The organism is Rahnella sp. BIGb0236 (assembly GCF_004364755.1).
Lineage (GTDB): Bacteria > Pseudomonadota > Gammaproteobacteria > Enterobacterales > Enterobacteriaceae > Rahnella > Rahnella victoriana.
The window spans coordinates 1-113970 of the sequence record NZ_SOAO01000002.1 but is presented as its reverse complement, the minus strand read 5'-3'; the positions used below and the strand labels follow the sequence as shown (position 1 = coordinate 113970).

Genomic DNA, 113970 nt, shown 5'->3' with positions numbered 1-113970 from the left:
TGACAGCCTGGCGTATCGCGTTTTTGTGCGTCTTTTTTCTATCACTCATTGCGGAGTCTGACATGGAATTTTTGATGGACCCTTCAATCTGGGTCGGTTTGCTGACACTTGTCGTGCTGGAAATTGTTCTGGGCATCGACAACCTGGTATTTATTGCGATTCTTGCCGATAAACTGCCGCCGAAACAGCGTGATAAAGCCCGTATCATCGGCCTTTCACTGGCGCTGTTCATGCGTTTAGGCTTGCTGTCGCTGATCTCGTGGATGGTCAAACTGACCACGCCGCTGTTCAGTATTGCGCAGTTCAGCTTCTCAGGCCGTGATCTGATCTTACTGGTCGGGGGGATATTCCTGCTGTTCAAAGCCACCACCGAACTGCACGAACGGCTGGAAGGGCATGATGAGCATGGCGCACCGAACCGCGGCTACGCCAGTTTCTGGGCCGTCGTGGCGCAGATTGTGGTGCTCGACGCCGTCTTCTCTCTCGATGCGGTGATCACCGCCGTCGGCATGGTGAACAATCTGGCTGTCATGATGACCGCCGTGGTGATTGCCATGGGAGTGATGCTGCTGGCGTCGAAATCGCTGACGCGGTTTGTGAACAATCATCCGACCGTGGTGGTGCTGTGTCTCAGTTTCCTGCTGATGATTGGTCTGAGCCTGATCGCGGAAGGTTTCGGTTTTCACATTCCGAAAGGCTATCTGTACGCGGCGATTGGCTTCTCGATTCTGATTGAATTGTTCAACCAGATTGCGCGCCGTAATTTCCTGAAAAGTCAGTCCAGCCGTCCGATGCGTGAGCGTACCGCCGAGGCGATTCAGCGACTGATGGGCGGGAAACGCCAGAATGAGCATGAAGATGAACCTGCGGGCGTGGTATTGCCTGCCGGTGAAACCTTCGCAGAAGAAGAACGTCACATGATCACCGGGGTGCTGACGCTGGCCTCACGTTCACTGCGCAGCATCATGACGCCGCGCACCGAGATTTCGTGGGTCGACTGTGAAAAGTCTCCGGCAGAAATCCGCAGTCAGCTGCTGGATACGCCGCACAGCCTGTTCCCGATCTGCCGTCATTCGCTGGATGATGTGATCGGTGTGGTGCGGGCGAAAGATCTGCTGGTGGCGCTGGAAATGGGTGAAAGCATTGTGGCGTTTGCTGAAAAAACGCCGCCGATTGTGGTGCCGGAAACCATGGATGTCATCAATCTGCTGGCGGTTCTGCGCAAGGCGAAAGGCCGTCTGGTGGTGGTCAGCAACGAGTTTGGTGTGATTCAGGGGCTGGTGACGCCGCTGGACGTTCTTGAAGCCATCGCAGGGGAATTCCCTGACGAAGATGAAACGCCGGACGTTGTGGCGGATGGCGATGCGTGGATTGCCAAAGGCGGGACCGATTTACACCTGTTGCAGCAAATCCTCGACGTCAAAACGCTGGTCAATCCTGACGACGATTTTGCCTCACTTGCCGGTCTGTTGCTGTCAAAATCAGGTCAGATGCCGGTTGCGGGCGAAGTGATCGAGATGGCGTCGCTGCACTTTGAGATCCTGGATGTGTCGGAATACCGCATTGAGCGCGTGCGCATTACGCGGATGAAGTCAGAAAACGAATGGGATGAAGACCAGTAACGGGGCTTTATTTCGGTATGTAAAACGGCGACTTCGGTCGCCGTTTTTTATGGTCATTTGCAGGGTTGAGGGAAAGCCGGTTTCCTGCCATCAGGCCAGATCCGGATTATCCTGCAACGGCATATTCTGGGTGGATTTCTTATAACGCTCCAGCCAGATCGGGAACACTTCGATGGGCATCGGACGGGCAAAATAATAGCCCTGCAAGGAATCGACCTTGCGTTTACGCAGATAATCCACCTGTTCGCGGGTTTCCACCCCTTCAGCAATCAGCTTCAGATTGAGGCGCTGCGCCAGCGTGATGATCGTATCCGTCACCGTCGCGTTGATGGCATCGGTACCAATCGACGCGGTAAAGGCCTGGTCAATTTTCAGCACGTCCGGATTCAGCGTCTTGAGATAACTCAGTGAACTGTGGCCGGTACCGAAATCGTCAATGGCCAGCAGAATGCCCATTTCTTTTAGCTGCGCAATCTCTGCCGCCCGCAACTCCTGCAAACGGGTCCGCTCGGTCAGCTCCAGCATCAGGGAAACCGAAGGCTGCGCTGGCAGCCAGAGCTGGCGAATATCGTCCACGATTTCCATATTATTAAAGTGCTGTGCCGCGACATTAATACTGACATAGAAACCCGGTGTGGCCGGAAACACGGCCAGATTCTCGGCAACGGTTCTGATGAGATAGCGCGTCAACGAGATGATCAAGCCATGTTGTTCCGCGAGCGGAATAAACACATCCGGCGAGACCCATTCCTGACGGCGGTTTTTCCAGCGCATCAGCGTTTCCACACCGATGCAGCGACCATCCGTGCTGTTAATGATCGGCTGGCAATAGACTTTAAATTCGCGGTGTGAAATACCGTGGCTGATCGGGTAGGCCAGACTGATACGGCTTCCCGAAAGCAGATACACCGCCGTAGCGGTCAGCAGACTGATCAGAAGCGACAGCGGCAGGTGTGAAAGCAGTTCTCCCCAGGCCAGCGTGCTGGCTTCTTCGCCGTAAATGGACACGGAAAAATCATATTTCTTCGATTGCGCACTCAGCAGCGGCGGTTGCGGCAGGGCGCTGTTGGTGACGATGGTATTTTTACCGTACTCGAGATTTTGCTTGCCGACATTTAACACAATGTGACTGGCGTAAGGTGGCTGGGGTTCGAGCAGGAAATTCGACAAAATCCCGATGTTATAAACAAACAGTTCACCGTTGAGGTTATCCGGCGTAGTCGGCTGCCAGAGCACCAGCGTCGGCGTGTCCACGCGGCTCCATTTCGACGCGCGAAGTTCAAGCTGGGTTTTACCCTGCGCCAGAGAAGGCAGGGTTTTACTGAAGCTCAGATCCAGCGTACCCACCAGGCTGGAACAGATGATTTTGCCGTCACTGACCAGGCTAATGGATCGCAACGTCTGCATGCGTGCGACGGTCTGCTGCATCACGGGTTGCAACGCCGCACAGCTGAGGGTTTGATCGACAGGAAGGGTTCTTCCCGCCGGGGAAGCAGGCTCAAGCAACTTTTCTAATTTTTCAACGGTGTGAATTGCCACGCGTTGTTGGTCTTCGGCAATGACCTGAGCTTGTTCGTAAATACGAATGCCAAGGGTCAGAAGCAGCGTACATATCCCCATTGCACTGGCGAGCGCAATGCGATAGTAGCGATACTTCGCCAGTCCGGTCTGGGAGAACAGCATCGTTCTAATCCTTTTATCCCGTATTAATGCAGGTCAAAATTATTATTTTTAAGGGGTTACCGGTGCGTGACAGCCATTAAATTATTATTGAGATTAGCTGTAAAACGCAGGGCGCTCTGAACGGGAAAAATCAGGCGGAAATCAGCATGCCGTACGTGCAGGGTAGAAAGCAAGTGTCACAACTATTATATCTTGATAATACAACAGGTTGTTGTTAGCGAAGGTTTTATTGCTGCCTGCTTCCCCCGTAATGGTATTTCCTGCGGTGGAGCGGTTAAAAAACACGCACCCTGATGCACCGCAGGAAAGCGACAAAATCAGTCGCACTGAACCTTGATTGCCAGACCACCGCGTGAGGTTTCACGGTATTTAGCGTTCATGTCTTTACCGGTTTCGTACATCGTCTCAATGACTTTATCCAGTGACACTCTTGGCTCGCTGGTGCGGCGTAACGCCATACGGGCGGCGTTAATGGCTTTCACTGACGCAATGGCATTGCGTTCGATGCATGGCACCTGAACCTGTCCGGCGACCGGGTCGCAGGTTAAACCCAGATTGTGTTCCATACCAATTTCAGCCGCGACGCAGACTTGCTCCGGGCTTCCGCCCAGCAGTTCCGTCAGACCCGCCGCCGCCATCGAACAGGCCACACCGACTTCGCCCTGACAACCGACTTCCGCACCGGAAATAGAGGCGTTCATTTTATACAGAATACCGATCGCGCCGGAGGTCAGGAAGTAACGCAGATAAATGTCCGGGCTGACCGACTGAATAAACTGATCGTAATAGGCCAGAACCGCCGGAACAATGCCGCACGCCCCGTTGGTTGGCGCGGTGACCACACGTCCGCCTGCGGCATTCTCTTCGTTAACTGCCAGCGCAAACATATTCACCCAGTCGATGACGTTCATCGGGTCGCTGGACAGTTTATCATTTGACACCAGCATCCGCCGCAGGGCAGAAGCACGACGCGGCACCCGCAGCGGACCGGGCAACACACCTTCGGTATTCAGGCCGCGATCGATACACGCTTGCATGGTGTGCCAGATCTTCTCGAAATACTGCTCGATGTCCTGTTTGCTGTGCTGAGCCAGCTCGTTTTTCATCACCAGACCGGATAATGACAGCCCGGTTTCCTTACATTTTGCCAGCATTTCACTGGCCGAATTAAAGCTGTACGGCACGGTCACTTCGTCGAGTACCGGCTGGCCGAAATGCTCGTCATCAACAATAAAACCGCCGCCGACAGAGTAATACGTCTTGCTGTAAATCATCTTGTCGCCCGCGAAGGCGTGGATTTGCATGGCGTTCTCGTGACGCGGCAAATTCTCCCCGCGAAATACCATGCCGGTATCGCGTGGGAAATCGACTTCGTGCTGGGTTGTGCCCAACGGCAGGCGCTCACGTTGCTCAACGTCGCGGATAAAATGGGGAATGCCGTCAATGTCGACGGTGTCTGGCTGGTTACCCGCCAGGCCTAAAATAATGGCGATATCTGTGTGGTGGCCTTTGCCTGTCAGGGACAAAGAACCAAAAACGTCCACGGCGACACGCGTAACGGCAGGCATCATGCCCTTTTCCAGCAGGTCATCAGCGAACTGTTTCCCTGCTTTCATCGGGCCCAAAGTATGGGAACTGGAAGGGCCAATCCCGACCTTGAACATGTCGAAAACGCTAATCACGTCGAATACTCCTGTAATAGATTGCGGCAGGGAACGGGATCCCTGGCTTCCATAAATGAACGACCGCGAGATTTCGTCTTTATGGACGGCTCTCTTGTTCTTATGGATAGACTTATAGTTTAAAAGGGCTGAGAGGCAAAAGTTTCATTTTTCGCATGAAATAAACTTATTTGATGCAAAAGTGTGATCGCTATGTAATCAGAGCGCTCAGACTTCGACCTGTCCGGCGAGCTGGCGGATGATAGCGGCGGTGAGACCCCAGACAAATTGCTGCTGATACCAGGACAAATAAACGCGGTGATGAATGCCCCTGCGATGAATATCAAGCGGGTGATAACGAGCCAGATCAAAAGCTTCACGCAGCGGCATTTCAAATAACTCGGCGACTTCGTCTTCAGCCGGATGCAGCGGCGCATCGACGGGTAACAGCCCTACTACCGGTGTGACCCGAAAACCGCTGCTGCTATCCTGCGGCGAAAGTGTGCCTAATACATAAACCTGTTCAGGCGGAATGGCGACTTCTTCCTGCGCTTCACGCAAGGCCGTGGCGATAATCGACGCATCAGAAGCATCCGCCGCGCCGCCGGGAAAGGCGACTTGTCCCGCGTGTTTGCGCAGCTGATCTGATCGGCGTGTCAGTAACAGCGTAGGTTCGGGGCGGCATATGATCGGGATCAGCACCGCAGCGTGACGGGTTCCGCGCAGCGCCGGTGCGGGCTGGCGAGGTTGCTGCAACTGAAAGCGCAATATGAAATCTTCAACAGCGGGGGAAAGTGTCTGAATTGGCGCATGTTGTTCCAGCAAAGTCACGATGATGTTTCTCCTAACTGAGGCAGAATTCGGGCAATCTTATCAAAAGTTTCCTGATATTCTGCCTGTTCCTGACTGTCCGCCACAATCCCGCCGCCTGCCCAGCAATGAATTTTTCCCTGCGACGTGAGTAACGTGCGGATGGTGATGTTACTGTCCATGGTGCCGCAAAAGCTGATATACGCGATGCTGCCGCAATAGCCGTTGCGGCGATGTGGCTCGAGTTCTTCGATGATTTCCATTGCACGCACTTTCGGTGCGCCGGTAATGGAACCGCCGGGGAAACAGGCGCGTAACAAGGCCGCAGGATGGCACTCTTGCGGTAACTGCGCAGTGATGGTGCTGACCAGATGATGCACCGCCGGAAACGGCTCTACCACAAACAGTTCCGGCACGCGCACGCTGCCGGGCACGGCGACGCGCCCGATATCATTACGCAGCAAATCGACAATCATCAGGTTCTCGGCACGATCTTTCTCCGATCCTGCCAGCCTTTCTGCCTGTCGCGCATCTTCTGTCGGATCTTCGCAACGTGGCAGGGTGCCTTTAATCGGTCGTGTCTGAATCTGGTTTTCTTTGAGCCAGATAAAACGCTCCGGCGACAGACTGAGAACGGTGTTTTGCGGCAGACGCAGAAATGCCGAGAAGGGCGCACGGTTGGCCTGATTCAGACGCAGAAAAGCCTGCCATTCATCGCCGTCGTACTGCGTGGAAAAACGTTGCGCCAGATTGATCTGATAACAATCGCCGTCGCGGATATATTCCTGAATCTGCCTGAACTTTTGCCCGTATTCTTCGCGGCTCATATTCGCCTGCCACGGCGCATTCAGCCGGAAAGGCGCTGACGAAGAGCGGATTTTCTGATGCTCATCAAGCCAGCGCAAACGTGCAGAAATATCGCCATGACAAATCAATGTTAAACGCTGCAAATGATGATCGGCGATCAGCGCCCAGTCATAAATCCCGACAGCCATATCGGGCAACTCAATATCGCGTATCGCGATTTGTGGCAGATCCTCAACGCGACGGCCTAAATCATAGCCGAACAGCCCGAGAGCGCCGCCGAGAAACGGAAAGTCAGGCAAGCTTTCTGCGTGTAATCCGCAAGCAGTCAGTTGCTCTTCAAGCAAGGCGAAGGGATCGTCCTGCCGGCATTGTTCCACGCCATTTTTTTCAATCTGCGTCAGCCCGCCACGGGTGGTCAATGTTATCAGCGGATCCGCCACCAGAATATCGAAACGGTTATGCTGATGCTGTGCTGCACCTGAGTGTAAAAGCATCGCCCAGGGCAGGGCGGAAAGCGGTGTGAAGCGCTCTGTCAGTGCATCTGGATGATAAGGTAAGGAGTGAAAAACAACGGACTGGGTGGCTTGCATGGCAGGTATAAGCTTCTCTGGCGCGATGACGTATTTTAGGCCGATCCTAACACAGAACTGAGGGGCTGAAAGCAGCGCAGGCGATTTGCCTTATTTAGGCGTATACTGTGCAACCCCGCCTTGCGCGGGCTTTATTTATCACCAGTACAACAGGACACTCCCATGCTGACAGGTATGCCTTCATTATCACATCATGAACAAGAACAGGCCGCCGATCGTATCCGCCAGTTAATGGAAAACGGCATGAGCAGCGGCGAAGCCATTGCGACCGTTGCAGAAGAAATCCGCGAAACGCATAAAGGCGACCGCGTAACCGTCATTTTTGATGACGAAGACGAATAAAACTGACTGACGGTTTGCGTCACTGCTTGCGTCATGACAAAGAAAAACCGGACCCTTTTCAGGCGTCCGGTTTTTTTTCGTCTCAGCATTCTGAATCGTCTAGCCTTTAACAACCACAGCAGCGGCCGCTTTTTTCGCCTGTTCCACGGCGTCTTCAACATTGTCTGCAATCGCCAGCGCCACACCCAGACGACGTTTGCCACTGATTTCCGGCTTGCCGAACAGACGAACCTGATTGTAGCCCGTCAGCGCATTTTCCAGACCGCTGAACGTGACGTTATTGCTGGTCAGTTCCGGCAGAATCACGGCAGATGCAGAAGGGCCGAACTGGCGGATTTTACCTACAGGAAGGCCGAGGAACGCGCGTACATGCAGAGCAAACTCGGACAGATCCTGAGAAATCAGCGTCACCATACCGGTGTCGTGCGGGCGAGGGGAGACTTCGCTGAAAATCACTTCGTCGCCGCACACGAACAGCTCAACGCCGAACAGGCCTTTGCCGCCCAGCGCTTTCACCACTTTCTCCGCGATGTCTTTTGCACGCTGCAATGCCAGCTCAGTCATCTGCTGTGGCTGCCAGGATTCGCGGTAATCGCCGTCTTCCTGACGGTGTCCGATTGGCGCGCAGAAATGAATGCCGTCAACGGCGCTGATGGTCAGCAAGGTGATTTCGAAATCAAACTTCACCAGTCCTTCAACAATCACGCGTCCGCCGCCTGCACGGCCGCCTTGCTGCGCGTAATCCCATGCGGTCTGTAACTGATCGGCGCTGCGGATCAGGCTCTGGCCTTTACCGGATGAGCTCATGACCGGCTTGATAATGCATGGATAACCGATGGCGTCGACGGCCTGACGGAAAGCCGCTTCATCATCAGCGAACTGATACGTCGATGTCGGTAATTTCAGGGTTTCAGCGGCCAGACGGCGAATGCCTTCGCGGTTCATGGTCAGGCGGGTCGCTTCAGCACAAGGCACCACGTTGTGGCCCTGTTTTTCCAGCTCAACCAGCATGCTGGTTGCGATGGCTTCGATTTCAGGCACGATAAAATCAGGGCGTTCACTTTCGATAACTGCTTTCAACGCGTCGCCGTCGAGCATATTAATCACATGACTGCGATGAGCGACCTGCATCGCCGGTGCATCGGCGTAGCGGTCAATGGCGATCACTTCCAGGCCAAGACGCTGACATTCGATGGCCACTTCTTTACCCAACTCGCCAGAGCCTAATAACATGACGCGGGTGGCGCCGGTGCGCAGTGCAGTACCAATGGTTAACATAGCTTCGTACCCAGATCTGTGGTGAGTGAAAACAGGAATTTCGGCGCGCAGTATATCTGAAATAAATGGCGACGAAAACGATTGCGTGGCACGTCAGGTAAAATTCTCTGTGCAACAAAACCGTGTTTTACAGGTTTTTTTTAGCCTGTTTTCTGCTGTTTAAGGCAGCCGGTGAGCGTCTCTGTTATCATTTAGCCAAACCATGGCGTCAGGCTTCCTGCCGCTGCCCCGATTTTTGCCTCACATAAAGAGTTATCGCCTTGAGCACGCATTCCTTTTCCGCCCTGACATTACCCGCTGAGCAACTTTCTAACCTGAATGAACTGGGTTACACCGAAATGACCCCGATTCAGGAAGCGTCGTTGCCCGCCATCCTGCTGGGTCAGGACGTCCGCGCCAAAGCCAAAACCGGCAGCGGTAAAACCGCCGCCTTCGGTATCGGTTTGCTGAACAGCATCACCGTTTCACAGTTTGTGGCGCAGGCTCTGGTCCTGTGTCCGACCCGCGAACTGGCCGATCAGGTCAGCAAAGAATTACGCCGTCTGGCTCGTTTTACCCAGAACATCAAAATCCTCACCCTTTGCGGGGGGCAGGCGATCGGGCCTCAGCTCGAATCACTGGTGCATCCGCCGCACATTGTGGTCGGTACGCCGGGACGTATTCAGGAGCATCTGCGCAAGGGCACGCTGAAACTGGACGAGCTGAAAGTGCTGGTGCTGGATGAAGCCGACCGCATGCTGGACATGGGCTTTAGCGAAGACATCGAAGATGTGGTGAGCTATACGCCGCAAAACCGCCAGACGCTGCTGTTCTCCGCGACCTATCCGGACGGCATCGAGCGCATCAGTTCCAAATTCCAGCGTCAGCCGCTGAAAGTGGAAATCGAAGGTGAAGACGACATTGCTGATATTCAGCAGATCTTCATCGAAGCCGGTAAGCAGCAACGTTTATCTCTGCTGGCTGCGGTGCTGTATCAGCATCAGCCGACCTCCTGCGTGGTGTTCTGTAACACCAAACGCGATTGTCAGGATGTCTGTGATGACCTGAAGGCAAAAGGCATCAGTGCGCTGGCGCTGAACGGTGACCTTGAACAGCGTGACCGCGACCGCGTGCTGGTGCGTTTCTCCAACGGCAGTTGCCGTGTGCTGGTGGCGACAGACGTGGCGGCGCGTGGACTGGACATCAAACAGTTAGGTCTGGTGATCAACTACGAACTCTCTTTCGATCCGGAAGTTCACGTTCACCGCGTGGGCCGTACCGGTCGCGCAGGGACGAGCGGTCTGGCGGTCAGCCTGGTGACGCCGCAGGAAATGCCGCGTGTGACCGCGCTGGAAGATTACACCCGCCAGCGGTTTACCTGGCAGCCCGCTGCACAGGCACTGGCCGCCGCGCCGGTGGCACTGGATCCTGAAATGGCGACCCTGTGCATTGACGGTGGCCGTAAAGCCAAAATCCGTCCCGGTGATATTCTGGGCGCGCTGACCGGTGATGCCGGGCTGACCGCCGCTGAAGTCGGTAAAATCGATATGTTCCCGGTGCATGCTTATGTGGCGATCCGCCAGAAAAGCGCGAAGAAAGCACTGCAACGTTTGCAGGAAGGGAAAATCAAAGGCAAGAATTGCAAAGCCATTATCCTGCGCTGACAGATTTTCTTTTCGCTTTGCGTTGAACGTCATATTGTTAATGTTGTGTTATTGCCTTGTTGAGGATTATATTATCTGACGCAGGTGATGACCTTATTTTGAGTAGGGATATTGTCCGGTAAGGTCAACTCAATGAACGACAAAGACAGGAAGACGAACGATGAAAAAGATAATCTTAGGCGTTGTGATGGCAGTAGCAGGAATGAGCGGACTGAGCCAGGTCGCGCAGGCTGATGATGCGGAAGTCAGAACGGCCACCATCACGCCATGCTCCACGGCCACCAAAGATGATGTGGCGGCGCTGGTCAAACGTGATTTCCTGCAAAACCGCATCCCGCGCTGGGATGCGGATAAAAAAGTGCTCGGCACGTCGACACCGGTGGCCTGGGTGGTGACGGACAGCATCAGCGGCGATAACGCCCGATGGAATATCCCGCTGAAAGTGCGTGGCGATCACACCGATAAAACCTATCAGGTAAGCCTCAACTGCCAGATCGGCGAAATCAGCTACAGCGCACCGGTATAAACGTCCGACGGCGTCCGTTATCCCTTAGCGGACGCATTATTTCCCCGCATTGACGTCTCTTGGTTTCCCTGTCTAAACCTGTCACTCTTGTCACACCGCAAAGAGGACAAAGAGATCCCGAGATGATGACACCTCCAAAGGCTGAAAAACGCCCGCAAATCCTGAGTGCACACGGCGATAACCGCGTCGATAATTACTACTGGCTGCGTGACGATGACCGCGCCGATCCTCAGGTTCTGGCTTATCTGACCGCTGAAAACGAATTTACCGCACAGGCCATGCAGCCACATCAGGCGCTGCGCGAAACCCTGTACGGCGAAATGGTCGCGCGTATCGCGCAGCAGGATCATTCCGTTCCTTACGTGAAGCATGGTTACCGCTATCAGACCCGCTATGAGCCGGGCAACGAATACGCCATCTATCTGCGCCAGCCAGCCGCTGAACAGGAGCACTGGAGCACGCTGGTTGACGGTAATGAACGCGCCAAAGACAGCGAGTTTTACACGCTGGGCGGTCTGGATATCAGCCCGGATAATCAGCTAATGTCCGTGGCGGAAGATTTTCTTTCCCGCCGTCAGTACGACATCCGCATTAAAAAACTCGATGACGACACCTGGACTGACGATCTGCTGAAAAACACCTCCGGCAGCAGCGAATGGGCCAACGATTCGCAGACGCTGTATTACGTGCGCAAACACAAGAAAACCCTGCTGCCGTATCAGGTTTATCGTCACGTAGTCGGCACCGATCCGAAAACCGACAAGCTGGTGTATGAAGAGAAAGACGACACGTTTTACGTCGGGCTGGATAAAACCACGTCAGAAAAATACATCCTGATCCATCTCGACAGCACCACGACGTCGGAGATCCTGCTGCTGGATGCCGATGATCCGCAGGCCACACCGCAGGTGTTTCTCTCGCGTCGCAAAGACCATGAATATGCCCTCGATCATTACCTCGGGCATTTCTATATTCGCTCCAATAAAGACGGTAAAAACTTCGGCCTGTACAAAGGCGAGAATGGCACGGAAGCCAGCTGGCAGACGCTGATTGCACCGCGAATCGAAGTGATGCTCGAGGGTTTTAGTCTGTTCCGTGACTGGCTGGTGGTGGAAGAACGCCATCAGGGACTGACGCAGTTGCGCCAAATCCACTGGAAAACCGGTGAGGAAAAATCGCTGGCCTTTGATGACCCGACTTACACCACCTGGCTGGCCTACAACCCGGAACCGGATACCGCATTGCTGCGCTATGGGTATTCCTCCATGACCATGCCGAGCACGCTGTTTGAACTCGATCTGGATACCCATGACCGTACGTTGCTCAAACAGCAGGAAGTGAAAGATTTTGATGCGGCCAATTACCGCAGTGAACGTGTCTGGGTGACAGCACGCGATGGCGTGAAAGTGCCGGTGTCACTGGTCTACCGTCGCGAACTGTTTAAACCGAATGAAAATCCGTTGCTGGTGTACGGTTACGGTTCCTACGGCAGCAGTATGGATCCGGCATTCAGCGGCAGCCGTCTGAGTTTACTCGACCGGGGTTTTGTCTTTGCGCTGGCGCATATCCGCGGCGGGGCAGAATTAGGTCAGCAATGGTATGACGATGGCAAACTGTTCAATAAACTCAATACGTTCCATGATTTTATTGACGTGACCAAAGAACTGGTTGCTGAAGGCTATGGCGATGCCGGACAGGTGTATGCCATGGGCGGCAGTGCAGGTGGTTTGCTGATGGGGGCGATCATTAATCAGGCGCCGGAGCTGTATCACGGCATTGTGGCGCAGGTGCCGTTTGTTGACGTGGTGACCACCATGCTTGATGAATCTATTCCGCTGACCACCGGTGAATACGACGAGTGGGGCAATCCGAACGACAAAGCCTTTTACGATTACATGCTGCAATACAGCCCGTACGATCAGGTGCGTGCGCAGGCTTACCCGCATATGCTGGTGACCACCGGTCTGCATGATTCGCAGGTGCAATACTGGGAACCGGCCAAATGGGTGGCGAAATTACGTGAGCTGAAAACTGACGATAACCAGTTGCTGATGCATACCGATATGGATTCCGGCCACGGTGGCAAATCCGGTCGTTTCAAAGCCTACGAGGATATCGCGCTGGAATACGCCTTTGTGCTGGCGCTGGCGACGAAAAACTGAGTATCAGGCTTTTCCCCTGAATCATTCGAATGGCAGGCGGCAACAGAGCGAATCCCGATGAGCTGACAAAGGTCAGTGATTCGGGTGAGTCAACGCAGCCAATGCCCTATGATGTGAAGTATGACGGGGAAATAAAAAAACCCGCTCTCGGCGGGTTTGATCTACGAAGACCAGTGTTAAGCAGAAGCTTTCTTGGCTTTTTTATCAGCCTTTTTTTCGGCTGGTGTTTTCAATGGCTTTTTCTTCGCATTCTTTTTGCTATCCATTCCTTTACTCATAATTGCCTCTCTAAAGCGGGTGGATTGGGTTGCTCACCTATTTACTGCTTAATTCAGGTTAGTTGCAAGCACCTTCGTGTATCCCACAATACTTTACAGAGGAGTATCATTTCACCGGCTGGCATGAGATGCAATCAAATTGCGCGATAAGTATGCGAACGGCATGCAAAACAACGGTTTTTGGTGATAACCACTTGTTGTAAGTGGGCCAATGCGCTGTTATTAAGATGTAAGCACGTTTATCAATACACTGGCCGAATAGAACAGGAAATGTCATGCCAAAATTAAAAGGGTTATATCCGCCCCGGGAAGCGTATGCCAGCGGCATGCTTGATACGGGTGACGGTCACCAAATTTACTGGGAACGCAGCGGAAATCCGGAAGGCAAGCCAGCAGTATTCCTCCACGGCGGGCCGGGCGGCGGCTGTTCATCAGTACACCGCCAGTTGTTTGATCCTAATGATTATGACGTCATGTTGTTTGATCAGCGTGGCTGCGGACGTTCGATCCCGCACGCCAGCCTTGATAACAACACGACCTGGCATCTGGTCGAGGATATCGAGCGGTTGCGTAAAATGGCCGGTGTCGATAAATGGCTGGTGTTCGGGGGTTCGTGGGGGTCAACACTGGCGCTGGCCTACGCGGAAACCCATCCGGAACATGTCAGTGAACTGGTGCTGCGCGGTATCTTCACGCTGCGTAAGCAGGAACTGACCTGGTATTATCAGGATGGCGCATCGCGCTTTTTCCCGGAGAAATGGCAACGTATTTTGTCGATTCTGTCAGAGGAAGAACGTAAAGACGTGATCGCCGCTTATCGTGCGCGCCTGACGTCGGATGATCGTGCCGTTCAGCTCGAGGCCGCGAAAATCTGGAGCCTGTGGGAAGGGGAGACCGTCACACTTCTGCCTGCGGAAGGTTCGGCCTCCTTTGGTGAGGACAATTTCGCGCTGGCGTTTGCCCGCATCGAGAATCACTACTTTACGCATATGGGCTTTCTGGAAACAGACGACCAGTTGCTGAAAAATGTGGAACGCATCCGCCATATTCCGGCGGTCATTGTTCATGGTCGCTATGATATGGCCTGTCAGGTGCAAAACGCCTGGGATCTGGCGCAGGTCTGGCCGGAAGCCGAGCTGCACATTATTGAAGGGGCGGGGCACTCATTCGACGAACCCGGCATCCTCGATCAACTGATCCGCACCAATCAGCGTTTCGCCACCCGGCGCTGACGTTTCCGGTGACTCCCGCTTACTTTTGCTTCGGCTCATAAGGCAGGCGGGAGAACTTATGTGATTCCCCGCGATAGAACATCACCCGTTCACGAAAATAGGTGCGCAGATGCGCAGGCTGTTCGCGTTCTGCCATCTCAGCGACAACCGGCATGTTGTAGCGTTCCTTAAAGGCGACCGCTGAGGCGGCCAGATCGACGTTAATACGATCCATTTCTTCTTTGCTGATTTCAGCCAGATTAATGCTCATTACTGCTTCCCGATGACCTGTTTTGCCTCATTGTACCCGAGGCCGGCGTCAGCGTGAATGTTCGCTTTTTACTTTTGCCCAGATGCAGAAACAGAGAAGAATGAAGAAGTAATTAAGAGTAAATAAGAACTATTTCCAAATGCGAAGTGATAATTATATTCAACAAGATGATGTTGACGAATATTCTAAATAAGAATGATTCTTTTTAATATGCTCCTGCATGTTAATGATTATCATTGATATATATTGGTGGTATTTAAAAAGTGTTTTAAATCATAATGTTAAAATTATTTGTTATTTCAAGGAATATTAATGTGAATCGGGTGTGTTTATTTTGTGTTGATGCGGGCATAATGCGGATAAATAAATCAGCCCACCTGCCTTAATTTAATTTATGGAGCCGTGCCATGCTTAAAAAAGAAATGATCGATCAGCTTAACGAACAGCTGAACCTCGAGTTTTATTCTGCCAATTTATATTTGCAGATGAGTGCATGGTGCAGCGATAAAGGCTACGAAGGTGCCGCTGCTTTCCTGAAACAGCACTCCATGGAAGAAATGGACCACATGCATCGCCTGTTCAAATACGTCAGCGATACCGGCGCTTTGCCTTTGCTGGGCGCGATTGCTGCTCCGCCGGTTTCTTTCGAATCCCTGACGGATCTGTTTAAACAGACTTATGAACACGAACAGCTGATCACTCAGAAAATCAACGAGCTGGCTGATCTCTCCATGACGCTGAAAGATTACTCCTCCTTCAACTTCCTGCAGTGGTATGTGGCCGAGCAGCATGAAGAAGAGACGTTGTTCAAATCCGTTCTCGATAAACTGGCACTGGTCAGCAATACCGGTAACGGCTTGTTCTTCGTCGATAAAGATCTGAAAAACATGGTCGCACAAGCACCGGCAGGTTAATTTTCTGTTGTGTGAGCTTGCAAACAACGCAGAGTGCTTCGGCCTCTGCGTTTTTTATGTTTTTATGACAAACGTTTTCAGCGCGTTTGCGCTAAAGTGTCGGCGTTGTAAATTCATCAACAAGCAAGCCAAGGAAATATCGTGTTCAAAAAAACCACTTCTCTTTGCCGTGCCCTGGCAGTCTCAGCCGTTCTGCTGAGCGGATTTATCTCGCAACAAGCCTCTGCTCACGCCCATCTGAAAACCGAAACCCCGGCTGCGGATTCCGTGCTGACCGTCAGCCCGACCGAGCTTTCTCTGGGTTTCAGTGAAGGGATCGAGCCTAATTTCAGTAAAATTACCCTGACGGATGCACAGCAAAAAACCGTGAAAACCGGCAACATGACGCTGGCCGCCAATGACAATACGCAGGCGGTGCTGCCGCTGTCCGATGCGCTGAGCGCCGGGAAACATGTGGTTTCCTGGAGCGTGGTTTCTGTTGACGGTCATAAAACACACGGTCAGTACAGCTTTACCGTTAAATAAGCCATGAGCCTGACTGCGTTATTTGTGTTGTGCCGGTTCGTGCATTTTGCGTCGCTGATGCAGATTTTCGGCCTGAGTGTGTTTTGCTCGCTGCTGACGCCCGTGGGATTCTCGGCAATCTTGCTGCGAAAAAACCAGACACTGATGATTTGCTCAGGTCTGGTCGCTGCGGTGACCTCAGTCGGTATGCTGGCGATTCAGGCCGCGCTGATGGGGAACGGCTGGAGTGATGCGCTGAACCTGAATGTGTGGCTGCTGGTATTAACCACCGCCTTTGGCGACGTCTGGCGCTGGCATTTGTTGCTGACAGCTGTCCTGCTGCTGACGCTGCTGATGGACTGGCTGCCCGCGCGCAACCTGCTGGTTTTCCTGTGCTCGCTCGGTTTACTGATGAGTCAGGCGCTGATCGGCCACGCCGCGATGCATGAAGGGACGCTCGGGTTAATACAGCGGACCAATCATGTCGTGCATTTGCTCAGCGCAGCGTACTGGTTCGGATGCCTGCTGCCGTTACTGACCTGCATGGCATATACCCGACAGCCCGCTTTGCGGCCGTATGCGATTGCCACACTGATTCGTTTTTCAGTCTGGGGACACGCCGCCGTTGCGCTGGTGATCCTCACCGGTATCATCAACACGGCCATTATTTTGCAGCGCTGGCCGACGGATATGACGTCCCTTTACCAGTGCCTTCTGGTGATCAAAGGGGTCATGGTGGGGATGATGGCAGCGGTGGCGGTGTTTAACCGCTACCGGCTGGTGCCGTTAATGGGAAAAGATCCCGACCGTGCGCAACACGCTTTTATCATGATGACCTGGCTCGAATGGGGGCTGGCGCTGGGCGTTTTACTGCTGGTGAGTGTATTCGCCACACTGGCGCCGCGCTGAACGGATCATCTGAACAAGTATCAAGAATTTAATACCATCGAGGAAAAATCATGAGGAAAACACTGCTTGCCTGCGTGTTGCTGACCTTATCGGCCAGCAGCTTTGCGGCGCCCCAGCTTGAGACGATCAGCCGTTTGCAATACGGCAAAGCCTGGGCCTTTACCCGCGAAGAAGTCATGCTGCAATGCCGTCCCGGTAATGCGCTGTATGTGATCAACGACAGCACGCTGGCGCAATATCCTCTTAATGACGTCGCCAGAGAGCAGGTCAAAAACCATCAGGTTCAGGCCGTGCCGCTGGAGAAAATCTGGCTGGATGATCCGCAGAATCCGGGACAAAAAATGAGTCTCGCGCCATTTATTGCCAAAGCGCAGTCGCTCTGTTGAGTCGCCGTGCAGACGATAAATGACTGATGTTAATCCCATGTTTTGCGTATGTTGTCACACAATGAAAATAATACATCATTGTTATTATCACTATGTTTCAAACTGGGTGGAAATTAGTCATGCGTCGTCTACTCTTTAAGTTGTACGGCTTAACCGCCTGCATTAATGCCAACTTTTAGCGCACGGCTCTCTCCCAAGAGCCATTTCCCTAGACCGAATATAGGAATCGTATTCGGTCTTTTTTTTGACTGTTTTTAAAATCAACCACTTATAATAAAAACAATCACTTAGGCTATTCTCACTTACCCTCAATGTTACTCATTTGGATTCTCCATCGCCATTTTATCGCCACTGATTTGAGCCAGCGGATTCATGTAAATAGCGTCTTCCAGGTGATCGGGAGCGAAGTGTGCGTAACGCATCGTGACGCGGATATCTGAGTGCCCGAGGATGCGTTGCAGCACGATGATGTTGCCACCGGCCATCATGAAATGGCTGGCGAACGTATGCCGCAGAACGTGCGTCATCTGACCTTCCGGCAGTTCGATGCCGGCCAGCCTGATCACTCGATAAAACTGCTTATAGCAGGGTGAGAAGGGCGCGCCTTTACGGGCGATCAGTTCATCATAGAGGGGGCGGGCGAGGGGAACGGTGCGGTTCTTTTTACCTTTGGTATTGATGAAGGTGAGTTTGTAAGGGGAGAGCTGCGAGCTTTTGATTTTGGCGGCCTCATTCCAGCGTGCGCCGGTCGAAAGACAGAGTTTAACGATCAGCGTTAATTCATCATTCCCATGCTCTTCACAGGCCGCCATGAGCCGCAGAATTTGTTCCTGGCTCAGCCATGCCATTTCGCGTTCCGGCTGATCAAACTCGCGGATATTCTCGAGAGGGTTTGGCAGCGACCATTCCCCCAGGCGCTTCAGCTCGTTGAACACTGCCCTCAGAAAAGCGTGCTCACAGTTCACCGTGCCGGTTGAAACTTTTCGGGTCGCCAGACTGGTACTGTAGCCGTTATCAATCTCACCGCGCAGCCGCTGATCGCGATAATGCGCCCAGTCTCTCGGCGTGATTGTACTGGCTATCGGGTCACCCATTCCCGCGCTGATAATCTTCAGTTTGCCCAGCCGTCCCTTTTTATCATTCAGAGAGCAGCCGTGCAGGCTGTACCAGAGATCGACCAGCTCGCTCAGCTTCCGCCGGTCTTCCTTCTCGCCCAGCCACGGTTTGTTCTTTGCCTGATCCATGGTGTAAGTTTCAAAGGCAACGGCTTCACCTTTGGTATCAAACTGCCTGCGGCATCGCTTACCTCCACTCCCGTTCGGGTAGCACTCACATAACCATTTACCGGTAGACAGCTTTCTTACACTCATCACATCCTCCTTTTTGAGAATGTGAATATTACTGTATATAAAAACAGTGTAAATGTTTGATTTAGTCAGTCGTATACATGCAAGGTTAGCAACCGATTGGTTTGTCTAAGCAAATATCTTTGGAAAGGTTTCGGCGGAAACGGTGAAATTTTAATGTCAGGTTGTTAAAATTAGTCTTAACAGTTTGCTTTCACTATAAGGACTTAATGATGAAGTTTGTTCTGGGATTTGCTGCTTTAGTGCTTCCGTTTGCCGTGAGTGCTGCATTTGTCAACCCTATGGAATTCGATGGTTCCGAAGCGCAAAAACAAGAAGTAATTGAATACATCAAGGCGAGGGTGAAGGCTGATTACTGTGATGGTGCCGTTAAGATGTGCCAACCAACAACGCTTCGTATGATGGAAAAGCAAAATCTGGCCGCTTTTAAAAATCTGACCAAAGCCAAAAATAAAGAAATATTAGATAGGGTTATTGGGGATTATTGTGAAGGTGCGGTTAATATGTGCACTTACGCGACTCTGGATATGATGTACAAACAAAATCTGAAAGCCAGCGGTGAGCAACTTAGTTGGTGATCATGAATGTCAAGAAACCCGCCATTGGCGGGTTTCTTGTTTTAATGCATCTGCAAAGATTGTTGCTGATGTTTATCCGGATGCAACTGAACAGCATGAACGGTGCCGGGTTCAACAATAATGTCAGCAATAGACTCATGGGTTTTAAACGTGCAACTGCAATTAATATTCTGACACTGGTGATAACGTTCTTTGGTGTTAAGGCTCAGATAACGGCTGGAACGGGCGTGTGCTGCGTGCTGGCATTTCGGGCAGTGCATCATAATAATCACCATGTAATCATTTTTAATCAGATGCGGTCATTGTATGTTATCGCGTTCAGCATACATCTTAAATTACAGTGATTTACACTCTTCAAAATCTTGGTAATTCAAGAGAACTCAATCAAATCAAAAGGGGGAGTTATGCTATCCGGATTGAATCACCTCACTCTCGCGGTCAGTCATTTACCGCGCAGTTTTAGTTTCTATGTAGATGTTCTTGGTTTTATGCCTCGGGCTAAATGGGCGAGAGGGGCTTACCTGTCACTTGGTGACCTGTGGTTATGTTTATCCTTAGACACTTCCATTGACCCCAAGACGGATTACACTCATTACGCCTTTACTATCGAATCAGCCGACATGCCGTCATTTCGAGAGAAAATACGGCATGCCGGTGTTGTCGAGTGGAAAAATGATAAGAGTGAAGGGGAGTCAATTTACTTTCTCGATCCGGATGGCCATCAGTTAGAAGTTCATTGTGGTGATCTTGAAAGCCGGCTCCGTTCCTGCAAAGAAAGCCCATACGATGAAATGGAATTCTTCTGATGTGAGTGGCTCAGGTTAGCTGTTTTCCGTCGCCTCATAACTCACATCTGACAGCAACACCTCCAGATTCAACGTCGTCACAAATCCGCTGCCGCCCAGACTGTGCGTCACCTTGCTGATTATCCAGGGCTGCGCGTCGATCACGGATTTAAAGCCCGATACCGCCACCGGCGTCTCCGGGAATAAGTCAGCCCGTCCGCGAGCCAGGGAGATCGAGAACTCCGCGACACCGCGCTGGAGTTTGTCCCACTTCGCCTGGGCTGCCCGCATGGCAGCCTTTTGCGTGGCGTAGATGGTGGTGAGGTTAAACACGTTTTCATCACTGCCCGCCAGGTAATCCCCTTCCTTCGCCTCCGGCGTTTTCTGCACCTTCGCGCTGGTTTTCTTTGCCTTCGGATGTTGCAGGGCGCGCAGGTACTGCACTTTCTTTTTCCGCTGAACCTTCACCTTTTTCGGCTTCGGGTCTTTGGTATGCAACCAGCTTGCCGATACGCCGGTATAGGCTCCTCGGTCAGCAATATTGAACGTGTGCCCGTCGCCGTCGCTGCGCACAATGGTCATCTGCGGGATAGGCTTTCCGCTGGCCGTCTTTGCCGCGCCTGGTTTGATAAACAGCAGATTACCCGCCTTAATGGCAACCACCGCGCCGTTCAGCTCCGCCAGACGGGTGATAAATTTCGCGTCGGTTTCCTGGGTCTGGTCGATGTGCGACACCTGCACGCCCCTGAAAGGTTCTGCAACCGCGGGCTTGAGGTTGTTGCGCGCCGCGACTGCCGACACCACCGCTTCCAGCGTCGTGTCGTGATAGGAGTTGTCGCGGCGGGAATTCAGGCTGCCGCGATAGTCCGCGCTGCGGGCGCGAATGGTCAGCGTGTCCGGCGTGCCGCGATGCTCCACCTCATCCACGGTAAAGTCGCCTTTGTTCGTCAGTGCCTGACCTTTCCAGCCGAGCGCGATATTGACCACCGCGCCGCGTGGCGGCATCCCCAGCAGGCCGTCGGTGTCGCTCAGCTCGATGTCGAGCTGGTCAGCCTCAAAGCCACGGTTGTCCGTGAGCGTCAGCGAGATCAGCCGGTTGCTGACGTCCTGCGTGATGTCCTTCCCGCTGACGGTCACCGTAAAATCCGGCGCAAACAGCGCACCGGCGCCGATGGTCATATCCGTAATCACAGCAGACCTCTCAACTGACCGGTTAAACCACCGGCCTGATCCAGCAGCCCGTCGGCCTGCGCTTTCATGTCGCCGAACATCGCCGCCTGGGATTCATCCACGCGGGTCAGCGTCAGCGTAAATTCAATCCGGCGGGCGGCACCGTTGGAAAAATGTTCCGTGTGGGTTTCGCTGACGCTGTTCACCACGAACATCCCGTAAATGGTGCCGCTGCCTTCCAGCAGAGGCCACGCCTTGCCCTCGTCAGCCATCAGGTTCAGTGCCATCAGGGAAAGCCGTCCGCCGGTGATTTCCGGCATCAGCACACCGGACAGGGTAATTTTCTCCTCATTCACGCCGAGGAACTGCGGCAGCGGACGCAGGCCGACGCGGTTGTTTGCAGGCCAGCGGTAATCCACGTCGCGCTGCAAGCTTTGATAAGGGACGGTCTGCAACTGAAACACAAACAGCCCGAGCGTTAACATCATGCGGACATCTCCTTAATCGTTATCCATGCGGGAACGTTGTTGTGCAGCGCGGGCGCGGTCACGGGCTTCCAGTTCGGCACGGATCTGTTTGCTGGCATCCGCACCGCCCAGGGCATTCCCCGCTGAAATCTGGTAGGTGTGCGTGCTGCGGTCAACATAACTGCTGCCGCCACCGGCGGACACCGGCACATATGCCCCGCCGAGGGCATTACCTGGCGGCAGCGTCAGCGGATCCTGTCCCGCAGCGGCAGCGTTATGCGCTTTGCTGGCGTTCTTATCAAGATCCGCCGATTCATCCTTGATGATGCCGAGCTTCTCCAGCAGCCAGTCCACACCCGAACGCAGTTTGTTGAACGCCTGTAACGGCGCGGTCAGCGCGTTGGCGATGGCCTGCCCGAACATTACGCCGGTGTCTTTGCAGCTATTGAGCGTGTCCTGTGTGGATTTCACCGGTTCGATCAGGTCTTTGAACCACTGCCAGAGCATTTTCAGTTTATCGCTGAGCCAGTCAAACACCGGCTTGAGCGGGGAAAACAACTCTTTGACCGGCGCGAACGCAATCCCCAGCCCTTCAATCACACCGGCAAAGAAGGCGCTGATCGGCTCCCAGTATTTGCGGATAATCAGCGCACCGGCGACGATGGCCGCCGCGACGGCAACCACCGGCCAGGTGAGTCCGCCGATCACCGTGATAATGGCACTGCCGACCGTGCCGAGGATTGTCCAGAGCATACCGGCGGCGGCAACGATCAGATTGATACCGCTGATAACCGGACCCGCCACCAGACCAAACACGCCGAGCGCGCCGATAATCAGCAGCGCACCGCCCGCAATCTTGCCCAGCGTTGTCGCCAGGGCTTTATTGTTCACAATCCACTTATCCAGTTTCAGCACGTAGCCGGTGGCGGTCTGCACCAGTTTGCGCAGTGACGAATCCTGCTGGTCGAACAGGTCAGTCCCGACCGCCTCATAGGCTGACTGAAATTCCTTAAAGTCGCCGCCGAGGTTGTCCTGCATCACCGCCACCAGCGCCTCAGTTTTACCGTCCGAGGTTTTGAATGCCTGGGTAAGCTTGTCGAGCTTGCCCGACGTTGCCCCATCCATCAGCACCATCGCCGCCGAGCTGGCTTCTTCACCAAAGACGGCTTTCATGTATTGCGCCTGCTGCGCATCGCCGAGCTTGTTTCTCTCAAAGCTCTTTTGCATTTCTTTCAGAATGGTAAACAGCGGGCGCATGTTGCCTTTGCTGTCCGCCGTTTTCACTTTCAGTTCACCGAGCGCGGCGGCCGCGGTGCCCGTCGGTGCCTGCAAACGGGTAATGACCGCTCGCGCGCCGGTGCCCGCCATCGAGCCGGTGATTTTGGCATCCGCCAGGGCGGCGGCCATCGCGGCGGTTTCTTCGACGCTGATACCGGCCTGTTTCGCCACCGGCGCGGCGTAGGTCATGGTGTCTGACAACCCTTCAAAGGTGGCTGCCGACTTATTCATGGCCGTTGAAAGCACGTCGCCAATGTGTGACACGGTGTCATTGGTCATGCCGAACGCGGATTTCACGCCCATCAGCAGCGTGGCGTTCTCCTCCATGGTGCGCTTGTTCGCCAGGGACAGATTCAGGATGGTCGGCGTCGCCGCCAGAATGCCGTCCTTGTCCGCGCCGGATTTGGCGACGATGATCTGCGCGGCGGCGGCATCATCGGCAGACGCGGCGGTGTTGTCACCGAGCTGCCGCGCCTGGGTGCGCAAAGCAGCCATATCGGCGGAGTCTTTCGCCAGGCCGAGCGTCGCCTGCAACTCGGAGTTTTTCAGCGCAAAGTCAAAACCCGGTTTGAGCATACCGACACCGGCCACCGTGCCCGCCGTCGCAATCCCGACACCGGCGGCACCTGCGCCGGTGACGCTGCCCGCCAGTTGTTTACCGGCCTGATACCGGCCTTTCACCGCGTTGAGTTTGGCCTGCTGCGCGCTGACGCGTGCCAGGGATTCACGCTGCCGGTTGAGCTGCGTGGTGGTTTCACTGATGGAGGTTTTCAGGCGACGCTCAGAGTCAGACAGCGTGCGCGTGCTGATGCCCGCCTGGCTGAGTTCCGTGCGCTGACGCTGCACCGATTGGCGCAACCCGTTGAACTGGGTCTGCAACTGCGCGGCGGTACGCTTCGCGGACTCCATGGCCTGCGCCTGTGCACGGGTCGGACTGGCGGTGTTTTTAAACTGGATCGCCAGCGCCGCCGCTTCCGCTTTGGCGTCTTTGAGTTTTTGACCGGTGACGGCAAGCTGTGCGCTGGATTTACGGAAGCCGTCAATTTTCCCGGCCTGCGCGTTCAGGTCTCTGAGGCTGGTCTGTGAGGTTTTAATCTCTCCGGCCAGCGCCTTACTGGCGTTCTGCACTGCTTTAAACGGGCGGGTCGCCTGGTCAACCGCCTTTAACAGCACCTCTACTTTTAAGTTACTCACTGTCGGTGGCTCCGCTGCGCTGCATGGCCTTATGACGCCACACCAGCAGCTCGGTCAGCGTCATCGGGTTCAGTTCTGACGGCGGCCAGTGAAAGATCACTGCGACATCCGCCATCAGGTCATCAACGGTCAGTGCCGCAGGAATGTTTACTGTTCCGACTTCGGCGATAAAAAACCGATCACCTTACCGGCCATCGCAATCAGGTCAGGCAGGTTCAGGCTTTTGCAGTCCTGGGCGGTGAGGTTCGGCACGGTGATACGCGGCAGGATCACGGTCAGCGCGTCAACGTCGGCATTCGCCAGCGCCGCCAGGCCAATTCCGCGCAGATGACCGGCATTCGGTTTGATGATTTCAATCTGAGTGATCAGGGTGTCGCCGCGCTTGATCGGTTCTTCCAGGATAACGATGTTTTCATTGTGTTCTGACATAGCGGTGTCTCTTATTCAAAGGTGAGGTTTTGCGCCGGAATCCGGCGCAGTTAAGGGTTACAGGCCGATGTTTTTGCGGTGTTCCGCCACGCGGTCAACGCCGCCGACGATTTCCACCATGTTCACCGTATCGACCTCAATCACGTCCTTACCGTCAATCGTGAGTTTGAAATAGGTGCACTGGGTGGTGATTTTGGTTTCCGTGTCCTCACCTTGTTTGTACTCGCCGAAATCCATTTCCTTGTGGCGGCCGCGCAGGGTGACTTCCACGGCGGAGATTTCGCCGGTGTCGTCACGCTGGAAGGAACCGGCAAAGCGCAGCGGCACGGCATCCACTGCCCCCCACTGTTTCAGCACCAGTTCATCCAGCCCGCCCACCGTCCACTCAAAGGTCAGCGCGTCGTCGTCCAGGCCAAAATCAATGGAGGCGGAACCGGTCATGCCGCCGCCGCGATAGTTCTCCAGCTTGCGGGTCAGTTTTGGCAGCGTCAGCCCGCTGACCATGCCGAGATAGCTGTTCCCGTCGTTAAACAGGTTCAGGTATTTAAGTTTTTTAGGCAGTGCCATGTTTTAGCGCCTCTTAGCTGTTAACGGAGGTGGCGAACGTCGCCAGATACTGATCGGTGATGCGCTGACGCAGGGTTAAATCTTCCAGCGGCGGCACCGGCGTATAGTCGTAATCAATGAACAGCTTGCCCGCTTTCAGGGTGTCAACGGTATTGGCTTCGGGGTCATACCAGCAGGTGCCATCAATGATCAGACCGGCAGTCTTCATTTCGCGCAGCTTGGCGTTAATGCCCGCGATCATGTCCTTGATAAGTGTCGGGGTCATTGGCCTGTCCATCGCCCACAGGTGCGCTTCGGCCATGGTGTCCGCCAGCACCTGCGCGGTGCGGGTGTAGTTCTCAAACAGGAACAACGGATCGTCAGAGCAGGTGCGCTGCCCCCAGAACTTAAAGCCGTCCTTACGGATAAGGGTGGTGACGCACGCCTGGTTCAGCAGGTCGGCATCGGTGCCGGTGGTTTGCAAATCCCAGTACACGCTGGCAGACAGGCCGGTCACGCCGTTGATGCCGACGTTTGAAAGGGTTTTATGCCAGCCGGTATCCGCGTCGATTTTGGCACGCAGGCCGAGGGCGTAAGCCGTGGCGGGGGCGATGTCGCTGGCGTTCGTGGTGGTGTTCCAGGCCACGAAATCCGGCCAGACCACCATCAGCTCACGCTGGCTGAAATTGTCGCGGTACTTGATGGCATCGGACACGGTTTTACAGTCGTACGCGCTGACATAGCCGAAGGCGCGCAACTGCTGGCAGACGGCGGCAAGTGCCGTGGCGACTTCCAGATTATCCAGACCCGGCACGCCGAGAATGCGCGGCTTCACGCCGAGTTCAGTTTGCGCCGACAGCAGGGCTTTCATGCCGGTATACATGCCGGTGGCATCGGTGCCGCCGATGATGTTGGAGGTGGTTTCCGCGTCGGTTTCGCCTTCCGCGACGCGCACGACAACAACAACGGGTTTCGCCTGGTTGGCAATGGCCATCAGGGAAGGATACAGCGAGCCTTGCTTACCGGCTTTACCGGCGGCGGTCAGCACGTTGGTGATAAGTACCGGCGTATCCAGCGGAAACGTGGCAGCGTCGGCGTCCTCGCCGGTGCAAACCATTCCGATGATGGCGGTGGAAACGGTGGAGATAACGCGGGTGCCGTCGTTGATTTCAACAACGCGCACACCGTGATGATAATCAGCCATGGTGTTTTTCCTGTGATTGGGGTGAGGTCAATCATCGCGTGTTGTGTCCGCGCAGGCACGGCGGGAGGGATGTCTGAGGAATGGCACAACGGGGCGGTGCCCGAGACAAAAAAGCCCCTTGCGGGGCAATAGTCAGGGGTAATCAGGCGGGGATCTGAGGCCAGTCGATATCCGGCGCAGCGGATAAATCCAGCCGGTTCAGTGCGACGCGGTATTTTTTCCACGCATTAAGTAACGCCGTTTCCGCGTCGGTGGCGTCTCCAATATCAACCGCGTCTTGCAGCGGTGTCACAGCGGCATTGGCTTCTGCCATCAGCATTTCTCGCTGGCTGTCTGCGGCCAGTATCAGCTCCGCTGCCGTAGGCAAAGGCCTATCAACCAGTAAAGGCGCACCGTCTTCACCCACTGCAATAATTTTCCCGCCGGACTGTCCCTCAATTAACTGACAGTACAGTGAGTCACTGATTTGAATGGCATCGTCCGGCCAGCCATCGTCGGAAGCGACATAATCGTCTTTCAGCGTATCAATATAAAACCCGCCATTTAACGGGCTGTAGTAATAGTTCATTCAATACCCCTTCGCTTCCCAGTAAGCACCCTGATTATCTCGCCCGCACAAGAAATTAGTGCGTGTGACACTTCCCGCCGTGCCGTAGTTATCTGCAAATTTCCCCTGAGAGCTGTTAATCATCGTCACCTGAACATTCAGACAAGCTGAGGGGAACGCCGTCGGGAAGGTCACGGTCTGCCAGCCTGCGCCGCTTGCCGTGATAGTTCCCCATTGGGTGATAAGGCCAGTCGTCGGATCTTTATGCCAGCCATTCGCCCCCAGACTGGCGGTGTTCTTCAGGTTATAGCGGCCATCCGATTCACCTTTGGTGTAAGCAACGCCCACTTTAGTGAAGGTGGTATTAGCCAGAGTTTTCGTATAAAAACGCGCGTCGAAATTAGCGTAATCACCAGGCGTAATGGTGCTTTTCATTTCCATATTGCCTGTGCGCACATTGATATAACCGGTAATGCCCTGAATACCGCTGGTAGGACAGGTGTTATAAAAACCAATGCCATTCCAGCTTTTCAGCAAAAGGTTGGCGTTAGTAAATGAGGCCGCATCAGCGCCAAAATACATGCCTACCAGCGCACTGCTGTTTAATGTGACACCCGCCGCTGACGCAACACCGCCCGGAAAGTTACCTGAACCGGTTGCGTCAAAATTCCCTGTGACTTTAAGAGGCTTATTTATTGTGCACATATCCGTGAGCTGTAACTGTGCGCCGGTGGCGTAGTTTGCCAACTGCACAGAATCATTGCCTGCGGAACCATTTCCTACGTACCAGCGCATGGCACCATCGGAATTTAGCCCACGGATATAGAGGGCTTTTTTATCCGCTGCCGCCGCTGAATTTTGTAAAACGAGCAGCGCGTTATCTCCTTTAAGTGTGCCGCCGCTCTGGTCAAGAAGGGGGATCCATTCACCAAAAACAGAACCCGCTCTTGCTCGGTGATACATCGTTCCGTTGCCTACACCTGCGTTCCAGCCAATCTGATTTGCAGACGCTCCGTCAAACTGGATATGAATAATTTCTGCTGCCGCCTGATAAGTCGGTCCATGTGTGCCTTCCCGGGTCAGTTTATAAAATCCATTTTTAACGATGGCATTCGCATCAGTGGCAACGACTGCATTGCCGCCCAGACCATACGCACCCACTTCCATCAGATTTCCGGCTGCCGTGCCCACGTCTTTTGTTGCGGCGCTGCCCAACCCGTCTACATTGGCGGCGCTGATGGCGATATCTTTCGTGCCGTCAAAGGCGACACCGGCAATTTTTCGCGCCGTGGCGAGTTTGGTTGCAGCAACTGCCGTGCCGCCCGCAGGCAGTGCGCCCACGTTCGCGGGCGGAATGCTGATATCCGCGGTGCCGTCAAACGCCACACCGGCAATTTTACGCAAGGTCGCGAGCTTGTTCGCAGCAACGGCAGTCCCGCCGGACGGCAATCGCCCGTTGGCATTATCATTCGCCGCCTTCACGGCTTTGGGCGTCGCCGCCAGCGTTTCGCTGTCGCTGGTAACCGAGCTGCTGAGCTGGACGAAACCTTTTGCGGTCAGCGTTCCGTCAGGATGGTTACGTGATTTTTCATGCGCAGACAGCACATCGTCTACATAATCCTTTGTGGCCATCACCGTAGAGCCGTCGATACTCAGCTCAATGGTGTCAATTTCACTGATAACCAGCACCATGCGCAGCGTCTGCAAACGACCTGATCCTTCCGCTAACTGAGGCTTGTAACTCTCGGCCATATTGCTGACCGCAATCAGTACGCCGCTGGCGTCATACAAGCCCATTTCACGCATCCAGAAACCGCCGACTTCCGGCTGTATCACCAGCTCAGCCACCAGATAATTACTGTTTTTGGCATCGATGCTTAGCCGGTTGAGATTGGCGCGATAACACTCGTTAATCAGCTTGGTTTATTTGGCGTCCGGTGTTGGCAGCTTTCCGCCGCCATCCCCTACCCCCATCTGTGTGATTTTGACCTGCGTTCCGCCTGCCGTGGCGGCGGCAATTTTGGCCGCGCCTGCGGTGGTCAGCAATGCTTTATACGTTGCCATGAATGTTCCTCAGATTAGGCCGGATAGACGGTAATAATGTCACCGTCATAAGAGAGAGCGCCGGTGAAGATATAACCGGGGATATCCTGAATGATGGTCAGCGTCTCAAGGTGGCGGCTGGCCGGTTTCGCATCCGCAATGAGCCGTTCCATCTCCAGATACATTTCTTCGGTGATGCCGGTTTCCAGCACGCCGATATCCAGGCGAAACGTGCCGGGTTCGTCGCCGGTTTCCCACCATTCGGTCACGTTAATCAGATAGCCGAGCGGCTCCACCACGCGGCGTATAGCGCCCACCGTGCCCTTATGGCAGTGAATGAACCAGGCCGACTGGATCACGCGACGCTTGGTGGCGATAGGCCAGCTTTCATCCCAGCGGTCAACCGACAGCGCCCACGCCAGATAAGGCAAAAACTTTGCCGGACAGGTCTGCGGATCCCAAAGCTGCCGCAGCGGCACCGGCACGCCCTCAAGCGCGGCGCAGGCGTCGGCGGCGGCGACTTCCAGCGCCGAGGAACCGGCGGGCAGCAGGCGATCACTCATCGTAACCGCCCACCGCCAGGGTATAGGCGGTGCAGAATGATGCCTGGGTTTTATCCAGCTCGATGTCGGCCTTAGGGCTTTTCAGCTCCACGCGCTGGACGCCCTCAACGTGCAGCGCGGCGTAAATAGCGGACAGCCGGATGTCGCGGCCTAAACGGTGCTGCGCGGTGGTGTAGGCGATAAGCTTCGCCTCGGCGGCTTCGCGGATGGGTTCGGCTTCAGGACCAGGGAACAGATACAGCACGGCATCAATGGTGTAATTCACGACGGTGGCTGACTGGACGGTCACGCGGTCAGCCACGGGGCGCACGTTTTCATCGTTGAGCGCGGCCTGCACTTTCGCCAGCAGGTCGGCGGGGGCGGTGCCGTTGCCGGTCTGTGCCAGCACGGAAATAGTGACGCAGGCGGGAGACGGACTGATCACCGAAATGTCCGCCACGCGCCCGTCGGCAGAGCGTCCGTGATACTCATACGCGCCGACCGGACCCGCCACGCTCAGCCCTTCAAACGCCTGCTGTGCGCGGATACGAAAATCGGCGTCGCTTTCCATCACCGCCGCCACGGCGGGCACGCTGGCGGTATCCGCAGGCGTGATGGTCAGGCGTTCCACGCTGAACGTCGCCGCGATGTTGTCCAGGTCTGCGCCGGTGGCGTAGGCCAGCATCACGGCCTGCGCCGCCTCGTTAACCCGCTGACGCAGGATCACTTCGCGGTAGGCGTTTTCCTCCAGCAGCTTCACAATCGGCTCGGACTCCAGCGTCAGCGTGCGGGCGATGGCGGCCTGCTGGTCTTCGGGGTAAAGCGATACCAACGTGGCTTTGCGCTCCGCCAGCAGAATTTCATAATCCAGCACCTCCACCACGTCGGGGGCGGGTAACTGGCTGAGATCAATCGTTGCCATAAGTCAGCTCACTGGAAGGGTTAAGGAAATGGCGGCGGAGGTGTCTTTGCGGGTGCCAGTGAGTTCAACCACGGCTTTCCCGTCGTAGGTTGTTTCAAAGGTGATGCCGGTGAGGCTGACGCGCGGCTCCCACTTAAGGATCGCGCTGTAACAGGCCGCCATGATTTGCAGCCGCAGCGCGGCATTCTGCGGGCGGTCAGTCAGTATCGATAGCAGTGAACCATAGTCACGGCGCATGACGCGGGAACCGACGGGCGTGCGCAGAATGTCGCTGACCGACTGCTGGATGTGTGCCAGGTCTTCGACGCTGCGCCCCGTATCGCGAGTCAGCCCGATGTATTTTGCATTCGTCATGAGGGCACCTGCGTCTGACCGCCGCCCGTCTGGACGCCGCCGTGTTTATGGGTATGAACAACGATGCCGTTTGACGTGATGCTTCCGCCTGAATGGGTGAGGTTTCCGGTCATAGTGCCGCCCTTTTTTATCTCGATGGTGGCCGTGGTGAGTTTGTTAGTGCAGACCACTTCCGGCGTGTCGAGAGTGATGCGGGTTTTCGCCGTGCAGGTGATCAGCGGAGCAGTCACCGTCACCTTATCGGCGGCGTTTACCGTGGCGGATTTGATGCCGGTTGCCAACAGCGCGCCTGTTTTCGGTTCGTACTCAATTACCGCACCGTCAGGGAAAGTGACGTGTACGGCATCGGCTGACGCCGACGGCGCAGGAAATTCATCAGAGAAAACGGCGGGCATCACAAAGGCGGTATCCAGCTCACCGCCCAGGCAAAACAGCAGAACCTGTTCACCGATAGACGGTGCCCACCAGGAACGGGAGCGCCCTGCGCGGGACGTCAGCCAGTGGAGCCAGTCGGTGACGTTGCCGCCGGTGTTCACGCGGCAGGTGCCCGCATCTAAATCCACCTCGGCAACGGTGCCAATGCGGATCAGATTGCGCAGCAGGCGCGGAATGTCGTTCTTTGGGATGGAAGTATTCATGCATAAAAGAATGCCGCCCTGTCAGGCGGCATACAATTTGAGGCAGGTTGATGGCTGGTGGCACAACATGGGGATGACTGGCTGAGGAGTATTAGCTCAAACTTGAGCTGTCACAGCTCGTAGGTAGAACATCATCAAATCTGACAGTCTGGTTTAAGCTAGGAGCGGAAGTTCGGAATTGAGTTGCAATTAATGTTGCTGGTAATACAGTATGTCAATCAATGGGTAACCTTAAGTTTTCGTTCTTCCATATACTCCCTCGAATAGAAAGATATTATTCAAACCGTTTCTAGCCTTCGGATTGAACAAAAGTTACGCATAAATTTCGTTGAGTATAGTAAATTCTTTTAATTACTAATGTTCATATGGTTATGATTTATATTGATTTATTGTAAAAATGATACCTTTGGGGTTACAGTACACATCAGGCGGTTTCTTTATTTGCCAAAGGTCTATTGGCGGAATTCAATAAATGGGTCAGGTATTTTATGTACCTTCAGGGCTTCTTGAACGTCGTTGAAGTAGTTTTTTAATATGTCTGTCATCGCTTGGAGAGAGCCAGCTTTAAAGTTAACCTGCTTACCATCTTGAACAAATTCCGTTGAATAAGTGCGCATCAAGTCAACTAGCTCAGTGATGTGACTATCATTATTGCAGACGAAACGCGCATCATTGTGCGCACAAGCGTTACGCAACTTAGTTACTTTCTTAACAGATGAGTAATGATTTGAAGATTTCATGCCTATGATCTTCCTGGCATACAAATCACAACGTTCAAAACCACTACCTCTGAGATCGGACAGCTTAACGGGCGCCTTGTGAATCCTTGCAAAGCCATTGCATAGCTTCTCAAAATCGTGCTCAAGCATGCCATATAACGTCAAAAAGACAGAACGACGTGTAACGCTGGGATAGTACGATGTGAACATATCATCTAAATCAACAGAGCCGCTATCAAGCCCCATGTAATACTCAACTACGTGATAACCATCATCATCAGCAGAGATTTCATACTCTTCAGTTTCTGGCCCTTTGGTTCGATACTCGCTTATATTACCTGCGATAGAGGCATCAGTTTGCGCATTTAGAGAGTCAATAATTTCAAACGTTAGGCTTACGTCATAGTGTAAAAATTGTATTGGAAGGTTCATTAACGCCTCAATTTTGAACATTTCATATTATTTATATACGTTGTTCTGTTCATGGAGCCCAGATGGTGTCTCCTGCCTATATTACTGTAATCATTGTAAATCACATGTTATCTCGCTGCATATTCATTATTAGATCTTAATGTTAGCAATGTCCGCTTGGCACAAAGCTGACATACGGACGTGAATAAAACCAGTGACCTCGCCCTCTTATCATTTATATTGAGCGAGGTTTTTGATGATGCTTTTTCTCTCATTAAGGAGGCTTGCATACATTGACTCATCGAGTTTATTCTTGAGCTTAAAGCGAGACTTGCGTATTGATAATTTGGATACACCGTCAATTAATGCTGAAACAACTAATTTTTTATCTTCTGCGTTTTTTAGGTTCGATAGTAGCTTTAGGATCATGTCATTTAGATCAAGTAACTCGCCATTTATACGGGTAGGAGAGAGTTCTTTACCTACTAATTGAGAGTCAATGGAATCTATTTTATTATTAATTCTCTCTATAGAACCAACGACTCCTTTTCTGGCTTCAATACGAAGGATCTCACTCTTGTTTCTGGAGTTTGTCTGGAAGAGCATTTCTGAGGATAACATTGATGACGCACGATGCATGTCAGAGGCCAACTGCTTAACACTTTCTCTAAAACTCGAATAATTTAATATTGCTGAACCGATCAATAAAATAATTGGACCATAGGCAGTTATCGTTGCTCTAATTGAACCCTCAGTAAAACTTATTTCAATTACAACATCATCAGATAAAAAGAATTTTATTCTTTTGTCAGCAAAATCTTCTATTTCGCTTCTAATTAGTGATAACTTTTCTTTACGAATTACAGCACTTACCTGTTTCAACCACTCAGGTTCAACATGGACATATGACTCACATAATATGTTGCTATTTATATAGTCGGCCACAATCACGTCCTTGAGTATTATATTATCGTTAGATTATTATCACAAATTTATAAAAAATCAACGAGTTTGAAGTTAGAATATGGAATCCTTGTTCCATACATAAGCTAAGCACTTTCTCCTAACATGAAAATGCTTTCGAATATTTGATGGACGCCGGATTAACGCCGTGCGCTTTTGGCACTGACCTGCCCGTCAGATTAGGTTTGGCTCTGTGCCGCAGTTGTGTCAGGTCAAGTCTGAGCTAATACATTGTAGCAACTCATCTTCCACCATCTTCATATCCTCCGCGTCCAGTCCTAACAGCGGGCGCGCCGGATACTGCATTTCTTTTGCCCTGACCGATGGGCGATCGCGCAGGCCGTACTGATGCACTTTCGCCATACGCTGCACCTGACCGGTGAATTCCACCACGGCGTCGTCAGCGGTGCCTTTGGCCTTCATGTATTTTGCCGTGCGCAGTTTGGCGAACATCTCCCGTTTAATGCGGCCTTTCTTTGCCCGCAAAGACTGCGGACGTCGCGGGGCGAACGGCTGCCCCTCCGGCGTGACCTGCTGCTTAATGCGCTGCTGCTGATGTTTACGCAGACGCTTCGCAATGGTCGCCGCCAACGCCTTCCGGCTTTGTGGTGACAGCGCGGCAATCAATCCCGCCAGGCGGGTATCAAACGCTGATAATTCAGACATTCCACTGACTCACTAACTCGCCGTGCAGGTACAGCTCACGCGGCCTTTCCACCGGCTCCGGCAGCGGCGGTTCAGGAAAATGCTCAACGTGCAGACCGGCATCAATCTGTTTAACGATCACGCGCTCGGTAAGCTGTACATGAATAGCGATATCATAACCTCCATCGTTGAGCATATCTGCGGTGAATTTAAAGCCCGTTTGTTGCTTTTCTGGCGTCGCCATGATGTCCGGCTGATGCTCACGCAGCCAGGCCAGAATGGGCACCATGATCAGATCGCTGTCCTGGGTAAAGTCGGTGATCAATAGTTCGACCTGATACTGATATTCAAACGACAGCGAGCTGGCTAACGTGGAAACGATGCGCCCGTTATCCACAAACATCCGCAGTTGGTCGGGGCTGGTTTGCAGCACCGGCACGGCGTCAGTTAAGGCTTTGCGTAGCTGTGCGGGTTTTAACACGGTGTTCCTCCTGGCATTGTTTGACCGCTTCCACCTGGAGGCCGCAGGCTACCAGCTCGGCCTCCAGGTTTCTGACATCACTGCTTAAGTCGCCGTTAGTGGCCGGTGAGCTTGCCGGTATCGGGCAACTGGTTACCGCCGGACAGCCAACGAAGATAATCTGCGGCGCTGGCGAAGGCGGGGCGGGTGTGCATCCGGCCAATACCGTCAGGCAGGTGAGCGCTATACCAATCGCGCATTTCCTGATTTTCATTGAGTAACCTTTGAAGGTGAATTTCACGGACGCGTGCCTGCTCACCCGCCCGTGAGAGCTGGGTGCGCAGGCTTTGTTCCTGGCGTTCCCGCGTAACGGCCTCATCGTTCAGGCGGTGAATGGCGTTGTCGCGGCTTTCAATACCGGCGGACAGCGTGCCGATGATCCGCTGCGCCTGGTCTGCCTCGTCATGCAGGCCGCCGATACGCCAGGTTTGCAGCCCCGCCAGCGCGCAGGCTGCCAGCAGTAATAAAATTAAAACACGCATCAGACTCCCCGCTGGCAGTAGGCCAGCTCATTCGCGCGGCGGCGTTCCAGGCCGGTGACGCGGACACCGTTCACAAACACCCAGCGCGGCAACTGTTCGCAGGCTTTTCGCCATTCACCCTTGTTGATGAAAAACGCCAGCGTTGACTTACACGCCGCCGTCACGCCGACGTTAAAGGCAAACGACACCACGGCGTCATACACCGGCTGCGGCATGGCAACCGGCATACAGCGCGCAATGCCTTTCTCCACCCGCATCACGTCTTCCACCAGGTTAACGGCGGCCTGACGTTCGCTGATTTGCGTTTGCGGCTTCACGCCTGCGGTATGCCCAATGCCGTTTGTCCAGACACCCGCGCTGCACTGGTAGGCCGACAGGCGGCAGCCTTCAAAATCAGCGATCAGTGCCAGACCGGCGGCGGACGTTTTCAACGTCTGCGCTTTCGGCAGCAGCGCGGCAATCGCCAGAACGGCGACGACGGCGCAGCGTCTAACGATTGATGGCTGCATTAATGTCCCCTCTGATACCCATTTCTTTCAGCAGGCAGTAAGTTTTGCGCCGGTAGTACCAGTTCACCATAAAGGTAGCGACGCCGACGGCGGCACCAACCAGAAAGGCAATATCCTGCGGTGACATCGCGCCTAGCCAGGCAAGAAAGGCCGCGACGCAGTAACAGATAAACGAGGTGATGCGCTCCATAGTCATCAGTCCCAAAGTGAGACGGTTTCACTGACTGCGGCCTGGGAAATATCCGGCAGCTCCACCGCGTAGCCATGGGGCAAAATTGCCCCGCGAGCGGCTAAGCCAACGTTAGCCGCGTAAACGTGTTCAACTACCGATTCCGTGCGCCCGTAGTACCGCCAGCAAAGCGAATCCAAGGTGTCGCCCTGTTCGGCATAGACTTTCATCAGAGCAGCCCGATGATGCAGTGGGACACACCGGCGACGTCGCTGATCGCGTTGCGGGCATCACGCCACAGCTCATCAACCGTACTCTCGACAATCTCGGCCTTTTTACTGCCAGCATCGGTGGTATCACTGTTCGGATACCGTTCCGCCAGAATGGCAGCCGTAAGGGATGAAACTGCCCGCAGGTAGGCGCAGACTTTGATACTTTCGTCATCAATCTGGTCTGCCGGGACATCAGAGAGGGTTTTGTATCCCTGAGCCACCTGTGCGACGCGGTAGCTGTAAAGCTCGGCGTTAACTTCGGTCAGCGCGTACTTAATGACGGCTCGCAAACGTTTAGCGGTCACTGTTCCTTCCAGGCGAAGCGTGTCGCGTAACTCGAGCGGATTGATATCCGGCCAGAAGTGCGTGTTTTTGATCACGGGTTCCATCGCGGCGTCTGGCTTTGGTGCAGGTACAACAAGAGACATAGTGACCTCTGAATAGGGGACGGTGGACGCCAGCGTTGAACGAGGTCACAGACCTGTCGCGGCTGGCGTGCCGTCCGGCGCGGGGCGCGTTCTGTTTAGCTGCTGGCAGCCTTTTTGATGGCTGATTCCAGCCGCTCAATATCCTTTTTAACGCCGCAGTTGCTGTTCAGCTGGAAGGCGCGTTTCAGGTGTTGCAGGGCGAGCGGTAGTTTCTCCGCATCGCGATACAGGTAGCCGGTGATTTTGTGCAACTTGGCGCGTACCTGATCCGGCATGTCCTGGCTTTCCGTTAGTTCCATCGTGGTCATGAGTACATCGAGACTGACCTGCTCACCGGCAGCATGAGCGCGGGTGCTCATGTCGGCGATTTCCTCCGCCAGCGCATAACCGGCAGGGCGTTTGCCGAACGGCATCGCCAGCTTGTAATGCAGCGCATAGCGGGCGATTTCCAGCGCACCGGAATAATCACCGGCATCAATACGCCAGATCATGATGGTCATCAGGATGGCGTCCTGTGCGCCTTTACCCTCAGCGAGAACGCCCGCCACCCACGGCGCATATTCGGGCAGCATCTTGCGTTTGAGTTCTGCCTTTTTCTCAGCGGAATAGGCTTTCTTCAGGGCTTTCTGGTCAGCATTAAGCTTTTGCAGCAGCAGTTCATAGCCGGTGGCATGACGCAGCAGGCTGGTATCCTGCTGCGCGGCTTCGATCGCTGACTGCCGCAACAAATGGCGTCGGGCAGGGCTGGTCATGGCTTACTCCTGAGCTGCCGGTATGGTGGTACCGGATGCAGTTTTGATGGCATCAACGATCGCTGAGGTGAATTTACTGAGTTCGGCCTTTTCAGCAGTGTCGTCTTCTCCGGCGGTCACTACGATGTTCTCGATCAGACAGCCGCAGCCGTAATCTTCCACCACATAATCCTCGTTAATGGATTCGTAGTTTTCGATACGGTCACGCTTAGGTACTTCCTCAACGTGGCGGCGGTGTGTGCCGTCTTGCCAGTAAATAGACAGGTTATCCAGGCGGGTGATCAGCATGGCGTTAGCAGGGAAGCCGGGCACACGAACGGCGGGCAGATTGCCGATGCGTTTCTGGCTGACAATCAGGTCGGCGGCCATTGCCTCAGTGTTAGGCTGCTGTTTGTTGATCAGCGGGAAATACTTATCCGCGAGCAGCTTGCGGCCGCAGATAACCACCAGTTCGGTGTCGTCCTGATAGATTGGGTCGATCAGTTCATTCACCGCATCAAAGACCAGCGCATCGAGGTTTTTGTATTCACCTTCGCCACCGACTTTGACCGCCTCAATGGTCACGCTACCGTCTTCGGCGACAATCATGCCCATCACTTTGGATGGGGCATTCAGGCGGTATTTTTGGAGCCAGCCCACACCGACATCCTGCAACAGCGGATTCTGAACGCGGTTAGAAGTCGGTGCGCGTGAAACGCCATTAAAGCCGACCAGGATGCGATCCAGCGCCTGACGCTTGATAATGGCGTCACGCAAACGGGTCTGAAAATCGTTGTAGCGCGCCCACAAGTCCAGCTTGCTGTACATCCAGTGGAAGTCGTAGTTGGTTTTGGTGCAGTGGTAGCCTTCCTGATCCAGCTTGGTGAAATCAGCCGTTTCACGCTCGTCACCGGCGTCAGTGTTGGTGGTACTGGCAATCGTGCCGGTCACACCGACGCCCACTTTCGCGCCCATCATTTCGTCTACCGGAATGATGTTAATACGGGTCAGAAACTCTGAGGATTCCTGTAATCTGGTCATCAGCGTCTGCGTGACGGACGGCTCGACGTTAAATTTCTTGTCCAGCGTGCCGACGTCAACGTTGTTGAGTTTGGCGAGCTGGGAGAGGAACGCATTAAATTTAAAGCGCGTTTCTTTTTTCATGAGGTGTTTCCTGAAAATGAGTTAAAGGTGTTGGATCAGCAGTCGGTGACCGTCTCGTCTACGCCTGCGCCGCCGGTTGCGTGCGGACGCTGGCCGAATTTCTGCGCTGGTGTCTGCGCTAACTTGCCTTTCAATTCAATGAGGGCGTCATGTTCGGCAGCGTTGGATTTTTCCAGGGTATCGACGCGGCTCAGCAGGTCGGTCAGGCTGGTTTCATGCTTATCCAGTTCAGTCTGAGCGTATTGAGCGACCTCGCTGACGGCTTCGTGAACATCGGCCAGACGGGCATCGTCGGACGCCTGCTTACGTGAAAGCTTTTGTTTCACCAGGGCGAAAAGAGAAGGGGCAGTTTCCGGCGCATCTTCAAACTCAATCAGTGCTTCGGTGGCGACGGTGAAGAGGCTGTCCGGATCGGTTTTACGACCGGCGAGCGGGTTCTGTTTTGCCGTACGGCTGAACTCCAGCATTTCAGTGCCGAGGCTTGCGGGGTCGTCGGTGACGGCCAGACCGACCAGGTAGGATTTATTGGAATTGGCGAAGTTACGTTTGATCTCCATCGAGGTGTAAACCTTCTGCCCGTCGCCGACCATCTGTGTTAAATCCGCGGTCGGGCTGATCATCGCGTACAGCGCCCATTTGTCATGCAGCAGCGGTTCAGCCGCGTCATCAATTTGTTCGGCTTTAAGCTGGATCACGTCGCCATAACGGCGGAAATCGCTGGTCGGTAAAACACCTTTGATGTGTTCCAGATTGACGCGGGCACCGTAGGCTTTCGCGCTGTATGTCTCCGCCATTTGTTTGATGTCGTTAGCATCAATTTCGCGGCCATCGCAGGTGTCACCTTCGACCCCGATGCGGAACCACTTTGATACTTTCTTTGCCATGTGACTGACTCCGGTAATGAGTGTTGAGAACGGGAGTTAGTTTCCAGACAGTCACCGCAGGCCGCCAGCCGATGCGGGTTGTTGCCCGATGGCACAACGTGGGCAGCGCGAAAAACGGCTGTCTGGCCGGTAACGTGGCGGCATGAATATTTCAAACTCCACTATCATCAGCGACCCGCGCCGGCAGGCGGCACTGCTTTACTGGCAGGGTTTTTCTGTGCGGCAAATCGGGGAGATGCTGAGCCAAAAAACGCCGACCGTGCAGAGCTGGAAAACTCGCGATCAGTGGGAGGCCATTGCGCCCATTTCTCGCGTGGAAACCAGCATGGAAGCGCGGCTTATCCAGCTCGTTATGAAAGATGTGAAGGAGGGGAAGGACTACAAAGAGATCGACCTGTTAGGCCGACAGATTGAACGCCTGGCAAGGGTTAATCGTTACAACCACACCGGCAGTGAGGCTGATTTAAATCCGAACGTTGCCAATCGTAATAAGGGCGAACGAAAGGCACCCGATAAGAATGTTTTCAGTGATGAGGCCATCGAAAAGCTCGGCGATATCTTTATCGAGACATCGTTCGAGTATCAACGCGGCTGGCATCAGGCCGGACTTCAACACCGTATCCGCAACATTCTCAAGTCCCGCCAGATTGGTGCAACCTTCTACTTTGCCCGGGAAGCGCTGATTGACGCGCTGACCACCGGTCGTAATCAGATTTTTCTGTCGGCAAGTAAGGCGCAGGCGCACGTCTTTAAGAACTATATCATCGACTTTGCGAGACAGGTTGACGTGGATCTAAAAGGCGACCCGATTGTGCTGCCGAACGGCGCACGGCTGATTTTCCTCGGTACCAACGTCCGCACCGCGCAGAGCTACACCGGCAACCTGTACCTGGACGAATACTTCTGGATCCCCAAATTTCAGGAGCTGCGCAAAGTCGCATCCGGCATGTCACTGCATAAGAAATGGCGAAGCACCTACTTTTCCACGCCATCCAGTCTGGCACACAGTGCCTATCCGTTCTGGTCTGGTGAACTGTTCAACAAAGGCCGTCGCAATAAAGCCGACAGAATTGACCTGGATCTGACGCATGCGCACTTGTCAAAAGGAGTGCTCTGCGATGACGGCCAGTGGCGGCAGATTGTGACGGTGGAAGATGCGCTGTCTGGTGGCTGTAACCTGTTCGACCTGGAGCAACTGAAACTGGAATACAGCCCCGCCGAATATGAAAACTTGCTGATGTGTGAGTTCGTGGACGATCAGGCGTCGGTGTTCCCGTTCGCCGAGTTGCAGGGCTGCATGGTGGACAGCCTGGATGAGTGGGAAGACTTCGACCCCTATCTGAAACGACCGTTTGCCTATCGTCCCGTGTGGATTGGTTACGACCCGTCGCACACCGGCGACAGCGCAGGCTGTGCGGTGATCGCTCCGCCGGTGGTTTCCGGCGGCAAGTTCCGCGTGCTCGAGCGTCACCAATGGAAAGGCATGGACTTTGCCGCGCAGGCCAAGAGCATCGAGGAGCTCACCAATCGTTATGCCGTGGAGTACATCGGTATCGATGCGACTGGCATCGGGCAGGGTGTATTCCAGCTTGTGCAGCAGTTCTTTCCTGCGGCGCGTGAGATCCGTTACAGCCCTGAGGTGAAAACCGCACTGGTACTCAAAGCAAAAGACACCATCAGCTCCGGCCGCCTGGAATACGACACCGGACACACAGACATCACTGCTTCGTTTATGGCGATCCGTAAAACCATGACCGCCAGCGGCAACCGTTCAACCTACGAAGCCAGCCGCAGTGAAGAGGCCAGCCACGCCGACGTCGCGTGGGCAATCATGCACGCCCTGTTAAACGAACCACTGACCGCCGCCAACGGCGGACAAAGCCCGAACATTCTGGAGTTCTACTAAATGAGCAAGCGCAAATACCGTAAAACCACGCAGACCACGACCACTGAAAGCCAGCAGGGCGCAGAGATGTTCAGCTTCGGTGATCCAACTCCGGTGTTAGACCGCCGAGACATTCTGGATTACATCGAATGCACCGGTAACGGTCGCTGGTATGAGCCACCGGTCAGTTTCGATGGCCTTGCCCGTAGCCTTCGCGCCGCTGTTCATCACAGCTCTCCGATTTACGTGAAGCGCAATATTCTCGCCTCAACATTCATCCCGCATCCGTTGCTGAGCCAGCAGGAGTTCAGCAAATTCGCCCTGGATTATCTGGTGTTCGGAAATGCGTATCTGGAACTTATCCGCAACCAGCTCGGCGAACCGCTGCGATTTGAGGCTGTGCCGGCTAAGTATGTTCGTCGCGGAGTGGAAGAGGGGACGTACTGGTTTGTGCAAGGGTGGAAAGAACCGCATCAGTTCGCTGCGGGTAGTATTTTCCACCTGATCGAACCGGACATTAACCAGGAGATTTATGGCCTGCCGGAATATCTTAGCGCGCTTAACTCTGCCTGGCTGAACGAGGCCGCCACACTGTTCCGCCGCAAGTATTACCAGAACGGTGCTCATGCGGGCTACATCTTGTATATGACCGACGCAGCGCAAAGCAGCAGTGATATTGATTCAATGCGTAAGGCAATGCGTGATACCAAAGGTCTGGGCAACTTCCGCAACCTGTTCATGTACGCGCCGAACGGCAAGAAAGACGGCATCCAGATTCTGCCGCTGAGTGAAGTCGCTACCAAGGATGATTTCTTCAACATCAAGAAATCGAGCCGTGATGACCTGCTAAGCGCGCACCGCGTTCCGCCGCAGATGATGGGCATCATTCCTGATAATGCTGGCGGGTTTGGGGATGTGGAGAAGGCGGCGCAGGTATTCGTTAGGAACGAGCTGTCGCCGCTGCAGGAGAGGATGAAGGAATTTAATCAATGGATAGCTGTTAACTTAATTACATTTAGCCCCTATTGCCTATAACTACTGGGGCTAATTTACTGTTAGCTTTGATACCATTCAAGAGGTATCAAAGCATTAAAACCTCTCCATTCAACATCTCTAATACACTCTTCAAACCAATCCTCATGTATATGGGCGTGGTCTGTCACAATTATCTGAACCTTATCCTTAAGTTCATATTTACAAACATCATAAAGCCATTTAAACATTCTTCTTGCAGAAACTCTATCCTCATCTTTTTCAATTTCATTTAGATTCCCCTTGGTCGACTTATCAGATGGAAAATAAACTTGCGAAGGTTGATCAAAGAACAGGAAGTTTGCAACTGGTCGTTTTTGCTCTGCAAACCATTTAGCCAAAGCTACGTGAGTAACTAAGTGATAACCTACCCAGTTCTCCCCACTCCCCATTTGATATAGTGGGATTCTTCCCTTAGGTGTATCCGCGGATATAGTCAGTTTTTTTATATCAAGTTTAATAGGGTATTCACTATGTTCTAATTGTAGTTCTCTTGACCACTTTGTAATATCTTCACTAATAAAGTTTATTTGAGACTCCAGTAATTCCTGTATATTAGTTGGGTTTAGATGTTGTTCTAAACTAGAGATCAGATTTTCGAGGCGCTCAATATCATTTCTAAGATAAGAATTACTATTTACAGACTCAAGGCTTTCCAAATAAAGAGATGCTTTACCGACTATTTTTGCTGACTCGATATCATTATTAAATTCTTTTTTTACGTTAGAAGAAAAGTTAATGCTTCGTATTAAGTTAATTTGTTCACGCATAGATTTTAAATCTAAAGCTATTTCTTTTTGCTTTTTTTCTAATTCATTCAATGAATCTGATATTCTAGGTTGTTTTGTTGAAGAGTCTTCTAACTCTTGCTCTAATTTTAATAAATTTCTCCTTATAAGGTCTATGTATTCGTTATCGGTGTTTTCTAATGTCTTTTTATAAATTTCAATTGATTTCAATCGTATCAATTGTTCATTTTTAGACGTGCTGTATTCATCGACTGCTAATGCGTAAGAACGTAATTCAACTACTTTTGAGTTAAGAATTCTTTTTTCCAGAGAAAGTTTTTCATAAGACTTTTGTAATTTATCAAGATTTTCAGTCTGATCGATATTGTCATCTGATTTCAATGGTGAAGGAGTCCATTCCTCAATTTTTTTGAGGTTTTCTAATATAACGCTTATATTTTTGATATAACCATCGCCTTTATATAATCTGAGGGCCTTTGCTTGATTTAATAAGCTATTGCCTTTGGCTAGCCCATCTCCTATTAAAGAATTAATTTCATAATGTTTGTTTTTTTTTGTTGCTAATTCCCTTTTAAGTTGTCGTAATTTTTCGAGCTCAGACAGTCTGCCATTTTCGATTGCCCCAATAAAATATGGTATTGTATCAATGATCACCTGTGGCATATGTTGTTCAGATTGTCGGTGAAAAATAAGTTTCTTACTTGCTAATTCATCTTGGTTCTGGAAGTAAAGATATAGAGAGTGCTTAAAGTTTATATCTATTTTCGGACGTGTTTGATGCTGTGGGACTTCGGTTATGTGAGGATACATCCCTACTTCTTGAGACAGGAATGATAGTATATCGTGTTGATTTGAATTTTCCTCTAAGTACAAAATATTATCAATATCTATTTTTTTTCCATGAGAAAGATAAAATTCATTACTAACATTGGATCTGGCTTCTGGTTTTTTTCGTGCAATAAAAATTTCTTGATCATTGTTCTTTAATAGAATTGCAAACCATGAAACATAGTTTCTAATATGTCCATATGGTATGTTACAATGATTGGAGCCTAAACAGTACTCGACGATGTCTAGTATGCTCGACTTACCTCTTTTTGATGCACCAGTTATTATGTTGAGGCCAGAAGTTTTGAAGTCTATGACTCTTATTTCATTTTTATCATTAAAGAGACATACTTTGATAATTTTCATTTAAGGTTTGACTCCTAATCCGGTATAAATTTCAGCTGCTGAATGATCCTTGAACCATTTTGAAATAAAACGAACAGTATTATACTGCGTAATGATCACATTACTTTTTTTGAAAATAATTGGTAATTTTAACCTGATCTTTTTATTGGATTTTATACGACCATATTTACTTACCGTTATTAAATTTAAGTCTATGAGTAATTTTAAGGTTTCATTAGTTATTAAGGAAAAATCTTTTGCTATTTCATAAAAATTAACAATCACTAGCTGATTTTTAAATAACCAACTGTAAAATGAGGTTTTGATGGTTTTGGGCATGCAAGAGTTTATTTCTTTAGTCATTATTAATGGCAGTGCGAGGTAAATTAAATTAGAATCCAAACCCATTTTATTTCTTTTTTCATGTTCTTCAACTAGATGTAATAGCAAGAAACCGCAATAAAGTGGGTTATAATAATTAAACTCTTCATTGGTTAAGTTTTCAATTAGGTCCTTCATGCAGCTGCCCCATCGTTGGAGGCATTCAGTAACATGAAATACTCTGGATGCCAACCTAACTTTTCAATTGAAACAAAATGAATGTCGGGATCTTCATTTTCAGTGACTTTTGTGAGAGCAAGAAGAAGGGCCAATCTTACCTGGTAAATATATCCAAGTAACGAGGAGGTAGCATCGAATTCACTTTTTGTCATAGTGTAATCCCTTATCCATAGAGATTGAAAAAGAAAAATGTACAAATATTTTCATTTAATTTAAAGAAGAATGCTGCTATGTCAACTGAAATGTCACTTTTGATATTTTTGTTTTAGTGCAAATAGTTTTATGAGTTATTATTTTTTTTGAATTAGTTTGAGGGTGGTTATTGTTTTCAAGATCAATCTTCATCCAATATTTGTAGCATCAGTGCTTATAAAATAAATTTTATTAGCGCGCAATGCTATCCCCGCCACGCCTGCCCGCTTTATAGGTCGCTTTTGATGCAGTTGCGTGATCCACTGTGATCCACGCCAGCACTGGTGTCGCGGGGAGAAAAGAGCAGGGCGATCACAATGCAAAATCATGCACTCACTGCATGCAGAGCTATCAAAGTGAGATCGCCCGCGTTCCTGGCTATTCTTCATCGTCGTAAACAGAGAATGGCACTGACGGCGTGTCTTCTTCATCCAGAACGCTATCGGCCATGTCAGAGATCATTTCCATCACCAGCGCATATTCGTCATTTCTGCACTGGGCTGACTGTGTGATGTCAGCCATAAGCCGGATTTTTATCAAAGCCATCTTTAGCTCATGAGAGGATTCCATTACTCACTCCAATGCACTGTTTATTTATACAGTATAATATTATCATTTCTTAACAAATTCCAATAAAAACTGAATGTTACTTTTTAACCAATAGCTTAGATGAATGTTTCAATAGTTTTAGTCGTCATAAAATTCCTGCCAGTCCATAAGAGGGGGATGATGGATCACAACATCACCAAAACTGATTTTGGCTCCCCGGGTTAATGCTTCCAGCTCCCATCTTTGAGCTTTGATATCGTGTTTAAGCAATTCCTGTTCAATCTGAGGCAATCGCGCCCGTTCTTCAGGCGTCAATCTTGCCGATGGGGCCACATCACGGCCTTTAGTCGGGTCAAAACTTCGCTGTGATTTACTCACCTTTGGCGTTTCTTCACGTATACGCGCCACAATCGCCCTCACAGCGGCAGTGTCTGTCCAGTCAATAACTCGCAGTTTGTCAGAATTAGACGTTGTAAGGTCGCTCCCAGCCTTGCTATCGCGCCTATTTGCAGCCTGTTTCTTTCCACCTAACCCACAGTTATTGACAGGACTCCGAGGCGCGCCGTGGGCGCTTTTTGAGGTCAAAACCTCAACGTCAACGGCGGAAGAAACGATGCGCCATTGAGTTGTACGGGTTTCATAAACGCGGGAGTCGCCGAGGTGAGGCGCGAAAATACCCACAACCTTTTTCACTTCCTCATCGTATGCGTTTAGCTCATCAGCGACGCGGCGGGCGACACGCACAGTCTGATCGTCGCGTGGAACATTAGCGCCTCCCTGGGCTGACATGTACGCCATAAAATCACCGGCATCAGCAGCAGCGCGAACGGCTTCCACTTCTTCGTCAAAGGTTTCAGTCAGACTGATGGAACGGATGCGGCGGCACTCACGGTAGGAACCCATGGTAGGTAGGCCGATAGGATGAAACTGCGGTATACGCCAGGTAGCAGCCCAGGCAGTAACAGCAGCCGCGGAGTCAGTCAGCAACTCGCCGGTTTCGTGGTCGCGCTCGCCTTCCAGTGCATAACCGTCGATGTTCTTTGCGATGTATTTAGCAATATAGCCAGCCGCGCCGCCACGGTTCATGTGCTTACAGTCAAAACGGTTCTTTGCCGCCCCGCGCTCGTCACCGTCTTCTTTCATGGCGTATTTGCGCATGATATCGATCACCCGCTGACGCATGGCGGGCTTAGTGAATAACATCATGTGCCAGTGCGGCGTCGCATCGTGGTGAGGCTCGACAACGCGCATTCCGTAAACAGACAGACCGCCATCCTTGAACGCGGTGCGCATTTTGCTCCAGATCCCGCACAGATAACGCTGCGCATCTTTCGGGGTATAGGCCTCTTTGTCCCAGGCGTGATTGCGCTGAACGCGCTTTTTATCGCCCTTGCCAACCATGCGGGTCGGGTGATATTTGGAAGGGGTAGTGATAGTAAAAAACATGCCGACATCGCCATTTGCCGCAGCATATTTTTCGGTACCGGCTATGGTGCTCATCAGTTCCATGCGTCGGATCTCAGGATTGGAGATGCTCGCCATCACTTTATCGATCAGACTAATGCGCTCGCCGGTTTCGACGTTTTCAAGATCGCAGCTCTTCAGGTAGTCGAGATTTGAAAGGCGGCGCGCACGCACTTCGCGAATCGCCTGCTTACTGGCATACGGGGAAGCGTCACGGTTCACTTTGCCGATGGCGATCAGCAAAGATTCACGCCAGCGGGTGCGCTGGCCTTTCAGTTGGCGTAACCACCAATCCGGATTAACCAGGCGCGACATGGCAGCGATAGCGGAAACGGCATCCAGTTTGCCTTTGCAAAATTTTGCCCAATACATCGGCGTGATATTGAAAGCCTGTGCCATACCGGCGATTTCGCGGTATAGCTCGCACTGGGTATCACGCTCAAAAAGAATCGAATTATCCCCGTTGTACTGAGCAAGCAACTGATCGCAACGTTCTTCATAGATTTCTTTCAGTTGTCCGGCGATGTCCTGGGCGAACCGGCGCAAGGGTTTATCGCCCATGCTCGGCAGGCTGTGATAAGTGTCTGCCTCAGACATGAATTTCATGGAGGCTTTAACATTCATCGCGTGAGCGGCATTGACCGCTTCGACACGGGGAAGGATGCTGCGACCAAGGGTATAAACCAGATATTTATTGGCGGCATGAATGCCCTGCGTTTTCAGCAGATACGCATGGCGACCTGTGAAAATTTCCCGAAGATCGGTAGAGAGGTTTTTTACTCTGATTAAAACAGCTTGCCCCTGATCGTATTCATCACGGGTAAGCGGTCTTTCAAGGCCAGAAACGGCCTGGCGTGGTTTGTTCCAGGGATATGCCCACACGTCAGGCACGATAATTTCAGGAGAAAAACGGTTCGTATGAGCAGGAGTTTTCATTTAAAACTCCAAACACATCTGGGGGGAACGCTTTGCTTGATAACGTTCGAAGTATTCCGCCAATGTCGGCGGGTGCACCATCTCGATGGTTTTCCGTAAGATTGCGCAGCGACCCGCGAGTACTTCTTCCTCATTACAGCCGATAGCGCGGAGCTGGGATGTCAGCTCAGGATATTTCACTTCGGTTTTTGGCACATTGCAGGCCAGATTTGTACTGTCAGCGGTAGTAAGCGGATAGTTGCCAAAGACACGACCATCTAACATGCGCAGACCGTGGACGTGAATGCGTGGATTTTCGTCCCGAATAGCAACGAATGCTTCATGCATCCTTACGTGCCAATGTTTCGTCCGAATAGCCGCATATTGACCGGATGAACCCAGGCAGACTCGCTCCCAGGCGGAAGCAAGTCGTTTTAAACGATCAATCGATTCATGCAAATGCCAGACTGGCGCGGCTTTATCACGAAATACAGTAGGAAGTTGTTTAATTAGAAGGTCGTTATCTTCTTCGCCGCCCTCGATAACATCCGGTATGCAAAAGAACTTAAGTTTGTCATGTCCATACCAGGCAGAAAGAAACTGATAGTACTTTGTCCAGTCAATAACTAAGCCGCGTTTCCAGGCACTAAAAGCTCCACAATCTAAGCCGACAGAATTTGCATAGGTAAAGCATTGTTTTATCTGGTCTGGACGTGCGTAAGAGACGAAAGCACCGCTATCACGGATAGCCACTTTCAATACCTTACCAGCACCGCCCCAGACCGGAGTGCCATGAAAATGCCGACTCATTACTGATTATCTTTTATATCGGCGAATAAAAAATGAGCATTGATAAACGCCAGTACGGTAAGAACAACCGAGAAAGTCATCATCAATTACCTCGGTAGTGCTTAGCGTTCATTTCAGCGAGTTCTTTGCAATAGACACAAAGCTCAACCCCCGGCAGAGCTGCACGGCGTTCCTCCGGTATTGGGCGGTCACAGTCGATGCAGAACATTGCGGAAACACCTGCAACAGTTGCGCGGGCGGCTTGGATTTGGGCGGAAAGAATGAGGTCAGCGCGTTCCTGAGCGGTGTCGATTACATCAGCCATTGTTACGCCTCCGCTTCACTTTGAATTCGGTTAGCTTCGATGCGGAGTGCTTCTGCAGCTTCAATTCCTGTCATTTCACGTTTGAGAATGAAACTGGCAATCGCTTCAAGGCGACCGGCAAACACCACCGCTCTATTAGCGCGTTCTTCATTACGAGCAGTGTCGAGCATCAACGACAAATCAAGAACTGATGTGTAATCGCGTTCTGGTGAAGCTAAATCAATGCCCATAACTGGCAAACCAACAATATTCTGACGGGTGTTATCAATCATATTTTTCATGCAGAACTCCTGTTTTTGGGCAAACGAATGCCCGGCGAGTTGACGCCAATTAATTTGAATTCGGGTTAGTGTTTAATATTTATCTTGCAGTCATCATCACTGATGAATTTGGGCAGTGACTCAGTTAAACCAAGCAAAGAATTTAGCGCCGCAACTACTTGGTGCCTTTCCGTCGGCGTTAATTCAGCAAACTTCATCTCAAGATGGCGGCGAGATAAGCCAGCATGAAAACAGATTGTTCTACGCATGTGCAGCGGCTGAGTATCAAATGTTTCCTGCGCTACATTCTTTCTGAAGTCAAACATCTCTTTAATTCTGGAAAGATGTTTTTTGCCTATTTGAATATGTTCTTCATTTACTAAAGACATAATCACCTCAACTAAACAGACGCTTTAAAAGCGGTTTTGGATTTCTCACGGCCTGCGTGGCAGTGGCTTGTGACATTGAAGGGTTCCAACGCTTTCCACCAGGCAATTCGATGCAACCATGGCCGAAATGGCGAGAAGGACTTTGCTGTTTTAAAAATGGAGCAATAGAAACAGTCATATTCACATCAGCCCGTTTGTCGTGACGCTTGCAATAGCACCAACTGCGGATGCCAGCGCAGGGGATGCCTGTACTCGACCTTGAACAACTAAACCGATCAGTGACAGATGGCGAATACCGGCATTAACACCTTCGAGTAATGACATTCGACGCTGAGAACTGACCGCACCACCTTTCACTGCATCAGCTGCAATAGAACCTACGGCGGCAGTTGCCTGTAGTGCGTAGGTTGAAAGATTAGAAGTAGCAATTTCATTGACCGGTACTGACGGCAGGCAATTTATTTGTGCCAGCATGCCATCGAGAAGGCTAGCGTCCTCAGTCAAATCAGTGATTAAAAGAACTTCCTCACAGGTAAGCTTATGAGGTTGTTCAGGGTTGAACTTATTGCGCAGGATTTGGGGTTTAGTCCCCATCAGCGCGGCAAGTTCGGTAAGGTTATGACGATTCACAAATGCCTTACATGCATCGTCAAAGTGAGCGTGTTTGGAAACGCGATAATCAAACATTGTTAGTCCCTGCTAGTTTGAATAATCTGACTCAACGATTTATGTAACGGCACTTGATGGCTTGCTGACGGTTTTTTTCACGCCAGGCCTCAAGATTGATCAGGGCATTACCATGACGTTCCATTACAACAGTTTGCATTTGACCTGTTTTTCGGTTTTTGCGTTGCTGGGTGATAGTGGTCGAAGGCGTCGGTGCAAGCAGGACAACGCCGTTAGCGATCCACTTTTCGAGGACAGCGGAGCTGATGCCGTTAATTGCAGCAAAATCTTTTTTAGAGATTGTAGGGGAGTTAGCTAGTGTGGTCAGTTGCAAACTTATTGAGTTCACAATAGTTGCAGACAGGGCAGACTCCAAGGCCGGCAGGAGTTGGGAAACAACAGAGTTTAATAGTTCCTTAGAAACGGATTTCTTATCAATGGTCGCTTGAATTGCATTCTGATCAGACATAAAGCAAAATCTCCCTTTGAGCAGTTTGAGTTCTACTGTGTAACATGTGGTGTGTTGTCACTTTAGAATACAAATATAGATTTGTAAAATGCTTTTGTATTTTTTCAGGTGGGCAATGTCTGAATCCAAACCTAATGCGTCGGAAGTACTTGATCGTTTATCTTCTTCTTATGGCGTCAAAACACAGAAAGAGTTGGCTGTGTGTCTGGAAATCTCTCCTGGCAACGTCAGCGCATGGGTGCAGAGGGGCAGCGTTCCCGGCAACGCCATCATCAAATGCGCATTAGATACTGGTGCAGACCTCAAGTGGCTAGTAAGTGGTTTGTTTGCAAATGCAAATGCAAATGCAAATGTGAAAAATACTAATGTCTCAAAAAGTACGAGAGCTGACCGCGGCAAGACATTGTTAAAAAAAATGTTATCAGCGGGTGGGAAGTCAGTTCTTAAACGAATTTTGGACGCTTACGGTTTCACTACTCAAAAAGAATTAAGCGAATATTTAGAGATTTCTACAGGAACGATAAGCACATGGGTTCGTAGGGAATATTTTCCTGGCGATGTAGTGATTACCTGTGCATTAGATACAGGTGCTTCACTTGAATGGCTTGCTACGGGTGAGATGAATACTGAATCGCAGGAAAAGTCTGCAACCTCAGGAATACCAACTATCTCAAAAAAAATGCTTGTGGCAGGCAAGCTTGATGATGACGGTTTTTGCTACATCGATGAGTCATTTGTCCCTGATGGAGTGGATTTCAAAAGCCTGAACTATGTCCGTAGTGGAAAATCAGCATGGCTTATAGAAATGGGCGTTAACGAAATATCAAATGGATCATGGCTGTTAGATATTGATGGTACGTTGGATGTCTATGCTATTTCTCGTCGTCCTGGCAACAAATTGCGTATCAGCGGTCATGATGGTGACTTTGAGTGTTTAACAAATGAAGTAACAGCAAAAGGATTAGTGGTTGTCATTTTACAAAATTCCATATAGAAGGTGATCTTAAAAGATAAATTATTTGTTACTTTTATCTTTCTTTAAAAGAAACCTTTAAAGGTGGTAGTAGCGAGTGCAACTTTCTAATGAATACATAGCCACTCGCTTCAAATTAAAAATCATTTTCTTTTGATTTTCTAAGTTTGTGCAGTACAAGTGAAATTATTGGCTTCTCTATTGCGTGGAATGAAAAGTTGGGACGAGTAGAGGTCGACAAAATTAGTTACAGGTTGATGTTTTTTGCAAAATAGAAAAACTAAATACTGTCATGAAATGGTCTGATTTCAAAAATCATTGCCAGTCAACTTCGATAATTCCGGTATCACTCACTCCTGTGAGGAAACGAATGAATAACGAGTTTTGATAGCCTAATTGGCCTCTAAATGCTGCAAGCTTAGATAAATCTTTGAAGCTATCCTCACGATTTGTTGATTTCTTTATCTCTATAGCCAGTAAGTTTTCATTTGTCATTCGCCTATGAATTATAATGTCTGGAACAACATTGCGCTCTAATGCCTCTCCAGTCGGAGAAACTGCATAGACCAGTCTTTTTACAACTTCCATATTGCGGTTGTACTCGCAGTCTATGTTCCAAGTTGGGAAACTCTGAGCTAACTTTATCGCTAAGTGATGCGATATTGCCTGCTCACTGGCATCATTTTGAAGAAGCAACCTTTGCTCAGCGACAAACTCACCAAGTAAATGCCTAATATCCACCCCGTCAATGTTCATATGTCAACCCTAAGTCATATAATATGCTATTACGATTTTATTGTGCATCGTAGGAGAATTCTCTCATATGCACAATTTTTTTAAACAATACTTGAAAAGCTTTGACGTATTTATGATCGGTGTAACTATATTACCCAATGCAAAAAGTGAACGATGCTGCACCATCATCCAATGCTAAATCATCACCATTTAGCGTTATTGCTTTAGGGAGGTTTTTAAGTTCTAGAATATCGCCAAAAACTTCTTCGAATGCGCTACACTTTCGTTCATTAGAATTGGAATTCTTCCCAAGTTCTCGAAAGACACATGCTGTTGCGAAATTTCCTATAATATCTGCCGCTTGAATTAAAAATGAGTCTTCATCGTTACAGATAACAATATCGTCAAGCTCAATTTGTGGGGCGTTTGGAAATTGTTTATCCCTGTACGCTTTAAGGGCTGACACTAGAGGTAATTGGCTAGAGAACGAATGTCCGTGCATCTGTATATCAGAAGAGTTCAAACCATCAAAAAATACGTGGCGATCAATCTGAATCAAAGTAGACCCACCAGAACACTTATTCGCAGCAATTCTCTGATAGGTAAACATCGGTGCTGCGATTTTTTTTGAGGCATCAGTTATTACAGCGTCTGTTATCCCTGCCTTAGCGAAGGCACCACCAACTAACGTCTCGCAAAAGATGTCAAATTCGGACTTCCAGTCTTGTCCGAGTAATGTGCAACAAGCGAACCCCTCACCTGCCTCGAGCGTCAACCTAATCAATTTCAAGAAGTCAACGTATGAGCTATGTTTCTTGCGTTTATAATCTTTACCATGAAAGCTCTTCAGATTAGCTTGGCTAAGTATTTGAGCCGCTTTAATTTCGAAGTTTTCCAGTAATGGGTAATCGATAGACACCATTGTCCATCCTGAACAACCAGCATTCATGGTCGCTGTATCATCGATACCAGTAGCAAAAGTAGGCAAATGCATCTCCTGTAGTGTTAAGCGCTGTCTGCGATGGAAAAACAAATGAATTCGCATTTTATAACATGCTGCATCTTGTCCAATTAAATTATTAAAACTTCTTTTAACAAATATAAACCTCATTAAAATAACGCTAATACTCTTGTTTTTCAATAGCTTTTCAAGCAGTTTCTGAAAGTGGTTGGCGCTGAATTCATGTTAAAAATATATCACACACTATGATTTTACTAAAGAACAGCAGTAACTTCACGGTACAAACCGAAACGTATAATGAAAGTGGCATAATTACAGGAAGATACAATACTCCGCTTTTAGTATTATTCTAATGAAGTGTGGAAAGTCACTAAATTTATAAGTGCGGGGCCGACTTGCAAGTCACTGAGTGCACGAAGAAAGCAATGCTCTTTAAATAATGACTACCCTCGGAGGGTACTCATTATTGAGGGCACTTAACCGCCATTTCGTCGCCATTGTCTACATTAACTTATTGAAATAATTGGGTTTTATAAGTATTCGGTCTTTTTTTTGTCTGTTTTTTAAATCAATCACTTATCATTAAAACAATCACTTACATCACTTACATCACTTACATCACTTACATCACTTACATCACTTCCTGTTACCTTCAGTGCTACTCATTTGGACTTCCTGCCGCCACTTTTTCCAAACTGATTTTATCCCGCGGATTCGCTGCAGCATATCGATAAGAAGAGAGTGCCTTTTCAGTGAGAGCTGATGCCTGCAATTACAGCGATTTGCATTGCAACATAATAATAACAATCCTATAAATAATAGCTCTACTTATTGAATTGGATGTTTTATGACTGTTCTGATTAAAAAGTTACTCCCTTCAGAGTGGGAAAGCGCATTCCCGATCATTGCTCAACTACGAAACCTCACCCAAGACGAATTTTTAAGAAGCGTGAGAGTTCAAACTCTGAATGGGTATGAGCTCGTTGCCGCTACCCTTGAAGGAAGAATTATCGGTGTGATGGGCATAAGACCCGTCCACACGCTGGCACGAGGTTCTCATCTGCATATTGATGATCTGGTCGTGGATGAGAAGGATCGCCACTCGGGAACCGGCAGGTTACTTCTCGATTTCGCTGTCAGTGAGGCTAAAAGCAGAGAGATGAATTTTGTTTTTCTTGATGCAAGGAAAGAAGCAATTCCCTTCTATGAAAGGAATGATTTCATTTTCCACGCTTCTCCTTCAATGAAAAAGATCCTTTAATTTCCCCATCCGAAGGCATGTTCCGTCCCATGATCTGGCAATGGCATTGAACATGCCTGATTGTTGTCACCCTGATTCCCCTTAATCTCCATGCTGTCCACCAAAGGAGACATATGCTGATTTATCACGTTTTTGGCCGTTATCTCGGCGTTAAGAAAGTGTCTGGTGGCTGGCAGGTTTTCCGTGCCGATATGGCCGAGAGAAAATTTTCACGGCTTTACGACATCATCATTCCCGATGATATGACGGAGGATGAGATCCCCGGTTGGTTCGGCGATATCTTTCATGAGTCAGCGAGTGAACGCTTTCCGGATGTGAAACGGGTTGAGTGATGACGTACGTATGGCAATAAAACTTTCCGCTATCTTCTTGATCATGGTTGTAAAAGCGATTTCTTCTCATTTGCAGGCTGACGGATAGCGTTGTAACGTTGAGGCTCCGCCACAATGATGAGGAAAGGAAAATGAAAGCTGCTGTTGTTAATAAAGACCACTCTGTGGGCGTCGTTGAGAAGACTCTGCGTGACCTGGAACATGGTGAAGCACTTTTAGAAATGGAGTGCTGTGGTGTTTGTCATACCGATCTGCATGTGAAAAACGGCGATTTTGGTGACAAAACAGGCGTTATCCTGGGTCATGAAGGGATTGGTATCGTTAAGAAAATTGGCCCCGGAGTGACGGCTCTTAAAGTTGGCGACCGCGCCAGCGTCGCCTGGTTCTTCAAAGGTTGCGGGCACTGTGAATATTGTACTACCGGCAACGAAACACTCTGCCGCGATGTGGTAAACGCCGGTTACACGACTGACGGCGGCATGGCAGAAGAGTGCATTGTGTCCGCCGATTATGCGGTGAAAGTGCCGGATGGTCTGGAATCTGCAGCAGCGAGCAGCGTGACCTGCGCGGGCGTGACCACCTATAAGGCCGTTAAAGTCTCCGGTATTCAGCCGGGCAAATGGATCGCGATTTACGGTCTGGGTGGCTTAGGGAATCTGGCTTTGCAATACGCGAAAAATGTATTCAACGCCAAAGTTATTGCTATTGATGTTAATGATCAGCAACTGGAATTTGCCGCTGAAATGGGCGCGGATCTGACCATTAATATGCTGAAAGACGATGCGGCAAAAATTATTCAGGAAAAAGTGGGCGGCGCGCATGCTGCTGTTGTGACCGCCACAGCGAAATCCGCATTTAACTCCGCAGTGGATGCAATGCGTGCCGGTGGCCGTATTGTCGCTGTTGGTTTACCGCCTGAATCAATGAGTCTCAATATTCCTCGTCTGGTTCTGGACGGTATTCAGGTCGTCGGTTCACTGGTCGGCACGCGTGAAGATCTGGCTGAAGCATTCCAGTTCGCCGCCGAAGGCAAAGTGGTGCCGAAAGTGACCAAACGTCCTCTTGGCGATATCAATGCCATTTTCAAAGAAATGGAACAAGGTAAGATCAAAGGCAGAATGGTGATCGACTTTACGCACAAGTAAGGTTTGCACAATATCGGGTGGCGTTGCTGAGGATGATGGCGGCGTCACTCTGTTATTTGTATTCAGATAAAAAAAAAGCCCGCTCGGGGCGGGCTGAAAGGGGTAATGCGAGGGTCTTACACACTATGAAGGACAGTTCACAGTGGACACAGGAGAAGAAACATCGTCTTCGGATATAAAAGTAACAAACTCAATGTCTATTTATGTCAAAGCTAAGTAAGGTTATCCCCTGACTTGTAACCCCGTCAGAACATTATTTACTCAGGCGCTATACTCGACTTATTATTTTCGCAAAATCAGGGTACTGCTGAAACGGAACAGTACGTAAAGGAGAGTTATGCGATATTGGGTGAGTCTTATTGTGGTACTGGGCATCGCTTATTTCTGTGCGCCCTGGCTTAATCGTCACATTCCCTCTGAATATAATCCCTTTACGCCGCTGGCCATTTCGGATCCGCCAAATCTCATTACCCGCTACAAATTAAGGAAGCTGGATAATAATCCGCAGGCATGTCTGGCGGTGCTTGAGCGTGCGCAGAAAGCGGGTGCCATCAGGTTCAATAGCGCGGGGGATATGGGCGGTAAATGTCCGCTGACGGATCCTGTGCGTGTGCGCGGATTGGGTGACGTCTCCCTGAGTTCAAGTTATCTGGCGAGCTGCCGCCTTGCACTCAGCAGTGCGATGTTTGTGTCTCAGGTGGCAAAACCGCTGGCTGTCGAGCAATTAGGTTCGCCGCTGGTGCGTATTGACCATCTGGGCAGTTATGCGTGTCGTAATGTGTACAACAAGCCTGACGCAAGGCTAAGTGAACATGCTACGGCTGAAGCATTGGATATTGCCGGATTCGTGCTGGCAGACGGGCGTCATTTAACGGTGCTGAAACAATGGCCGCAGGACAGTGCGGAAGGCCGGTATGTGCATCAGATATTTTCTGAAAGCTGTCCGTTTTTTGGAAATTCTATCGGACCGGATTATAACGCAGCGCATGCCAATCACTTTCACCTCGGCATGCGCTGGTTTGGATTTTGTCGCTAGGCCATTAATCCACTAAATAGCGTTCAACCAGACGGGTCCAGTAGGCCACGCCGAAACTCAGGCTCTCATCATTGAAGTTGTACGCCGGATTATGCAGAACCGCGCTGTCCCCGTTCCCCAGGCGCAGGAAGCAACCGGGTTTTTGCTGCAGGAAATAGGCAAAGTCTTCACTGCCGGAAATAGGCGGCAGATTATCGACCACGTTCTCCTCACCCAGCAGTTCCTTTGCCACTTCCACCGCAAAAGCCGTTTCCTGGTCATGATTCACCAGCACCGGATAACCGGGCACATACTCAATTTCTGCGCGCGCGCCATAACCGGCGGCATGATGTTCCACCAGCGTGCGGATACGTTCTTCCAGAATTTTACGTACCTGCGGATCAAATGAACGCACACTCATCTCAAGACGGGCGGTTTCAGGGATCACATTAGCGGCATGCCCGGAGTGCAAAGAGCCGATAGTCACAACAGCTGTTTCATTCGGGTCAATATTGCGCGAAATAATGGATTGCAGCGCGACGACCAGACTGCTGGCCACCAGAATAGGGTCAACGGTCATATGCGGACGGGCGGCATGGCCACCTTTACCATGAACGGTGATGTTCACCGTGTCGCACGCCGCCATAAAAGGACCTGGCCGGAACATCATTTTACCCACCGGATAGCCGGGATGATTGTGCAACCCGTAAACGGCATCGCAAGGGAATCGCTCAAACAGTTGTTCGGCCAGCATGCGCTCGGCCCCGCTGTTAAAACCAATTTCTTCGGCTGGCTGGAAAATCAGATTAACGGTACCCGAGAAGTTTTTGCTGCGTGCCAGCTGTTCTGCGGCACCCAGCAGCATTGCGGTATGTCCGTCGTGGCCGCAGGCGTGCATTTTCCCCGGAGTCTGACTGGCATAACTGACGCCGGTTTGCTCAGTGATCGGCAGGGCATCCATATCAGCGCGGATACCGATACGGCGTGAACCGCTGCCCAGAGTCAATGAACCCACCACCCCGTATCCGCCAATGGCGGTGGTAACCTGATAACCGAGGGCTTGCAATTTATCAGCGACCAGCGCGGCCGTGGCTGATTCTTTATTAGACAGTTCAGGATGCTGGTGCAGGTGTTGGCGAACTTTACGTAACTGAGGAAGGAGATCAGCCACGTCAGCGATGGTGCAAAGTGATTTATTATTCATTATGAGGATCTGTGTTTGCCTGAAAGAAATCCGGCCATACAGACCGGTGCCACGTCATTACCTTTGACAGAATGCAATGTGGAATCGCGGCTGGCAATCAATTAATCGGGGTTTAAAAAGGGTTGTTGAATTTATGGAATGTACAATTTAATAACGTTATGTAATTGATGTAACGAGTTAAATTTTTTACGTGACGTTACGCAATAAATTATTTTGCCTGTGGACGATAAACGCGGTGACTTATAAGGTTGCGGTGTGGGGAAAGCAGTTCGGCAATATGAAATATCAGGCAAATGGTTATCCATCTACCTGATAAGGGTCGCAGACATGGTGTTGAGTGCGGGTACTGAAATGCGGGGTTCAGGCAGGCATATAACTGATTGAGTGCTCCAGAGAGTCGCACTGAGAGTCGATAAGGACGCTCCATATCCCTTTATAGGGGATCCCCACATAGGCAGTATTTTGATCGTTTACCGTCAAAATATCGCCGAAACCTGAGTGACGTCCTTTTCGCCCAACATCATTTTCACACATCAGATGAATGTGACATTTTTCTGAACAACGGATGACGACGGTGTCGCCACCAAACAGACTCAATCTGGCTCGAACGATAGGCATGACTTCCCCCAATGAGATAAAGCACCTGAAATACGCTGTAACCGAACACTGCCAGGTTATACGTCACCCAGACCGGGAGTGATATTGGTCACATAACGCTCTGGAATCTATAAAACCAGACTAAAGAGGGGGGAATAATGACTTTAATCAAAACTTGCAGGAATCTTTCAAAGATTAATTATTCACCAGACTGATGCATGTAAAAGAAAATGATCCTGTTTTAACGAAACGCGTCAAAATGTAATTATGAGGTTATCGGAGAGTGGGAAATGACAGCGGACGGTAACATGTGCAGCCTCTCATCGTGCATAGCGAAGAAGTGTATTCATTCGTTACAGAGTAATAAATTAGCTGCTTTTTCTTTCACAAGCTGACACCCTATAGAAGTATGGCATGTGCGTACGCTTGAAATTGATTATTATCGGATTTTTTACCGTCTCACACGCCCATTTTTGCGGGTGATGAAAAAAAAGCGTGCGCTACACTTTCTCATTTTATCCAGTTATAAGGGCATCGGATGAATTGCTCCGAAAAATTCAAATATCTCAGAAACTTCAGTGCGTTATCCCTGGTTCTGAATGCGTTTTTTAGCCTGCCGGTACATGCGGATGACGCGCTGTTACGGGCATGTGGTAATGCAAAAACGGCAAAAGACTGCCAGTTACCTTTCCAGCAGGGGCTTTCTCCTGTGCAGATGGGGTTATCCCGTGAGCCATTGTGGGGCTACGTCGATACCACCGGGCACATGGTGATCAAACCAGATTTCAGCGAAGTGCGCGGTTTTGCGAACGATCTGGCTGCGGCGAAAAAAGGTGACAAATTTGGCTATATCGATAAGAAAGGCCATTGGGTTATTGAGCCTCGCTTCACGCGCGCGACAGATTTTAATGCGCAAGGCACCGCACTGGTTGTGACAGACAATCGTCTGGCACTGATTGACCGCAAAGGCGCGGTGGTGAAAACACTGCCGTTCGCCGTTTCTCTGGATAGCCAGGGGTTTGTCGGCGGTCAGGCACTGGCCAGCGTGCAAACGCAGGTTTCTCCGGCGCTGTGGAATGCCTCCACCGACAGTTCCCTTTCCCTGCCTGATGATGTGATGGCAATTGATTTGCCTCAGTCAGGGCTGATCCCGGCGAAAAAACGTGACGCTTCGGATGAAGGTTACTGGGGATACCTTGACGAAAATGGTGAGTGGGCAATTGACCCGATGATCCTGAAAACCCGCGATGAGCCGCAGCTCGGCGGGGATGTCGTGGCGGTGAAAACGAAGAATGTCTGGGCGTTTGTGGATCGTCAGGGCGTATCACTCAGTAAAGAACAGTACAAATCGGTGCGTCCTCTGGCATCCGGCAGTTGGCTGGTCACGGCAGGCGACAACAGTAAGCAACTGCTGAACAGCAAACTGGAAAAAGTGCAGGATATCCCACAGGACCAGTCAGAGAATCTGCTCGTCTGGGGTAAAGCCACACTGGGGACGGGCAGTAAAGGTATCGTGATCATCGGTGCTGATAATCAGATTGCTTCGCTGAAAGTGAATAAGCCGCAAATTCTGCAACAAGGCAACCGCCTGTGGGTCATGCAGACAGAAGGCAAAACGCCGCAGGTCGCGCAGGTTTATGACAATAATGGCGTTGCACTGCTTAGTGATGCGACGCTGACGGCACTTAAAGATTATCAGTTACAGCCTCTCGACACCCTGCCTCTTACGGATGACCTCGGTACGTTGCCAGAGGCCAGCAGTGACGCGACGCACAGCCTGCCGTGGGCGGTTCTCACCCCGACGGACAACACCAAACCTCCTGCCATTCTTACCTCACAAGGGAATGTCCTTTCAGACCCTCAGTGGGCCTCTGTAGAGGGCAACACCACCCAGGCACCGCTTATCATCCACACGGAAGATAAAAAAGTGGGTGCTGTGGATGCGGCGGGGAAATGGGTCATCCAGCCGGTGTATACGCAAATCAGTCCGTTTAACGGCGATTACACCTGGGCCGTTGAAAACAACGGCACTGCCGATACCACCCGCCTGATTGACCGTAATGGCAATGCTGTGGATGTACCTGCAAATATTCAGAAAAGCGCTCAACGTCTGTCATCCGGCTTAGTGTTTTATACGGAAGGTGAGAAAGATACCCTGCGCTGGGGCTTGTGGGATATCGCGAGCAAAAGCATCAAAGCGGCACCTCAGTTTATTCAGGTGGAATCTTTTAATGACGGTTATGCCTTAGCGCAAACTGAGGCGGGCTGGGGAGTGATCGGAACCGACGGCAGTTGGGCGATCGCGCCTGAGGCCAGCCGTAGTGGTAAATTCCAGTATATCGGGCAGGGCATGTTTACCCTGTCTGATAATGATCAGCCGGGCGAACGCGGTGCCCTTGCCAGCCACTACAGCCTTTACAGTGCGGAAAACGGTCAGGTTATCGCCTCCGATTTGCTCTCAAGGCCGCAACTCGTGGGGCAAAATCACTGGCTGGTTCAGCCTTCACAAGGCGGTGTTGCCTTGCTGGACCGCACCGGACGTTTCCCTGTCAGCAAAGCCATTGTGGCGTCATCAAGTTCTGTTCAGGGTGACCGGGTCATGCTGGGTTTCTCCCCTCACTTTGGTGCGATCAATGCTCAGGGCGACTGGCAAATTCAGCCACTTTATACGGCCGCATTCCATTTCATCGCTCCGCTGAACCTCAGCCGTGCGGTGAGCGACGGACGTACTATGCTGATTAATGATCACGGTGCGGTGCCGTTAGACGGTTTCGAGCAGGCTCAGCCACTCAATTCACTGGCACGTCTGGTGATGAATGATGACGTGACCGGCGAAACCGTGCTTTACGACAATGACGGTAACGAGATCCAGCGCTTCGCCGGACCTGACAGCTTGCTTGCCGATAAAGCCAGTTCCGGTGTTATCCCGATGCGTGATAACAAAGGTCTGTACGGGTTTGTTGATCAGCAGGGTAAAAAAATGATCGGTTCGTACTTCGATCAGGTCGGTGCGATGAATAATAATTTTGCCACCGCCATGAAAAAATCGACCTATGGCAATCTGCTGGGATACATCAACACCACCGGTCGCTTCGCCATTTTGCCGAAGTTCGACTGGGCGGGTGATTTCAGCGAGAAGCATGCCTGGGCCGGAGGCAAGGGTGTGGTCAGTTTGCTGAATGCAGAAGGTGGCGTTCAGGCCAAAATTCAGGTGCGCTGTAATCAGCGTGTCATTGTGGATGCCAAGGGGGCTTATCTCTGGCCTGCCAAGGCTCCGGCATGTGGTACCGGAGGTAATTGATGATGGTCAGCAAACCTTCAAGGCTGCGAACTGCACTTCGTTGTGCGATGAATACCGGTAGCACACTGGCCTTATTGACGCTGACAACCTCCGCGATGGCGGCTGAACCCGCAGGTTGTGCCGCGCCGTTACCGGAGGCACAGGTTGAGGCACAGACGCGTAATGCGTTGCCTGTCGTACAGAATGTGTGCATACGGGATGTCCATGAAGGCCGGGCTGCCGTGCTTTTACCGGCCGCCGATGCGGCAGGTGAACGCTGGGGTTTTCTGGATAATCAGGGGCAACTGGTCATCAAACCTGTCTTTGAGCAGGTTGGTGATTACCACTACGGAGCCGCTGCCGCCATGCAGCAGGGCAAGTGGGGCTACATCGACTTGACAGGGAACTGGATGATTCAGCCAGCCTTTGACCATGTTCAGCCCTTCACTCAGTCAGGTATTGCGGTGGTGACCACTGGCGGTAAGCCGCAACTCATTGACCGCAAAGGTGCCCCGGTGGGTAAACCACTCGATGAGCTGGTGGATGAAGCTACCCTGAGCGATGGCATGCCTGCTCGCCTTGCCCTGTCGTTTAATAGTGTTCTGCTTTCTCCGGATGGCGTACGCCATGTCGCTACGGATAAAATGGAAGTCGTTGAGCCGTTCGGTTCAGATGACCTGTTTATTGCCTACAATGCCAGCAAAGGCTACGGCATTGTGGATGGTAATCTGACCTGGCGCGTTCAGCCTCAGTACGCCTCCATCAATCTTGATCCTCATAATCCTTCCGTTGCGCTGGCGAAAAATGCTGATGGCATAACGTTGATCCGCAGCGATGGTGTGCAGGATGACCAAAAGTATTTGTCGGTCAGTGAAGAAACGGGTGCTTTCTGGCTGGCTAAAACAGCTGACGGCATTAAGTTGCTCGATAATTCGGCTGCCGTTATCGCGACCTTCAGTGAAGCGAATGCCGGGGCGTTGCGTGTGTCTGGAGATTATGTTCTGGATCCGGCAACCAAAGACACGCTCACATTGTATGTTCCCGGACGTAAACAACCGCTGACCTTGCCCGCAGGCAGTGAACCCTGGCAGCAGGGCACGGGTGAGTTCTTAGTGACCACCAAAGGTGAGCAGAAAAAAGTGAACGCCATTGTGGCGCCTTCCAGCGGCATGATCGGCGGTTCACAAACCATAGGCTGGCTGGCGCAAATTGACAGTGCAGAAGTCATTAATCATCGCCTGTGGCTGCGTAATGAGCAGGGCGATGTGGTGAATGTAGTTGATGCAACCGGCAAGGCGTTACTGAATCCGAAGACCGTCAGCACCCTCGATCACAGCCGGATTGAACCTCTGAATGTCAGCAATGATGCCGCGACGCCACAATCCCCTCTGGCGCTGATTCGCCCGGAAACCGCAGACAGTAAAAATGGCGCAGGCTTCCTGCGTCCTGACGGCTCTCTCCAGCTGGACAGCAAATGGCAAGATATTGAGCCCGCAGACAGCAGTAATGAAATCGGGCAGTTTATTGTCAGAACGGCGGATGGCACCGGCGTGGTGGATGCGCAGGGCAAAATCGTTATCCCGCTGACGGAAGACAATATTTCGCCTTTCGTACAAGGTTATGCGCTGGATTATCTGGATGGCAAACTGACTGCGCTGGATCACGAGGGTAAGCATTATAACTTGCCTGATGTATTTGAAATCGAGTCTGTCGGCAACGGCTGGTTCCGCTATCGCGAAACTGCTGCAGAAGGCGCGCTGTGGGGCATCTATGATGTGCTCAGCCAGAAAACCGTTGTTCAGCCTTCGTGGCAGGATGTCGGTACTTACGCTGATGGCCTCGCTGCGTTTAAGACGCCGCAGGGCTTGTGGGGGATTGTCGACAGTCAGGGCAAAACAACCGTCGAAGCGAAGTATGCCAAAGTGCAGCGCATTAATGCCGCGCTGTGGTTGCTGACCCAGCCTGCGACGGCTGATCAGCCCGGATCAAGTGTCATCGCTGAAATCATCGGCAATGATGCGAAAGCGAGAATTGCGCCGACAGCAGGATTATCCGTCACCCAGTTCAGTGATGGCCGGATCCTGGCGTCGTCCGCCGCAGGGCAGTCGTGGCTGCTGGATGCGCAAGGCAATATTGAACTGCATGAGCAACAAACGCATATCAGCGCGCTTGGCGATTGGGTGAAATTATCCCGACAGCCGCAGCAAGGTTATGTCTCAGCGCAGGGTGAGTGGCAAATTCAGCCGGTCGTCGACACCCAGGGGTCGGCATTTGAACAAGATCGGGCATTACGGGCGACTCCCGCTGGCTATGAGCTTATCGATGCGAAAGGCGCGCGCGTTGCGGCAATGCCAGAAGGTAAATGGGTGATGCCGCCAGCCAGCGCCTGGTCGGTTTCTTACGATCCTCAGGACAATGCCCCGGCAACACGCTATGTCGACAACACCGGTAAACTGGTACTGACGGTACAAGGCCAGGCCAGCCGGATGGTGGGGGAGCGGGCAGTATTGACCCGCACCGACGGTTTGAAAACCTGGATCAACGGTCAGGGCCAGCAGAACGATGGCGTATCTTATGCTGATTTAGGTTTACCGGTCGACGGACTGGCCTTTGCCAAAGCAGACAACCATTACGGCTTTGTTGACGTGCAGGGTAATTTTGTCATTGCACCGCTTTTCAGTGCCGTATCGCCGTTTGACAGCGGGGTTGCCGTGGTCTCTACGTCAGCGATGTCGATGATGATCGACAAAACAGGTAAACCTCTTGCCCGGCTGGATAAAGAATGCGGTATCGCCGTGCTTTACGGTGCAGGCAGTGCGCGGCAGTGGCCGGCGACAATGCCGGATAACTGCAAACCTTAAGACGTTTTCCCGGCTTGCAAAACCCGCTACGGCGGGTTTTTTTGTGCTAATGTTTAACTGTTATGGCAGTGAACTATCTCAATTGAAAGGATAAATTATGATTCCGCAGATCCCACTTAAATACAGGGACGCAGAGCGCTGGTCGTTTGGTGATACCGAGTCGTCAGCAGACGAACTGGCTAAGCGTGTTATTGCAGGCACAAAAACAGCTACCTGTTCAAATCTCGATGATGATCCCGAACCTGAACCTGGCGAAATCTTTGTGGTGGTCGATGGGCGCAATAATCCGGTGTGTGCCGTACAGCTGACCGAAGTGAAACAAGTTCCTTTCGATCAGGTGACTGAGCAGCACGCCTGGGAAGAAGGGGAAGGTGACCGCACGCTGGCTTACTGGCGCGCTGAGCATCAGCGTTTCTTCGAAGAATACGATATGTTTGAACCGACCATGCCGCTGTTACTGATGAAGTTCCGCTTGGTTGAGAAGTTCTGATCCCACTTTTACGGCCTGATCAGGACGATCAGGCCTTACTTACCCCCGTCATATGATCAACCTGATGTTGTCGATCTGTCGTTCAGGAATATGTCATGTCAGTGAATTCAGTTAATCAGCGCGCGTTTGCAACACGTTCCGGAATACCTTATTTCAGCCAGTGGGAAGATCCCGATTGTGCCGCAGGCATTATCGCCGGGGATCTCCAGCTCAGCGATGTCACGTTATGGGCGCAGTCCGGCGCTTCAAACCAGCAGGAATTTATTGAATGGGCGAACCATGTTTGCGGAATGTGTTGCCTGAAAATGGTTCTGGCGGCAGTTTCCGGCAAAGTCGAGCCAATCCTGTCGCTGACGCAACGCAGCCTGGCGTATGGCGCTTACGTTCGTGAAGGGGACAATATTAAGGGGCTGATCTACGCGCCTTTTGTCGATTATGTGGGTCAGGAATTAGGGTTAACGGCGCGGGTACGGGTAGATATTTCAGCACAAGATATTGCAGGGGAGCTGGAACAGCACCGGTTCTTCATCGCCTCGGTGCATCCGTCGATTCGAATCCCTGATTCTGTGCCGCCTCGCAAAGGCGGGCATCTGGTTCTGGTCACAAGGGCCGATCAGGCGTCGGTGACTTTTCATAATCCATCGGGCCACGATGTGTCCACCCAGCAAGATGTCACCTTGCCCGTGGCGGTTTTCGGCCGATTTTTTGCCGGACGCGGTATTGCACTGGTCGAAAACGTGGACTGACCGCAAGCGGCATGGCGAACAAAATCCCGTTCGCCATGCTGTGTTACTCCAGTCGCATAATCCACTCATCTTTCTGTTCGTCATACTTTTCCTTGTACAACACAGAGTGACGACCATCGACTACCGCCGGAACACTGGTGTGATCATCCCAGGCATCAAGTTGCATACATAAATCAGGGTCTGACTTGCACGGGATATGCACTTTATCTCCGCCTTTTGCTTCGGGCGTCGAGAGATGTGCATCGTCAATTTCATAACTGCCAATTCTGATACTCGATTTTCCCATCAGGTACTCCTTGCCAGTGGTGACACGATTGATTGATAGAACATCAGGTATGACCAGTTGGTCTCCCCTCTATTGAGGATAGCCGACAGCACAAAAAGTGCCACCCGAATTTTCACGGATGCACAAAGCAGGCAGGGGACAAAGGGGAAAACCGGAAGGATAAGGAACCGTACGGCAGAGGCGCGCGGTTCCCGGATGACGTCAGAGCTGATTAAATCGTACTGAGACCGGCATGGCGTTAATCTGGTTACGGCCATTGTTTTTCGACAGATACAGGGCTTCATCGGCGGCGCTCACGATATCGGACTGATCTTCAATGCCTGGATCCTGATCCGGCATATAGGTCGCAATCCCCTGACTGATGGTCACGCGGTTGAACTCGCTGAAACTGTGTTTAATGCCCAGCGATTCAATCGATTCCATGATGTGCTGTGCCACAATCCACGCGCCTTTCAAATCGGTGTCCGGCAGAATGGCGGCAAATTCTTCGCCACCAAAACGGGTCACCACGTCGGTACTGCGTTTGAGAGATCGCCGTAACGTACGGGCGACCAGACGCAGGCAGGCATCGCCGGAAAGATGGCCGTAATGATCGTTAAAATGCTTGAAGTAATCGATGTCGATCATCACCACGGTCAGCGGCGTCCGGTTACGTTTGGCGCGCATATATTCGTGGCTGAGCACCTTTTTAAACTCACGGCGGTTGGGCAGCTTGGTCAGCGAATCAGTGCGTGCCTGAATTTCCAGGCGGCGGTTGGCCTTGACCAGTTTCAGTTCCAGCAATTTGCGCTCATGCACGTCTTCGGCGGTGCCATACCAGCGCTGGATGGAACCGTCGGTCGCATAGCTCGCAGCGGCACGAATGCGCATCCAGTTCCAGCCACGATCGACATGGCAGAAACGGACTTCAATATCCAGCGGCGCACCGGTTTTCAGACATTGTTCCCAGGTCTGTACCGCTGCACGGCGGTCTTCGACATGCATGCTCTGGATCCACTTATCCGCCAGAATATCCTGCCGCGTCATGCCGGTGATCCGCTGAAAACGTGAACTCACGTCATTGAGCATGCCGCGCGGATCCGCCGTCCAGGGGATCTGCGGGTTCAGCTCGACCATATTGCGGTAGTGTTCCTGACTTTCACGCAGCGCCCGCTCCATCCGCTTGAGGCTGGTGATATCCGTCATCGCGACAGACAGGCCATTAAGTTGATTTTGCGCGTCATAAGCGGCTTTGATACGCACGAAGAACACCTGATTTTTTCCGGGTACGGAAAATTCGCGGTCGGGTGTCGTTTCGTTGCGCTGTGCCAGTTCCAGTGCGTTATTGAGCAGCGGAGAAAGCCCTGGCAGAAATACCCCGATTTTGCGGCCAATCGCTTCATAGGGTTGCAGGCCGATAATGTTTGCCATGGCATCATTGACCGTGACATAGCGCATCTGCAAATCAATGAAACACAGGCCCACCGGGGCATTGGAATAGATGTTTTCCAGCTGGAAAAGACGCTGACCGGGTGCCTGATCCAGACTGGTCAGGTTGCGGTCGATTCCACGGTATCCGCGAAAATTACCTTCGGCATCGAAGAGCGGAACGCCGCTGGTTTCGAGAATCACTTCCGTACCATCGGGGCGGATATTGCGATTTAACAGACCGCCAAAAGGCGCGCGACGTTCCACGATGGCGGCGAACTGTTCGCCGACCCGTTTTGCCTCATCAGGGGGCATAAAGTCAAAAGGGGTTTTTCCTAATACTTTTTCGGGCGGGACGCCCAGAAATTCGATGCACTTATTCGAGGAGAAAACATAACGCCCCTGCGTATCGACTTCCCAGATCCAGTCAGAATTGTTATCGATAATATCCCGCAGGCTGGCCATTTGCTGTAAAAGCAGTCCATCTGCTGATTCGAGTTTCATTTCATCTGACATGGCACTTCTCCGACTGGCAGGTCTTTACTCAACATCTGGCATTAAGATTTATATCTGAAAAGGATATATCACTGGCAATGTTTTCCAGACGGCAATAATACATGCCACGATAGGATTATTCCTACTTATAATTCAATAAACCTTTCTTGATAATATAAATAGTTATCCACGATAAGCAGCATAAAATTTTCCAGAGGGAATTGTTCTATGCACTTTGTCACCCTGATTTCACCTAAAGGCTATGTTGTACAGAATTCGCCTAAACTCCGATTAGGATAATTTTAATCGTTTTTGCTGCGGATTAAATAGAATATTCTGCGCCATCAGGAGGTTCTTATGGCACAGAAGTTTGCATAATGGTTAAATTAATTTAATCGTTTGATAACGTCTGTGGCCGTATTGCACCGTCTCTCACCAGTTCGCGCGGCAGACTGTTTTTTATCCGGCTGCCGATACGTTTGGCGATCCCCAGTGGCTGATTGAGCCACGTCACCAGACATTCATCGGCGGGCGGAGCCGTTTCCGGATAAATATCCACCCCGCGCAACCAGTTTTGCGCCAGCTCGTCATCGATTTCAAAACGGTTTTTAGCCTGCGGATCGCTGAACGCCACCACGGCTTCATGCTGCCAGCGGAAGCCTTTTGGAAAACGCTCTGCCAGCCTGACGCCGATGCGTGAGAAACGTACTTTACCGAACAAAGGTTCCAGTACAGCAGGGAACAACCAGATCTCTTTGTCACGTTGCCAGATCGTGTACTGCTTCGCGGGCCATGACAGTCCGGACTGACCGGCAGCGGCGATGATTTCCGCGCTGTCCTGACGGGAAAGCGGAGAGAATGGGAAACGGCCCACTTTATATCCCGGTACCGGCAATCGCGGAACGGAATTCGTTTTACGAAAACGGGCAACGAAGAAGCCTTCGCTATCATAAACCTGAGGAAAAACATGCAGATAGCCTTCCGGGGTGACGGCTTTCTGCGCTCCGGCGAACAGGTCTGCCAGCGATTCCGTTTCTACTGCATCAGCATAGGTTTCAAGCAGCCACTGGCAGACTTGCTGATTCTCCTGCGCGTTCAGGGTGCAGGTGGAATAAACCAGCACGCCGCCGGGTTTGAGGGCATGAAATGCACTGTCGATCAGTTCGCGCTGGGTTGCGGCGATTTCCGTCACGCTGTTTTCAGACCAGTTACTCATGGCATCAGGATCTTTGCGGATAACGCCTTCGCCTGAGCAGGGCGCATCCAGCAAAATAGCATCAAAGGTTTCCGGCAGTGCGGCACCAAATACGCGCCCGTCAAAGTGCGTCAGCGCCGTGTTGCTGACGCCACAGCGGCTGATATTGGCATGCAGCACTTTGACACGGCTGGCGGAATACTCATTGGCGACGATGCCGCCCCGGTTTTCCATCAGTGCGGCAATTTGCGTGGTTTTGGAACCCGGTGCGGCCGCGACATCCATCACCAGCGCCGGTTGCGTATCATGCGCAAATAACGCGGTAACCGGCAGCATCGAACTGGCTTCCTGAATGTAGAACAGCCCCGCCAGATGCGACAGGGCATTACCCAGACGTGATTCATCCAGCGCATGGCGGTTGATCCAGAAACCTTCGGCACACCACGGTACCGGTTCTAAATCCCACTGATAACGGCTGGCAAGTGCCAGGAAATCATCCACGCTGATTTTCAGGGTGTTGACCCGCAGGCTGGGACGAAGAGGGCGCTGACAGGCTGCAATAAAATCATCCATGCTCAGGCTGGCAGGCATGATGGCGCGGGTCGCGTCCAGAAAAGCGGCGGGTAATTTATCAGCAAAACTGCTGGCAGGAGTGAGCTTTGACAAGAGTGCGGTTCCAGAACTGAATAAGTTTTCTGTCGCGGAGTTTAGCATATTTACCTGCCGCAATAGGATGTTCCCTCGCGGGCTGGCAATGAAAAGGCCACCCGAAGGTGGCCCCGATAAAAACAATACCGGTTAATTTCTCGGAATTGCCGTTCCCCATTTCTGCCAGTCTTTTGGCGCTTCCGGATTGAGCAGGAAATGGTTGCCGTTGGCGGCTTTCGGTGCCAGTGGCGTGGTCGGTGGCGTCGCGAAGGCGATACCGCCGCGGATAAACTGCTGGAACGTCCCGCTTTTGAACACCCCACCGGTCAGGCCGAACTGCAGGTCATAACCGGATGCCAGCCAGAACACCGAGTTTTCGCGGACCAGATACTGGTATTTCTTGCTGATCCGCAGAGTCACGTTAACGCGGTCGGCCATCGCACCAAGGTAAAAGCCTGATACCGTGCCGACTTCAATGCCACGGAACAGCACCGGAGTGCCGATTTGCAGTGAACCGACTTCAGCTGCATCCACGACAATGCCCAGTCCGTCGGTGTAGCGGGAATCGGTGATGGTGGATTCCTGCAAATCGAAATTACGCGCCGGGACACCTTTTCCCGCCTCAACGTTGATGTAGGGCTGAAGCAGCGTTTCCAGATTGCTGACGCCGCCTGCTGAAATCTCAGGCGAGACAATGGAGAACCGCGAACCGCGACGGGCGAAATTATCCACGTATTCCGGATACAGCACGGCTTTGGCGGATACCTGATTCAGTTGCGGATCCAGTTTCAGCGATTCAACCTGACCAATCGTGATACCCAGATAACGGATTGGCATACCGGCAGAAAGCTTGCTGGCGTCATAAGTGTTCAGTGTGATCTGACTGCCGACAGCCCGCGCCGAGGTTTCTGAATCATACAGAACCCGCTTCGCGCCCTTGCTGGTGGTGACGCCTTCCAGGTTATCGAAACTGATAGCGCCTTTCAGCGCACGATCCAGCGGAGAGGCCTGAACGGTCAGGCCGCTGCCGTTTAACTGTACTTTTGCGCCACCTTCTGCCCAGAAAATACTCTTGTCGCTGAGCAGGTTACGGTATTGCGGCTGGATATAAACATCCACTTCAAACTCGTTCGCTTTAGGACGCACGTTGACAATCTGTCCTACCTGGAATTTGCGGTAGAGCACCACAGAACCCGCCTGCACATCTGGCAGGCTTTTGGCTGTCAGCGTCAGAGTGGCGCCGGGCTGGTCGCCCTGAATGCCTTCTGCCGCTTTTTCCGCATTACTGTAAAGCGGGTATTTCTGCGCAGGTGCGCCTTTGCTGCCGGGAATAATGCGGATACCGCCATCTACCCATTCCTGCGCGCTGGCTCCCAGCACTTCCATGCCATCAATACCCAGTTTCACGTCAACGCGGCTGTTAACCACAAACTTACTGTCTTTGTGCAGCAGGTTTTTGTATTCCGGTTTGATGGCGGCATTGAACAGAATGCCTTCATCGGTCAGGGTCCGGTCAATCACCGTACCGACGTTAATACCGTAGAGCTTGATTGGCTGCCCCGCATCAATGCCATAGCTTTGCGGTGCAATCAGCTGGACTTTTACGGCGCCGGGATTCTGCAAAAGCCGCTGGTTGCTGTCGAGGACCACAAAGTGTTTTTGGGGTTCGCCGTCGCCCGGGATCAGTTCAAGGGTGTTGCCGGTCAGCAACTGGCTGAGGTTGGCATTATCGAGACTGATTTTCGGGCTGTTCATTTCGATGCGCGTACCGTCGCGCATCATATCGAGCACGGAGGGATCGACCGTCAGCTTGCCGGTGACTTTGTTATCCGGCTGTAAGGTGACTTTGGTCAGCGTACCGACCTGCAGCCCCTGATAGAGCAGCGGCGTTTGTCCTTCGGACAATCCGTTGCCGTTTGGCAGATCCAGCGTGATTTCAACGCCGCGCTGGCTCTGTGCCAGATCGGGATACAGCACGTAAGACTGATCGGCTTTGGCCGGTTTTCCGTCATTCGGGGAGTCCATCGCCACTGCGCCGTTGACCAGCGCGGCGAGGCTTTCCATCTGCACTTTGGCTCCGCTCAGGCTGAAATCGCCCTTGAAACCGGACACATTCCAGAAGCGCGTATTGTCCTTAACCAGACCGGCGAAACGTTTGTCGATCAGCAAATCAATGGTGACGCCGTCGTTACCGCTTTCAATGTCGTAATCGTAAACTTTACCGATCGGGATTTTACGGTAATACACCAGCGAGCCGGTGCTGAGTGAGCCCAGATCTTTTGCGTGCAGATGAATCATCAGTTCGCCGGTATTCAGGCGGAATTTAGGCTGAGTATCAAGGGCGGTGAAATGATTTTTCTCGTTGCCCGGACCGGGCATCATGCCGATGTAGTTACCGCCTACCAGCGCATCCAGACCGGAAACCCCGGCCAGTGAGGCCTTCGGCGTGACCAGCCAGAACTGTGTCCCGTCGCGCAGTGCATCTGATAAATCACTTTTGATACTGACTTTCACCTGAATAGTGCGCAGGTCTTTCGTCAGGCTGATGGATTCCACGATGCCGACTTCTACGCCCTGATAGCGTACAGGTGTCCGGCCCGCAACAATGCCCGCTGCCGACTGGAAATCAATCGTGACAGTGGTTCCGCGTTCCTGGTAGTTGCTGTAAATCAGCCATCCGGCGATGAGTAAAGCAATAAACGGCAGAAGCCAGAAAGGCGAAATCCGGCGCCTGTGTTTTATCCGTGCTTCAGTCGGTGTATTCGGCGTTTCCTGTTGCATGTGCATCCCAAATCAAGCGGCTATCAAGCCATTCAACGGCAAGAATGGTCAGGATCACGGCAGAGCCAAAGTAAAAGGCGGCCGGTCCCATTGTAAAAGACAAAAGCTGGTCACGGTTTACCAGCGACATCATTAATGAAATAACAAACAAATCGAGCATCGACCAGCGTCCGATCCAGGTGACCAGCCGGAGTAAACGGATACGCGTTTTCAGTCCCTGAATCGCTTTGAAATGAATACTGAGCAACAGCGTCAGCATCACAATGACTTTGGTAAAAGGCACCAGCACGCTGGCGATAAACACAATCGCAGCAATCGGTACGTTCCCGGATGTGGCGAGGGAAACAACGCCGGAAAATATGGTGTCCTTCAGTTGCTGCCCGTTGGCGTAAATGATGGAAATCGGCAGCAAATTGGCGGGGATGAGAAACATGATTGCCGCGATCAATGCCGCCCAGGTTTTTTGCAGACTGTGTTTGTAGCGTAGTCGCATGGGGACATGACAGCGAGGACAACGATCGCGCTCATCCGGCAAACCGGTGAATTTACAGGCGAGGCACAGACGCAGTGACGACGGTACGCCCTTCGGCCGGCGCTGCGGATAAAACTCTTCCCACAGTTGCTCAATATTCAGATTAATCATCGTCAGCGTGACCATCACGGTCATCATCAGATAAGCCGCCAGCGCCATACCGGCATTGATATCGGCATATTCTTTGACCTTGATGCTGGCGACGGCCATGCCGATCAGATAGATATCGAGCATTACCCAGTCTTTCAGGCGATCAAGCATCAGCAACACGGGTTTGAGATTCATCCCCAGTTTGTGGCCAAAATGCAGATAAAGAATGGAAACCGCCAGTGTCAGTGGCGCACCGATGGTACAAAACGCCACCATGCTTGCGGTGACCGGATCGCCCTGACGCGACATCTGCCAGATGCCTTCGAGCAGGCTGGCATCGATGCGCGTGCCGAGAAGACGGATGCTGATCAGCGGTTCGGTATAGGCGAATGGCATCAGTAACAAAATACTGATGGCCATCGTGATCAGCCGGGGCAGGGAGCAGACCTTGCCTTTTTCCACCTTGGCGTTACAACGCGGGCAATGCGCTGTCTGCGTCCGTTTCAGCGCCGGGAGCGTGAAAAGGTAATCGCATTCATTGCATCGCTGGTAACGAACGTGCGGTAACTGGGCTGATATTGTGTGTATTTTCATAGTACCTGGAATAGTAAAGAATACCTGTTGTTACAATTACGCATCCCCGTCAGGGGTCAGGCGAGGCCATCAGGCCAAGATCAGCCAGGTTTTTTTGACAAAATAACGTATTATGCGGTCGGCAAACAGTTATTGTAGGTGAGTCTTTTTGATGTCACACAGGATTAACCTTGTTCATATGGGCATTTAATGCTTATTTTATAGAGGTTAAGCACAACAGAACGGCTCAGTGCCCTTAGGTTATTATTGGTTACTATGAATAAAGAAGCATTCTACACGGAATTAAAACGTGATTTGAACGCGTTGATCGCCGGAGAAAACAATTTCATTGCGACTCTGTCGAACGCAAGTGCCTTACTTTATGAGCGTCTTGAAGGCGTGAACTGGGTAGGTTTTTATCTGATGGACGGCACAACGCTGGTGCTGGGGCCATTCCAGGGTAAAATTGCCTGCGTGCGTATTCCGGTAGGAAAAGGCGTCTGCGGTACTGCAGTAGCGGAAAACACCGTACAGCGTGTAGGGGATGTTCATGCCTTCCCGGGGCATATCGCCTGTGACGCAGCAAGTAATGCTGAAATTGTGTTGCCGGTGACGGTAAATGGCACAGTGATCGGCGTATTAGACATTGATAGCACCGTTTATCAACGCTTCGATGAAGCCGATGAACAGGGGCTGACAGAGTTGGTCAGCGGGCTTTGCCAGCATCTCGAACACTGCGATGCTGAAAAATATGTCAATCTGATCGTAAGTTGATCGTCGGATAACGTGGCATTTAATAACGGCGTCATTATAATGACGCCTGTTCATGCCTGCGCCGGTTGGCAAACCCGTTGTAATCAGGAAATTTCATGGAAAATCAACCTAAGTTGAACAGTAGTAAAGAAGTCATCGCCTTTTTGGCTGAGCGGTTCCCGCTCTGTTTTACCGCCGAAGGCGAAGCACGCCCATTAAAGATCGGTATCTTTGCGGATTTGGTCGAACGCGTGCAAGGTGAAGAGAATCTGAGCAAAACTCAGTTACGCTCTGCTCTGCGTCTGTATACCTCAAGCTGGCGCTATCTGTACGGCGTTAAAGTTGGCGCGGAACGCGTTGACCTTGATGGTAATTCATGTGGCGTTCTTGAAGAGCAGCACGTAGAACATGCCCGTAAACAGTTGGAAGAAGCGAAAGCCCGTGTTCAGGCACAACGTGCAGAACAACAGGCTAAACGTCGTGAAGCCGGTGAAACCACTGAGCCACGTCGTCCACGTCCGGCCGCTAAAAAACCTGCGCCGCGTCGTGAAAATGCGCCCGCAGCTGTGGCTGGTCAGGAAAATCGCAAACCACGTACACCTCGCCCACCGCGTGAGGAAAAACGTGAACCGCGTCAGGTGCCAGTAACAGACATTTCAAAACTGCAAATTGGCCAGGAAATCAAAGTCAGAGCAGGTAAGAGTGCGATGGATGCAACCGTATTGGAAATTGCCAAAGACGGTGTTCGCGTTCAACTCTCTTCGGGTCTGGCGATGATTGTACGCGCAGAACATTTGCAGTTCTGATACGGAGGCCAACTCAGGCATGAACAAATTTGTCAGATTAAGCGTTATTGCGGGTCTGTTAATGGCGGGAGCAGGGCTGGTGAATACCAGCTTTGCAGCGAACGAGAGTACACCGGTGACTCTCGCTCAACTTCCTGACTTAACGCAAGATCCGCAGGATGCAACGGTGAGCGAGCGTGTCACTGCTCGTTTTACCCGTTCGCATTATCGTCAGTTCGACCTTAATGCAGATTTCTCAGCGAAAATCTTCGACCGTTACCTCAACATGCTCGATTATGGCCATAACGTATTAATGGCTTCCGATGTTGCACAATTTACTGATAAACGTGCCACGTTGGGGGAGGAACTGAAATCCGGTCAGTTAACCACACCTTATGCCTTATTCAATCTGGCGCAGAAACGCCGCTTTGAACGCTATGATTATGCGTTGAAAGTGCTTGAGCGCCCGATGGATTTCACCGGCAATGACACCATTGAACTTGATCGCAGTAAATCACCGTGGCCGAAAGACCGCGCTGAGCTGGATAAATTGTGGGATGCGAAAGTCAAATATGACGAGCTGAACCTCAAACTGACCGGCAAAAACGATCAGGAAATTCGTGATGTGCTGTCCAAGCGTTATCATTTTGCGATGAAGCGCCTGACACAAAGCAACAGCGAAGATGTTTTCCAGCTGGTCATGAATGCCTTCGCGCATGAAATTGACCCGCACACGAACTATCTTTCCCCGCGCAGCACTGAGCAGTTTAATACCGAAATGAGCCTGTCTCTGGAAGGTATTGGTGCGGTCCTGCAGGGTGACGACGATTATACCGTTATCAACTCGATGGTAGCTGGCGGCCCGGCGGCCAAAAGCAAAGCCATTGCAGTGGGTGATCGTATTGTCGGCGTCGGCCAGGTTCAGGCTGGCAAGCAGACCCCTATTGTTGATGTGATTGGCTGGCGTCTCGACGATGTGGTGGCGTTAATCAAAGGGCCGAAAGGCAGTAAAGTCCGCTTGCAGATCTTGCCCGCGGGTAAAAATGCCAAGAACCATGTGATTACGCTGACCCGCGAGAAGATTCGTCTGGAAGACCGCGCCGTCAAGATGACCATTAAAAATGTAGGTGCCCAGAAAGTTGCAGTGATGGACATTCCTGGCTTCTATGTCGGTCTGACCGATGACGTCAAAGTTCAGTTGCAGAAAATGGCCAAGCAGAACGTTAACAGTCTGGTTATCGATCTGCGGACCAACGGCGGTGGCGCACTGACAGAAGCGGTTTCTCTGTCTGGTCTGTTTATCCCAAGTGGTCCGGTGGTTCAGGTTCGTGACAACAACGGCCGCATCCGTCAGGACAGCGATACCGATGGTGTCGTTTATTACAAAGGCCCGCTGGTGGTGTTGGTTGACCGTTTCAGTGCCTCTGCATCTGAAATCTTTGCCGCAGCCATGCAGGATTATGGCCGTGCGCTGATTGTCGGTGAACCGACCTTCGGGAAAGGTACCGTTCAGCAGTACCGCTCACTGAACCGTATTTACGACCAGATGCTGCGTCCTGAGTGGCCTGCTCTCGGTTCTGTGCAATACACTATCCAGAAGTTCTATCGTATCAACGGTGGCAGTACTCAGCGTAAAGGCGTAACGCCTGATATCCTGATGCCAACCGGTATCGAATCGATTGAAACCGGCGAGAAGTTCGAAGATAACGCCCTTCCGTGGGATAGCATTAACGCGGCCACTTACACCAGATTAGGCGACATGAAACCGTTCCTGCCTGAACTGTTGAAAGCGCACGAAGCCCGTATTGCGCAAGATCCTGAATTCCAGTACATCCAGGAAGATATCGCCCGTTACAAGGCGCTGAAAGACAAACGTAACATCGCTTCTCTTAATTACATGCAACGTGATAAAGAAGATAAAGAAGATGATGCACTGCGTCTTAATCGCCTGAATGAACGCTTCAAGCGTGAAGGCAAGAAGCCACTGAAATCTCTCGACGATCTGCCGAAAGATTACGTTGCTCCGGATCCTTACCTTGATGAAGCTGACCATATTGCTGTCGATCTCGGCAAGCTGGAAAAGTCTCAGGCTGATCAGGCCCCGGCGAAATAATCCTTGTGAAAGTCACACTGAAAGCGCACTCCGGTGCGCTTTTTTTTGTCCTGAATTTAGGGGGATTGTCGATATTTCAGGCCTGTCTGTGAAATCAAACACTTCAAAATGTAAAGTATTGTGAATTAAGGCCTTCAGAACGCATGGGCTCTTGAATCCTGATAAGAAGCCCATAGGATCAGTACAACCGTGCGTGCTATGTGCCGGTGGTATGACTCTGCTAATAACAACGAAGTAACAATGAGGAAGTAAAATTTTATGATGCGTATAGCGTTGTTCCTGCTGACTAACCTGGCCGTTATGCTGGTATTCGGGCTGGTGCTTAGCCTGACTGGCATTCAGCACAGCAGCGTGCCGGGGCTGATGATCATGGCCGGGCTGTTTGGCTTCGGTGGTGCAATTGTTTCATTGCTGATGTCGAAATGGATGGCGTTACGCTCAGTGGGTGGTGAAGTCATTGAGCAGCCGCGTAATGAAACTGAGCGCTGGTTGATGAACACCGTACGTCGCCAGTCTCAGCAGGCAGGTATTGCGATGCCGCAGGTGGCGATTTACCACGCACCCGATATTAATGCGTTCGCCACGGGCGCGCGCCGCGACGCCTCACTGGTGGCCGTCAGTACCGGTTTGCTGCAAAGCATGAGTCAGGATGAAGCCGAGGCGGTTATCGCCCACGAAATCAGCCATATTGCTAACGGCGATATGGTGACGATGACGCTGATTCAGGGCATCGTGAACACCTTCGTGATTTTCATTTCACGTATTATTGCGCAGGTGGCTTCCGGGTTCCTTTCCGGTAACCGTGATGGCGAAGAAAGTAACGGTAACCCGATGATTTATTTTGCTGTAGCGACCGTGCTGGAACTGGTTTTCGGTATCCTCGCCAGCATCATTACGATGTGGTTCTCGCGTCACCGTGAGTTCCATGCGGATGCGGGTTCAGCAAAACTGGTGGGCCGTGAGAAAATGATTGCTGCGTTGCAGCGCCTGAAAACCAGCCATGAACCGCAGGAAGCGGGCAGCATGATGGCGTTTTGCATCAACGGCAAATCGAAATCATTCAGCGAGCTGTTTATGTCTCACCCGCCGCTGGATAAACGTATCGAAGCGCTGCGCAGTGGTGCTTACATTAAGTAATTCGCTTGTGCGATACACACAAAAGCCCGGCTATTTTGCCGGGCTTTTTCATATCAGGATTTCAGGTTTTCAGCCTCTTTCTGACTGCTGGTCTTCTGGGTCATCCTCAGCAAACTGACTAATGCTCCGGTCCCCGCCAGCGTGCCGGCAAGGATCAGCGAGGCGTGGGTGCCGTGCTGCGGGAACAGGTTAAACATCAGTGCCACCATCGCCGCACCGGTTGTCTGACCTAAAAGACGGGCGGTGCCCAGCAGTCCGCTCGCGCCGCCACTGCGGTTGCGCGGGGCTGAACTGATGATCGTATGGTTGTTTGGCGACTGGAATAAGCCGAAGCCTGCGCCGCACAGCAACATGCGCCAGATGATATTCAGATGCGAAGGTTCCGGCGGCAGTAACGACAGGGAAAAGAGGCCGAAGGAAAAGACCACCAGACCAATGCCACCGAGCATTCCCGGATGGAAACGCTCGACCAGACGTCCCGCTATCGGAGCCATCACCATGGTTGCCAGCGGCCACGGCGTCAGCAGAAGTCCGGTATCTACGGAATTCAGTCCCAGCGTATTTTGCAGGAAGAAGGGCAGCGAAACGAAGGCCAGCATCTGAGCACTGAAAGAACACAGCGAGGTTCCCAGAGACATGCTGAAAATCGGGATGCGCAACAAATCGATCGGCAGCAACGGGAAGGGCTGCGAAAGCTGCCGGCGCACGAAGAACCAGCCGATGACCAGCAGGGCAATCACTTCACCCAGTATCAGCAGGTGGTTCTGGCCTTGTGCAAAGCCGCTGATGGCGCTGATCAGCAGGCCGAACGTCAGGGCATTCATCACGCTGCTGACAATATCAAAGCGTTGTCCCTGACTGCGCGTCGAGTTAGCGGGTAAAAACTTCAGGCCAAGGATCAGCGCCACAATACCGATAGGGACATTAATGGCGAACAGCCATTGCCATGAGGCAACGGACAGAATACCGGCCGCAATTGTCGGACCTGCCGCCGCAGAGACTGCCACAATCAGCGCGTTGATGCCGACACCGCGACCCAGGAAACGTTGCGGGTAAATAATGCGTATCAGCGCCGTATTCACGCTCATGATCGCCGCCGCCCCGAAACCCTGTAACACGCGGGCTACGGTCAGCGTCATCAGGGAATCCGACAGGGCGCAGAACAGAGAGGTAATACTGAACACCAGTAAACCGGTCTGGTAAATCCGCCGGTAGCCGAATATGTCACCGAGCGAAGCCAGTGAAAGCAGCGAGATGGTGATCGCCAGCTGATAGGCGTTCACTACCCAGATGGAGGTTGCCGGGCTGGCATGGAAATCATTGGCAATCGTCGGCAGCGCCACGTTCGCGATCGCGCCATCCAGTACGGAAACGGTGATACCCAGCGCAATCGCCAGAATGGCACCGTATCGTTGCGGTATAGGAAGTCCGTCAGTCGGTGTTGAAGTCATGAGTTATGTCAGTACGTAGTCATCAGTGAGGGGAATATTACTACGCTAATCAACCTAAAGTGACAATTGTCACATGATGAAATGAATTTTTTATCTCTCTCGCAGGAATGAAACTGGCTTAACAGTTCTTACATTCTCAATAAATGGGTTGATTGCTTCTCAGCGATGCTTGCCACTATAATAAAAACCACGTTCTATTTTTTTTGAAACAAAACTAACGCGAGCAGGTAACTCACCCTATGGCTATCGCAGATCTTGATAAGCAACCCGATTCCGTTTCCTCTGTCCTGAAAGTGTTCGGTATTTTACAGGCACTGGGCGAAGAGCGTGAGATTGGTATTACAGAACTTTCTCAGCGCGTAATGATGTCTAAAAGCACGGTGTACCGTTTTCTGCAGACGATGAAGTCGCTGGGTTATGTGGCACAGGAAGGGGAGTCAGAGAAATATTCCCTGACGCTGAAGTTGTTCGAACTGGGAGCCAGGGCGCTGCAAAACGTCGATCTGATCCGCAGTGCCGATATTCAGATGCGCGAACTGTCCCGCCTGACCCGCGAAACGATCCACCTGGGTGCGCTGGATGAAGACGGGATTGTCTACATTCATAAAATCGATTCCATGTACAACTTACGCATGCACTCGCGTATCGGTCGCCGCAACCCGTTGCATACCACCGCGATTGGTAAAGTGCTGCTGGCCTGGGGCGATAAAGCGGAAGTCAGTGCGTTGTTGCAGGAAATTGAGTTCACCCGCAGCACTGAAAACACCATCATGAATGCCGCCGATTTACAGACAGCGTTGGATCAGGTGCGTGCGCAGGGTTACGGTGAAGATAATGAAGAGCAGGAGCAAGGACTGCGTTGCATTGCGGTGCCGGTATTCGACCGCTTTGGCGTGGTGATTGCCGGTCTGAGCATTTCGTTCCCGACCATTCGTTTCTCCGAAGAAAGCAAAAGTCACTACGTGGAAATGCTGCATACCGCCGCACGGAATATTTCAGAGCAAATCGGTTTTCACGATTATCCGTTCTGAATAAAACGGCCGTTTCAGATATAAAAAAACCGAAGCCAGTGGCTTCGGTTTTTTATTTATCGCGGTCCGGACTTAACGGTGAGCCAGCTCAGCCGTTTCATCAGAATCCATCACGGTTTTGTCGGTTTGTTTCAGTAACTGGCTGGTGATCGTCCCGGCAGTCATTGAACCGCTGACATTCAGCGCAGTACGGCCCATATCAATCAGCGGCTCTACCGAAATCAGCAGGGCAACCAATGTCACCGGCAGCCCCATAGCAGGCAGAACGATCAGCGCGGCGAAGGTTGCGCCACCGCCCACACCCGCAACGCCGGCAGAGCTCAGGGTAACGATACCCACTAAGGTAGCAATCCACACCGGATCAAACGGGTTAATGCCCACCGTCGGCGCAACCATCACCGCCAGCATCGTCGGATACAGACCCGCACAACCATTCTGACCAATTGTTGCGCCGAAAGAGGCCGCAAAGCTGGCGATAGATTCCGGAATACCCAGACGACGAGTCTGCGCTTCCACGCTCAGCGGGATCGTTGCGGCACTGGAACGACTGGTGAACGCAAAGGTCAGCACCGGCCAGACTTTACGGAAGAATTTCGCCGGGTTCACACCAGTGAAAGACAACAGCACTGCGTGAATGACAAACATAATCGCCAGACCCAGGTAAGACGCGACAACGAAGCTGCCGAGCTTAATGATGTCCTGAATGTTCGAACCTGCGACCACTTTTGTCATCAGCGCCAGCACGCCGTACGGGGTCAGTTTCATGACCAGACGTACCAGCTTCATCACCCAGGCCTGAAGGGTATCAATGAAGGCCAGAACACGCGGGCCTTTTTCAGCATCGTCTTTTACCAGTTGCAGGGCAGCGACACCCACAAAAGCAGCAAAAATTACCACGCTGATGATTGACGTCGGGCTTGCGCCGGTCAGATCAGCAAACGGGTTCTTAGGAATAAAGGAAAGGATCAGCTGAGGAACGCTCAGGTCAGCCACTTTGCCGACATAGTTGGACTGAATCGCGGTCAGTCGTGCCGTTTCCTGCGTACCTTGTACCAGCCCGTCAGCGGTCAGGCCGAACAGACCGGTGACGAAGATACCCACCAGAGAGGCAATCAGCGTAGTAAACAGCAGGGTGCCGATGGTCAGGAAGCTGATTTTGCCCAGAGACGACGCGTTATGCAGTTTCGCTACTGCACTCAGAATCGACACGAAAACCAGCAGCATGACGATCATTTGCAGCAACTGAACGTAGCCATTACCGACAATATTGAACCATGTGATTGAGGTTTTCAGAACCGGGTCATCTGAACCGTAAATCAGCTGTAATGCCAGGCCAAAGACGACGCCCATCGCCAGACCCAGAAGGACTTTTTTTGCCAGGCTCCATTGCTTATGGCGGTTTTGCGCCAGCAGCAACAGCAGCACCACGAAAGCCACTACGTTTAGAACGAGCGGAAGATTCATACCAGACTCCAGTCTTATAATTTTGATAAACGAAACGGGTGTTTCCGGAAAGGATTGCACCATCCCAAAGCAATGCGGTGAAGAATATCAGTTTGGGAGCCTGAGTATTTATATCCAAAAGGAATTCATTATAATTTTTTGGTGGTATTTGTATTAATTACATCCGATGTGGGCGTATTTTGTTCACTTCAGATGAACAGTTTCAGAATGTGATTAAAAAAGTCCGGATTGATTGCACCAATGATGGGCGTCCAGTCTGGCCAGAAAAGCGTTAAACCGACCAGCAATAAGCAGAGTGTTCTTTCCAGCTGGTTGCCTTTCTGGCTGTTAATCAGCGGCAAACGGAAACGCCAGCAGCAGGGCCAGAGCAACGGTACACCCGCTGGCGTCAGCATATCAGCCAGAATGTGACTCAGATACCCTATGATCATGGCGTGGAATGCATCGGCTGGGATCACCCAGTCGTGGGGGAAATGGGTACGCAGCAGGAAAATACCGCCTGCCACTGCCAGCAAACTGTGGGTAAATCCGCGGTGACCGAAAGCGCGGGCAATAGGTGTGGAAAGCCATTTGAGCCGCTGACCCAGTACGGATTTCGGATGGTCGATATCAGGTAACAGACAGGTGAGCAAAGACCCTGGAATGATGTGCCACCAGTCACCATGCGCCAGTTCGGGAGAAAGCTGTGCCTTTTTAGCAAATACTGCACAGGCTATTGAGAAAATGAGATGGCCTTCCGCCGTCATGACGCGTCCGAACTGGATAACTGTTATTTTATCCAGTATAAGTGAAACTGTCACAATCTTGGAAGAGCGACCCTGTAACTAATTGTCAACGGCATGATAAAAAAGAAAAAGGCGTATAAAAATACGCCTTAATCATGTCACTTATCTTGCTGTTACCGTGCCAGCCACCCGCCATCGACAGCAATAGTGTAGCCATTCACGTAATCCGACGCTTTTGACGCCAGGAAGACCACCGGCCCCATGACATCTTCCGGCAATCCCCAGCGTCCGGCCGGGATCCTGTCGAGGATTTCTTTGCTGCGATCTCCATCAGCACGTAACTGCTCGGTGTTGTTCGTGGCCATGTATCCCGGAGCAATCGCATTCACATTCACGTTGTGCTTCGCCCATTCATTGGCCATCAGTCGTGTCAGCCCCATGACGGCGCTTTTAGATGCGGTATAGGAAGGCACGCGGATCCCGCCCTGATAGGACAACATGGAAGCGATATTGATGATTTTGCCGCCGTTGCCCTGTTTGATGAATTGCTTCGCCACGGCCTGTGACATAAAGAACAACGTTTTGCTGTTCACATTCATCACATCGTCCCAGTTTTTCTCACTGAATTCGATGGCATCTTCACGACGGATAATCCCGGCGTTATTAATCAGAATATCGATATGACCAAATTCCCCGACCGCTTTCTCAATCAGATCAGGAATGCCGTTGATACTACTCAAATCCGCCCGCAGGTCGAGAAAACGACGGCCCAGCGCGGTGACTTTCTTTTCGGTTTCTTCCGGTGCGGAGACGTTAACGCCGACGATATCACATCCCGCCTGCGCAAGGCCGAGCGCCATGCCCTGACCCAGTCCGGTATTGCATCCGGTTACGATGGCGACTTTGCCGCTTAATTCAAAGGAATTGAGGATCATATTCAGAGTCTCTTTTGCCACGGCACATTCGCCATAAAGATGAGTCGCTCTGCCGGTTAAGGCAGAGCGCGGGGGGTTAGCGCAGTTCGCTGACTTTGACGTGATCCATGTCGTCGAATACCTGATTTTCACCGACCATACCCCAGATAAAGGTATAGTTTTTAGTGCCCACGCCAGCATGAATCGACCAGCTTGGGGAGATAACAGCCTGTTCGTTATGCACCAGCAAGTGACGGGTTTCCTGTGGTTGCCCCATCATGTGGAACACTGCTGTTTCCGCTTCCATATTGAAGTAGAAATACACTTCCATACGGCGTTCATGGGTATGGCAAGGCATGGTGTTCCACAGGCTGCCTTCTTCCAGTTTGGTCAGCCCCATGGTCAGCTGGCAGGTTTCCAGCACGTCAGGCACGATGAATTTATTGATGGTCCGGCGGTTGCTGGTCGCAGCGTCGCCGATAGTTTGCGGAGAGGCTTCCGCCAGGGTGATTTTTTTGTTCGGGAAAGTGGTATGCGCCGGGGCGCTGTTGTAATAGAACTTCGCCGGTTTGGCCGCATCCACACTGCTGAATTCGACCTGTTTCGCCCCTTTACCGACATACAACGCTTCTTCATGACCGATTTCATAGGTTGTGCCATCAACCACAATCAGGCCCGGTCCGCCAATATTAATGACGCCCAGCTCACGCCGTTCCAGAAAATAGCTCACACCAAGTTGCTTACCGACTTCATCACCGACAGTGACCGTTTTTTCAGCAGGCATGACACCGCCGACAATAATGCGGTCAATGTGGCTGTAGGTCATGGTGTAGGCATTTTTTTCAAAGATTTTCTCAATGAGAAATTCACGGCGTAATTCAGCGGTATCAAGCGTTTTAGCGTGGTCGCTGTGGATGCTTTGACGAACTTGCATGTCGGTGCCTCTCATAGATTGACAATATTAAGGAGGACTTACCGGGCTAGTCTGACCGTTGCGTGGCAGTGACAGCGTACAGAAGCAGGAGAGCTCCCGGCTCGTCCTTGTTGCAGGAATCATAGGTTCATTGGCATATGAATTCAATAAAAATGAAATAACGTTTTATTTATTTTATGAGTCAGTTCAAGCTTTACGAAATTAAACGTCGCCTGGAAAATGATGGCAGGGGAAATGCGTGAGGAACGGGAAGGAAAGTGCGGAAGGTGCGCAGCAACGCCCGCTGCTGCGCATTCCATTCAACTGATATGCGCCGGACGCAATTCTTCGAGAGAAGACAGTTTGACATCGGCCAGTGCCCAGCGGGGATCGGCGCTGTATTCATGGTCAGGCACCACCACCGAACGCATGCGTGCGGCTTTGGTGGCGATCATGCCATTAAAGGAATCTTCCAGCGTGACGCAGTTCAGAGGATCAACCTGCAATTGCCCGGCTGCGAGCAGATAGACTTCCGGATGAGGCTTGCTGTACGGCAGATTCTCGGCAGAGACACGGACCTGAAAATAGGATTGCAGGTTAAACATTTCCAGCACGGTATCGAGCATATAAAGCGGTGAAGCAGAAGCGAGACCAACCTTCAGCCCCTGATCACGGCAAAGCTCAAGGGCATGGTTCACGCCCGGCAGCAGAGGGCGGGTTTGTTCCACCAGTTCAATGGTCCGGGCAATGATCCGTGAAGACACCTCCTCAAGACCCGGCCCCTGCCACGGCAGCGCCTGATACCACATCCTGACCACCTGATCGATGCGCAAACCCAGCGTATCCGGTAACAAATGTCGCTGGGAAATATCCACGCCCAGACTACTGAAAACATCCAGTTCGGCCTGAACCCATAACCGTTCAGAATCAATTAACAGACCATCCATATCAAAAATTGCTGCATTAACAGGGCGGACATAAGCCATGAAAGCGGACTCCCTTACAATAAATTGAAACCCACTCTACCATTGGCTGTCAGGCAGGTGAAACCTGTTGTGAACGGGGGCGCGTTGCCTGTTGTGGGGATACCGGTACGCTAACTGATTAAAACATTGGGCGGGAAAACCTTTCTGTGGGTAAACTTAGCAGTTGCTTCAGGCATCCTAACAAGGGGAATTCATGACGTACCAACAAGCCGGACGTGTGGCAGTGATTAAACGAATTGCAGGATGGATCATTTTTATCCCTGCGCTGCTTTCTACGCTGATTTCATTGCTGACTTTTATCAATGAGCATACTAAAACCGAACAGGGCATCAACGCCGTCATGCTGGATTTCGTCCATGTGATGGTGGATATGATCAAATTTAATACTTCGTTTCTCAATGTCTTTTGGTACAACTCACCGGTGCCGGCTTTAGGCCAGGGCGTTACTACCGCCAACATCATGTTTTTCATTATTTACTGGCTGATTTTTGTGGGGCTGGCGTTGCAGGCGTCTGGCGCGAGAATGTCCCGTCAGGTGAAACACATCCGTGAAGGTATTCAGGATCAGCTGATCCTGGAGCAGGCGAAAGGCACGGAAGGGCGCACCCGTCCGCAAATTGAAGAACGTATCGTGATACCGCGACACACCATTTTGGTACAGTATTTCCCGCTCTATATTTTGCCGATTATCATTGCGGTCATTGGCTATTTCATTCTGAAATTATTAGGTTTAATCGCCTGATCAATAAGGCCAGAATATTGATATGTTCTGGCCTTATTTGTCTTATCGCGAAAGCCTCCTTTCGGCTAACTGATATCTTCGTGCAACAGTCTCTCCACTGCGCGTTGCGCGACGACAAGATGCTGACCTCCAAATAAATTACTGCGGTTAAGCAAATAATATAACTGGTAGACCGCTTGCCGCGAAATGAAGTCATCAGGGAGCGGCGTTTTACTCTGATAACCGTCATATAATTGCGGGGGGACATTGGGATATAACGGCAGCATCGCCAGATCACATTCCCGATCACCCCAGTAACACGCCGGGTCGAAAATGACCGGTCCCTCCCCGGATAATCCGCAGTTATGTGGCCACAAATCGCCGTGCAAAAGTGAAGGCTGGGGCTGATGGTTTTGCAGTCGGGCATGAACCATGGCGGTGATATCTTCAATGCTGCCGAACGTCATGCCTTTTTCCGCCGCCAGCTGCAGCTGCCAGCCAATGCGCTGCTCGGCGAAGAACGTGGCCCAGCGGCGTTGCCAGCTGTTGGGTTGCACAAGCGTTGCCAGTTCATTATCAAAATCCAGACCGAATTGCAGTTGCTCACTCCACTGATGCAGCGCGGCCAGTTGCTGGCCTAATACGAAAGCATTATGTGCATCGAGAGGTTTCAGCGGGATGTATTCGAGAAGCAGAAAACTGTAATCGCGATCGCTCCCCACGCCATACACTTCCGGCACCCTGACGCTCTGACTGCGGGCGAGCAGGGCGAGCTGATCGGCTTCCGCCGCAAAGATAGGCAGCATTTCGCGCGCATTGCATTTTACAAACACGTCCCTGTCGCCGTAGCTCAGCCGCCATGCCGGATGGATTTCCCCTCCGGGCAGCTCAACACGTTCGCGGATTTCAGCACTGCCAAGGTGTTCACTCAACAAACGATTGACGGCTTGCCACATGGTATTACCCCTTCTGACTGGCCCGATAATTCATTAAGTTAGCGTTTTTTCTGCTTCGAAAACCCGATCCGGCGCACGGCTGAATCAGATGATGATGTTAATTTATGCATTTTTTGGAATGACGAAATAGAAAGTGTAATCAGTGAATCACTTAATTTAGGAATATGTGACATCAAACGGGTTTTATAACCGGAATTGTCTTATCGACATGTTCCTAACCCCCTTGTTTAACAAAACAATAATAATAATAGACTAAAAATATATTCAGGTGTGGGAAGAAGATGTATATGCTACATCTCGTCCCAGTCGCGAGAGAGATAACGTGAAACCAAACATTCTTTATTTGATGGCCGCGCTATTGCTGGCGGGTTGCGCTAAAGAAACACCGGTTCAAAGTACGCATTTTCTGAATCCTTCGCCGCCACCTCAGCGGGAAACTTCATTAATGCATCCGGGGCCTTATGGTGATGTTATTCATCAGGCGGCAAATACTTACGGCGTCGACGAAACACTTGTTAAAGCAATCATTCAGGTCGAATCTGGATATAACCCAACCGTTGTCAGTAAATCGAATGCGATTGGGTTAATGCAGCTAAAGGCCTCAACGGCAGGACGCGATGCCTACCGGATGAAAGGACGTTATGGACAGCCGACACCGCGTGATTTAAAAGATCCGGCGGTAAATATTGACCTGGGTACGGCCTACCTGAGTATTTTACAACAGCAGCTGGCGGGTATTAACAACCCGGAAACCCGTCGTTATGCCACCACGCTGGCGTATGTGAACGGGGCAGGGGCACTGCTGAGAACGTTCGATAAAGACAAAACTTATGCGATTGCGAAAATCAATCTGATGACGCCAGCTGAGTTTTCTGCCCATGTGCAGAAAAAACACCCGGCACCTCAGGCTCCACGTTATCTGTGGAAAGTGAACAATGCCTACCTCGCGATGCGGTAAGCATTGAGTTTTTCGCCAGCGGCTCAGGCTGCTGGCGGAAAGTTTTTAATAATCTCAATAATGCCGTTGATCACGAACTGAACGCCCATACACACCAGCAAAAATCCCATCAGACGCGAAATCGCTTCAATCCCGCTTTTCCCCACCAGTCGCATAATGGCACCCGAACTGCGCAGGGAAATCCATAAAATCAAACCGACCAAAAAGAAAATCATCACTGGCGCGACCGTAATGATCCAGCCGGGGAAATCAGACGTTCTGACCGTTGAGGCGCTGCTGATGATCATGGCAATGGTGCCCGGTCCCGCTGTGCTTGGCATGGCAAGAGGGACAAACGCAATGTTCGGTGAATCCTGTTTCTTCATTTCCGCCGTTTTGTTTTCGATCATGACTTTCTCTTCCACATGAGGCTGCGGGAAAAGCATTCTGAAACCGATAAACGTAACGATCAGACCGCCCGCGATGCGCAGGCCGGGAATGGAAATCCCGAACGTGTTCATCACCACCTGGCCGGCGTAGTAGGCCACCATCATGATGATGAAGACATACACAGAGGCCATCAGCGACTGATGGTTTCTTTCCTGTGTCGTCATATTCCCTGAAAGACCGAGCATCAGGGCTACGGTGGTCAGGGGATTTGCCAGCGGAAGCAGCACCACCAGACCTAATCCAAGTGCCTCAAATAATTGCCTGACTTCTGTCATATCCTTCCCTTTTTTTAAATGCTGCCCTGATTACCTTAACGTGTCCGGGGGGATTACACGAAAAATATCCGCGTTTAGCAACACAGGTTGCTGGAAATTCGCACTTTACGAATGGTAAACTCATCGCCTGTTTTCACGTCGCATCCCGGTACAATTCTCTGATGTATACAGGGTGTCTATATTTGGCAAGGTAAAGCTAAATAGCGTGAATAACTACGTGAATTTAAACTCAAATATTTTTCTAGATGTGCTCTGTCGTGTGGGGCACCACTGTAGATTAAGGAATTAGCATGCCTGTCATTACTCTTCCTGATGGAAGCCAGCGCGTTTTTGATCGCCCCGTTTCTCCTCTTGATGTTGCCCTTGATATCGGTCCTGGTCTGGCGAAAGCCTGTATCGCCGGACGTGTTAACGGCGAACTTGTTGATGCTACCGACCTCATTGAGGTGGATGCACAACTGGCGATCATCACCGCGAAAGACGAAGCCGGTCTTGAAATTTTGCGTCACTCCTGTGCGCACCTTTTGGGTCATGCCATTAAACAACTGTGGCCAGACACCAAAATGGCAATCGGCCCGGTTATCGATAATGGCTTCTATTACGACGTCGATTTAGATCGCACGCTGACTCAGGAAGATATCGAACTGCTTGAAAAGCGCATGCACGAACTGGCTGAAAAGAATTACGACGTCATTAAAAAGAAAGTCAGCTGGCAGGAAGCACGCGATACCTTTGCAAGCCGTGGCGAAGAATACAAAGTGGCGATTCTGGATGAAAACATCAGTCATGATGATCGTCCGGGTCTGTATCACCACGAAGAATACGTCGATATGTGCCGCGGTCCGCACGTACCGAACATGCGTTTCTGTCATCATTTCAAACTGCAGAAAACCTCCGGTGCTTACTGGCGTGGCAACAGCGACAACAAAATGCTGCAACGTATTTACGGCACTGCGTGGGCGGATAAAAAGCAGCTGAATGCTTACATCCAGCGTCTGGAAGAAGCCGGTAAACGTGACCACCGTAAAATCGGTAAGCAGCTTGACCTGTACCACATGCAGGAAGAAGCGCCGGGTATGGTGTTCTGGCATAACGACGGCTGGACTATCTTCCGTGAACTGGAAGCCTTTGTACGCATGAAACTGAAGTCTTATGACTATCAGGAAGTTAAAGGTCCGTTCATGATGGACCGCGTACTGTGGGAAAAAACAGGTCACTGGGAAAACTACAAAGAAGCGATGTTCACCACGTCTTCTGAGAACCGTGAATATTGCATCAAGCCAATGAACTGTCCGGGCCATGTTCAGATCTTCAATCAGGGTCTGAAATCCTACCGTGACCTGCCATTGCGTATGGCGGAGTTCGGCAGCTGCCACCGTAATGAGCCATCCGGCGCATTGCACGGCCTGATGCGTGTTCGCGGCTTCACACAGGACGATGCGCACATCTTCTGTACTGAAGAGCAGGTGCGTGATGAAGTAAACAGCTGTATCCGCATGGTGTACGACATGTACAGTACTTTTGGCTTTGAAAAGATCGTGGTGAAATTGTCCACCCGCCCTGAGAAGCGCATCGGTACTGACGAAATGTGGACGCGTGCTGAGGATGACCTGGCCGCTGCGCTGACTGAAAACGACATTCCGTTCGAATATCAGCCAGGTGAAGGGGCGTTCTACGGTCCAAAAATTGAATTTACCTTGCATGATTGTTTGGATCGTGCGTGGCAGTGTGGTACCGTGCAGCTCGACTTTTCATTACCGGGTCGTTTGAACGCCTCTTATATTGGCGAAAGCAACGACCGTCAGGTACCGGTAATGATTCACCGTGCTATCCTGGGTTCAATGGAGCGCTTCATCGGTATTCTGACTGAAGAATACGCGGGCTTCTTCCCAACCTGGATGGCTCCGGTTCAGGTAGTGATCATGAACATCACTGATGCACAAGCTACCTATGTCGAAGAATTAACTAAAAAACTGCAAGATGCAGGCATTCGCGTTAAAGCCGACTTGAGAAATGAGAAGATTGGCTTTAAAATTCGCGAACACACGCTACGCCGTGTTCCTTACATGTTAGTTTGTGGCGATAAAGAGGTCGAAGCAGGCAAAGTTGCTGTTCGTACCCGCCGCGGCAAAGACCTGGGAAGCATGGATGTTAGCGAAGTCGTTGACAAACTGCTGGCGGAAATCCGCAGCAGAAGTCTTCATCAACTGGAGGAATAAAGTATTAAAGGCGGAAAACGAGTTCAACCGGCGCGTCCTAATCGCATTAACAAAGAGATTCGCGCGCAAGAAGTTCGCCTCACAGGCGTCGATGGCGAGCAGATTGGTATTGTCAGTCTGAATGAAGCTCTTGAAAAAGCTGAGGAAGCGGGCGTCGATTTAGTAGAAATCAGTCCGAATGCCGAGCCGCCAGTTTGTCGAATCATGGATTACGGCAAATTCCTCTACGAGAAGAGCAAGTCGACCAAAGAGCAGAAGAAGAAACAAAAAGTTATTCAGGTTAAGGAAATCAAATTCCGACCTGGTACCGATGATGGCGACTATCAGGTCAAACTACGCAACCTGATTCGCTTTCTGGAAGATGGCGATAAAGCCAAAATCACCCTGCGTTTCCGTGGGCGTGAAATGGCGCACCAACAGATCGGTATGGAAGTGCTTAACCGCGTCCGTAAAGACCTGTGTGAAGATTCTGAACTGGCCGTTGTCGAATCCTTCCCTACGAAGATCGAAGGTCGTCAGATGATCATGGTGCTCGCACCTAAGAAGAAACAGTAAGGCTTCCAAGTAATCCTGCTACGCGGTGTTCGCACCGCGTATGCTGGATTCGCCTTTCTGATTCATGTTAATAACAATGCGAAGTGGAATTTAAAATGCCAAAGATCAAAACAGTACGCGGCGCCGCTAAACGCTTCAAAAAAACCGCCAACGGTGGTTTTAAGCGTAAGCACGCAAACCTGCGTCATATTCTGACCAAAAAAGCTACTAAGCGTAAACGTCACTTGCGTCCAAAAGGCCTGGTATCCAAGAACGATTTGGGTCTGGTCTCTGCATGTCTGCCGTACGCATAAATACACTTTTTCATTTAGAATATAAAACTCAGGAGAGCATATGGCTCGCGTAAAACGTGGTGTGATTGCACGTGCACGTCACAAGAAAATCTTAAAACAGGCGAAAGGTTACTACGGTGCCCGTTCTCGCGTATATCGTGTTGCATTCCAGGCTGTTATCAAAGCTGGTCAATACGCTTACCGTGACCGTCGTCAAAAGAAACGTCAGTTCCGTCAGCTGTGGATCGCGCGTATCAACGCAGCAGCTCGTCAGAACGACATGTCTTACAGCAAATTCATTAACGGCTTGAAAAAAGCTTCTATTGAAATTGACCGTAAGATCTTGGCTGACATCGCAGTCTTCGACAAAGTGGTATTTGCCGCTCTGGTTGAGAAAGCGAAAGCAGCACTGGCGTAAGTCAGGTGAAAGAGGGAGCTTGCTCCCTCTTTTATATTTTGTGTTTAAAAACATTCTGTTTCGTTGTTTAATACCACCGGTAGTTTCGTTTGAACGTCAGCACAAGATTTCCAACCGATAAGGTAACGCAAGCATGAATGCTGCTATTTTCCGTTTCTTTTTTTACTTTAGCGCCTGACTCAGGAAGGCTTTCGCGCGTAAGAGAAGAAACGAAAAGTAGCGCCTAAGCCTCCCTCGTGGAGGCTTTTTTGTATCTGTGCTTTATACACTAAGGTTCAGGGTCAAAATCGCGCCCCTGATTAATCACGGTTATTTTACATCGGGCCATATTGGCCAGAAGAAGAGGAAAGCAATGCCACATCTCGCAGAGCTGGTTGCCAATGCCAAGGCAGCCGTAGAGAGTGCTCAGGATATCGCCGCGCTGGATAACGTGCGTGTCGAATATCTGGGTAAGAAAGGCCACCTGACACTCCAGATGACAACCCTCCGTGAATTACCTGCGGAAGAACGCCCGGCTGCGGGCGCGGTCATCAATGAAGCGAAAGCGCAGGTTCAGGAAGCCCTGAACGCGCGTAAAAATACGCTGGAGTCCGCCGAGCTGAACGCCCGTCTGGCGGAGGAAACCATCGACGTTTCCCTGCCTGGTCGTCGCATCGAAAACGGTGGCCTGCACCCGGTGACCCGTACTATCGATCGCATTGAAACTTTCTTCGGTGAATTAGGCTTTACCGTGGAAACCGGCCCTGAAATCGAAGATGACTATCACAACTTTGATGCGCTGAACATTCCGGGTCACCATCCGGCACGAGCCGACCACGATACTTTCTGGTTTGACGCCAGGCGTTTGCTGCGTACACAAACTTCCGGCGTTCAGATCCGTACAATGAAAGATCAGCAGCCGCCGATCCGTATCATTGCGCCGGGTCGCGTTTATCGTAACGACTACGACCAGACGCACACCCCGATGTTCCATCAGATGGAAGGTCTGATCGTTGATAAAGACATCAGCTTCTCCAACCTGAAAGGCACACTGCACGATTTCCTGAACAACTTCTTTGAAGCTGATTTGCAGATCCGTTTCCGTCCTTCCTATTTCCCGTTCACTGAACCTTCCGCTGAAGTGGATGTGATGGGTAAAAATGGTAAATGGCTGGAAGTGCTGGGTTGCGGCATGGTGCATCCCAATGTACTGCGCAACGTCGGCATTGACCCGGAAGTTTATTCCGGTTTTGCCTTCGGCATGGGGATGGAGCGCCTGACCATGTTGCGCTATGGCGTGACAGACCTGCGTGCATTCTTCGAAAATGATCTGCGTTTCCTCAAACAGTTTAAGTAAGGCGGGAATATCACATGAAATTCAGTGAACTCTGGTTGCGTGAATGGGTAAACCCAGCCATCAGCAGCGAAGCATTATCAGACCAAATCACCATGGCCGGCCTTGAAGTTGATGGCGTGGATCCGGTTGCCGGCGCATTTACCGGCGTCGTTGTCGGTGAAGTTGTCGAATGTGGTCAGCACCCGAACGCAGACAAACTGCGTGTCACCAAAGTGAATGTGGGCGGCGATCGCCTGCTGGACATCGTGTGTGGCGCACCAAACTGCCGTCAGGGCCTGAAAGTGGCGGTTGCCACTGTGGGTGCTGTCTTGCCGGGTGATTTCAAAATCAAAGCCGCTAAGCTGCGTGGCGAGCCTTCAGAAGGCATGCTGTGCTCCTTCTCTGAGCTGGGTATTTCAGAAGATCACGACGGTATTATCGAATTACCGCTGGATGCACCCGTCGGTACGGATATCCGCGAATTCCTGAAACTGGATGACACCACCATTGAAATCAGTGTGACGCCAAACCGTGCTGATTGTCTGGGGATCCTCGGCGTGGCACGTGATGTTGCGGTGATTAATCAGTTGCCGCTGGTCGAGCCGGAAATCAATCCGGTGAAAGCCACCGTTGATGCCACAATCTCCATTGATGTGCAGGCGCCTCAGGCGTGTCCGCGTTATCTGGGCCGTGTTGTCAAAGGCATCAACGTTAAGGCGCCTACACCACTGTGGATGCGTGAAAAGCTGCGTCGTTGTGGCACCCGCTCTATTGATGCGGTGGTGGATATCACCAACTACGTGCTGCTCGAACTCGGTCAGCCAATGCATGCGTTCGACCTGAACCGCATCCAGGGTGGCATCGTTGTGCGTATGGCACAGCAGGGCGAACCGCTGACCCTGCTTGACGGCACGCAGGCGAAACTGAACGAAGATACGCTGGTTATCGCTGACCATGAAAAAGCACTGGCGATGGCCGGTATCTTTGGCGGCGAACATTCCGGTGTGAACGATGAAACGCAGGATGTTCTGCTGGAGTCTGCGTTCTTCGCGCCACTGTCCATTACTGGCCGCGCACGCCGTCAGGGGCTGCACACCGACGCCTCACATCGCTATGAGCGTGGTGTTGACCCGCAACTGCAATACAAGGCTATCGAGCGCGCTACCGCGCTGTTGCTGAGCATTTGTGGTGGTGAAGCCGGTCCGGTGATTGATGCATCTTCTGAAGAGCATCTGCCGAAAGCGGCGACCATCACGCTGCGTCGTGAAAAGCTGGATCGCCTGATCGGGCATCACGTTGAAGATGCACAGGTCACGGACATTCTGACCCGTCTGGGCTGCCAGGTTCAGCATCACGGCGATCACTGGGTGGCTGTGGCACCGAGCTGGCGTTTCGATATGCAAATCGAAGAAGATTTGGTGGAAGAAGTGGCCCGCGTTTACGGCTACAACAACATTCCTGATGTGCCGGTGAAAGCCAGTCTGGTGATGACTAAACACCGCGAAGCGAATCTGTCGCTGAAACGTGTGAAAAATCTGTTGGTTGACCGCGGTTTCCAGGAAGCGATTACCTACAGTTTTGTCGATCCAAAAGTGCAGGCTCTGCTGCATCCTGGCGAAGAAGCGCTGATTCTGCCTAGCCCGATCTCGGTAGAAATGTCCGCCATGCGTCTTTCCCTGTGGTCAGGTCTGCTGACTGCGGTGGTAAATAACCAGAATCGTCAGCAAAGTCGCGTGCGTTTATTTGAAAGCGGCCTGCGCTTTGTCCCTGATACACAAGCCGATTTGGGTATCCGTCAGGACGTCATGCTGTCTGGTGTGATCTCCGGCACGAAAAATGAAGAGCATTGGGATCTGGCGCGTCAGGCAGTTGACTACTACGATTTGAAAGGTGATCTTGAGGCTATTCTTGAGCTTACCGGCAAAATGAACGATGTACAGTTCAAGGTGGAAGCGAATCCTGCGTTGCACCCTGGGCAGAGCGCAGCGATTTATTTACGCGGCGAACGTATTGGTTTCATTGGTGTAGTCCACCCTGAGCTGGAACCTAAACTCGATCTTAATGGTCGTACTGTGGTCTTCGAACTGTTATGGAATAAGGTTGCAGACCGCGTACTGCCTGATGCGAAAGAGATTTCTCGCTTCCCGGCGAACCGTCGTGACATCGCTGTTGTAGTCGCCGAAAACGTGCCCGCAGACGATATTTTGGCAGAGTGCAAGAAAGTTGGCGCAAATCAGGTAGTTGGCGTAAACTTGTTTGATGTGTACCGTGGCAAGGGCGTAGCTGAGGGTTACAAGAGCCTGGCTATCAGTCTGGTGTTGCAGGATACCGGCCGTACACTGGAAGAAGAGGAGATCGCCGCTACCGTTGCAAAATGTGTAGAGGCTCTAAAACAGCGATTCCAAGCATCCTTGAGGGATTGAACCTATGGCGCTTACTAAAGCTGAAATGTCAGAACACCTGTTTGAGAAGCTCGGGCTGAGCAAACGGGATGCCAAAGACCTTGTTGAAATATTTTTCGAAGAAGTTCGTCGTGCTTTGGAAAATGGTGAGCAAGTTAAACTGTCTGGCTTTGGCAACTTTGATCTGCGTGACAAAAACCAACGTCCGGGACGTAACCCGAAAACCGGCGAAGATATTCCGATCACGGCGCGTCGTGTGGTGACTTTCCGTCCGGGACAGAAATTGAAAAGTCGTGTAGAGAATGCCACGCCGAAAGAATAAGTGAAAACATCAAAAAGGCCGCGAGAGCGGCCTTTTTTTTCGCCTGCGATTTACGCCGCATTCCCCCGGTTATTTTGTGAGCACCTTCACAACTTTCCGGCCTGTCATTTTACGGATTTAAGTAATCAGCACAGGAAGTGAAAAGATAGTGTTAAGAGGGTGGGCGGTTCAGGATTAGTCTGATAGATTAAATTTCAAGGCAGGAAGAGCAGTGTGCTTTATTCTTTCTTCACAAGCCTGATAATAAAAAAGGGGCCGAAGCCCCTGAAGTTAATGACTCATATTGTTCAGTGAATAATGCGCGCACATTAATTACTGAAGCAAGGGTTCCGCAGAAATAACCGGGAACCCGAAGAGTATACTTTTTAGAATGTGATTAATGGTTATAGAACATACGAGGTCCGCCCGGACCACCACCACCGTGGCCACCACCGCCGTGACCGCCGCCACCACCAGGGCCCCAGAACGGAGGGAATAAACAGCCGCTGAGGCTGACGACGACCAGAGCCACGCTAAACAGAGCTAAAATACGACGCATAAAGTACATCCTTTGTTTGAATAAACAGGGCGAGTATAAATAGAATGCAGCCAGGTTGTTGTCAGGCTTGCGTTAAGATTTGTTAGCGTCGTAATAAGAATTGAATAGATAATAATCTTCATCCTGTTGATGTATTTCAATCAGGATATGTTTGTATTGTTATTGTAAGGTCTCGGCAAGTTAACTGAAAATCCGCTCCTGTCTTATATTCTCTCCTCTTACCGCCTGATATAAAAAACACGTCATAAAAAATAAAGAAGGCGTGACTATCGTGAAAAAATCTCTCTTATTGCTTTGTTGTGCACTGGCGTTGCCTGTGATCGCGCAGGCAAATGTTTCTATTGACCTCAATGTACCTGGCGTATCACTTCACCTCGGGGATCAGGATCAGCGCGGTTACTACTGGGATGGTTATGACTGGCGTCCGCCGCAGTGGTGGCATGATCATCAGGGCCATCATTATGGTGAACGTAATGAGCATGGCATGTACTGGCATGGTAACCGCTGGGATGCCAAACCGCCGCAGCGCAGCCACGGTAATCCGGGGCACAACACGCCGCGTCCTCCGCAGCAGCCTCATAATCAGGGGCGTCCGAACGGCAATGACCATCATGATAACAACGGTCATCAGGGCGGCGGCAAGGATCAGCAGGGCGGTCATAACGATCATCAGGGTAACGGACAACCGATCCCGCCAAATGGTCATCAGGGCCACTGATCTTCCCTGTCAGGGGCAGTCAGTCCGAAGCCGGTGCTCAGTCACCGGCTTTTTTATTTCTCATTTGCCCATAATCCGGTTCAGCGCTAGAGCTAACTGCCTAATATCGGTAGGATAGTCAATTCCCGTCCGCCTCAGGAAACTGCACGTCATGCCTATCCCGCAGACTTTTTCTGCCCTTGAACATCAACAGAAATGTCGTGACCGTCGCTGGTTATACGGGCTGAGTCTGCTGCTTTTGCTGACCGGCGTGCTCAGCCTCTGTGCGGGCGAACGCTGGCTTTGGCCGGATCACTGGCTGAGCAGCGAGGCGCGTCTTTTTGTCTGGCAATTGCGTTTCCCCCGTGCCATCGCCGTGATCCTGGTCGGCGCGAGTCTGGCGGTCGCCGGAACCGTGATGCAGTCATTATTTGAAAATCCGCTGGCAGAGCCGGGGCTGCTCGGTGTGGCGAACGGTGCCGGTGTTGCGCTGGTAGGTTGCGTGATGCTCGGGCAGGGTATGTTACCCGTCTGGATCATCAGTCTGGCCGCCGTGGCCGGTGCGCTGGTTGTGACATTCTTCCTGTTGTATATCGCCCGAAAACGCCTGCTGACGAATGCGCGGATGCTGCTGGTCGGGGTGGCGATTGGCATTGTGTGCAGTGCATTAATGACCTGGGCCATTTATTTCAGCAGCAATCTCGATTTACGCCAGCTGATGTACTGGATGATGGGAGGATTTGGCGGGGTCGACTGGAGCCAGATCTGGCTGGGATTAATGCTGCTGCCGGTGTTGATGTGGCTGGTGTGGCAGGGCAACACGCTGAATTTGCTCTCGCTGGGGACACAACAGGCGCGCCAGTTGGGGATATCGCTGAACGCCTGGCGCTATATTCTGGTGCTGGCTGTCGGCTGGATGGTCGGGCTGAGTGTCGCGCTGGCGGGGGTGATTGGCTTTATCGGTCTGGTGATCCCCCATATTCTCAGGCTGTGCGGTATTACCGATCAGCGCCGCTTACTGCCTGCCAGCGCACTGGGCGGGGCGTCGGTGCTGTTGCTGGCGGATGTGCTGGCGCGCATTGGCTTATATGCCGCTGAGTTGCCGATTGGCGTGGTCACGGCCACGCTCGGCGCACCGGTATTCATCTGGTTATTAATCAGAACCGGACAAATCCGCTGATCCTTTGCAGCGTGTCGTCTATGCTGTTCCCTGAAACCCCCTTTACCTAACCTACACCTGTCAGGATAAACACGATGAGCAATGACATTTTTGATATCTCCCTGAAAACGATCGATGGCGAAACGACCACGCTGGGCGCTTACAAAGGTTCGGTATTGCTGGTGGTCAACGTGGCTTCGCAATGTGGCCTGACCAAGCAATACGAAGGTCTGGAAAATATTTATCAGGCGTGGCATGACCGTGGCTTCGAAGTGCTGGGCTTCCCGTGCAATGAATTTGCCGGGCAGGAGCCGGGTACGGAAGAGGAAATCAAAACCTTCTGCACCGCCAATTTTGGCGTGAAATTCCCGATGTTCAGTAAAATTAACGTCAATGGTGAACAGCGTCATCCGCTGTACTCGGCACTGATTGCCGCCTGTCCGACAGCGGTAAAACCGGAAGACAGCGCCTTCTATGAGCGTCTTGCCAGCAAAGGTCGCCAGCCATTGAAACCGGATGACATCTTGTGGAACTTTGAAAAATTCCTGATTGGTCGTGACGGCACCGTGGTTCAGCGTTTTGCGCCGGATATGGCACCGGAAGATCCGATCCTGATGGAAACCATCAAAGCCGCTCTGGCGAAATGATTTACGCGTGAGAACACAGATGCTGGAATGTCGCGATATCACCGTTGAAGGCCGTCTGCGGGCCTTCACCACACAGATTGCGCCGGGCAAACGGATCCATATCATCGGGCCGAACGGTGCCGGAAAAAGCACCTTGCTGGCGAGGCTGGCGGGTATGTCCGGCGGTGGCGGTGAAGTGTTGCTCGACGGGCAGCCGCTGGCGGAGATTTCCGGTCCGCGGCTGGCCCGTCTTCGCGCCTGGTTATGCCAGCAACTGACACCGGCATCGCTGATGCCGGTATTCCAGTATCTTTCTCTTCACCAGCCACAACAAGCCGATCCCGCCGCACTGGAAAAGACCATCGCGCGGTTATGCAGTGCATTGCAGCTAAGTGACAAACTGGCGCGGCCGGTCACCCATCTGTCAGGAGGAGAATGGCAACGTGTCAGGCTGGCGGCGGTATTGTTGCAGGTCTGGCCGCAGGTGAATCCTGACAGCCAGATATTGTTTCTGGATGAGCCGATGAACAGCCTGGATGTGGCGCAGCAGCAGGCGCTGGATCAGTTGCTGACGGAATTCTGTGCAAGCGGACGTTCGGTGGTGATAAGCGATCACGATCTCAATCACACCCTGCATTACGCGCATCAGGTGTGGTTAATGTCTTCCGGATCGGTCATTGCGGCGGGGGAATGTACTGCGGTGATGCAGGCGGAGATACTTTCCGGCGTCTATAACGTAGCATTTCAGATACACCAGATGGCTGGGCGGCAGTGGATAATGGCGACAGAAACACCGGTCAGCGTTTAATGTGTAGCGCTGTCATTATATAAATATTGCGTCTTCTTACCCTCAGGGACTTTACGTTGTTCGAAAAAAGAACAGTGTTTTCACTTTTTAAATAAAGTTCATTTTTGAAATAATCAGGGGGATAATTTATCTCTCTGTTTTTACGGCTTTTTAATCTCTCCTTTTATTTATTTCCCCTTGATTTACTTTCTATTTAACTTCGCAATACTGGCAAATCCTTAAGGTTAAATTAAGCTTAAACCGACATCCTAAGAGTCATAAATTCAGGGCGGCGTTTACTTACGGTTAAATAAATGCGGTCTACAGTCGGTATGAGTTAATTACCTTTTCGGGATAGCGTAATGGAAAACTTTTTGCCTTTCTCTCGTCCTTCCATGGGCGAAGAAGAGATTGCGGCTGTTGGGCAGGTTTTACGTTCTGGCTGGATAACCACCGGGCCGCAAACACATCAGCTTGAACAGGATTTTTCTGCCGCTTTCGGTTGTAAACATGCCATTGCTGTCAGTTCCGCGACCGGCGGGATGCACGTGACATTAATGGCGCTGGGCATCGGTCCCGGCGATGAAGTCATTACTCCTTCCCAGACCTGGGTTTCGACCCTGAATATGATTGTTTTGCTCGGTGCAGAACCGGTCATGATCGATGTTGATCCGGACACCCTGATGGTCAGCGCCGACGCCATCGCTGCGGCGATCACCCCAAAAACCAAAGCCATTATTCCTGTCCATTACGCCGGTGCGCCGCTGGATCTTGACCCGATCTATGCCGTGGCCAACCAGCATGGTATCCCGGTCATTGAAGATGCCGCGCACGCGGCGGGCACAAAATACCGTGACCGCTGGATTGGCGCGCAGGGCACCGCGATTTTCTCCTTCCACGCCATCAAAAACATGACGTGTGCCGAAGGCGGTCTGATCGCCACCGACGACGATGCGCTGGCCGCTAAAGTCCGCGCCCTGAAATTCCACGGTCTGGCCGTTGATGCGTTTGATCGCCAGGTGCTGGGGCGTAAGCCGCAGGCGGAAGTGGTCGCGCCGGGGTTTAAATACAACCTGTCGGATATCCATGCCGCCATCGCCGTTGTGCAACTGAAACGTCTGGCACAAATGAATGCCCGCCGTGCAGAACTGGCGCAACGCTATCTGGATAAATTACAGGGTTCGCCTTATCTGCCGATGCATGTGCCGGCTTATCCGCATCTTCATGCGTGGCACTTATTCATGATCCGTGTCGACGAACAACGTTGCGGCATCAGCCGTGATGACCTGATGGAACGCCTGAAAGAGCAGGGGATCGGAACCGGATTGCATTTCCGCGCAGCTCACACCCAAAAATATTACCGCGAACGTTATCCGCATCTGAATCTGCCAGCCAGCGAATGGAACTCGGCACGTCTGTGCAGTTTGCCTTTGTTCCCTGATATGCAGGACAGCGATGTGGACCGTGTTGTCGCGGCTCTCTTTTCCCTTCTGGAGGCGCAGTAGTGGCGCATTATGAACCCATTCGTAAAGTCTCGGTGGTCATCCCGGTCTACAACGAAGAAGAAAGCCTGCCTGCGCTTCTCTCGCGCACTCAGGCCGCATGTAAAGAATTAACCCAGCAATACGAAATCATCCTGGTGGATGACGGCAGTGCGGACAGCTCAGGCGACATGCTTTCCGCTGCGGCAGAACAACCAGACAGTCACATTATCGCCGTGCTGCTTAACCGTAACTACGGACAGCATTCCGCCATCATGGCCGGTTTCAGCCATGTGACGGGCGATCTGGTCATTACGCTTGATGCTGATTTGCAAAACCCGCCGGAAGAAATTCCGCGTCTGGTGGCAAAAGCCGATGAAGGTTATGACGTGGTGGGCACGGTGCGCGCCAACCGCCGTGATTCCTGGTTCCGTAAAACCGCATCCAAAATGATCAACATGATGATCCAGCGTGCCACCGGAAAATCGATGGGAGATTACGGCTGCATGTTGCGTGCATACCGCCGCCACATTATTGAAGCCATGCTGCATTGCCATGAGCGAAGCACTTTTATCCCGATCCTCGCCAACACCTTTGCGCGTAAGACGGTGGAAATCCCGGTTCAGCATTCCGAACGTGAATTTGGCGATTCCAAATACAGTCTGATGAAACTGATTAACCTGATGTATGACCTGATCACCTGTCTGACGACCACGCCGCTCAGAATGCTCAGTGTGGTGGGCAGCGTGATTGCGCTCTTCGGTTTCCTGCTGGCCGTGTTCCTGATTTTAATGCGCCTTATCAATGGCCCGGAATGGGCGGCGGAAGGCGTGTTCACGCTGTTTGCGGTGTTATTTATGTTTATTGGTGCGCAGTTTGTCGGCATGGGATTACTCGGTGAATACATCGGGCGGATCTATAACGATGTGCGCGCACGTCCCCGTTATTTCGTTCAAAAAGTCGTCGGCGTTCGTTCCGAAGAAAACAGTCAGGAAAAAGAGTGATGAAAGCGATTGTATTTGCCTACCATGATATCGGTTGCGTTGGTTTACAGGCTCTTGTTGATGCCGGTTACGACGTGCAGGCGGTGTTTACTCACACGGATGCCCCGAATGAAAACCAGTTCTTTTCTTCTGTTGCCCGTCAGGGGGCTGAATTAAATCTGCCGGTTTATGCGCCGGAAGATGTGAATCATCCGCTGTGGATCGATCGCATCCGCGCTTTACAGCCTGATGTTATTTTCTCGTTCTATTACCGCAACATGCTGAGCGAAGAGATTTTATCTCTTGCCCCGCAGGGCGGGTTTAATTTGCATGGTTCATTACTGCCACGCTACCGTGGCCGCGCACCGGTGAACTGGGCTCTGCTCAGGGGGGAAACCGAGACCGGTGTGACGCTGCATAAAATGGTGAAACGCCCTGATGCGGGCGATATCGTCGGCCAGCGTAAAGTGACCATTGCGCCAGATGACACGGCCCTGACATTGCATGCCAAAGTGCGTGACGCGGCAAAAGCGTTACTGACTGATGTGCTGCCGGAGATGAAAGCGGGTGCGTTCACGCTGATGCCACAAGATGAAACACAGGCCACTTACTTTGGCCGTCGCACGGCCGCCGACGGTGAAATTCACTGGCACAAACCGGCCACTGACATTAACAACCTGATCCGCGCCGTCACCGAACCTTATCCGGGCGCGTTCTCTTTCCTCGGTCAGCGCAAACTGACGGTCTGGCGCGCGCGTCCGCTGGCAACTCAGCATGACAAACAACCGGGGACCGTGCTTTCTTCCGATCCGCTGACTATCGCCTGTGGCGAAGGCGCACTGGAAATTCTGGCCGGGCAGAGTGAAAACGGCCTGTACGTGCAGGGTTCCCGTCTGGCGCTGGAACTGGGCATCATGCCGGATATGCGGGTGGCGACATTGCCTACTGCGGTGATGAAACGCCGTACCCGCGTACTGATCCTCGGTGTTAACGGGTTTATCGGTAACCACCTGAGTGAACGCCTGCTGCGCGAAGATCGTTATGAAATTTACGGTCTGGACATCAGCTCTGACGCCGTCAGCCGCTTTATGGATAATCCGCACTTCCACTTTGTTGAAGGCGATATCAGCATCCATTCCGAGTGGATCGAATACCACATTAAAAAATGTGACGTCGTGCTGCCGCTGGTAGCCATCGCCACGCCAATCGAATACACCCGAAATCCGCTGCGTGTGTTCGAACTGGATTTCGAAGAAAACCTGAAAATCGTCCGCGATTGCGTGAAATACAAAAAACGCATCATCTTCCCGTCAACGTCTGAAGTTTACGGCATGTGTGATGACAAGGAATTCGACGAAGATCATTCCCGTCTTATCGTCGGCCCGATCAACAAACAGCGCTGGATTTACTCCGTATCCAAGCAACTGCTGGACCGGGTGATCTGGGCATACGGCGCGAAAGAAGGGCTGAAATTTACCCTGTTCCGTCCGTTCAACTGGATGGGACCCCGTCTGGATAACCTGGATGCGGCGCGTATCGGCAGTTCCCGCGCGATCACCCAGCTGATCCTGAATCTGGTCGAAGGTTCACCGATCAAGCTGGTGGATGGTGGCGAACAGAAGCGTTGTTTCACCGATATCAACGACGGTATCGAAGCGCTGTTCCGCATTATTGAAAACCGCGACAACCTGTGTGACGGCCAGATCATCAACATCGGTAACCCGACCAATGAAGCGAGCATCCGTGAACTGGCCGAAATGCTGCTGAGCAGCTTCGAGGCGCACCCGCTGCGCGCGCAGTTCCCGCCGTTTGCCGGTTTCAATCTGGTGGAAAGCAGCACGTACTACGGTAAAGGTTATCAGGATGTAGAACACCGTACGCCGAGCATCAAAAATGCCCGCCGGTTGCTGGACTGGAAACCTGAAATCGGCATGGAGAAAACCGTCGCCGAAACGCTGGATTTCTTCCTGCGCTCTGTCAATCCTGATGCTGACAAAGCCTGAAACGGTGCCGGTCATGAAGAACGTGGGTCTGCGTATTGATGTGGATACCTGGAGCGGCACCCGGGAGGGTGTCCCTCAGCTTCTGCACACCCTTGCAAAACATAACATTACCGCCAGTTTCTTCTTCAGCGTAGGGCCGGATAACATGGGGCGCCATTTGTGGCGCCTGCTTAAACCGCGCTTTCTGTGGAAAATGCTGCGCTCTAATGCCGCGTCCCTCTATGGCTGGGATATCCTGCTGGCCGGTACGGCGTGGCCGGGCAAGCTTATCGCCAAAGATCTCGGTTATCTGATGAAAGAAACCACCAAACGCGGTCATGAAGTCGGGCTGCATGCGTGGGATCATCAGGGCTGGCAGGCGAAAGTTGGGAAGTGGTCCGATAAACAACTGGAAGAACAGATCCGGCTGGGGCTGGAGGCGCTGGAAAAAAGCCTCGGGCACGATGTCGAATGTTCAGCCGTCGCGGGCTGGCGCGCCGACGAGCGGGTGGTGGAAGTGAAAGAGCGTTTCCATTTCTACTACAACAGTGATTGTCGTGGTACGCACCCGTTCCTGCCGGTGCTGGAAAACGGCACGCCGGGCACGGTGCAAATTCCCGTGACATTGCCCACGTATGATGAAGTGGCGGGCGGGGAGATCACGGCAGATAACTTCAACGATTTTATTCTCGATGCAATAGAGAACGATCACGGCGTGCCGGTGTATACCATCCATGCCGAAGTGGAAGGCATGTCGCTGGCAACACAATTTGACGACTTACTCACCCGCGCGCAGGCGCAGGGGATCCGGTTTTGTACGCTGGGCGAGTTGCTGCCGCAAGATCTCAGTACGTTGCCAACAGGCAAAGTGGTTCGCGCCAGTTTCCCGGGCCGGGAAGGTTGGCTGGGCTGTCAGCAAGAAGGTTTTTCCTGATGTCAAAAACGATTAAAGGCGTATGGAGCACCCTGATTCTGGTGTTCTTTGCGCTGGTTTATCTTGTCCCTCTGAATACCCGCCTGTTATGGCAGCCCGATGAAACCCGTTATGCCGAGATCAGCCGCGAAATGCTTCAGCGCGGCGACTGGGTTGTGCCGCATCTGCTCGGGTTACGTTATTTCGAAAAACCGGTCGCCGGTTACTGGTTTAACAACTTCAGCCAGATGATTTTTGGTGACAGTAACTTTGCCGTGCGTTTTGGCTCGGTCTTCAGCACCGCGCTTAGCGCACTGCTGGTGTTCTGGCTGGCGCATCTGATGTGGCGTAATCGTCAGACCGCATGCACTGCAGTGCTGATTTATCTCTCCTGCACGCTGGTGTTCAGCATCGGTACTTACAGTGTGCTGGATCCGATGATTACGCTATGGATGACCGTTGCGATGGTCGCCAGCTATTTCTGTCTGCGGGTCTCGCGGACACCACAAAAAGCCGCGAGCTGGATCGCACTGGGGCTGGCCTGTGGTATGGGCTTTATGACCAAAGGTTTTCTGGCGCTGGCATTGCCGGTGATCGCTGTCCTGCCCATTATCTGGCGTGAAAAGCGTTTCAAAACCCTGTTTGGCTGGGGGCCGCTGGCGGTGCTCAGCGCCGTGATCCTCAGCCTGCCGTGGGTGCTGGCGATCGCCCGCCGCGAGCCGGATTACTGGAATTACTTCTTCTGGGTCGAACATATTCAGCGTTTTGCTGAAGCCGATGCCCAGCATAAAGCGCCGTTCTGGTATTACCTGCCGGTACTGATCCTCGGTGCGTTACCCTGGGTGGGGTTGTTACCCGGCGCGCTGCGTGCTGGCTGGACCAAACGGGTGATGCGTCCGGAACTGTTCTTCCTGTTGAGCTGGGCGGTGATGCCGCTGATTTTCTTCAGTATCGCCAAAGGCAAATTGCCGACCTATATCCTGCCGTGCTTTGCGCCGCTGGCTCTGCTGATGGCTGACCATCTGGAACAGATCCGTCAGTCCGGCAAACTGCGGGCGCTGAAAGCTAACGGCATCATCAATATTGTGTTTGGTGTGCTGATGGCGGTGGCGGTTCTGGTGATATCCGGTATTTTACCGGTTCACGTTAAGCCGGTGTTTGGCCGCCCGGAGCTGCCACGGGCGCTGATTGGCATCCTGTGTTTTGCCGTCTGGGCGCTGGCCGGTGCGATGTCGCTGACCGATCAGAAAAAACGCTGGTATTGGGCGGCGGCCTGTCCGGTGGTGCTGGCGCTGCTGATCGGGCAGGCCATTCCGCAGAAAGTGATGGATTCCAAACAGCCGCAGGTGTTTTTAGACAATAACATCGGATTGCTGCACGACAGCCGCTATATCCTCGCTGACAATGTCGGGGTGGCGACCGGGCTGGCGTGGATGCTCAAACGCAGTGATATCATGATGTTTGACGAAAGGGGCGAGCTGCAATACGGTCTGAGTTATCCTGATGCACAGGCTAATTTCGTCGATGCCGCCGGATTCCCGGCATGGTTACAAAAGGCACGACAGCAGGGGAATATCTCCGTGATCATGAAACTCGATAAAAATGCCGTCTCCATCGGAAAACTGCCTCCGGCAGATGCGACAGTAAAAATGGATCGTATGGCTCTGCTGTTCTACAAAAAACTGCCATGACCGGATTTCTTCTGGTTCTCGCCGTCAGCGTCATCACCTGTGCCGGTCAGCTTTGTCAGAAGCAGGCCGCGCAGGTGGCGGGGCACGGCATGGCAGCCATTTTACGCTGGCTCGGGCTGGCGGTGCTGCTGCTGGGCATCGGTATGCTGTTATGGCTGCGGGTCTTGCAGTTGCTGCCCCTGAGTCTGGCCTATCCGATGCTCAGCCTTAACTTTGTCCTGATTACGTTGTGCGCCCGCTGGTTTTTCCATGAAGTGGTTGACGGACGGCACTGGTGTGGCGTCGCACTGATTATGTCGGGGATTGCGCTGATGAGTGTCAGCTTATGAAGGGCTATCTGTGGGGCGCGGGCAGTGTGTTACTGGTCACCGCAGCCCAGTTACTGATGAAATGGGGCATGGTGCAGATCCCGTCAGATGCACTGTCGCTGTGGCATGTTTCTTTTATTCTTAATCACTTAACCCCTCTGATCGCCGTGTTTCTCGGGCTGTGTGGTTATGTCTTATCGATGGGATGCTGGTTCTTTGCCTTACGCTATTTACCGCTTAACCGCGCGTATACGCTGCTCAGCCTGAGCTATGCGCTGGTGTACATCGCTGCCGTCACACTGCCGTGGTTCAATGAAAGCATCAGCTTAACCAAAACCCTGGGCGGTCTGCTTATCCTGTCCGGCGTCTGGCTGATCCACAGTAAACCGGTAAAAAAATCACACTGAATCGTTTTTGAGATGATAAAAAACATCATTAAATATTGGATGACGGATAAAATAGCGCTAAATTCTATTAGTTCTTAGATAACGGCGACTTATCCGGCCCGCGCAACCCTTCGCGTTCTGGTCATGCCGTGACGCTATTCGAGAAGGAATGCACTATGCGCTGGTCGTCCGTATCCATGTATTCCCTGCTGGCTGTTGCCGCGTTAATTCTTAACGGTTGCAGCAGCCACGCCCCGCCGCCAAGTGGCCGGTTTGCCGATTCGATTACCGTGGTTGCCGAGCTTAACGATCAGCTCAGCCAGTGGCACGGTGCGCCTTATCGCTACGGTGGATTGCAGCCGAGCGGCGTCGACTGTTCAGGCTTTGTCTTCCGCACTTACCGCGACCGTTTTGGCGTCGTGCTGCCCAGAACCACGGCTGACCAGACTAAAATCGGCACCAAAGTGTCCCGCGATGAACTGTTGCCCGGAGACTTAGTGTTCTTCAAAACCGGCAGTGGCGAAAATGGCCTGCACGTAGGCATCTATGACACCGCCGATCAGTTTATTCATGCCTCCACCAGCCAGGGCGTAACGCGGTCCTCACTGGACAACGTTTACTGGCGCAAAGTGTACTGGCAGGCGCGCCGCATCTGACGCGGCGTTAAATCGCATTCCCCCTGATTTCACTGCGTATTTCATCCTGATTTTTGCTGTTATTATCCGGACAGACTCTTTCAGGATGAATATGCGATGAAACCTCTCAGACTATTACTTTCCGACTCTTATGATCCCTGGTTCAATCTGGCGGTGGAAGACTGCATCTTTCGCGAGATGACCACGCAGCGGGTGTTATTCCTCTGGCGTAATGCTGAAACGGTGGTGATCGGGCAGGCGCAAAACCCGTGGAAAGAATGCAACACCCGCCGGATGGAAGAAGACGGCATCCGGCTGGCGCGCCGCAGCAGCGGCGGCGGGGCGGTTTTCCACGATCTGGGCAATACCTGCTTTACATTTATGGCAGGCAAGCCGGAATACGATAAAAGCGTCTCCACCGGCATTATCCTGAACGCATTAAACTCGCTCGGTATTCAGGCCAGCGCCTCAGGCCGCAACGATCTGGTGGTACAGACTGCGGAAGGTGAGCGGAAAATCTCCGGCTCGGCGTACCGTGAAACGGCTGACCGGGGATTTCATCATGGCACGCTGCTGCTCAATGCCGATCTCAGCCGTCTGGCAAATTATCTCAATCCCGATGTGAAAAAATTACAGGCGAAAGGCATTACCTCGGTGCGCTCACGGGTGGCCAATCTCAGCGAATTTGTCCCGGAGATCAACCACGAGCAAATTTGCGAAGCCGTCACCTCGGCTTTCTTTGACTGGTACGGTGCGCGCGTTGAACCAGAAATCATCTCACCGGATGTTTACCCGGACATTCCCGGATTCCCTGAGCGGTTTGCCAAACAAAGTAGCTGGGAATGGAATTTCGGTAAGGCACCGGCTTTCAGTCATCTGCTGAATGAGCGGTTTGTCTGGGGCGGTGTGGATATTCACTTTGATGTGGAGAAAGGCAATATCAGCCGCGCACAGATTTTCACTGACAGCCTGAATCCGGCACCGTTGCTGGCCCTGGCCGATGCGCTGGCGGGAACGCGCTACCATGCGCAGGATGTGGCTCTGACCTGCCAGAACGTCATGGCGCAGTACCCGTCGATGCGGGCAGAACTCGCCGAACTGCAAAACTGGCTGGTGCGTTGTGTGCAGTAGTGGTCCCGTGCAGACATAACGCAAATAAACTTCGATTTATTATCGTGTTAGAAAAATAACCCATTAGTCCGAAAAAGCCACATTGTACGCAGTGTGGCTTGCGCAATATTTCATAAGCCACTATAACCATTAGCTAAAATATTCAGTGACATGCTTTATTGTGCGTTAGCACAAATTCTGAGCGGAATTCTTGTTGAAATAAGTCTGACAGCGTTCACCGTGCAAGTTGCGCGTTTTCATGGCTGACGATAAGATTAGTCTGAAACCCCTGTATCTGCTGACATAACCCTCAAAAAGAAGGTGTTAAGGGGAAACGCACAATTAAAAACATTTGATTTCGCAGCCGTTCGCGTGGTCTGTGCAGCACATTTACAACCGGACAAGCTCTTTCTTGATATCAATTTCTCTAACGTTTCGGTTATGCCTCGGGGCTCCGGCATCATGATGATCTGATTGATAGTCAAAAAAGTTATTAATCAATACGCAGTGCCGTTGACGTTTTGGACAAAAATGAAAATACAATTCGATACGGCCTTTAACAGCAGCTACCTGTGCCAGCCGATCTACTCGGTCGGGGGGAAATTACTGGCGGTTGAACTCATTTGCCGCTTCTCCAGCACAGACAGTAAGTTAGTCATGCCCACGGAACTGGTGCTCAACTTGTTGACCCGCCAGCAATTACTGCGCTTTCTCACTGAGCAACAGTGTTGGGCGGATGAGCATGCTCAATGGTTTAACGATAATCAGGTCATATTGAATATCGCCGTTGAGGAAAAACAGGTGGCGTTGTTGCTGGAAGATGACGGGCTTCGCAATGCTCTTAAGGCTCATACCTTCATTCATCTTAATCTGAGTGAATCTTTTCCACGTCTTGCTGAAGGCAGAAATAACCCACAACTTATCGCCCTGAAGCAGCATTTCCCTTTATGGCTGGACAATTTTGGTTCAGGCAATATCACCATGGCACCGATTTTTGATCATCTGTTCCAGTGGGTGAAGCTGGATAAAAACCTGTTCTGGCAGCTTTGCGAAGGTGAAAATTTTACTATCGTAATGCCGTCTCTGATCCGAAACGTTAACCGGTTTTGCCGCAACGTGGTGGTCGACGGACTGGATAATCAGGACTATTTTGAGGCGCTGCGCAGAACCGAGGTTCAGGGCTTAAAAGGTCTGCTGTGGCCGGGCGTAGAGCCTGCCGAACTGGACCGCCTGCTGGTACGGCCTGCCCAATTTCATTAATTGCCATCACCCGCATACAGAACGACATCCCGGTCAGCGTCTGCTGCACCGGGATTTTTTGCCTCTGCATTCGCTAATCTCCCTGCGGTTAGTCCGTGTTAATCGCGGCATTGCAGTCCTACACTATTAAAAAGGGGGATTTATGCCGCAATTTGAACATCATTATGCTGACCAGTTGCCGGGTTTTTACACGGCGCTGCAACCGACGCCACTCAAAGGCGCCCGGCTGCTTTATCACAGTGAACCGCTGGCGCGGGAACTGGGACTGGAAGACGCGCTTTTCGATACCGCGCACCGTGGATACTGGTGCGGTGAAACATTATTCCCCGGCATGCTGCCTCTGGCGCAGGTTTACAGCGGGCATCAGTTCGGGCAATGGGCCGGACAACTCGGTGACGGGCGCGGCATTTTACTGGGTGAGCAGGTTTTGCCTTCCGGAAAGCGTCTGGACTGGCATCTGAAAGGTGCGGGGCTGACTCCCTATTCGCGGATGGGCGACGGGCGTGCTGTTTTACGCTCGGTGGTGCGTGAATTTCTGGCTTCCGAAGCTTTGCATCACCTGTCGATACCGACCACCCGCGCACTGACGATCGCCACCAGCGACCAGCCGGTCTTCCGCGAGCAACCGGAGCGCGGCGCGATGCTGATCCGTGTGGCGGAAAGTCACGTCCGTTTCGGCCATTTTGAACATTTTTATTACCGTAAACAGCCGGATCAGGTGAAGCAGCTGGCCGATTATGTCATTGCGCATCACTGGCCGCAGTTACTGGAAAGTGAAGCGGCAGAGGCTTCGCGTTATCAGCAATGGTTTACGGATGTCGTTGAACGAACCGCCAGGCTGATTGCGCAATGGCAGAGTGTCGGGTTTGCTCATGGTGTGATGAACACCGATAACATGTCGATTCTCGGGCTGACCATTGATTACGGCCCTTACGGATTCCTCGATGATTATCAGCCGGGTTACATCTGTAATCATTCTGATCATCAGGGTCGCTACAGCTACGATAATCAGCCCGCCGTGGCGTACTGGAACCTGCATCGTCTGGCACAAACGCTTTCTGGCCTGATGTCTGCGGAACAGTTGCAAAGCGCGCTGGGTGCCTATGAACCGGCACTGATGAAAGCCTATGGCACGCTGATGCGCGGCAAGCTGGGATTCTTTAGCGAGAACAAACAGGATAATGACCTGCTGACCGGCCTGCTCAGTCTGATGGCGAAGGAAGGCCGGGATTTCACCCAAACCTTCAGATTGCTCAGCCAGACAGAACAGCAACAGGCTTCCTCCCCGTTGCGTGATGAATTCATTGACCGTGCGGCTTTCGACAGCTGGTATCAGGCGTATCGCCAGCGCCTGCAAACGGAAGAGGTGGATGACGCCACGCGGCAGGATGCGATGAAACAGAGCAATCCGCGGGTGATTTTGCGTAATTATCTGGCGCAGAAAGCCATTGAAAGGGCAGAAGAAGATGACATCAGCGTGCTGACGCAACTGCATCAGGCGCTGCGTGATCCATACAGCGATGCGCAGCAATATGACGAGATGGCGGCGCTGCCGCCGGACTGGGGAAAACATCTCGAAATATCCTGCTCAAGCTGACATAAAAAATGCCACATCTGCTGTGTAATGCCGATCAGTTAAGGATCACTTGAACGATCCTATGGCTGTGTAAAAATCCGGAAACGTTCTTCGTTTCCGGATTTTTTTATGCGTATTGCT

Annotated in this window: 117 protein-coding genes, 1 pseudogene and 1 other annotated feature; of the genes and pseudogenes, 54 read left to right on the top strand and 64 right to left on the bottom strand. The window is 51.7% G+C overall.

All coding sequences use genetic code 11. From position 1 onward, the window contains the following. Positions 1-62 precede the first annotated feature (62 nt). Positions 63-1622 (top strand): TerC family protein, encoded by a 1560-nt coding sequence (locus EDF78_RS03930; protein ID WP_133822623.1) that lies wholly within the window; start codon positions 63-65, stop codon positions 1620-1622. A 90-nt stretch (positions 1623-1712) separates the two neighbouring features. Here the strand turns inward: EDF78_RS03930 and EDF78_RS03925 are convergent, their stop codons facing one another. The 4 genes from EDF78_RS03925 to pabB all read right to left on the bottom strand — a co-directional run bounded on the left by EDF78_RS03925 (position 1713) and on the right by pabB (position 7173). Then, complete coding sequence (locus EDF78_RS03925) at positions 1713-3305, bottom strand: EAL domain-containing protein (protein ID WP_095921391.1); 1593 nt, start codon at positions 3303-3305, stop codon at positions 1713-1715. A gap of 317 nt (positions 3306-3622) precedes the next feature. Further along, positions 3623-4987: an L-serine ammonia-lyase gene (locus EDF78_RS03920; RefSeq protein ID WP_119826433.1), complete on the bottom strand. Its 1365-nt coding sequence runs from the start codon at positions 4985-4987 to the stop codon at positions 3623-3625. Positions 4988-5194: 207 nt separating this feature from the next. Beyond that, positions 5195-5797 (bottom strand): CoA pyrophosphatase, encoded by a 603-nt coding sequence (locus tag EDF78_RS03915; RefSeq protein WP_133822622.1) that lies wholly within the window; start codon positions 5795-5797, stop codon positions 5195-5197. Then, a complete protein-coding gene (pabB, locus tag EDF78_RS03910; protein ID WP_133822621.1) occupies positions 5794-7173 on the bottom strand; it encodes an aminodeoxychorismate synthase component 1 in 1380 nt (459 codons plus the stop codon). Before pabB ends, EDF78_RS03915 begins: the two co-directional genes overlap by 4 nt. Positions 7174-7335: 162 nt before the next feature. Here pabB and EDF78_RS03905 point away from each other — a divergent pair, with 162 nt between their 5' ends. Continuing rightward, positions 7336-7515 carry a YoaH family protein gene (locus EDF78_RS03905; RefSeq protein ID WP_112291045.1) on the top strand — a complete coding sequence of 60 codons (180 nt, stop codon included), beginning with the start codon at positions 7336-7338 and terminating at the stop codon, positions 7513-7515. 99 nt (positions 7516-7614) lie between these two features. Here the strand turns inward: EDF78_RS03905 and purT are convergent, their stop codons facing one another. Next, positions 7615-8793 carry a formate-dependent phosphoribosylglycinamide formyltransferase gene (gene purT, locus EDF78_RS03900; RefSeq protein WP_133822620.1) on the bottom strand — a complete coding sequence of 393 codons (1179 nt, stop codon included), beginning with the start codon at positions 8791-8793 and terminating at the stop codon, positions 7615-7617. Between the two features lie 260 nt (positions 8794-9053). On the opposite strand from purT, the gene dbpA reads away from it, so the two are divergent. From dbpA to pip, 4 genes are all read left to right on the top strand, one after another. Next, on the top strand, positions 9054-10436 hold the full coding sequence (gene dbpA, locus EDF78_RS03895) for an ATP-dependent RNA helicase DbpA (protein WP_131694450.1): 1383 nt from the start codon (positions 9054-9056) through the stop codon (positions 10434-10436). A gap of 160 nt (positions 10437-10596) precedes the next feature. Beyond that, complete coding sequence (gene yebF, locus EDF78_RS03890; protein WP_095921398.1) at positions 10597-10962, top strand: protein YebF; 366 nt, start codon at positions 10597-10599, stop codon at positions 10960-10962. A gap of 122 nt (positions 10963-11084) precedes the next feature. Further along, entirely contained in the window at positions 11085-13124 is a 2040-nt protein-coding gene (locus tag EDF78_RS03885; RefSeq protein WP_133822619.1) for a prolyl oligopeptidase family serine peptidase, read from the top strand. A 553-nt stretch (positions 13125-13677) separates the two neighbouring features. After that, positions 13678-14634 (top strand): prolyl aminopeptidase, encoded by a 957-nt coding sequence (pip, locus tag EDF78_RS03880; RefSeq protein ID WP_095921400.1) that lies wholly within the window; start codon positions 13678-13680, stop codon positions 14632-14634. Between the two features lie 19 nt (positions 14635-14653). Here the strand turns inward: pip and EDF78_RS03875 are convergent, their stop codons facing one another. Then, on the bottom strand, positions 14654-14884 hold the full coding sequence (locus EDF78_RS03875; protein WP_013576177.1) for a DNA polymerase III subunit theta: 231 nt from the start codon (positions 14882-14884) through the stop codon (positions 14654-14656). A gap of 407 nt (positions 14885-15291) precedes the next feature. Here EDF78_RS03875 and ftnA point away from each other — a divergent pair, with 407 nt between their 5' ends. The 4 genes from ftnA (at position 15292) to EDF78_RS03855 (ending at position 17597) form a co-directional block, all read left to right on the top strand. Next, positions 15292-15798: a non-heme ferritin gene (ftnA, locus tag EDF78_RS03870; RefSeq protein WP_095921401.1), complete on the top strand. Its 507-nt coding sequence runs from the start codon at positions 15292-15294 to the stop codon at positions 15796-15798. A 174-nt stretch (positions 15799-15972) separates the two neighbouring features. Continuing rightward, positions 15973-16323, top strand: coding sequence for a copper homeostasis periplasmic binding protein CopC (gene copC, locus EDF78_RS03865; protein ID WP_243839422.1), 351 nt, complete (start codon positions 15973-15975; stop codon positions 16321-16323). 3 nt (positions 16324-16326) lie between these two features. Beyond that, positions 16327-17211 carry a copper homeostasis membrane protein CopD gene (copD, locus tag EDF78_RS03860; protein ID WP_133822617.1) on the top strand — a complete coding sequence of 295 codons (885 nt, stop codon included), beginning with the start codon at positions 16327-16329 and terminating at the stop codon, positions 17209-17211. A 50-nt stretch (positions 17212-17261) separates the two neighbouring features. Then, entirely contained in the window at positions 17262-17597 is a 336-nt protein-coding gene (locus tag EDF78_RS03855) for a YebY family protein (protein WP_095921404.1), read from the top strand. Positions 17598-17911: 314 nt separating this feature from the next. Here the strand turns inward: EDF78_RS03855 and EDF78_RS03850 are convergent, their stop codons facing one another. Beyond that, entirely contained in the window at positions 17912-18967 is a 1056-nt protein-coding gene (locus EDF78_RS03850; protein ID WP_133822616.1) for a tyrosine-type recombinase/integrase, read from the bottom strand. 206 nt (positions 18968-19173) lie between these two features. On the opposite strand from EDF78_RS03850, the gene EDF78_RS03845 reads away from it, so the two are divergent. Then, entirely contained in the window at positions 19174-19542 is a 369-nt protein-coding gene (locus EDF78_RS03845) for a hypothetical protein (RefSeq protein WP_229920949.1), read from the top strand. 41 nt (positions 19543-19583) lie between these two features. Here the strand turns inward: EDF78_RS03845 and EDF78_RS03840 are convergent, their stop codons facing one another. After that, on the bottom strand, positions 19584-19805 hold the full coding sequence (locus tag EDF78_RS03840; RefSeq protein ID WP_014341711.1) for a DNA-binding transcriptional regulator: 222 nt from the start codon (positions 19803-19805) through the stop codon (positions 19584-19586). Between the two features lie 141 nt (positions 19806-19946). Here EDF78_RS03840 and fos point away from each other — a divergent pair, with 141 nt between their 5' ends. Continuing rightward, positions 19947-20348 (top strand): fosfomycin resistance glutathione transferase, encoded by a 402-nt coding sequence (gene fos / locus EDF78_RS03835; protein WP_131694454.1) that lies wholly within the window; start codon positions 19947-19949, stop codon positions 20346-20348. 15 nt (positions 20349-20363) lie between these two features. On the opposite strand, the gene EDF78_RS03830 is transcribed toward fos, so the two are convergent. The 27 genes and pseudogenes from EDF78_RS03830 to EDF78_RS03700 all read right to left on the bottom strand — a co-directional run bounded on the left by EDF78_RS03830 (position 20364) and on the right by EDF78_RS03700 (position 39558). After that, complete coding sequence (locus EDF78_RS03830) at positions 20364-21518, bottom strand: phage late control D family protein (RefSeq protein WP_133822615.1); 1155 nt, start codon at positions 21516-21518, stop codon at positions 20364-20366. Further along, the gene (locus tag EDF78_RS03825; RefSeq protein WP_133822614.1) at positions 21515-21985 is read right to left on the bottom strand and encodes a phage tail protein; all 471 of its coding nucleotides are present in this window, start codon (positions 21983-21985) and stop codon (positions 21515-21517) included. Before EDF78_RS03825 ends, EDF78_RS03830 begins: the two co-directional genes overlap by 4 nt. Before the next feature lie 12 nt (positions 21986-21997). Then, positions 21998-24436 carry a phage tail tape measure protein gene (locus tag EDF78_RS03820; protein WP_133822613.1) on the bottom strand — a complete coding sequence of 813 codons (2439 nt, stop codon included), beginning with the start codon at positions 24434-24436 and terminating at the stop codon, positions 21998-22000. Then, complete coding sequence (locus EDF78_RS03815; RefSeq protein ID WP_112150974.1) at positions 24429-24551, bottom strand: GpE family phage tail protein; 123 nt, start codon at positions 24549-24551, stop codon at positions 24429-24431. Before EDF78_RS03815 ends, EDF78_RS03820 begins: the two co-directional genes overlap by 8 nt. Positions 24552-24583: 32 nt before the next feature. Then, entirely contained in the window at positions 24584-24865 is a 282-nt protein-coding gene (locus EDF78_RS03810) for a phage tail assembly protein (RefSeq protein WP_131694612.1), read from the bottom strand. A gap of 57 nt (positions 24866-24922) precedes the next feature. Beyond that, entirely contained in the window at positions 24923-25432 is a 510-nt protein-coding gene (locus EDF78_RS03805) for a phage major tail tube protein (protein ID WP_119826403.1), read from the bottom strand. A gap of 13 nt (positions 25433-25445) precedes the next feature. Then, entirely contained in the window at positions 25446-26615 is a 1170-nt protein-coding gene (locus EDF78_RS03800; protein ID WP_133822612.1) for a phage tail sheath protein, read from the bottom strand. Between the two features lie 142 nt (positions 26616-26757). Continuing rightward, positions 26758-27183 carry a tail fiber assembly protein gene (locus EDF78_RS03795; protein WP_133822611.1) on the bottom strand — a complete coding sequence of 142 codons (426 nt, stop codon included), beginning with the start codon at positions 27181-27183 and terminating at the stop codon, positions 26758-26760. Further along, positions 27184-28503 carry a hypothetical protein gene (locus EDF78_RS25730; RefSeq protein ID WP_347876870.1) on the bottom strand — a complete coding sequence of 440 codons (1320 nt, stop codon included), beginning with the start codon at positions 28501-28503 and terminating at the stop codon, positions 27184-27186. Positions 28504-28611: 108 nt separating this feature from the next. Further along, positions 28612-29226: pseudogene (locus EDF78_RS03785) on the bottom strand (phage tail protein); the annotation flags it as partial. A 14-nt stretch (positions 29227-29240) separates the two neighbouring features. Beyond that, on the bottom strand, positions 29241-29768 hold the full coding sequence (locus tag EDF78_RS03780; protein WP_133822610.1) for a phage tail protein I: 528 nt from the start codon (positions 29766-29768) through the stop codon (positions 29241-29243). Further along, complete coding sequence (locus EDF78_RS03775) at positions 29761-30669, bottom strand: baseplate assembly protein (RefSeq protein WP_133822609.1); 909 nt, start codon at positions 30667-30669, stop codon at positions 29761-29763. The genes EDF78_RS03780 and EDF78_RS03775 overlap by 8 nt, the downstream gene beginning before the upstream one ends. Positions 30670-30672: 3 nt before the next feature. Beyond that, the gene (locus EDF78_RS03770) at positions 30673-31023 is read right to left on the bottom strand and encodes a GPW/gp25 family protein (protein ID WP_133822608.1); all 351 of its coding nucleotides are present in this window, start codon (positions 31021-31023) and stop codon (positions 30673-30675) included. Beyond that, on the bottom strand, positions 31020-31661 hold the full coding sequence (locus tag EDF78_RS03765) for a phage baseplate assembly protein V (protein WP_133822607.1): 642 nt from the start codon (positions 31659-31661) through the stop codon (positions 31020-31022). The genes EDF78_RS03770 and EDF78_RS03765 overlap by 4 nt, the downstream gene beginning before the upstream one ends. 452 nt (positions 31662-32113) lie before the next feature. After that, positions 32114-32833 (bottom strand): hypothetical protein, encoded by a 720-nt coding sequence (locus tag EDF78_RS03760; protein WP_166654440.1) that lies wholly within the window; start codon positions 32831-32833, stop codon positions 32114-32116. Positions 32834-33022: 189 nt separating this feature from the next. Beyond that, a complete protein-coding gene (locus EDF78_RS03755; protein WP_133822605.1) occupies positions 33023-33736 on the bottom strand; it encodes a hypothetical protein in 714 nt (237 codons plus the stop codon). Between the two features lie 225 nt (positions 33737-33961). Beyond that, positions 33962-34420 (bottom strand): phage virion morphogenesis protein, encoded by a 459-nt coding sequence (locus EDF78_RS03750; RefSeq protein ID WP_133822604.1) that lies wholly within the window; start codon positions 34418-34420, stop codon positions 33962-33964. Next, a complete protein-coding gene (locus tag EDF78_RS03745) occupies positions 34413-34880 on the bottom strand; it encodes a phage tail protein (RefSeq protein WP_133822603.1) in 468 nt (155 codons plus the stop codon). The genes EDF78_RS03750 and EDF78_RS03745 overlap by 8 nt, the downstream gene beginning before the upstream one ends. Beyond that, on the bottom strand, positions 34843-35082 hold the full coding sequence (lysC, locus tag EDF78_RS25725; RefSeq protein ID WP_243839417.1) for an Rz1-like lysis system protein LysC: 240 nt from the start codon (positions 35080-35082) through the stop codon (positions 34843-34845). Before lysC ends, EDF78_RS03745 begins: the two co-directional genes overlap by 38 nt. Beyond that, positions 34976-35401 (bottom strand): Rz-like lysis system protein LysB, encoded by a 426-nt coding sequence (lysB, locus tag EDF78_RS03735; protein ID WP_133822602.1) that lies wholly within the window; start codon positions 35399-35401, stop codon positions 34976-34978. The genes lysC and lysB overlap by 107 nt, the downstream gene beginning before the upstream one ends. Beyond that, a complete protein-coding gene (locus EDF78_RS03730; protein WP_133822601.1) occupies positions 35401-35910 on the bottom strand; it encodes a lysozyme in 510 nt (169 codons plus the stop codon). The genes lysB and EDF78_RS03730 overlap by 1 nt, the downstream gene beginning before the upstream one ends. Beyond that, complete coding sequence (locus tag EDF78_RS03725; protein ID WP_133822775.1) at positions 35891-36100, bottom strand: holin; 210 nt, start codon at positions 36098-36100, stop codon at positions 35891-35893. The genes EDF78_RS03730 and EDF78_RS03725 overlap by 20 nt, the downstream gene beginning before the upstream one ends. 5 nt (positions 36101-36105) lie before the next feature. Then, positions 36106-36309 carry a tail protein X gene (locus EDF78_RS03720; protein ID WP_133822600.1) on the bottom strand — a complete coding sequence of 68 codons (204 nt, stop codon included), beginning with the start codon at positions 36307-36309 and terminating at the stop codon, positions 36106-36108. Further along, complete coding sequence (locus tag EDF78_RS03715; RefSeq protein ID WP_133822599.1) at positions 36309-36779, bottom strand: head completion/stabilization protein; 471 nt, start codon at positions 36777-36779, stop codon at positions 36309-36311. The genes EDF78_RS03720 and EDF78_RS03715 overlap by 1 nt, the downstream gene beginning before the upstream one ends. A 95-nt stretch (positions 36780-36874) precedes the next feature. Continuing rightward, on the bottom strand, positions 36875-37531 hold the full coding sequence (gene gpM / locus EDF78_RS03710) for a phage terminase small subunit (RefSeq protein WP_133822598.1): 657 nt from the start codon (positions 37529-37531) through the stop codon (positions 36875-36877). 3 nt (positions 37532-37534) lie between these two features. Next, positions 37535-38674, bottom strand: a complete 1140-nt coding sequence (locus tag EDF78_RS03705; protein ID WP_133822597.1) for a phage major capsid protein, P2 family — start codon at positions 38672-38674, stop codon at positions 37535-37537. A 35-nt stretch (positions 38675-38709) separates the two neighbouring features. After that, positions 38710-39558, bottom strand: coding sequence for a GPO family capsid scaffolding protein (locus EDF78_RS03700; RefSeq protein ID WP_133822596.1), 849 nt, complete (start codon positions 39556-39558; stop codon positions 38710-38712). Positions 39559-39581: 23 nt separating this feature from the next. Here EDF78_RS03700 and EDF78_RS25920 point away from each other — a divergent pair, with 23 nt between their 5' ends. Genes EDF78_RS25920 through EDF78_RS03690 form a run of 3 tightly spaced genes read left to right on the top strand, consistent with a single transcriptional unit; the run spans position 39582 to position 42478 of the window. Next, entirely contained in the window at positions 39582-39704 is a 123-nt protein-coding gene (locus EDF78_RS25920) for a hypothetical protein (protein WP_268959687.1), read from the top strand. Then, entirely contained in the window at positions 39701-41464 is a 1764-nt protein-coding gene (locus EDF78_RS03695) for a terminase ATPase subunit family protein (protein WP_133822595.1), read from the top strand. Before EDF78_RS25920 ends, EDF78_RS03695 begins: the two co-directional genes overlap by 4 nt. Beyond that, complete coding sequence (locus tag EDF78_RS03690; RefSeq protein ID WP_133822594.1) at positions 41465-42478, top strand: phage portal protein; 1014 nt, start codon at positions 41465-41467, stop codon at positions 42476-42478. A gap of 20 nt (positions 42479-42498) precedes the next feature. On the opposite strand, the gene EDF78_RS03685 is transcribed toward EDF78_RS03690, so the two are convergent. The 12 genes from EDF78_RS03685 to EDF78_RS03635 form a co-directional block, all read right to left on the bottom strand. Further along, entirely contained in the window at positions 42499-44418 is a 1920-nt protein-coding gene (locus tag EDF78_RS03685; protein WP_133822593.1) for a DUF3732 domain-containing protein, read from the bottom strand. After that, entirely contained in the window at positions 44419-44916 is a 498-nt protein-coding gene (locus EDF78_RS03680) for a three component ABC system middle component (protein WP_133822592.1), read from the bottom strand. Next, positions 44913-45110 (bottom strand): hypothetical protein, encoded by a 198-nt coding sequence (locus EDF78_RS03675; RefSeq protein WP_133822591.1) that lies wholly within the window; start codon positions 45108-45110, stop codon positions 44913-44915. The genes EDF78_RS03680 and EDF78_RS03675 overlap by 4 nt, the downstream gene beginning before the upstream one ends. 418 nt (positions 45111-45528) lie before the next feature. After that, positions 45529-45696: a hypothetical protein gene (locus EDF78_RS25545; protein WP_162940697.1), complete on the bottom strand. Its 168-nt coding sequence runs from the start codon at positions 45694-45696 to the stop codon at positions 45529-45531. Between the two features lie 141 nt (positions 45697-45837). Further along, a complete protein-coding gene (locus tag EDF78_RS03670; RefSeq protein WP_133822590.1) occupies positions 45838-48099 on the bottom strand; it encodes a replication endonuclease in 2262 nt (753 codons plus the stop codon). After that, on the bottom strand, positions 48100-48888 hold the full coding sequence (locus EDF78_RS03665; protein WP_133822589.1) for a hypothetical protein: 789 nt from the start codon (positions 48886-48888) through the stop codon (positions 48100-48102). It lies immediately after the preceding gene. Between the two features lie 82 nt (positions 48889-48970). Next, positions 48971-49192, bottom strand: a complete 222-nt coding sequence (locus tag EDF78_RS03660; protein WP_133822588.1) for a TraR/DksA family transcriptional regulator — start codon at positions 49190-49192, stop codon at positions 48971-48973. Positions 49193-49194: 2 nt separating this feature from the next. Next, positions 49195-49473 carry a DUF2732 family protein gene (locus EDF78_RS25720; protein ID WP_242675637.1) on the bottom strand — a complete coding sequence of 93 codons (279 nt, stop codon included), beginning with the start codon at positions 49471-49473 and terminating at the stop codon, positions 49195-49197. A gap of 65 nt (positions 49474-49538) precedes the next feature. Continuing rightward, positions 49539-49841, bottom strand: coding sequence for a hypothetical protein (locus tag EDF78_RS03650; RefSeq protein WP_104922600.1), 303 nt, complete (start codon positions 49839-49841; stop codon positions 49539-49541). A gap of 7 nt (positions 49842-49848) precedes the next feature. After that, positions 49849-50019, bottom strand: a complete 171-nt coding sequence (locus EDF78_RS03645) for a phage filamentation protein Fil family protein (RefSeq protein WP_133822587.1) — start codon at positions 50017-50019, stop codon at positions 49849-49851. A gap of 2 nt (positions 50020-50021) precedes the next feature. Further along, complete coding sequence (locus EDF78_RS03640) at positions 50022-50528, bottom strand: phage regulatory CII family protein (RefSeq protein ID WP_133822586.1); 507 nt, start codon at positions 50526-50528, stop codon at positions 50022-50024. 31 nt (positions 50529-50559) lie between these two features. Beyond that, complete coding sequence (locus EDF78_RS03635) at positions 50560-50976, bottom strand: hypothetical protein (RefSeq protein WP_133822585.1); 417 nt, start codon at positions 50974-50976, stop codon at positions 50560-50562. Between the two features lie 115 nt (positions 50977-51091). Between EDF78_RS03635 and EDF78_RS03630 the strand changes: the two genes are divergently transcribed. Continuing rightward, positions 51092-51970, top strand: coding sequence for a helix-turn-helix domain-containing protein (locus tag EDF78_RS03630; protein ID WP_133822584.1), 879 nt, complete (start codon positions 51092-51094; stop codon positions 51968-51970). Positions 51971-52264: 294 nt separating this feature from the next. Here the strand turns inward: EDF78_RS03630 and EDF78_RS03625 are convergent, their stop codons facing one another. Together EDF78_RS03625 and EDF78_RS03620 are read right to left on the bottom strand one after the other, a co-directional pair. Continuing rightward, positions 52265-52705 carry a hypothetical protein gene (locus EDF78_RS03625; protein WP_133822583.1) on the bottom strand — a complete coding sequence of 147 codons (441 nt, stop codon included), beginning with the start codon at positions 52703-52705 and terminating at the stop codon, positions 52265-52267. A 130-nt stretch (positions 52706-52835) separates the two neighbouring features. Continuing rightward, positions 52836-53825 (bottom strand): hypothetical protein, encoded by a 990-nt coding sequence (locus tag EDF78_RS03620; protein WP_133822582.1) that lies wholly within the window; start codon positions 53823-53825, stop codon positions 52836-52838. Positions 53826-54492: 667 nt separating this feature from the next. On the opposite strand from EDF78_RS03620, the gene EDF78_RS03615 reads away from it, so the two are divergent. The 4 genes from EDF78_RS03615 (at position 54493) to EDF78_RS03600 (ending at position 57419) form a co-directional block, all read left to right on the top strand. After that, positions 54493-54906 carry a GNAT family N-acetyltransferase gene (locus EDF78_RS03615; protein ID WP_133822581.1) on the top strand — a complete coding sequence of 138 codons (414 nt, stop codon included), beginning with the start codon at positions 54493-54495 and terminating at the stop codon, positions 54904-54906. Between the two features lie 113 nt (positions 54907-55019). After that, the gene (locus tag EDF78_RS03610; RefSeq protein WP_133822580.1) at positions 55020-55238 is read left to right on the top strand and encodes a hypothetical protein; all 219 of its coding nucleotides are present in this window, start codon (positions 55020-55022) and stop codon (positions 55236-55238) included. A 131-nt stretch (positions 55239-55369) separates the two neighbouring features. Beyond that, positions 55370-56383, top strand: a complete 1014-nt coding sequence (gene adhP, locus EDF78_RS03605; protein ID WP_095921407.1) for an alcohol dehydrogenase AdhP — start codon at positions 55370-55372, stop codon at positions 56381-56383. A 337-nt stretch (positions 56384-56720) separates the two neighbouring features. Beyond that, on the top strand, positions 56721-57419 hold the full coding sequence (locus EDF78_RS03600) for an extensin family protein (RefSeq protein WP_133822579.1): 699 nt from the start codon (positions 56721-56723) through the stop codon (positions 57417-57419). A 4-nt stretch (positions 57420-57423) separates the two neighbouring features. Here EDF78_RS03600 and EDF78_RS03595 read toward each other — a convergent pair whose 3' ends face one another. After that, positions 57424-58602, bottom strand: a complete 1179-nt coding sequence (locus EDF78_RS03595) for a M20 aminoacylase family protein (RefSeq protein WP_133822578.1) — start codon at positions 58600-58602, stop codon at positions 57424-57426. Positions 58603-58962: 360 nt separating this feature from the next. Beyond that, on the bottom strand, positions 58963-59220 hold the full coding sequence (locus EDF78_RS25715) for a DUF1883 domain-containing protein (RefSeq protein ID WP_119826331.1): 258 nt from the start codon (positions 59218-59220) through the stop codon (positions 58963-58965). Between the two features lie 517 nt (positions 59221-59737). Here EDF78_RS25715 and EDF78_RS03585 point away from each other — a divergent pair. The 4 genes from EDF78_RS03585 (at position 59738) to EDF78_RS03570 (ending at position 66576) form a co-directional block, all read left to right on the top strand. Next, positions 59738-62500 (top strand): WG repeat-containing protein, encoded by a 2763-nt coding sequence (locus tag EDF78_RS03585; RefSeq protein WP_133822577.1) that lies wholly within the window; start codon positions 59738-59740, stop codon positions 62498-62500. Then, positions 62500-65340: a WG repeat-containing protein gene (locus tag EDF78_RS03580; RefSeq protein ID WP_133822576.1), complete on the top strand. Its 2841-nt coding sequence runs from the start codon at positions 62500-62502 to the stop codon at positions 65338-65340. Before EDF78_RS03585 ends, EDF78_RS03580 begins: the two co-directional genes overlap by 1 nt. A 100-nt stretch (positions 65341-65440) precedes the next feature. After that, complete coding sequence (locus EDF78_RS03575; RefSeq protein WP_205948389.1) at positions 65441-65830, top strand: ASCH domain-containing protein; 390 nt, start codon at positions 65441-65443, stop codon at positions 65828-65830. A gap of 95 nt (positions 65831-65925) precedes the next feature. Further along, on the top strand, positions 65926-66576 hold the full coding sequence (locus tag EDF78_RS03570; protein ID WP_095921414.1) for a hypothetical protein: 651 nt from the start codon (positions 65926-65928) through the stop codon (positions 66574-66576). Between the two features lie 43 nt (positions 66577-66619). Here EDF78_RS03570 and EDF78_RS03565 read toward each other — a convergent pair whose 3' ends face one another. The 5 genes from EDF78_RS03565 to yebS all read right to left on the bottom strand — a co-directional run bounded on the left by EDF78_RS03565 (position 66620) and on the right by yebS (position 74604). Further along, on the bottom strand, positions 66620-66862 hold the full coding sequence (locus EDF78_RS03565) for a YebV family protein (protein ID WP_013576157.1): 243 nt from the start codon (positions 66860-66862) through the stop codon (positions 66620-66622). 201 nt (positions 66863-67063) lie between these two features. Next, on the bottom strand, positions 67064-68785 hold the full coding sequence (locus EDF78_RS03560; protein ID WP_131693481.1) for a diguanylate cyclase: 1722 nt from the start codon (positions 68783-68785) through the stop codon (positions 67064-67066). A gap of 370 nt (positions 68786-69155) precedes the next feature. Further along, the gene (rsmF, locus tag EDF78_RS03555) at positions 69156-70673 is read right to left on the bottom strand and encodes a 16S rRNA (cytosine(1407)-C(5))-methyltransferase RsmF (RefSeq protein ID WP_131693480.1); all 1518 of its coding nucleotides are present in this window, start codon (positions 70671-70673) and stop codon (positions 69156-69158) included. Positions 70674-70757: 84 nt separating this feature from the next. Further along, positions 70758-73388 (bottom strand): PqiB family protein, encoded by a 2631-nt coding sequence (locus EDF78_RS03550; protein WP_133822575.1) that lies wholly within the window; start codon positions 73386-73388, stop codon positions 70758-70760. Continuing rightward, the gene (yebS, locus tag EDF78_RS03545) at positions 73357-74604 is read right to left on the bottom strand and encodes a membrane integrity lipid transport subunit YebS (RefSeq protein ID WP_119826321.1); all 1248 of its coding nucleotides are present in this window, start codon (positions 74602-74604) and stop codon (positions 73357-73359) included. The genes EDF78_RS03550 and yebS overlap by 32 nt, the downstream gene beginning before the upstream one ends. 255 nt (positions 74605-74859) lie before the next feature. On the opposite strand from yebS, the gene EDF78_RS03540 reads away from it, so the two are divergent. From EDF78_RS03540 to htpX, 4 genes are all read left to right on the top strand, one after another. Next, positions 74860-75357 carry a GAF domain-containing protein gene (locus EDF78_RS03540; protein ID WP_095921419.1) on the top strand — a complete coding sequence of 166 codons (498 nt, stop codon included), beginning with the start codon at positions 74860-74862 and terminating at the stop codon, positions 75355-75357. A gap of 95 nt (positions 75358-75452) precedes the next feature. Continuing rightward, positions 75453-76142 carry an RNA chaperone ProQ gene (gene proQ / locus EDF78_RS03535; RefSeq protein ID WP_015697850.1) on the top strand — a complete coding sequence of 230 codons (690 nt, stop codon included), beginning with the start codon at positions 75453-75455 and terminating at the stop codon, positions 76140-76142. A gap of 19 nt (positions 76143-76161) precedes the next feature. Next, on the top strand, positions 76162-78234 hold the full coding sequence (gene prc, locus EDF78_RS03530; RefSeq protein ID WP_119826319.1) for a carboxy terminal-processing peptidase: 2073 nt from the start codon (positions 76162-76164) through the stop codon (positions 78232-78234). 258 nt (positions 78235-78492) lie between these two features. After that, positions 78493-79371, top strand: coding sequence for a protease HtpX (gene htpX / locus EDF78_RS03525; RefSeq protein WP_119826317.1), 879 nt, complete (start codon positions 78493-78495; stop codon positions 79369-79371). 53 nt (positions 79372-79424) lie between these two features. Here the strand turns inward: htpX and EDF78_RS03520 are convergent, their stop codons facing one another. Further along, positions 79425-80822 (bottom strand): MFS transporter, encoded by a 1398-nt coding sequence (locus tag EDF78_RS03520; protein ID WP_119826315.1) that lies wholly within the window; start codon positions 80820-80822, stop codon positions 79425-79427. 239 nt (positions 80823-81061) lie between these two features. On the opposite strand from EDF78_RS03520, the gene kdgR reads away from it, so the two are divergent. After that, positions 81062-81853: a DNA-binding transcriptional regulator KdgR gene (gene kdgR, locus EDF78_RS03515; protein ID WP_119826313.1), complete on the top strand. Its 792-nt coding sequence runs from the start codon at positions 81062-81064 to the stop codon at positions 81851-81853. 72 nt (positions 81854-81925) lie between these two features. On the opposite strand, the gene EDF78_RS03510 is transcribed toward kdgR, so the two are convergent. From EDF78_RS03510 to hxpB, 5 genes are all read right to left on the bottom strand, one after another. Then, positions 81926-83317 (bottom strand): L-cystine transporter, encoded by a 1392-nt coding sequence (locus tag EDF78_RS03510; RefSeq protein WP_133822574.1) that lies wholly within the window; start codon positions 83315-83317, stop codon positions 81926-81928. Positions 83318-83505: 188 nt separating this feature from the next. After that, positions 83506-84063, bottom strand: coding sequence for a metal-dependent hydrolase (locus EDF78_RS03505; RefSeq protein WP_133822573.1), 558 nt, complete (start codon positions 84061-84063; stop codon positions 83506-83508). A 152-nt stretch (positions 84064-84215) separates the two neighbouring features. Then, positions 84216-84977: a 2-dehydro-3-deoxy-D-gluconate 5-dehydrogenase KduD gene (gene kduD / locus EDF78_RS03500; protein WP_133822774.1), complete on the bottom strand. Its 762-nt coding sequence runs from the start codon at positions 84975-84977 to the stop codon at positions 84216-84218. Positions 84978-85053: 76 nt separating this feature from the next. Further along, positions 85054-85890, bottom strand: a complete 837-nt coding sequence (kduI, locus tag EDF78_RS03495; RefSeq protein ID WP_119826307.1) for a 5-dehydro-4-deoxy-D-glucuronate isomerase — start codon at positions 85888-85890, stop codon at positions 85054-85056. Positions 85891-86189: 299 nt separating this feature from the next. Then, positions 86190-86855, bottom strand: a complete 666-nt coding sequence (gene hxpB / locus EDF78_RS03490; RefSeq protein WP_133822572.1) for a hexitol phosphatase HxpB — start codon at positions 86853-86855, stop codon at positions 86190-86192. Positions 86856-87048: 193 nt separating this feature from the next. Between hxpB and EDF78_RS03485 the strand changes: the two genes are divergently transcribed. After that, positions 87049-87597 carry a YniB family protein gene (locus tag EDF78_RS03485; RefSeq protein WP_095921429.1) on the top strand — a complete coding sequence of 183 codons (549 nt, stop codon included), beginning with the start codon at positions 87049-87051 and terminating at the stop codon, positions 87595-87597. A gap of 65 nt (positions 87598-87662) precedes the next feature. Here EDF78_RS03485 and EDF78_RS03480 read toward each other — a convergent pair whose 3' ends face one another. Further along, positions 87663-88532 (bottom strand): fructosamine kinase family protein, encoded by an 870-nt coding sequence (locus EDF78_RS03480; protein ID WP_095921430.1) that lies wholly within the window; start codon positions 88530-88532, stop codon positions 87663-87665. Between the two features lie 346 nt (positions 88533-88878). Here EDF78_RS03480 and EDF78_RS03475 point away from each other — a divergent pair, with 346 nt between their 5' ends. Next, positions 88879-89490 carry a transglycosylase SLT domain-containing protein gene (locus tag EDF78_RS03475; RefSeq protein WP_207391088.1) on the top strand — a complete coding sequence of 204 codons (612 nt, stop codon included), beginning with the start codon at positions 88879-88881 and terminating at the stop codon, positions 89488-89490. A gap of 23 nt (positions 89491-89513) precedes the next feature. Here EDF78_RS03475 and EDF78_RS03470 read toward each other — a convergent pair whose 3' ends face one another. Then, entirely contained in the window at positions 89514-90194 is a 681-nt protein-coding gene (locus tag EDF78_RS03470) for a MarC family NAAT transporter (protein WP_095921432.1), read from the bottom strand. Between the two features lie 290 nt (positions 90195-90484). On the opposite strand from EDF78_RS03470, the gene thrS reads away from it, so the two are divergent. The 23 genes from thrS (at position 90485) to EDF78_RS03355 (ending at position 113850) form a co-directional block, all read left to right on the top strand. Further along, the gene (gene thrS, locus EDF78_RS03465) at positions 90485-92413 is read left to right on the top strand and encodes a threonine--tRNA ligase (RefSeq protein WP_095921433.1); all 1929 of its coding nucleotides are present in this window, start codon (positions 90485-90487) and stop codon (positions 92411-92413) included. Between the two features lie 3 nt (positions 92414-92416). Beyond that, positions 92417-92968: a translation initiation factor IF-3 gene (gene infC, locus EDF78_RS03460; protein WP_013576136.1), complete on the top strand. Its 552-nt coding sequence runs from the start codon at positions 92417-92419 to the stop codon at positions 92966-92968. 95 nt (positions 92969-93063) lie between these two features. Continuing rightward, positions 93064-93261, top strand: a complete 198-nt coding sequence (gene rpmI, locus EDF78_RS03455) for a 50S ribosomal protein L35 (protein WP_013576135.1) — start codon at positions 93064-93066, stop codon at positions 93259-93261. Between the two features lie 40 nt (positions 93262-93301). Further along, complete coding sequence (rplT, locus tag EDF78_RS03450; RefSeq protein ID WP_056773451.1) at positions 93302-93658, top strand: 50S ribosomal protein L20; 357 nt, start codon at positions 93302-93304, stop codon at positions 93656-93658. A gap of 128 nt (positions 93659-93786) precedes the next feature. After that, positions 93787-93911 (top strand) — a sequence feature (Phe leader region). After that, the gene (gene pheM / locus EDF78_RS25540) at positions 93792-93836 is read left to right on the top strand and encodes a pheST operon leader peptide PheM (RefSeq protein WP_106120997.1); all 45 of its coding nucleotides are present in this window, start codon (positions 93792-93794) and stop codon (positions 93834-93836) included. (Overlaps the previous feature by 45 nt.) A gap of 99 nt (positions 93912-94010) precedes the next feature. Then, complete coding sequence (gene pheS / locus EDF78_RS03440) at positions 94011-94994, top strand: phenylalanine--tRNA ligase subunit alpha (protein WP_095921434.1); 984 nt, start codon at positions 94011-94013, stop codon at positions 94992-94994. A 14-nt stretch (positions 94995-95008) separates the two neighbouring features. Beyond that, a complete protein-coding gene (gene pheT, locus EDF78_RS03435) occupies positions 95009-97396 on the top strand; it encodes a phenylalanine--tRNA ligase subunit beta (RefSeq protein WP_133822571.1) in 2388 nt (795 codons plus the stop codon). 4 nt (positions 97397-97400) lie between these two features. Beyond that, positions 97401-97697: an integration host factor subunit alpha gene (ihfA, locus tag EDF78_RS03430; protein WP_004089944.1), complete on the top strand. Its 297-nt coding sequence runs from the start codon at positions 97401-97403 to the stop codon at positions 97695-97697. Between the two features lie 809 nt (positions 97698-98506). After that, positions 98507-98953 (top strand): DUF2502 domain-containing protein, encoded by a 447-nt coding sequence (locus EDF78_RS03425; protein ID WP_131693475.1) that lies wholly within the window; start codon positions 98507-98509, stop codon positions 98951-98953. A gap of 151 nt (positions 98954-99104) precedes the next feature. After that, complete coding sequence (gene btuC, locus EDF78_RS03420; protein ID WP_133822570.1) at positions 99105-100112, top strand: vitamin B12 ABC transporter permease BtuC; 1008 nt, start codon at positions 99105-99107, stop codon at positions 100110-100112. 74 nt (positions 100113-100186) lie between these two features. Further along, positions 100187-100738 (top strand): glutathione peroxidase, encoded by a 552-nt coding sequence (locus EDF78_RS03415; RefSeq protein ID WP_095921438.1) that lies wholly within the window; start codon positions 100187-100189, stop codon positions 100736-100738. Positions 100739-100757: 19 nt separating this feature from the next. Then, on the top strand, positions 100758-101525 hold the full coding sequence (gene btuD / locus EDF78_RS03410) for a vitamin B12 ABC transporter ATP-binding protein BtuD (protein WP_133822773.1): 768 nt from the start codon (positions 100758-100760) through the stop codon (positions 101523-101525). A gap of 341 nt (positions 101526-101866) precedes the next feature. Further along, positions 101867-103009 carry a UDP-4-amino-4-deoxy-L-arabinose aminotransferase gene (arnB, locus tag EDF78_RS03405; protein WP_095921440.1) on the top strand — a complete coding sequence of 381 codons (1143 nt, stop codon included), beginning with the start codon at positions 101867-101869 and terminating at the stop codon, positions 103007-103009. Continuing rightward, positions 103009-103989: an undecaprenyl-phosphate 4-deoxy-4-formamido-L-arabinose transferase gene (arnC, locus tag EDF78_RS03400; RefSeq protein WP_119826292.1), complete on the top strand. Its 981-nt coding sequence runs from the start codon at positions 103009-103011 to the stop codon at positions 103987-103989. Before arnB ends, arnC begins: the two co-directional genes overlap by 1 nt. Next, positions 103989-105971 carry a bifunctional UDP-4-amino-4-deoxy-L-arabinose formyltransferase/UDP-glucuronic acid oxidase ArnA gene (gene arnA / locus EDF78_RS03395; RefSeq protein ID WP_133822569.1) on the top strand — a complete coding sequence of 661 codons (1983 nt, stop codon included), beginning with the start codon at positions 103989-103991 and terminating at the stop codon, positions 105969-105971. The genes arnC and arnA overlap by 1 nt, the downstream gene beginning before the upstream one ends. A gap of 13 nt (positions 105972-105984) precedes the next feature. After that, entirely contained in the window at positions 105985-106884 is a 900-nt protein-coding gene (arnD, locus tag EDF78_RS03390; protein WP_095925099.1) for a 4-deoxy-4-formamido-L-arabinose-phosphoundecaprenol deformylase, read from the top strand. Further along, positions 106884-108554, top strand: coding sequence for a lipid IV(A) 4-amino-4-deoxy-L-arabinosyltransferase (gene arnT / locus EDF78_RS03385; RefSeq protein WP_133822568.1), 1671 nt, complete (start codon positions 106884-106886; stop codon positions 108552-108554). The genes arnD and arnT overlap by 1 nt, the downstream gene beginning before the upstream one ends. After that, positions 108551-108883: a 4-amino-4-deoxy-L-arabinose-phosphoundecaprenol flippase subunit ArnE gene (gene arnE, locus EDF78_RS03380; RefSeq protein WP_095921444.1), complete on the top strand. Its 333-nt coding sequence runs from the start codon at positions 108551-108553 to the stop codon at positions 108881-108883. Before arnT ends, arnE begins: the two co-directional genes overlap by 4 nt. Then, positions 108880-109269, top strand: coding sequence for a 4-amino-4-deoxy-L-arabinose-phosphoundecaprenol flippase subunit ArnF (gene arnF, locus EDF78_RS03375; protein WP_133822567.1), 390 nt, complete (start codon positions 108880-108882; stop codon positions 109267-109269). The genes arnE and arnF overlap by 4 nt, the downstream gene beginning before the upstream one ends. A gap of 155 nt (positions 109270-109424) precedes the next feature. Then, complete coding sequence (locus tag EDF78_RS03370) at positions 109425-109904, top strand: NlpC/P60 family protein (protein WP_082465713.1); 480 nt, start codon at positions 109425-109427, stop codon at positions 109902-109904. Between the two features lie 96 nt (positions 109905-110000). Beyond that, positions 110001-111014: a lipoate--protein ligase gene (locus tag EDF78_RS03365; protein ID WP_095921447.1), complete on the top strand. Its 1014-nt coding sequence runs from the start codon at positions 110001-110003 to the stop codon at positions 111012-111014. Positions 111015-111524: 510 nt separating this feature from the next. Beyond that, positions 111525-112253 (top strand): EAL domain-containing protein, encoded by a 729-nt coding sequence (locus EDF78_RS03360; RefSeq protein ID WP_119827410.1) that lies wholly within the window; start codon positions 111525-111527, stop codon positions 112251-112253. 142 nt (positions 112254-112395) lie between these two features. Continuing rightward, a complete protein-coding gene (locus EDF78_RS03355) occupies positions 112396-113850 on the top strand; it encodes a protein adenylyltransferase SelO (protein WP_133822566.1) in 1455 nt (484 codons plus the stop codon). Positions 113851-113970 lie beyond the last annotated feature (120 nt).

What these genes read in the sequence shown, in the direction of transcription:
- EDF78_RS03625 (WP_133822583.1), bottom strand. Translation starts at nt 52,705, where the DNA reads ATGAACATTGACGGGGTGGATATTAGGCATTTACTTGGTGAGTTTGTC.
- EDF78_RS03825 (WP_133822614.1), bottom strand. Translation starts at nt 21,985, where the DNA reads ATGATGTTAACGCTCGGGCTGTTTGTGTTTCAGTTGCAGACCGTCCCT.
- EDF78_RS03520 (WP_119826315.1), bottom strand. Translation starts at nt 80,822, where the DNA reads ATGACTTCAACACCGACTGACGGACTTCCTATACCGCAACGATACGGT.
- EDF78_RS03510 (WP_133822574.1), bottom strand. Translation starts at nt 83,317, where the DNA reads ATGAATCTTCCGCTCGTTCTAAACGTAGTGGCTTTCGTGGTGCTGCTG.
- EDF78_RS03680 (WP_133822592.1), bottom strand. Translation starts at nt 44,916, where the DNA reads ATGAAGGACCTAATTGAAAACTTAACCAATGAAGAGTTTAATTATTAT.
- rsmF (WP_131693480.1), bottom strand. Translation starts at nt 70,673, where the DNA reads ATGCTAAACTCCGCGACAGAAAACTTATTCAGTTCTGGAACCGCACTC.
- EDF78_RS03805 (WP_119826403.1), bottom strand. Translation starts at nt 25,432, where the DNA reads ATGGCACTGCCTAAAAAACTTAAATACCTGAACCTGTTTAACGACGGG.
- EDF78_RS03640 (WP_133822586.1), bottom strand. Translation starts at nt 50,528, where the DNA reads ATGTTTGATTATCGCGTTTCCAAACACGCTCACTTTGACGATGCATGT.
- adhP (WP_095921407.1), top strand. Translation starts at nt 55,370, where the DNA reads ATGAAAGCTGCTGTTGTTAATAAAGACCACTCTGTGGGCGTCGTTGAG.
- thrS (WP_095921433.1), top strand. Translation starts at nt 90,485, where the DNA reads ATGCCTGTCATTACTCTTCCTGATGGAAGCCAGCGCGTTTTTGATCGC.
- EDF78_RS03685 (WP_133822593.1), bottom strand. Translation starts at nt 44,418, where the DNA reads ATGAAAATTATCAAAGTATGTCTCTTTAATGATAAAAATGAAATAAGA.
- arnB (WP_095921440.1), top strand. Translation starts at nt 101,867, where the DNA reads ATGGAAAACTTTTTGCCTTTCTCTCGTCCTTCCATGGGCGAAGAAGAG.
- EDF78_RS25545 (WP_162940697.1), bottom strand. Translation starts at nt 45,696, where the DNA reads ATGGCTTTGATAAAAATCCGGCTTATGGCTGACATCACACAGTCAGCC.
- EDF78_RS03610 (WP_133822580.1), top strand. Translation starts at nt 55,020, where the DNA reads ATGCTGATTTATCACGTTTTTGGCCGTTATCTCGGCGTTAAGAAAGTG.
- EDF78_RS03800 (WP_133822612.1), bottom strand. Translation starts at nt 26,615, where the DNA reads ATGGCTGATTATCATCACGGTGTGCGCGTTGTTGAAATCAACGACGGC.
- arnD (WP_095925099.1), top strand. Translation starts at nt 105,985, where the DNA reads ATGAAGAACGTGGGTCTGCGTATTGATGTGGATACCTGGAGCGGCACC.
- EDF78_RS03720 (WP_133822600.1), bottom strand. Translation starts at nt 36,309, where the DNA reads ATGAAAGTCTATGCCGAACAGGGCGACACCTTGGATTCGCTTTGCTGG.
- EDF78_RS03615 (WP_133822581.1), top strand. Translation starts at nt 54,493, where the DNA reads ATGACTGTTCTGATTAAAAAGTTACTCCCTTCAGAGTGGGAAAGCGCA.
- EDF78_RS03925 (WP_095921391.1), bottom strand. Translation starts at nt 3,305, where the DNA reads ATGCTGTTCTCCCAGACCGGACTGGCGAAGTATCGCTACTATCGCATT.
- EDF78_RS03665 (WP_133822589.1), bottom strand. Translation starts at nt 48,888, where the DNA reads ATGAGTCGGCATTTTCATGGCACTCCGGTCTGGGGCGGTGCTGGTAAG.
- EDF78_RS03600 (WP_133822579.1), top strand. Translation starts at nt 56,721, where the DNA reads ATGCGATATTGGGTGAGTCTTATTGTGGTACTGGGCATCGCTTATTTC.
- EDF78_RS03370 (WP_082465713.1), top strand. Translation starts at nt 109,425, where the DNA reads ATGCGCTGGTCGTCCGTATCCATGTATTCCCTGCTGGCTGTTGCCGCG.
- EDF78_RS03700 (WP_133822596.1), bottom strand. Translation starts at nt 39,558, where the DNA reads ATGGCAAAGAAAGTATCAAAGTGGTTCCGCATCGGGGTCGAAGGTGAC.
- EDF78_RS03750 (WP_133822604.1), bottom strand. Translation starts at nt 34,420, where the DNA reads ATGTCTGAATTATCAGCGTTTGATACCCGCCTGGCGGGATTGATTGCC.
- purT (WP_133822620.1), bottom strand. Translation starts at nt 8,793, where the DNA reads ATGTTAACCATTGGTACTGCACTGCGCACCGGCGCCACCCGCGTCATG.
- kduI (WP_119826307.1), bottom strand. Translation starts at nt 85,890, where the DNA reads ATGCAAGTTCGTCAAAGCATCCACAGCGACCACGCTAAAACGCTTGAT.
- EDF78_RS03355 (WP_133822566.1), top strand. Translation starts at nt 112,396, where the DNA reads ATGCCGCAATTTGAACATCATTATGCTGACCAGTTGCCGGGTTTTTAC.
- EDF78_RS03715 (WP_133822599.1), bottom strand. Translation starts at nt 36,779, where the DNA reads ATGTCTCTTGTTGTACCTGCACCAAAGCCAGACGCCGCGATGGAACCC.
- EDF78_RS03905 (WP_112291045.1), top strand. Translation starts at nt 7,336, where the DNA reads ATGCTGACAGGTATGCCTTCATTATCACATCATGAACAAGAACAGGCC.
- EDF78_RS03650 (WP_104922600.1), bottom strand. Translation starts at nt 49,841, where the DNA reads ATGTCTTTAGTAAATGAAGAACATATTCAAATAGGCAAAAAACATCTT.
- htpX (WP_119826317.1), top strand. Translation starts at nt 78,493, where the DNA reads ATGATGCGTATAGCGTTGTTCCTGCTGACTAACCTGGCCGTTATGCTG.
- EDF78_RS03570 (WP_095921414.1), top strand. Translation starts at nt 65,926, where the DNA reads ATGTCAGTGAATTCAGTTAATCAGCGCGCGTTTGCAACACGTTCCGGA.
- proQ (WP_015697850.1), top strand. Translation starts at nt 75,453, where the DNA reads ATGGAAAATCAACCTAAGTTGAACAGTAGTAAAGAAGTCATCGCCTTT.
- prc (WP_119826319.1), top strand. Translation starts at nt 76,162, where the DNA reads ATGAACAAATTTGTCAGATTAAGCGTTATTGCGGGTCTGTTAATGGCG.
- EDF78_RS03770 (WP_133822608.1), bottom strand. Translation starts at nt 31,023, where the DNA reads ATGACGAATGCAAAATACATCGGGCTGACTCGCGATACGGGGCGCAGC.
- EDF78_RS03840 (WP_014341711.1), bottom strand. Translation starts at nt 19,805, where the DNA reads ATGATGCACTGCCCGAAATGCCAGCACGCAGCACACGCCCGTTCCAGC.
- EDF78_RS25715 (WP_119826331.1), bottom strand. Translation starts at nt 59,220, where the DNA reads ATGCCTATCGTTCGAGCCAGATTGAGTCTGTTTGGTGGCGACACCGTC.
- btuD (WP_133822773.1), top strand. Translation starts at nt 100,758, where the DNA reads ATGCTGGAATGTCGCGATATCACCGTTGAAGGCCGTCTGCGGGCCTTC.
- EDF78_RS03695 (WP_133822595.1), top strand. Translation starts at nt 39,701, where the DNA reads ATGAATATTTCAAACTCCACTATCATCAGCGACCCGCGCCGGCAGGCG.
- lysB (WP_133822602.1), bottom strand. Translation starts at nt 35,401, where the DNA reads ATGCGTGTTTTAATTTTATTACTGCTGGCAGCCTGCGCGCTGGCGGGG.
- EDF78_RS03675 (WP_133822591.1), bottom strand. Translation starts at nt 45,110, where the DNA reads ATGACAAAAAGTGAATTCGATGCTACCTCCTCGTTACTTGGATATATT.
- EDF78_RS03670 (WP_133822590.1), bottom strand. Translation starts at nt 48,099, where the DNA reads ATGAAAACTCCTGCTCATACGAACCGTTTTTCTCCTGAAATTATCGTG.
- EDF78_RS03365 (WP_095921447.1), top strand. Translation starts at nt 110,001, where the DNA reads ATGAAACCTCTCAGACTATTACTTTCCGACTCTTATGATCCCTGGTTC.
- EDF78_RS03580 (WP_133822576.1), top strand. Translation starts at nt 62,500, where the DNA reads ATGATGGTCAGCAAACCTTCAAGGCTGCGAACTGCACTTCGTTGTGCG.
- EDF78_RS03730 (WP_133822601.1), bottom strand. Translation starts at nt 35,910, where the DNA reads ATGCAGCCATCAATCGTTAGACGCTGCGCCGTCGTCGCCGTTCTGGCG.
- arnA (WP_133822569.1), top strand. Translation starts at nt 103,989, where the DNA reads ATGAAAGCGATTGTATTTGCCTACCATGATATCGGTTGCGTTGGTTTA.
- EDF78_RS03595 (WP_133822578.1), bottom strand. Translation starts at nt 58,602, where the DNA reads ATGAATAATAAATCACTTTGCACCATCGCTGACGTGGCTGATCTCCTT.
- kdgR (WP_119826313.1), top strand. Translation starts at nt 81,062, where the DNA reads ATGGCTATCGCAGATCTTGATAAGCAACCCGATTCCGTTTCCTCTGTC.
- pheS (WP_095921434.1), top strand. Translation starts at nt 94,011, where the DNA reads ATGCCACATCTCGCAGAGCTGGTTGCCAATGCCAAGGCAGCCGTAGAG.
- EDF78_RS03480 (WP_095921430.1), bottom strand. Translation starts at nt 88,532, where the DNA reads ATGTGGCAAGCCGTCAATCGTTTGTTGAGTGAACACCTTGGCAGTGCT.
- EDF78_RS25720 (WP_242675637.1), bottom strand. Translation starts at nt 49,473, where the DNA reads ATGAAAAATATGATTGATAACACCCGTCAGAATATTGTTGGTTTGCCA.
- gpM (WP_133822598.1), bottom strand. Translation starts at nt 37,531, where the DNA reads ATGACCAGCCCTGCCCGACGCCATTTGTTGCGGCAGTCAGCGATCGAA.
- EDF78_RS03630 (WP_133822584.1), top strand. Translation starts at nt 51,092, where the DNA reads ATGTCTGAATCCAAACCTAATGCGTCGGAAGTACTTGATCGTTTATCT.
- hxpB (WP_133822572.1), bottom strand. Translation starts at nt 86,855, where the DNA reads ATGGCTTATGTCCGCCCTGTTAATGCAGCAATTTTTGATATGGATGGT.
- btuC (WP_133822570.1), top strand. Translation starts at nt 99,105, where the DNA reads ATGCCTATCCCGCAGACTTTTTCTGCCCTTGAACATCAACAGAAATGT.
- pheT (WP_133822571.1), top strand. Translation starts at nt 95,009, where the DNA reads ATGAAATTCAGTGAACTCTGGTTGCGTGAATGGGTAAACCCAGCCATC.
- ftnA (WP_095921401.1), top strand. Translation starts at nt 15,292, where the DNA reads ATGCTTAAAAAAGAAATGATCGATCAGCTTAACGAACAGCTGAACCTC.
- EDF78_RS03660 (WP_133822588.1), bottom strand. Translation starts at nt 49,192, where the DNA reads ATGGCTGATGTAATCGACACCGCTCAGGAACGCGCTGACCTCATTCTT.
- EDF78_RS03780 (WP_133822610.1), bottom strand. Translation starts at nt 29,768, where the DNA reads ATGAGTGATCGCCTGCTGCCCGCCGGTTCCTCGGCGCTGGAAGTCGCC.
- EDF78_RS03885 (WP_133822619.1), top strand. Translation starts at nt 11,085, where the DNA reads ATGATGACACCTCCAAAGGCTGAAAAACGCCCGCAAATCCTGAGTGCA.
- EDF78_RS03470 (WP_095921432.1), bottom strand. Translation starts at nt 90,194, where the DNA reads ATGACAGAAGTCAGGCAATTATTTGAGGCACTTGGATTAGGTCTGGTG.
- arnE (WP_095921444.1), top strand. Translation starts at nt 108,551, where the DNA reads ATGACCGGATTTCTTCTGGTTCTCGCCGTCAGCGTCATCACCTGTGCC.
- yebF (WP_095921398.1), top strand. Translation starts at nt 10,597, where the DNA reads ATGAAAAAGATAATCTTAGGCGTTGTGATGGCAGTAGCAGGAATGAGC.
- EDF78_RS03725 (WP_133822775.1), bottom strand. Translation starts at nt 36,100, where the DNA reads ATGGAGCGCATCACCTCGTTTATCTGTTACTGCGTCGCGGCCTTTCTT.
- ihfA (WP_004089944.1), top strand. Translation starts at nt 97,401, where the DNA reads ATGGCGCTTACTAAAGCTGAAATGTCAGAACACCTGTTTGAGAAGCTC.
- EDF78_RS03875 (WP_013576177.1), bottom strand. Translation starts at nt 14,884, where the DNA reads ATGAGCATTAATCTGGCTGAAATCAGCAAAGAAGAAATGGATCGTATT.
- EDF78_RS03360 (WP_119827410.1), top strand. Translation starts at nt 111,525, where the DNA reads ATGAAAATACAATTCGATACGGCCTTTAACAGCAGCTACCTGTGCCAG.
- pabB (WP_133822621.1), bottom strand. Translation starts at nt 7,173, where the DNA reads ATGCAAGCCACCCAGTCCGTTGTTTTTCACTCCTTACCTTATCATCCA.
- EDF78_RS03775 (WP_133822609.1), bottom strand. Translation starts at nt 30,669, where the DNA reads ATGGCAACGATTGATCTCAGCCAGTTACCCGCCCCCGACGTGGTGGAG.
- EDF78_RS03815 (WP_112150974.1), bottom strand. Translation starts at nt 24,551, where the DNA reads ATGGCGGATGTCGCAGTGATCTTTCACTGGCCGCCGTCAGAACTGAAC.
- rpmI (WP_013576135.1), top strand. Translation starts at nt 93,064, where the DNA reads ATGCCAAAGATCAAAACAGTACGCGGCGCCGCTAAACGCTTCAAAAAA.
- EDF78_RS03540 (WP_095921419.1), top strand. Translation starts at nt 74,860, where the DNA reads ATGAATAAAGAAGCATTCTACACGGAATTAAAACGTGATTTGAACGCG.
- EDF78_RS03635 (WP_133822585.1), bottom strand. Translation starts at nt 50,976, where the DNA reads ATGTCTGATCAGAATGCAATTCAAGCGACCATTGATAAGAAATCCGTT.
- EDF78_RS03505 (WP_133822573.1), bottom strand. Translation starts at nt 84,063, where the DNA reads ATGACGGCGGAAGGCCATCTCATTTTCTCAATAGCCTGTGCAGTATTT.
- EDF78_RS03690 (WP_133822594.1), top strand. Translation starts at nt 41,465, where the DNA reads ATGAGCAAGCGCAAATACCGTAAAACCACGCAGACCACGACCACTGAA.
- EDF78_RS03930 (WP_133822623.1), top strand. Translation starts at nt 63, where the DNA reads ATGGAATTTTTGATGGACCCTTCAATCTGGGTCGGTTTGCTGACACTT.
- arnF (WP_133822567.1), top strand. Translation starts at nt 108,880, where the DNA reads ATGAAGGGCTATCTGTGGGGCGCGGGCAGTGTGTTACTGGTCACCGCA.
- arnT (WP_133822568.1), top strand. Translation starts at nt 106,884, where the DNA reads ATGTCAAAAACGATTAAAGGCGTATGGAGCACCCTGATTCTGGTGTTC.
- EDF78_RS03760 (WP_166654440.1), bottom strand. Translation starts at nt 32,833, where the DNA reads ATGTTCAAAATTGAGGCGTTAATGAACCTTCCAATACAATTTTTACAC.
- rplT (WP_056773451.1), top strand. Translation starts at nt 93,302, where the DNA reads ATGGCTCGCGTAAAACGTGGTGTGATTGCACGTGCACGTCACAAGAAA.
- EDF78_RS03705 (WP_133822597.1), bottom strand. Translation starts at nt 38,674, where the DNA reads ATGAAAAAAGAAACGCGCTTTAAATTTAATGCGTTCCTCTCCCAGCTC.
- EDF78_RS03850 (WP_133822616.1), bottom strand. Translation starts at nt 18,967, where the DNA reads ATGAGTGTAAGAAAGCTGTCTACCGGTAAATGGTTATGTGAGTGCTAC.
- EDF78_RS03795 (WP_133822611.1), bottom strand. Translation starts at nt 27,183, where the DNA reads ATGAACTATTACTACAGCCCGTTAAATGGCGGGTTTTATATTGATACG.
- EDF78_RS03550 (WP_133822575.1), bottom strand. Translation starts at nt 73,388, where the DNA reads ATGCAACAGGAAACGCCGAATACACCGACTGAAGCACGGATAAAACAC.
- kduD (WP_133822774.1), bottom strand. Translation starts at nt 84,977, where the DNA reads ATGATCCTCAATTCCTTTGAATTAAGCGGCAAAGTCGCCATCGTAACC.
- EDF78_RS03475 (WP_207391088.1), top strand. Translation starts at nt 88,879, where the DNA reads ATGGCCGCGCTATTGCTGGCGGGTTGCGCTAAAGAAACACCGGTTCAA.
- copD (WP_133822617.1), top strand. Translation starts at nt 16,327, where the DNA reads ATGAGCCTGACTGCGTTATTTGTGTTGTGCCGGTTCGTGCATTTTGCG.
- EDF78_RS03645 (WP_133822587.1), bottom strand. Translation starts at nt 50,019, where the DNA reads ATGACTGTTTCTATTGCTCCATTTTTAAAACAGCAAAGTCCTTCTCGC.
- EDF78_RS03560 (WP_131693481.1), bottom strand. Translation starts at nt 68,785, where the DNA reads ATGTCAGATGAAATGAAACTCGAATCAGCAGATGGACTGCTTTTACAG.
- EDF78_RS03415 (WP_095921438.1), top strand. Translation starts at nt 100,187, where the DNA reads ATGAGCAATGACATTTTTGATATCTCCCTGAAAACGATCGATGGCGAA.
- EDF78_RS03485 (WP_095921429.1), top strand. Translation starts at nt 87,049, where the DNA reads ATGACGTACCAACAAGCCGGACGTGTGGCAGTGATTAAACGAATTGCA.
- EDF78_RS03845 (WP_229920949.1), top strand. Translation starts at nt 19,174, where the DNA reads ATGATGAAGTTTGTTCTGGGATTTGCTGCTTTAGTGCTTCCGTTTGCC.
- EDF78_RS03565 (WP_013576157.1), bottom strand. Translation starts at nt 66,862, where the DNA reads ATGGGAAAATCGAGTATCAGAATTGGCAGTTATGAAATTGACGATGCA.
- fos (WP_131694454.1), top strand. Translation starts at nt 19,947, where the DNA reads ATGCTATCCGGATTGAATCACCTCACTCTCGCGGTCAGTCATTTACCG.
- EDF78_RS03855 (WP_095921404.1), top strand. Translation starts at nt 17,262, where the DNA reads ATGAGGAAAACACTGCTTGCCTGCGTGTTGCTGACCTTATCGGCCAGC.
- yebS (WP_119826321.1), bottom strand. Translation starts at nt 74,604, where the DNA reads ATGAAAATACACACAATATCAGCCCAGTTACCGCACGTTCGTTACCAG.
- EDF78_RS03810 (WP_131694612.1), bottom strand. Translation starts at nt 24,865, where the DNA reads ATGTCAGAACACAATGAAAACATCGTTATCCTGGAAGAACCGATCAAG.
- EDF78_RS03765 (WP_133822607.1), bottom strand. Translation starts at nt 31,661, where the DNA reads ATGAATACTTCCATCCCAAAGAACGACATTCCGCGCCTGCTGCGCAAT.
- pip (WP_095921400.1), top strand. Translation starts at nt 13,678, where the DNA reads ATGCCAAAATTAAAAGGGTTATATCCGCCCCGGGAAGCGTATGCCAGC.
- EDF78_RS03585 (WP_133822577.1), top strand. Translation starts at nt 59,738, where the DNA reads ATGAATTGCTCCGAAAAATTCAAATATCTCAGAAACTTCAGTGCGTTA.